General features: G+C 70.5%; 100 protein-coding genes and 3 pseudogenes (1 of these 103 running past the window's edge). 48 read left to right on the top strand and 55 right to left on the bottom strand.

The window, feature by feature from the left end; all coding sequences use genetic code 11:
* Positions 1 to 283 precede the first annotated feature (283 nt).
* Positions 284 to 1,417, bottom strand: a complete 1,134-nt coding sequence (locus FHS29_RS32705; RefSeq protein ID WP_184697720.1) for a sugar ABC transporter substrate-binding protein — start codon at positions 1,415 to 1,417, stop codon at positions 284 to 286.
* A 221-nt stretch (positions 1,418 to 1,638) separates the two neighbouring features.
* Complete coding sequence (locus tag FHS29_RS32700) at positions 1,639 to 3,351, bottom strand: DEAD/DEAH box helicase (protein ID WP_184697717.1); 1,713 nt, start codon at positions 3,349 to 3,351, stop codon at positions 1,639 to 1,641.
* 141 nt (positions 3,352 to 3,492) lie between these two features.
* Between FHS29_RS32700 and FHS29_RS32695 the strand changes: the two genes are divergently transcribed.
* The 5 genes and pseudogenes from FHS29_RS32695 to FHS29_RS32680 all read left to right on the top strand — a co-directional run bounded on the left by FHS29_RS32695 (position 3,493) and on the right by FHS29_RS32680 (position 5,951).
* Positions 3,493 to 4,674 (top strand): YihY/virulence factor BrkB family protein, encoded by a 1,182-nt coding sequence (locus FHS29_RS32695; protein WP_376774495.1) that lies wholly within the window; start codon positions 3,493 to 3,495, stop codon positions 4,672 to 4,674.
* A gap of 72 nt (positions 4,675 to 4,746) precedes the next feature.
* A complete protein-coding gene (locus FHS29_RS32690; protein WP_184697715.1) occupies positions 4,747 to 5,001 on the top strand; it encodes a hypothetical protein in 255 nt (84 codons plus the stop codon).
* Positions 4,977 to 5,351: pseudogene (locus FHS29_RS32685) on the top strand (DddA-like double-stranded DNA deaminase toxin); the annotation flags it as partial. The gene FHS29_RS32690 and the pseudogene FHS29_RS32685, both read left to right, overlap by 25 nt.
* 97 nt (positions 5,352 to 5,448) lie before the next feature.
* Positions 5,449 to 5,559 (top strand): hypothetical protein, encoded by a 111-nt coding sequence (locus FHS29_RS38545; protein ID WP_376774494.1) that lies wholly within the window; start codon positions 5,449 to 5,451, stop codon positions 5,557 to 5,559.
* Complete coding sequence (locus FHS29_RS32680; protein WP_184697709.1) at positions 5,547 to 5,951, top strand: Imm1 family immunity protein; 405 nt, start codon at positions 5,547 to 5,549, stop codon at positions 5,949 to 5,951. Before FHS29_RS38545 ends, FHS29_RS32680 begins: the two co-directional genes overlap by 13 nt.
* A 241-nt stretch (positions 5,952 to 6,192) precedes the next feature.
* Here FHS29_RS32680 and FHS29_RS32675 read toward each other — a convergent pair whose 3' ends face one another.
* A complete protein-coding gene (locus FHS29_RS32675; protein WP_184697705.1) occupies positions 6,193 to 6,444 on the bottom strand; it encodes a DUF3039 domain-containing protein in 252 nt (83 codons plus the stop codon).
* Positions 6,445 to 6,475: 31 nt separating this feature from the next.
* On the opposite strand from FHS29_RS32675, the gene FHS29_RS32670 reads away from it, so the two are divergent.
* Complete coding sequence (locus FHS29_RS32670) at positions 6,476 to 7,381, top strand: pseudouridine-5'-phosphate glycosidase (RefSeq protein ID WP_184697702.1); 906 nt, start codon at positions 6,476 to 6,478, stop codon at positions 7,379 to 7,381.
* The gene (locus FHS29_RS32665) at positions 7,378 to 8,250 is read left to right on the top strand and encodes a carbohydrate kinase family protein (protein WP_184697699.1); all 873 of its coding nucleotides are present in this window, start codon (positions 7,378 to 7,380) and stop codon (positions 8,248 to 8,250) included. The genes FHS29_RS32670 and FHS29_RS32665 overlap by 4 nt, the downstream gene beginning before the upstream one ends.
* On the opposite strand, the gene FHS29_RS32660 is transcribed toward FHS29_RS32665, so the two are convergent.
* A complete protein-coding gene (locus FHS29_RS32660) occupies positions 8,232 to 8,546 on the bottom strand; it encodes a DUF3099 domain-containing protein (RefSeq protein WP_184697695.1) in 315 nt (104 codons plus the stop codon). The genes FHS29_RS32665 and FHS29_RS32660 overlap by 19 nt on opposite strands.
* A gap of 111 nt (positions 8,547 to 8,657) precedes the next feature.
* Between FHS29_RS32660 and FHS29_RS32655 the strand changes: the two genes are divergently transcribed.
* The 6 genes from FHS29_RS32655 to FHS29_RS32630 all read left to right on the top strand — a co-directional run bounded on the left by FHS29_RS32655 (position 8,658) and on the right by FHS29_RS32630 (position 15,840).
* Positions 8,658 to 9,209: a TetR/AcrR family transcriptional regulator gene (locus tag FHS29_RS32655; protein ID WP_184697692.1), complete on the top strand. Its 552-nt coding sequence runs from the start codon at positions 8,658 to 8,660 to the stop codon at positions 9,207 to 9,209.
* 15 nt (positions 9,210 to 9,224) lie between these two features.
* Positions 9,225 to 10,733 carry a PucR family transcriptional regulator gene (locus FHS29_RS32650; protein ID WP_184697689.1) on the top strand — a complete coding sequence of 503 codons (1,509 nt, stop codon included), beginning with the start codon at positions 9,225 to 9,227 and terminating at the stop codon, positions 10,731 to 10,733.
* Between the two features lie 44 nt (positions 10,734 to 10,777).
* Positions 10,778 to 12,262, top strand: coding sequence for a DUF7782 domain-containing protein (locus FHS29_RS32645; protein ID WP_184697686.1), 1,485 nt, complete (start codon positions 10,778 to 10,780; stop codon positions 12,260 to 12,262).
* On the top strand, positions 12,259 to 12,684 hold the full coding sequence (gene dtd, locus FHS29_RS32640; protein WP_184697683.1) for a D-aminoacyl-tRNA deacylase: 426 nt from the start codon (positions 12,259 to 12,261) through the stop codon (positions 12,682 to 12,684). The genes FHS29_RS32645 and dtd overlap by 4 nt, the downstream gene beginning before the upstream one ends.
* 196 nt (positions 12,685 to 12,880) lie before the next feature.
* Positions 12,881 to 13,873: a sigma-70 family RNA polymerase sigma factor gene (locus FHS29_RS32635; protein ID WP_184697680.1), complete on the top strand. Its 993-nt coding sequence runs from the start codon at positions 12,881 to 12,883 to the stop codon at positions 13,871 to 13,873.
* A gap of 287 nt (positions 13,874 to 14,160) precedes the next feature.
* Positions 14,161 to 15,840, top strand: coding sequence for a fumarate hydratase (locus tag FHS29_RS32630; protein WP_312865199.1), 1,680 nt, complete (start codon positions 14,161 to 14,163; stop codon positions 15,838 to 15,840).
* Between the two features lie 264 nt (positions 15,841 to 16,104).
* Here the strand turns inward: FHS29_RS32630 and FHS29_RS32625 are convergent, their stop codons facing one another.
* The 7 genes from FHS29_RS32625 to FHS29_RS32595 form a co-directional block, all read right to left on the bottom strand.
* Positions 16,105 to 17,031, bottom strand: a complete 927-nt coding sequence (locus FHS29_RS32625; protein ID WP_184697677.1) for a hypothetical protein — start codon at positions 17,029 to 17,031, stop codon at positions 16,105 to 16,107.
* A 34-nt stretch (positions 17,032 to 17,065) separates the two neighbouring features.
* Positions 17,066 to 17,581, bottom strand: coding sequence for a hypothetical protein (locus tag FHS29_RS32620; RefSeq protein ID WP_184697674.1), 516 nt, complete (start codon positions 17,579 to 17,581; stop codon positions 17,066 to 17,068).
* Between the two features lie 96 nt (positions 17,582 to 17,677).
* A complete protein-coding gene (locus tag FHS29_RS32615) occupies positions 17,678 to 18,163 on the bottom strand; it encodes a hypothetical protein (protein WP_184697671.1) in 486 nt (161 codons plus the stop codon).
* Between the two features lie 187 nt (positions 18,164 to 18,350).
* Positions 18,351 to 19,634 carry an ABC transporter permease gene (locus FHS29_RS32610; protein ID WP_184697668.1) on the bottom strand — a complete coding sequence of 428 codons (1,284 nt, stop codon included), beginning with the start codon at positions 19,632 to 19,634 and terminating at the stop codon, positions 18,351 to 18,353.
* Entirely contained in the window at positions 19,627 to 20,289 is a 663-nt protein-coding gene (locus tag FHS29_RS32605) for an ABC transporter ATP-binding protein (RefSeq protein WP_376774493.1), read from the bottom strand. Before FHS29_RS32605 ends, FHS29_RS32610 begins: the two co-directional genes overlap by 8 nt.
* The gene (locus FHS29_RS37305; RefSeq protein ID WP_184697666.1) at positions 20,286 to 21,341 is read right to left on the bottom strand and encodes a peptidoglycan-binding protein; all 1,056 of its coding nucleotides are present in this window, start codon (positions 21,339 to 21,341) and stop codon (positions 20,286 to 20,288) included. The genes FHS29_RS32605 and FHS29_RS37305 overlap by 4 nt, the downstream gene beginning before the upstream one ends.
* Positions 21,338 to 21,811 (bottom strand): hypothetical protein, encoded by a 474-nt coding sequence (locus FHS29_RS32595; RefSeq protein ID WP_184697663.1) that lies wholly within the window; start codon positions 21,809 to 21,811, stop codon positions 21,338 to 21,340. Before FHS29_RS32595 ends, FHS29_RS37305 begins: the two co-directional genes overlap by 4 nt.
* 110 nt (positions 21,812 to 21,921) lie before the next feature.
* On the opposite strand from FHS29_RS32595, the gene FHS29_RS32590 reads away from it, so the two are divergent.
* Both FHS29_RS32590 and FHS29_RS32585 read left to right on the top strand, forming a co-directional pair.
* Complete coding sequence (locus FHS29_RS32590) at positions 21,922 to 22,575, top strand: response regulator transcription factor (RefSeq protein WP_184697660.1); 654 nt, start codon at positions 21,922 to 21,924, stop codon at positions 22,573 to 22,575.
* Positions 22,572 to 23,702 (top strand): sensor histidine kinase, encoded by a 1,131-nt coding sequence (locus tag FHS29_RS32585; RefSeq protein WP_184697657.1) that lies wholly within the window; start codon positions 22,572 to 22,574, stop codon positions 23,700 to 23,702. The genes FHS29_RS32590 and FHS29_RS32585 overlap by 4 nt, the downstream gene beginning before the upstream one ends.
* Here the strand turns inward: FHS29_RS32585 and FHS29_RS32580 are convergent.
* The 3 genes from FHS29_RS32580 to FHS29_RS32570 form a co-directional block, all read right to left on the bottom strand.
* On the bottom strand, positions 23,680 to 23,856 hold the full coding sequence (locus tag FHS29_RS32580; protein ID WP_184697654.1) for a DUF397 domain-containing protein: 177 nt from the start codon (positions 23,854 to 23,856) through the stop codon (positions 23,680 to 23,682). The two genes, FHS29_RS32585 and FHS29_RS32580, sit on opposite strands and share 23 nt — an antisense overlap.
* Positions 23,853 to 24,707 carry a helix-turn-helix domain-containing protein gene (locus FHS29_RS32575; RefSeq protein WP_184697651.1) on the bottom strand — a complete coding sequence of 285 codons (855 nt, stop codon included), beginning with the start codon at positions 24,705 to 24,707 and terminating at the stop codon, positions 23,853 to 23,855. Before FHS29_RS32575 ends, FHS29_RS32580 begins: the two co-directional genes overlap by 4 nt.
* Before the next feature lie 347 nt (positions 24,708 to 25,054).
* Entirely contained in the window at positions 25,055 to 25,447 is a 393-nt protein-coding gene (locus FHS29_RS32570) for a GNAT family N-acetyltransferase (protein WP_184697649.1), read from the bottom strand.
* A gap of 212 nt (positions 25,448 to 25,659) precedes the next feature.
* Here FHS29_RS32570 and FHS29_RS32565 point away from each other — a divergent pair, with 212 nt between their 5' ends.
* From FHS29_RS32565 to FHS29_RS32550, 4 genes are all read left to right on the top strand, one after another.
* On the top strand, positions 25,660 to 26,625 hold the full coding sequence (locus FHS29_RS32565; protein ID WP_184697646.1) for an ATP-binding cassette domain-containing protein: 966 nt from the start codon (positions 25,660 to 25,662) through the stop codon (positions 26,623 to 26,625).
* Complete coding sequence (locus FHS29_RS32560; RefSeq protein ID WP_184697643.1) at positions 26,622 to 27,425, top strand: ABC transporter permease; 804 nt, start codon at positions 26,622 to 26,624, stop codon at positions 27,423 to 27,425. Before FHS29_RS32565 ends, FHS29_RS32560 begins: the two co-directional genes overlap by 4 nt.
* An 848-nt stretch (positions 27,426 to 28,273) precedes the next feature.
* Positions 28,274 to 28,867 carry a hypothetical protein gene (locus tag FHS29_RS32555; RefSeq protein WP_184697640.1) on the top strand — a complete coding sequence of 198 codons (594 nt, stop codon included), beginning with the start codon at positions 28,274 to 28,276 and terminating at the stop codon, positions 28,865 to 28,867.
* Positions 28,867 to 29,529 carry a hypothetical protein gene (locus FHS29_RS32550; protein WP_221456961.1) on the top strand — a complete coding sequence of 221 codons (663 nt, stop codon included), beginning with the start codon at positions 28,867 to 28,869 and terminating at the stop codon, positions 29,527 to 29,529. The genes FHS29_RS32555 and FHS29_RS32550 overlap by 1 nt, the downstream gene beginning before the upstream one ends.
* Positions 29,530 to 29,605: 76 nt before the next feature.
* Here FHS29_RS32550 and FHS29_RS32545 read toward each other — a convergent pair whose 3' ends face one another.
* The 13 genes and pseudogenes from FHS29_RS32545 to FHS29_RS32500 all read right to left on the bottom strand — a co-directional run bounded on the left by FHS29_RS32545 (position 29,606) and on the right by FHS29_RS32500 (position 41,045).
* Positions 29,606 to 29,932: a hypothetical protein gene (locus FHS29_RS32545; RefSeq protein WP_184697637.1), complete on the bottom strand. Its 327-nt coding sequence runs from the start codon at positions 29,930 to 29,932 to the stop codon at positions 29,606 to 29,608.
* Between the two features lie 124 nt (positions 29,933 to 30,056).
* Positions 30,057 to 31,445, bottom strand: coding sequence for an ABC transporter permease (locus FHS29_RS38355; RefSeq protein ID WP_312865198.1), 1,389 nt, complete (start codon positions 31,443 to 31,445; stop codon positions 30,057 to 30,059).
* On the bottom strand, positions 31,445 to 32,488 hold the full coding sequence (locus tag FHS29_RS32535) for an ABC transporter ATP-binding protein (RefSeq protein WP_184697634.1): 1,044 nt from the start codon (positions 32,486 to 32,488) through the stop codon (positions 31,445 to 31,447). The genes FHS29_RS38355 and FHS29_RS32535 overlap by 1 nt, the downstream gene beginning before the upstream one ends.
* Entirely contained in the window at positions 32,485 to 32,874 is a 390-nt protein-coding gene (locus FHS29_RS37300) for a type 2 periplasmic-binding domain-containing protein (RefSeq protein ID WP_312865197.1), read from the bottom strand. The genes FHS29_RS32535 and FHS29_RS37300 overlap by 4 nt, the downstream gene beginning before the upstream one ends.
* Positions 32,875 to 32,952: 78 nt before the next feature.
* Positions 32,953 to 33,159, bottom strand: coding sequence for an ABC transporter substrate-binding protein (locus FHS29_RS37295; protein ID WP_376774492.1), 207 nt, complete (start codon positions 33,157 to 33,159; stop codon positions 32,953 to 32,955).
* A 42-nt stretch (positions 33,160 to 33,201) separates the two neighbouring features.
* The gene (locus FHS29_RS37290) at positions 33,202 to 33,489 is read right to left on the bottom strand and encodes a substrate-binding domain-containing protein (protein WP_246441085.1); all 288 of its coding nucleotides are present in this window, start codon (positions 33,487 to 33,489) and stop codon (positions 33,202 to 33,204) included.
* 4 nt (positions 33,490 to 33,493) lie between these two features.
* Positions 33,494 to 34,141, bottom strand: a complete 648-nt coding sequence (locus FHS29_RS32525; RefSeq protein WP_184697631.1) for a phosphonatase-like hydrolase — start codon at positions 34,139 to 34,141, stop codon at positions 33,494 to 33,496.
* A 70-nt stretch (positions 34,142 to 34,211) separates the two neighbouring features.
* Positions 34,212 to 35,036: pseudogene (locus FHS29_RS37915) on the bottom strand (FAD-dependent oxidoreductase); the annotation flags it as partial.
* A 25-nt stretch (positions 35,037 to 35,061) separates the two neighbouring features.
* Entirely contained in the window at positions 35,062 to 35,253 is a 192-nt protein-coding gene (locus FHS29_RS37285; RefSeq protein WP_312865196.1) for an FAD-dependent oxidoreductase, read from the bottom strand.
* A gap of 140 nt (positions 35,254 to 35,393) precedes the next feature.
* On the bottom strand, positions 35,394 to 36,170 hold the full coding sequence (locus tag FHS29_RS32515) for a GntR family transcriptional regulator (protein WP_184697628.1): 777 nt from the start codon (positions 36,168 to 36,170) through the stop codon (positions 35,394 to 35,396).
* Between the two features lie 58 nt (positions 36,171 to 36,228).
* Positions 36,229 to 37,050, bottom strand: a complete 822-nt coding sequence (locus tag FHS29_RS32510) for a glutamate ABC transporter substrate-binding protein (RefSeq protein ID WP_184697625.1) — start codon at positions 37,048 to 37,050, stop codon at positions 36,229 to 36,231.
* Positions 37,051 to 37,197: 147 nt separating this feature from the next.
* Positions 37,198 to 39,855, bottom strand: a complete 2,658-nt coding sequence (locus FHS29_RS32505; protein WP_184697622.1) for a bifunctional acetate--CoA ligase family protein/GNAT family N-acetyltransferase — start codon at positions 39,853 to 39,855, stop codon at positions 37,198 to 37,200.
* 2 nt (positions 39,856 to 39,857) lie between these two features.
* Complete coding sequence (locus FHS29_RS32500; RefSeq protein WP_184697619.1) at positions 39,858 to 41,045, bottom strand: acetoin utilization protein AcuC; 1,188 nt, start codon at positions 41,043 to 41,045, stop codon at positions 39,858 to 39,860.
* Between the two features lie 163 nt (positions 41,046 to 41,208).
* On the opposite strand from FHS29_RS32500, the gene FHS29_RS32495 reads away from it, so the two are divergent.
* Positions 41,209 to 41,823, top strand: coding sequence for a DUF3558 family protein (locus FHS29_RS32495; protein ID WP_184697616.1), 615 nt, complete (start codon positions 41,209 to 41,211; stop codon positions 41,821 to 41,823).
* A 663-nt stretch (positions 41,824 to 42,486) separates the two neighbouring features.
* Here FHS29_RS32495 and FHS29_RS32490 read toward each other — a convergent pair.
* A complete protein-coding gene (locus FHS29_RS32490) occupies positions 42,487 to 43,335 on the bottom strand; it encodes a sulfurtransferase (protein ID WP_184697614.1) in 849 nt (282 codons plus the stop codon).
* Positions 43,336 to 43,397: 62 nt separating this feature from the next.
* On the opposite strand from FHS29_RS32490, the gene FHS29_RS32485 reads away from it, so the two are divergent.
* Genes FHS29_RS32485 through FHS29_RS32470 form a run of 4 tightly spaced genes read left to right on the top strand, consistent with a single transcriptional unit; the run spans position 43,398 to position 48,307 of the window.
* Positions 43,398 to 44,105 (top strand): iron-dependent transcriptional repressor DtxR, encoded by a 708-nt coding sequence (locus FHS29_RS32485; RefSeq protein WP_184697610.1) that lies wholly within the window; start codon positions 43,398 to 43,400, stop codon positions 44,103 to 44,105.
* Positions 44,102 to 45,274 (top strand): galactokinase, encoded by a 1,173-nt coding sequence (gene galK, locus FHS29_RS32480; RefSeq protein WP_184697606.1) that lies wholly within the window; start codon positions 44,102 to 44,104, stop codon positions 45,272 to 45,274. Before FHS29_RS32485 ends, galK begins: the two co-directional genes overlap by 4 nt.
* A 31-nt stretch (positions 45,275 to 45,305) precedes the next feature.
* Positions 45,306 to 46,274, top strand: coding sequence for a UDP-glucose 4-epimerase GalE (gene galE / locus FHS29_RS32475; RefSeq protein WP_184697603.1), 969 nt, complete (start codon positions 45,306 to 45,308; stop codon positions 46,272 to 46,274).
* On the top strand, positions 46,274 to 48,307 hold the full coding sequence (locus FHS29_RS32470; protein ID WP_184697600.1) for a S9 family peptidase: 2,034 nt from the start codon (positions 46,274 to 46,276) through the stop codon (positions 48,305 to 48,307). The genes galE and FHS29_RS32470 overlap by 1 nt, the downstream gene beginning before the upstream one ends.
* A gap of 412 nt (positions 48,308 to 48,719) precedes the next feature.
* Here FHS29_RS32470 and FHS29_RS32465 read toward each other — a convergent pair whose 3' ends face one another.
* The gene (locus FHS29_RS32465) at positions 48,720 to 49,397 is read right to left on the bottom strand and encodes an aminoglycoside phosphotransferase family protein (RefSeq protein WP_312865195.1); all 678 of its coding nucleotides are present in this window, start codon (positions 49,395 to 49,397) and stop codon (positions 48,720 to 48,722) included.
* A gap of 346 nt (positions 49,398 to 49,743) precedes the next feature.
* Here FHS29_RS32465 and FHS29_RS32460 point away from each other — a divergent pair.
* Positions 49,744 to 50,449, top strand: a pseudogene (locus tag FHS29_RS32460) (IS110 family transposase); the annotation flags it as partial.
* Between the two features lie 151 nt (positions 50,450 to 50,600).
* Here FHS29_RS32460 and FHS29_RS32455 read toward each other — a convergent pair.
* The 3 genes from FHS29_RS32455 to FHS29_RS32445 all read right to left on the bottom strand — a co-directional run bounded on the left by FHS29_RS32455 (position 50,601) and on the right by FHS29_RS32445 (position 55,053).
* The gene (locus FHS29_RS32455) at positions 50,601 to 52,175 is read right to left on the bottom strand and encodes a DUF4192 domain-containing protein (protein ID WP_184697597.1); all 1,575 of its coding nucleotides are present in this window, start codon (positions 52,173 to 52,175) and stop codon (positions 50,601 to 50,603) included.
* Positions 52,176 to 52,356: 181 nt separating this feature from the next.
* Positions 52,357 to 53,112, bottom strand: coding sequence for a M23 family metallopeptidase (locus FHS29_RS32450; protein WP_184697594.1), 756 nt, complete (start codon positions 53,110 to 53,112; stop codon positions 52,357 to 52,359).
* Positions 53,113 to 53,205: 93 nt separating this feature from the next.
* Complete coding sequence (locus tag FHS29_RS32445; protein WP_184697591.1) at positions 53,206 to 55,053, bottom strand: Xaa-Pro dipeptidyl-peptidase; 1,848 nt, start codon at positions 55,051 to 55,053, stop codon at positions 53,206 to 53,208.
* Positions 55,054 to 55,212: 159 nt separating this feature from the next.
* On the opposite strand from FHS29_RS32445, the gene add reads away from it, so the two are divergent.
* On the top strand, positions 55,213 to 56,220 hold the full coding sequence (add, locus tag FHS29_RS32440) for an adenosine deaminase (protein ID WP_184697589.1): 1,008 nt from the start codon (positions 55,213 to 55,215) through the stop codon (positions 56,218 to 56,220).
* On the opposite strand, the gene FHS29_RS32435 is transcribed toward add, so the two are convergent.
* Positions 56,195 to 57,343: an MFS transporter gene (locus tag FHS29_RS32435; protein ID WP_184697586.1), complete on the bottom strand. Its 1,149-nt coding sequence runs from the start codon at positions 57,341 to 57,343 to the stop codon at positions 56,195 to 56,197. The genes add and FHS29_RS32435 overlap by 26 nt on opposite strands.
* Complete coding sequence (locus tag FHS29_RS32430; RefSeq protein WP_184697583.1) at positions 57,343 to 58,245, bottom strand: alpha/beta hydrolase; 903 nt, start codon at positions 58,243 to 58,245, stop codon at positions 57,343 to 57,345. The genes FHS29_RS32435 and FHS29_RS32430 overlap by 1 nt, the downstream gene beginning before the upstream one ends.
* Positions 58,246 to 58,315: 70 nt before the next feature.
* Here FHS29_RS32430 and FHS29_RS32425 point away from each other — a divergent pair, with 70 nt between their 5' ends.
* Together FHS29_RS32425 and FHS29_RS32420 are read left to right on the top strand one after the other, a co-directional pair.
* On the top strand, positions 58,316 to 59,182 hold the full coding sequence (locus FHS29_RS32425; RefSeq protein WP_184697579.1) for a LysR family transcriptional regulator: 867 nt from the start codon (positions 58,316 to 58,318) through the stop codon (positions 59,180 to 59,182).
* Complete coding sequence (locus FHS29_RS32420) at positions 59,179 to 60,399, top strand: 6-phospho-beta-glucosidase (RefSeq protein WP_184697576.1); 1,221 nt, start codon at positions 59,179 to 59,181, stop codon at positions 60,397 to 60,399. The genes FHS29_RS32425 and FHS29_RS32420 overlap by 4 nt, the downstream gene beginning before the upstream one ends.
* Here FHS29_RS32420 and FHS29_RS32415 read toward each other — a convergent pair.
* On the bottom strand, positions 60,387 to 61,019 hold the full coding sequence (locus tag FHS29_RS32415; protein ID WP_184697573.1) for an endonuclease V: 633 nt from the start codon (positions 61,017 to 61,019) through the stop codon (positions 60,387 to 60,389). The two genes, FHS29_RS32420 and FHS29_RS32415, sit on opposite strands and share 13 nt — an antisense overlap.
* Entirely contained in the window at positions 61,016 to 61,954 is a 939-nt protein-coding gene (locus tag FHS29_RS32410; RefSeq protein WP_184697570.1) for a DUF3500 domain-containing protein, read from the bottom strand. The genes FHS29_RS32415 and FHS29_RS32410 overlap by 4 nt, the downstream gene beginning before the upstream one ends.
* Before the next feature lie 440 nt (positions 61,955 to 62,394).
* Between FHS29_RS32410 and FHS29_RS32405 the strand changes: the two genes are divergently transcribed.
* Positions 62,395 to 63,171 carry an arylamine N-acetyltransferase family protein gene (locus tag FHS29_RS32405; RefSeq protein ID WP_184697567.1) on the top strand — a complete coding sequence of 259 codons (777 nt, stop codon included), beginning with the start codon at positions 62,395 to 62,397 and terminating at the stop codon, positions 63,169 to 63,171.
* On the opposite strand, the gene FHS29_RS32400 is transcribed toward FHS29_RS32405, so the two are convergent.
* Positions 63,155 to 63,823: a maleylpyruvate isomerase family mycothiol-dependent enzyme gene (locus tag FHS29_RS32400; protein ID WP_184697564.1), complete on the bottom strand. Its 669-nt coding sequence runs from the start codon at positions 63,821 to 63,823 to the stop codon at positions 63,155 to 63,157. The two genes, FHS29_RS32405 and FHS29_RS32400, sit on opposite strands and share 17 nt — an antisense overlap.
* 83 nt (positions 63,824 to 63,906) lie before the next feature.
* On the opposite strand from FHS29_RS32400, the gene FHS29_RS32395 reads away from it, so the two are divergent.
* Positions 63,907 to 64,437, top strand: coding sequence for a CGNR zinc finger domain-containing protein (locus FHS29_RS32395; RefSeq protein ID WP_184697561.1), 531 nt, complete (start codon positions 63,907 to 63,909; stop codon positions 64,435 to 64,437).
* On the opposite strand, the gene FHS29_RS32390 is transcribed toward FHS29_RS32395, so the two are convergent.
* Both FHS29_RS32390 and FHS29_RS32385 read right to left on the bottom strand, forming a co-directional pair.
* Positions 64,434 to 64,625, bottom strand: coding sequence for a DUF397 domain-containing protein (locus FHS29_RS32390; RefSeq protein ID WP_184697558.1), 192 nt, complete (start codon positions 64,623 to 64,625; stop codon positions 64,434 to 64,436). The two genes, FHS29_RS32395 and FHS29_RS32390, sit on opposite strands and share 4 nt — an antisense overlap.
* Positions 64,626 to 64,627: 2 nt before the next feature.
* The gene (locus FHS29_RS32385) at positions 64,628 to 65,494 is read right to left on the bottom strand and encodes a helix-turn-helix domain-containing protein (RefSeq protein WP_184697555.1); all 867 of its coding nucleotides are present in this window, start codon (positions 65,492 to 65,494) and stop codon (positions 64,628 to 64,630) included.
* Between the two features lie 102 nt (positions 65,495 to 65,596).
* Here FHS29_RS32385 and FHS29_RS32380 point away from each other — a divergent pair, with 102 nt between their 5' ends.
* Positions 65,597 to 65,824 carry a hypothetical protein gene (locus FHS29_RS32380; RefSeq protein ID WP_184697551.1) on the top strand — a complete coding sequence of 76 codons (228 nt, stop codon included), beginning with the start codon at positions 65,597 to 65,599 and terminating at the stop codon, positions 65,822 to 65,824.
* 57 nt (positions 65,825 to 65,881) lie between these two features.
* Here the strand turns inward: FHS29_RS32380 and FHS29_RS32375 are convergent, their stop codons facing one another.
* The 6 genes from FHS29_RS32375 to FHS29_RS32355 form a co-directional block, all read right to left on the bottom strand.
* Positions 65,882 to 66,310 carry a CBS domain-containing protein gene (locus FHS29_RS32375; protein WP_184697547.1) on the bottom strand — a complete coding sequence of 143 codons (429 nt, stop codon included), beginning with the start codon at positions 66,308 to 66,310 and terminating at the stop codon, positions 65,882 to 65,884.
* A gap of 46 nt (positions 66,311 to 66,356) precedes the next feature.
* A complete protein-coding gene (locus tag FHS29_RS32370) occupies positions 66,357 to 66,551 on the bottom strand; it encodes a hypothetical protein (protein ID WP_184697544.1) in 195 nt (64 codons plus the stop codon).
* Positions 66,552 to 66,777: 226 nt separating this feature from the next.
* Entirely contained in the window at positions 66,778 to 67,035 is a 258-nt protein-coding gene (locus FHS29_RS32365) for a hypothetical protein (RefSeq protein WP_184697541.1), read from the bottom strand.
* Positions 67,036 to 67,067: 32 nt separating this feature from the next.
* On the bottom strand, positions 67,068 to 67,199 hold the full coding sequence (locus tag FHS29_RS37910) for a hypothetical protein (protein ID WP_281391790.1): 132 nt from the start codon (positions 67,197 to 67,199) through the stop codon (positions 67,068 to 67,070).
* A gap of 276 nt (positions 67,200 to 67,475) precedes the next feature.
* A complete protein-coding gene (locus FHS29_RS32360) occupies positions 67,476 to 68,654 on the bottom strand; it encodes an MFS transporter (RefSeq protein WP_184697538.1) in 1,179 nt (392 codons plus the stop codon).
* Positions 68,655 to 68,803: 149 nt separating this feature from the next.
* Positions 68,804 to 69,541 (bottom strand): EcsC family protein, encoded by a 738-nt coding sequence (locus FHS29_RS32355; protein WP_184697535.1) that lies wholly within the window; start codon positions 69,539 to 69,541, stop codon positions 68,804 to 68,806.
* Positions 69,542 to 69,583: 42 nt separating this feature from the next.
* Between FHS29_RS32355 and FHS29_RS32350 the strand changes: the two genes are divergently transcribed.
* Positions 69,584 to 70,669: an Rv2629 family ribosome hibernation factor gene (locus FHS29_RS32350; protein ID WP_221456958.1), complete on the top strand. Its 1,086-nt coding sequence runs from the start codon at positions 69,584 to 69,586 to the stop codon at positions 70,667 to 70,669.
* A gap of 57 nt (positions 70,670 to 70,726) precedes the next feature.
* Here FHS29_RS32350 and FHS29_RS32345 read toward each other — a convergent pair whose 3' ends face one another.
* The 4 genes from FHS29_RS32345 to FHS29_RS32330 all read right to left on the bottom strand — a co-directional run bounded on the left by FHS29_RS32345 (position 70,727) and on the right by FHS29_RS32330 (position 74,109).
* Positions 70,727 to 71,599 (bottom strand): amino acid ABC transporter permease, encoded by an 873-nt coding sequence (locus tag FHS29_RS32345; RefSeq protein ID WP_184697529.1) that lies wholly within the window; start codon positions 71,597 to 71,599, stop codon positions 70,727 to 70,729.
* Entirely contained in the window at positions 71,596 to 72,243 is a 648-nt protein-coding gene (locus FHS29_RS32340) for an amino acid ABC transporter permease (RefSeq protein ID WP_184697526.1), read from the bottom strand. The genes FHS29_RS32345 and FHS29_RS32340 overlap by 4 nt, the downstream gene beginning before the upstream one ends.
* A gap of 184 nt (positions 72,244 to 72,427) precedes the next feature.
* Entirely contained in the window at positions 72,428 to 73,315 is an 888-nt protein-coding gene (locus FHS29_RS32335) for a glutamate ABC transporter substrate-binding protein (RefSeq protein WP_184697523.1), read from the bottom strand.
* A 65-nt stretch (positions 73,316 to 73,380) separates the two neighbouring features.
* Complete coding sequence (locus tag FHS29_RS32330; protein ID WP_184697829.1) at positions 73,381 to 74,109, bottom strand: amino acid ABC transporter ATP-binding protein; 729 nt, start codon at positions 74,107 to 74,109, stop codon at positions 73,381 to 73,383.
* A gap of 160 nt (positions 74,110 to 74,269) precedes the next feature.
* On the opposite strand from FHS29_RS32330, the gene FHS29_RS32325 reads away from it, so the two are divergent.
* The gene (locus tag FHS29_RS32325; protein WP_184697520.1) at positions 74,270 to 74,947 is read left to right on the top strand and encodes a response regulator transcription factor; all 678 of its coding nucleotides are present in this window, start codon (positions 74,270 to 74,272) and stop codon (positions 74,945 to 74,947) included.
* Positions 74,948 to 76,327 (top strand): sensor histidine kinase, encoded by a 1,380-nt coding sequence (locus FHS29_RS32320; protein WP_184697518.1) that lies wholly within the window; start codon positions 74,948 to 74,950, stop codon positions 76,325 to 76,327.
* A 21-nt stretch (positions 76,328 to 76,348) separates the two neighbouring features.
* Here FHS29_RS32320 and FHS29_RS32315 read toward each other — a convergent pair whose 3' ends face one another.
* Entirely contained in the window at positions 76,349 to 77,308 is a 960-nt protein-coding gene (locus FHS29_RS32315) for a TAXI family TRAP transporter solute-binding subunit (protein WP_221456957.1), read from the bottom strand.
* A gap of 295 nt (positions 77,309 to 77,603) precedes the next feature.
* On the opposite strand from FHS29_RS32315, the gene miaB reads away from it, so the two are divergent.
* Both miaB and FHS29_RS32305 read left to right on the top strand, forming a co-directional pair.
* Positions 77,604 to 79,088 carry a tRNA (N6-isopentenyl adenosine(37)-C2)-methylthiotransferase MiaB gene (gene miaB / locus FHS29_RS32310; RefSeq protein ID WP_184697515.1) on the top strand — a complete coding sequence of 495 codons (1,485 nt, stop codon included), beginning with the start codon at positions 77,604 to 77,606 and terminating at the stop codon, positions 79,086 to 79,088.
* On the top strand, positions 79,085 to 79,558 hold the full coding sequence (locus FHS29_RS32305) for an Rv2732c family membrane protein (protein ID WP_184697512.1): 474 nt from the start codon (positions 79,085 to 79,087) through the stop codon (positions 79,556 to 79,558). Before miaB ends, FHS29_RS32305 begins: the two co-directional genes overlap by 4 nt.
* Before the next feature lie 575 nt (positions 79,559 to 80,133).
* Here the strand turns inward: FHS29_RS32305 and FHS29_RS32300 are convergent.
* Positions 80,134 to 81,456, bottom strand: coding sequence for a DUF349 domain-containing protein (locus tag FHS29_RS32300; protein ID WP_184697509.1), 1,323 nt, complete (start codon positions 81,454 to 81,456; stop codon positions 80,134 to 80,136).
* A gap of 217 nt (positions 81,457 to 81,673) precedes the next feature.
* On the opposite strand from FHS29_RS32300, the gene FHS29_RS32295 reads away from it, so the two are divergent.
* The 3 genes from FHS29_RS32295 to dapF are packed head-to-tail and all read left to right on the top strand — an operon-like array spanning position 81,674 to position 84,078.
* The gene (locus FHS29_RS32295; protein ID WP_184697506.1) at positions 81,674 to 82,354 is read left to right on the top strand and encodes a class III extradiol dioxygenase subunit B-like domain-containing protein; all 681 of its coding nucleotides are present in this window, start codon (positions 81,674 to 81,676) and stop codon (positions 82,352 to 82,354) included.
* 4 nt (positions 82,355 to 82,358) lie between these two features.
* The gene (miaA, locus tag FHS29_RS32290; RefSeq protein ID WP_184697504.1) at positions 82,359 to 83,267 is read left to right on the top strand and encodes a tRNA (adenosine(37)-N6)-dimethylallyltransferase MiaA; all 909 of its coding nucleotides are present in this window, start codon (positions 82,359 to 82,361) and stop codon (positions 83,265 to 83,267) included.
* Positions 83,268 to 83,277: 10 nt separating this feature from the next.
* On the top strand, positions 83,278 to 84,078 hold the full coding sequence (gene dapF / locus FHS29_RS32285) for a diaminopimelate epimerase (RefSeq protein ID WP_376774489.1): 801 nt from the start codon (positions 83,278 to 83,280) through the stop codon (positions 84,076 to 84,078).
* On the opposite strand, the gene FHS29_RS32280 is transcribed toward dapF, so the two are convergent.
* Positions 84,075 to 84,947, bottom strand: a complete 873-nt coding sequence (locus tag FHS29_RS32280; protein WP_184697499.1) for an SMP-30/gluconolactonase/LRE family protein — start codon at positions 84,945 to 84,947, stop codon at positions 84,075 to 84,077. The two genes, dapF and FHS29_RS32280, sit on opposite strands and share 4 nt — an antisense overlap.
* Before the next feature lie 142 nt (positions 84,948 to 85,089).
* Positions 85,090 to 86,307, bottom strand: a complete 1,218-nt coding sequence (locus FHS29_RS32275; RefSeq protein WP_184697496.1) for an MFS transporter — start codon at positions 86,305 to 86,307, stop codon at positions 85,090 to 85,092.
* Between the two features lie 55 nt (positions 86,308 to 86,362).
* Between FHS29_RS32275 and FHS29_RS32270 the strand changes: the two genes are divergently transcribed.
* From FHS29_RS32270 to FHS29_RS32260, 3 genes are read left to right on the top strand one after another with little or no spacing between them, the layout of a single operon-like run.
* Positions 86,363 to 86,857, top strand: a complete 495-nt coding sequence (locus tag FHS29_RS32270) for an ArsR/SmtB family transcription factor (RefSeq protein ID WP_184697493.1) — start codon at positions 86,363 to 86,365, stop codon at positions 86,855 to 86,857.
* Between the two features lie 42 nt (positions 86,858 to 86,899).
* Complete coding sequence (gene hflX, locus FHS29_RS32265) at positions 86,900 to 88,348, top strand: GTPase HflX (RefSeq protein ID WP_184697490.1); 1,449 nt, start codon at positions 86,900 to 86,902, stop codon at positions 88,346 to 88,348.
* A 4-nt stretch (positions 88,349 to 88,352) separates the two neighbouring features.
* Complete coding sequence (locus FHS29_RS32260) at positions 88,353 to 89,369, top strand: YjiK family protein (RefSeq protein WP_184697487.1); 1,017 nt, start codon at positions 88,353 to 88,355, stop codon at positions 89,367 to 89,369.
* Positions 89,370 to 89,374: 5 nt separating this feature from the next.
* Here FHS29_RS32260 and lexA read toward each other — a convergent pair whose 3' ends face one another.
* Positions 89,375 to 90,076 carry a transcriptional repressor LexA gene (lexA, locus tag FHS29_RS32255; RefSeq protein ID WP_312865193.1) on the bottom strand — a complete coding sequence of 234 codons (702 nt, stop codon included), beginning with the start codon at positions 90,074 to 90,076 and terminating at the stop codon, positions 89,375 to 89,377.
* 218 nt (positions 90,077 to 90,294) lie between these two features.
* Here lexA and FHS29_RS32250 point away from each other — a divergent pair, with 218 nt between their 5' ends.
* The 6 genes from FHS29_RS32250 to FHS29_RS32225 all read left to right on the top strand — a co-directional run bounded on the left by FHS29_RS32250 (position 90,295) and on the right by FHS29_RS32225 (position 96,923).
* Positions 90,295 to 90,792 (top strand): LysM peptidoglycan-binding domain-containing protein, encoded by a 498-nt coding sequence (locus FHS29_RS32250; protein WP_184697483.1) that lies wholly within the window; start codon positions 90,295 to 90,297, stop codon positions 90,790 to 90,792.
* Between the two features lie 682 nt (positions 90,793 to 91,474).
* Positions 91,475 to 91,927: a transcriptional regulator NrdR gene (nrdR, locus tag FHS29_RS32245; RefSeq protein ID WP_184697480.1), complete on the top strand. Its 453-nt coding sequence runs from the start codon at positions 91,475 to 91,477 to the stop codon at positions 91,925 to 91,927.
* A gap of 250 nt (positions 91,928 to 92,177) precedes the next feature.
* Positions 92,178 to 95,006, top strand: a complete 2,829-nt coding sequence (locus FHS29_RS32240; protein ID WP_184697477.1) for a vitamin B12-dependent ribonucleotide reductase — start codon at positions 92,178 to 92,180, stop codon at positions 95,004 to 95,006.
* Between the two features lie 175 nt (positions 95,007 to 95,181).
* On the top strand, positions 95,182 to 95,598 hold the full coding sequence (locus FHS29_RS32235) for a type II toxin-antitoxin system HicB family antitoxin (RefSeq protein WP_184697475.1): 417 nt from the start codon (positions 95,182 to 95,184) through the stop codon (positions 95,596 to 95,598).
* Positions 95,595 to 96,023, top strand: a complete 429-nt coding sequence (locus FHS29_RS32230; protein WP_184697472.1) for a cytotoxic translational repressor of toxin-antitoxin stability system — start codon at positions 95,595 to 95,597, stop codon at positions 96,021 to 96,023. Before FHS29_RS32235 ends, FHS29_RS32230 begins: the two co-directional genes overlap by 4 nt.
* A gap of 165 nt (positions 96,024 to 96,188) precedes the next feature.
* Positions 96,189 to 96,923 (top strand): ferritin-like domain-containing protein, encoded by a 735-nt coding sequence (locus FHS29_RS32225; RefSeq protein ID WP_184697470.1) that lies wholly within the window; start codon positions 96,189 to 96,191, stop codon positions 96,921 to 96,923.
* Here FHS29_RS32225 and FHS29_RS32220 read toward each other — a convergent pair.
* Positions 96,875 to 97,452, bottom strand: partial view of a succinate dehydrogenase/fumarate reductase iron-sulfur subunit gene (locus FHS29_RS32220; RefSeq protein WP_184697467.1) — the 3' portion only. It continues 172 nt past the right edge of the window; only the last 578 of its 750 coding nucleotides appear in the window; its start codon lies beyond the right edge, outside the window; it ends in the stop codon at positions 96,875 to 96,877. The genes FHS29_RS32225 and FHS29_RS32220 overlap by 49 nt on opposite strands.

Here is a 97,452-nt window from a genome sequence, read left to right as displayed (position 1 = left end):
GTCGTCTCGCGCCCGGCGCGGGGGCGCCCGGGCCCGGGGGGGGCGGGGGCGCGCGCGGGGTCCCCCCCCCCCCACCCCCCGGGTCCCGGCCCACACCCCCCCCCGCGACAAGCCGACGCGGCCTCGCGTGTGGGGTGGCGAGGGGGGCTAGTGCGAGGAAATGTGGGGAAGGGAAGGGAGAGTGGAGGGGTGGGGCGGAGAGACGGGCGGAGAAGAGCGGAGAGGTGAGGCGGAGAGGGGCGGAGAAGGGCGGGGTGGAGAGGGGTGAGGGGGCGGAAGGGGGTTACTTGATGCCTAGTTCGGTGCAGGCGGCTTGGGTGTCGGTTACGCAGATTTCGGAGGCTTTGACGAAGCCGGCGTCCACGACGGTCTTGACGTTGTTCTTGGTGATCATTTGTGCGGTGAGCAGCACGGACTTGACGTCGCGGTCGTTCTTGGGGTCCTTGGTGACGCCGGTCGCTCGGGCGTCGGCTGCGGCGGTGTCGTTCTTGGCCAGCGCGCCGGCCAGCTTGGCGGCGGCCTCGGCCTCGGCGGCGATCGGCTTGAACACGGTCATGTACTGGTCGCCGCGCAGCACGGCCTGGAGGCCCTCCGGGGTGGCGTCCTGACCGGTGACCGGGACCTTGCCGTTGAGGCCGAACTTCTTCAGCACGGTGATCACCGCGCCGGCCAGGCCGTCGTTGGCGGCGACCACGCCGTCCACCTTCTGGCCGTTGCCGGTGAGGATCTGCTCGAAGGTGGTGCCGCCCTTCTGGTTGTCCCAGCCCTCGATCGGCTGGGACTGGACCAGCTTGTAGTCACCGGCGTCGTACTTGGCCTGGAGCACCTGCTTCTGGCCCTGGGTGAACAGGGTGGCGTTGTTGTCCGTCGGGGCGCCCTCGATCTCGATCACCTCGGCGGGCTTCTTGCCGGGCGCGAGGTTGGCGAGGCCCTCGACCAGGCCCTGCCCCTGCAGTTCGCCGACCTTCACGTTGTCGAACGAGACGTAGTACTTCGAGCTGCCGCCGAGGTTGAGGCGGTCGTAGTCGATCACGTGGATGCCCTGGCCCTCGGCCTTCCGGGCCACGGACACGCCGACCTCGCTGTTGGGCGTGGCGATGATCAGCACCTTGACGCCGGCGTTGATCATGCCGTCGGCCAGCGTGGAGAACTTCTGCACGTCGCCCTGGGCGTTCTGGATGTCGGGGTCGAGTCCTTCGGCCCTGAGGGCCTTCTCCAGCAGCGGTTTGTCGAAGCCCTCCCAGCGGGCGGAGGTCGCGGTCTCGGGAAGGATGACGCCGACCTTCGCGCCGCCCGAGCCGCTGTTCGTGTTGGTGTCCGAGGTGCTGCCACCGCCGGACGTGTTGGCGCCGCACGCCGTCACGGCTACGGCCAGGCCGGTACCGACGGCGATGAGGGCGAGGCTCCTGCTGCGCATCCGCCATCCCTTTCCGAGCTACGCGGAGAATGTTGTGGCGCACAACGTATGCCTCGGAGCACGATGACCGGAAGCGCACTTGACCGATCAAGTGGCGCGCTGAGCTAACGAGGAGGTAACCGGGAGGACCGTTTGATGCGCCGAATGGCGCAGTTGGTGCCGGCAGTTACGTGCCGGGAGGGAGACGGTCCGCGTCGCTGCGAACGCAGCGCGTCAGGAGGTCACCAAGAGCGCAGGGTGGCGATGCGTTCTTCGAGTTGTTCGATGCTGGCCATGGCGGTGGGCGGGCCACCGCAGTACTCGCGCAGCTGGTTGTGGATCTTGCCGTGCGGCTTCTTGGTGCGGTGGTGGTGCATGGCAACCAGCGTGTTCAGCTCCTTGCGCAGCTGACCCAGGCGCTCCTGCACACTCGCCGGCCGGATTTGTTGCGGGGCAGGCGTAATCGGAGCCGACTTCTTGCCGGCTTCGATGAGCTGCTTCTCCTGGCGCTGCCGCAGCAGGGCGCGCACCTGGTCGGGCTCCAGCAGACCGGGCAGGCCGAGGTACTCCTGCTCCTCCTCGCTGCCCGCGAACGCGGCCGTGCCGAACGACGAACCGTCGTAGATCACCTGGTCCAGCTCGGCGGACGCACCCAGCGCGGTGAACGCCCGCTCCTCCTCGCCCGGTTCGTCCTTGACCTGGTTGGCCTGGGCCAGCAGCTCCTCGTCCCAGCCGTCCTTCTCCCGGTGCGGCTTGCCCAGCACGTGGTCGCGCTGCTGCTCCAGCTCGCTGGCCAGCCCGAGCAGGACCGGGACGCTGGGCAGGAACACGCTGGCCGTCTCGCCCTTGGCCCGCCGGCGCACGAACCGGCCGACGGCCTGGGCGAAGAACAGCGGGGTGGACGAACTGGTGGCGTACACGCCGACGGCGAGCCTCGGGACGTCCACGCCCTCGGACACCATGCGGACCGCGATCATCCAGCGTTCGTCGGACCGGGAGAACTCCGCGATGCGACCGGAGGCCTTCGGGTCGTCGGAGAGCACGAGGGTGGCGTCGTGACCGGTGACGCGCCTGAGGATCTCGGCGTAGGCCTTGGCGACGGTCTGGTCGGTGGCGATCACCAGTCCCCCGGCGTCCGGCATGCCGCCGTTGCGGAGCTGCGTCAGGCGCAGGTCGGCGGCCTTCAGGACGGACGGGATCCACTCGCCGGTCGGGTCCAGCGCGACCCGCCACGCCCGCGCGGTCTGCTCCTGGGTCAGCGGCTCGCCCAGCCGGGCGGAGAACTCCTCGCCCGCGCTGGTCCGCCAGCTCGCCTCGCCCGAGTAGGCGAGGAAGATCACCGGGCGGACGACACCGTCCTTGAGCGCGTCGGAGTAGCCGTAGGCGTGGTCGGCCTTGCTGCGCTGGGTGCCGTCCGCGCCGGGTTCGTAGCTGATGAACGGGATCGGCGAGTCGTCGCTGCGGAACGGCGTCCCGGTGAGACTCAGCCGGCGCACGGCGGGCGTGAAGGCCTCCCGGATCGCGTCACCCCAGGACTTCGCGTCGCCGCCGTGGTGGATCTCGTCGAGCAGGACCAGGGTCTTGCGCTGCTCGGTGCGCACCCGGTGCAGCGTCGGGTGCGCGGCCACCTGGGCGTAGGTGAGGGCGACGCCGTGGTAGTCGCGGGACGTGACGGCGTTGGTGTTGCGGAAGTTCGAGTCGATCGCGATGCCTGCCTCGGCCGCCGCCTGCGCCCACTGGTGCTTGAGGTGCTCGGTGGGTGTGACGACGGTGACGGCTTCCACCGTGCGGTCGGCGAGCAGTTCGGCGGCGACCCGCAGCCCGAACGTGGTCTTGCCGGCGCCGGGGGTGGCCACGGCGAGGAAGTCCTTGGGCTTGGCGGCCAGGTACTTCGTCAGCGCGCGGCGCTGCCAGGCGCGCAGGGGGCGGGTCGTGGCGCCTTGCGGTTGCGACAACCTCGAACCCCTTCTCTCCTGCTCAGTGGCGTTGGAACATGCGAATGCCCTCGTGGTGGTGACCGTCGAGGGCACCGACAGCCTACCCGTTGCGGGCGCGACACCCGGGTTCCGATGCCGCGAAATCACCCGCGATGCACCATGCTTGGGGTTGCGATGGCTTCGCCGACCGACGAGACAGCACGCGCCCGGACACGCAGCGCGGCCAAGAAGGGGCCCCTGCGGCTGTTGGCGCGCACGCTGTCCAAGGCCTGGGAGGGGAGCATCTTCTCCGAGGCGGCGGAGGCGGCGTTCTGGCAGACGCTGTCGTTCCCGCCGCTGCTGCTGGGGTTGCTGGGGTCGATGGGCTACCTCGGGGACTGGCTGGGGCCCGAGGTGGTCTCCGCGGTCAAGGACCGGATCATCTCGTTCTGCCGGACGATCTTCAGCGGGGACGTCGTCAACGACGTGATCGCGCCGACGGTCGACCAGATACTGACCACCGGGAAGGGCGAGATCGTCTCGATCGGTTTCCTGATCTCGCTGTGGGCGGGGTCGTCGGCGATGTCGTCGTTCGTGGACGCGATCACCGCGGCGCACGATCAGTACGGGGTGCGCAACGAGGTGTGGCAGCGGATCTTCGCGCTGCTGCTGTACGTGGCCAGCCTGGTGTTGCTGATCGTCGGGCTGCCGGTGCTGGCGCTGGGGCCGGATCTGTTGCTGCTCGTGTTCCCCACCGGGTGGCGACCGACCATCGAGGTCTGGTTGAGCGCGTTCTACTACCCGGGGATCGCGGTGCTGCTGGTGTTGGCGCTGACTTCTCTGTACAAGTTGTCGCTGCCCAACAAGCTGCCCTGGCATCGGTTGATCCCTGGGGCGGCGTTGGCGATGACGGTGTTCTTGCTGTCGTCGATCGGGTTGCGGCTGTACATCCAGTGGATCACCACGACCGGGTATACGTATGGGGCGTTGGCCACGCCGATCGCGTTCTTGCTGTTCGCGTTCTTCATCGGGTTGGCCATCACTATCGGGGCTTATTTCAACAGTGCCGTGCAGGAGATGTGGCCAGCTCGGATGACGCGGCGGCAGCGGCGTCGGTGGCGGCGGTTGGAGTTGGAGCGGGCGGCTGAGCGGATCCGGTCGGACGAGGGGAAGGCGGCTTGGAGTCGGGCGGACGCCGCTTCTGCCGGTGGGGAAGAGGGTGAGAACGGCGACGGTCAGCGTCGCGGTACCGGCGAGGATGGCGACGACGAGGGGAAGGGTGTGACGGATGACGTCGGACCTGCTCCGTCGCCGGCTGATACCGCCGAGACTCGGCCGCTTCGGATTGATCGCTCTTCCTGATCCCGTTCGGCGGATCCGGGTTCTTTTTATGGTGGTTCCTCAAATTTGTGCTGACACCGGCGAAGAGGGTGGATGGCATCGATCGAGGAAGTGGCCGAAAACGTGGCGCAGGCGTGCGATGTGGCGTCGAAGTGCCGGGACGCATTGGGGCAAGCTCAGGACTTGGCGGAAGAGGCACACGACCTCTTGGCCGCGAACCTGCGCGGGGCCGTCCGTCTGGAAACCGACACGGAACAAACCCTGGCCACGCTCGCCGCAGTCAAGAACGTCATCACGGAACTGGGCAAGCTCTCGGGGCAGGCATGGATCATGCACAGGATGCCCTGACCGCTCTCACAGGTGACGCCAAGCCGCCACCGGTCCTCAATGCTCCACGACCCGCACAACCGCCACATCGGCCATTCGAGCAACAGCCACCCGCGCCGCACACGGACCGTCGAGCCGAGCCGAACGAACCGCCCGTCATCCCGCCGGAACAGATCGAGCAACTACGCCGTGGTTTGCCGCCACCGATAGCACCAGGCGAACGTGGCCGCAAGACGCACGGTCGATGGATCACCCCCCATGGCAATGCGGAACCGATCGTCAGCGGTAAGGATGATGATTCCGACGCGGCCGATACCATGCTGAAGAACATGGGAATGCGCGCGGCGTCGGCCAAAACGGCGGACGTGGAAATCAAGCTGGCCGCACACATGGTGCGCGAAGGAATCCAGCACGCCACCGTCGTGATCACAACATGCGTGCGCAGGTCGTTTCGGCTGCGACACTCTCGTGCCTATCCTGCTGCCACCAGGGTCTACGCTCACCGTGCACGGCGTGAACGCCGAAGGTGAGCGGTTCCGGAAGCGATACACAGGAGGGGCCCGCCCGTGGTGGCGCTAGAAACGTGGTTCGACAGGGACGCGGCCGAACCGACCGTCGTGGACACCCCCGCCGGGTTGGACGCGGTCTTGGACACCGTGGCCGGGTGGCCGGGGCCCAACACGGTTCAACTTCTCATCGCGGACGATCCCGGTCGCGCCATCCTCGACGTGGGATTGGACGCCGAGTACGGGCGCGGAGTTCTCTACTACTCCGGTCCGGACGCACCTGACGGCGTCACCAGCAAAGGCACCGACGTGGCCGATCTGCCACCCATCTACTACTTCACGGGATCGGACACCGAATACCCGGCGGACGCCGAAATCCCGCTGGACGCGGTCCGCCGGGCCGCGCACGAGTACATGACCACCGGGGGAGCACGGCCAACGGGCATCCAGTGGCAACCGCGCTGACCCTCGACTGCGGCCGGTACGTGGCCTGGATGGACGCGTACGCGAACCGACGCGACGCCACAGGCGGATATGCGCCGGCGATCGGTTAGAGGCTCGCGTGGCGGTGAGGCGGGTGGCGTGCCGGCACTTGAGGGACGACTGGCGCTGGGGTACCGGGCGGTGTGTCTGGGGGTGATGCGAGGTGGGCAGCACTGTGCCCCGGCACGGCGGGGTACCGGGGCGCGGGGTGGGCGGGGTCAGGTCACTCGCCGCCGCCGCCCTTGGGGAGGCCCTCGTAGATCTTCTTGCACTCCGGGCAGACCGGGGAGCCGGGCTTCGGCGACTTGGTGACCGGGAAGACCTCGCCGCAGAGGGCCACCACGTGCGTGCCCATGACCGCGCTCTCGGCGATCTTGGCCTTGCGCACGTAGTGGAACATCTTCGGGGTGTCGTCCCCGGTCTGGTCCGTGCCTTCGGGCCGGGTCTCGACGTCTGGGAGAGTCTGCGTGCTCACGCCCCCAGCTTACCTGGGATGATGGCCCCTCGTGAGTACGCCGAGCGTCACCGAAGAGGTCCGCACCGCCCTGGCCGGGAACCGGCCCGTGGTCGCGTTGGAGTCCACCATCCTGTCGCACGGGCTGCCGCCCGGTCGGAATCGGGAGGTGGCGGCGAAGCTCGAACGGATCGTTCGCGGCGCCGGGGCGGTGCCCGCGACGATCGCCGTGCTCGGCGGGGTGGCCAAGGTCGGGTTGTCGGAGGCCGAGCTCGACTACGTGTGCGATCCGGGCAACGACCTGGTGAAGCTGTCGCGGCGGGATCTGGGGGCCGCGTTCGCGCTGAAGCGGGACGGGGCCACGACGGTCGCCTCCACCGCCGCGCTCGCCCATGCGGCCGGGATCGGGGTGTTCGCCACCGGCGGGCTGGGCGGGGTGCACCGGGGGGCTCGGGAGACCTGGGACGTGTCCGCCGACCTCGATGTGCTGGCCACCACGCCGGTGCTGGTGGTGTGTTCCGGGGTCAAGTCGATCCTGGACATCGGGGCGACGTTGGAGTTGTTGGAGACCCGGTCCGTTCCGGTGCTGGGCTACCGGACCGATGTGTTCCCCGCCTTCTACCGGCGGGAGTCGGCGTTCGGTGTGCCGTGGCGGGTGGACTCGCCGGTGGACGCGGCGGCTGTGGTGGCCGCGCACCGCGACTCCGTGCCGGGGACGGCCGGGGTGTTGTTGGCCAACCCGATCCCGCACGAGTTCGAGATGGACGTCGAACTGCACGACCGGCTGCTGGCCGAAGGGCTCGAGTCGACGCGGGACGTGCACGGCAAGGACGTCACGCCCGCCTTGCTGGAGCACTTCCACAGCGCCAGCGGCGGGGTGAGCCTGGATGCCAACGAGGCGCTGGTGGTGTCCAACGCCGCGCTCGCCGCGCAGGTCGCGGTGCAGTTGTGCCGGTGAACGGGATCGTCGTGGTCGGGGATGCCGGGCTTGACGTGGTGGCGCGGCACTCCGGGCCGATCGTGCACGGGGACGACTCGCGCGCCTCGGTGACCATCGCGCCCGGTGGGGCCGGGGCGAACACTGCCGCCTGGCTGGCGGCCTGCGGGGCTTCGCCGACGCTGGTGGCGCGGGTGGGGGACGACTTCGCCGGTCGGCAGGTGGCCTCGGAACTCACGTCGACGGGTGTCCGGTGTGCGTTCGCGGTGGACCGGGAGAACGCCACCTGTTGTGTGGTGGTGCTGGTCGACGAGACCGGGCAGCGGAGCATGTTGCCGGATCGTGGGGCCAACGCGCGGTTCTCGCCGGAGGACTTGGACGCCGGGCTGCTCGTGGGGGCGCGGCACCTTCACCTGTCCGGGTACGTGCTGCTGGACGCCACGTCGCGGGCGGCCGGGCCGGCGGTGTTGCGGGCGGCCCGTGCGGCGGGGTTGACCACGTCTGTGGATCCGCAGTCGGCGGCGTTGATCTACGACGGGTTCCTGGACGACGTGCGGGGCGTTGATCTGTTGCTGCCGAACACGGAGGAGCTCGTTGCGCTCACCGGATCGCCTGAGCCCGCGTCGGCGTCGGCGCTGTTGGACGTCGTGGGCGCGGTGGCGGTGACGGCGGGCGCGGGCGGCGCGAGCTGGGTTGATCGGGACGGCGTCGTGTCGGTGCCCGCGCTACCGGTCGACTGCGTGGACTCGACCGGCGCGGGGGACGCGTTCGACGGTGGGTTGTTGGCCGCTTGGGTGGGTGGCGCGTCACGCGAGGACGCGTTGCTCGGTGGCGTGGAGGCGGCTGCTCGGGCCGTGTCGGCGGTGGGGGCTCAGCCTTCGATGACCTGATGGTCGCGGGATTCCAGGGCGCGGTGCTCCTTGACGAAGCGGTTCGCCTTCTCCGCCTTGCGGGGCGGGCGGTCGTTCGCGATGAGCACCGCCATCCACGGCAGCGGCACGGACAGCACCAGGAACGCCAACGCCAGCCACCACGTCTGGTAGAACACCATCGCCAAGGCGAGGCACGGGATGCGGGCGCCCATCATGATCGCGTACTTGCGCTTGCGCGCGGCGTGCTGCTCCTCGTAGGAAGGTGCCGCTTCGGTGATGAGCACCGGTACGCCGTCGCGCTCGTGGTCGACCATGTGTTCCATGGTCCCACTAGTGAGTAGTGGGCGACACCTGTCGGCCGACGTATTTCCGGCCACGTGACGGCCACCACGGTGGTCAACGGTCGTTGTCCTACAGTTGCGGGCATGGCCCGCCGTTCCGCCGAGGACACGAAAGCCGCGATCCTGCTCGCCGCTCGCGAGCGGTTCGCCTCCGACGGCTACGAACGCGCCACGATCAGGGCGGTCGCCACCGAAGCCGGCATCGACCCGGCCATGGTGATGCGGTACTTCGGCAGCAAGGAGAAGCTCTTCGCGGCGGCGGCGGCGATCGACCTCCGGATACCGGAGGTCGTGGACGAAGCCGATCCCGGACCGGGGCTCGTCCGGCACTTCGTCGAACGGTGGGAACAGGACGACACCCTGCGCGCGCTGCTGCGCGCCGCCGTCAGCCACGAGGCCGCCGCCGAACGGATGCGGGCGCTGTTCGCCGAGCAGTTGGGGCCGGTGGCGGCCCGGCTCGCGCCCGAAGGGGCCGGACCGGTGCGCGCGGGACTGGTCGCGACGCAGATGGTGGGGCTGGCGCTGTCCCGGTACGTGCTGGCGCTGCCGCCGGTGGTGGGCCTGTCGCACGACGCCATCGCCGCGTGGCTCGGTCCCACCATCAGTCGCTACCTGACCGCGCCCGACCCCGACTGACCGTACGATCCGACCGTGGTGGCCCTTGATCGCCTGGTGGACGTGCTCGGGAGTCTCGGCACGCACCTGAGTTGCGCGCCACGGGGCCGGGACGTGCAGTTGCGGGGTGTCGCCCTGCACGACCCGACCGAGCCGACGACCGTCGCGCCGGACGACGTGCTGCTCGGTCTCGGCGTCCCCTCCCCCGCCGCGGCGGCACGGCTGGTCGGCGGCACGAACGCGGCGGCCGTGGTGCTGCACGGCGCGCCGCCGCTGGACGAACGGGTGGTCGCGGCGGCGAAGCGGTCGGGGGCCGCGGTGCTGCTGGTCGACCCGTCGGTCCCGTGGGGGCAGTTGGCGAACGTGGCCCAGACCCTGGTGCTGAGCGGGCAGCGGAAAGGCTCGGGCGACCTGTTCGCGGTGGCCGACGCCATCGCGGCGGTGGTGGGTGGCCCGGTGACGATCGAGGACCAGCAGTCGCGGGTGCTGGCCTACTCCTACCGGCAGCAGGGCGTCGACCCGGTCCGGGTGCAGACCATCCTCGGGCGCCGGGTGCCCGAGGAGGCGCGGCAGGCGCTGGACGACTACGGCGTGTTCACCCACCTGGCGCGCAGCGACGAGCCGATGTTCGTGCCCAAGCTCACCGACCGGCTCGGGGGACGGCTGGTGGCGGCGGTCCGGGCGGGGCGGGAGCTGCTGGGCTCGGTGTGGGTGGAGGTGGACGCCGACGTGGGCGCGGCCCTGCACGCGGCGCTCCAGGATGGTGCGCGCACCGCCGCCCTGCACCTGCTGCGGGCTCGGGCCAGTGCCGATCTGGAACGCCAGGCCGAGGCCGATCTGGTGATCAGCCTGCTGGACGAGGGCGTGCCGGGGAACCTGACCAGGTTGGGGCTGCCCGCGACCGATCTGCGGGTGATCGCGGTGCAGGCGCACGCGGGTGAGGGCGAGCACGGGGCGGCGCTGTTGGCGTTCGAACGCGCCACGGCGGGTTTCGGCTGGTCAAGGCCTGGGCGCAGTGCGCTGTTCGGCAACGTCCTCTACACGGTGCTGCCGTGCGGCGAGGACCCTGCGAACGCGGTCGACTGGGTGAGGGCGTTGACGCGCGAGCTGCCCGCCGAGGCCGTGGTGGACGCGGGGATCGGCGGGCGGGCGGACGCGTCGCAGTTGCGCGCGTCCCGTGACGAGGCCGACGAATGCCTCGCGCTGTCGTCCGGTGAGCCCGTGGTCTACGACCAGGCGTGGGCGAAGGTGTTGCTGCGCAGGCTGGCGACGGTCGCGAAGTCGGGGCGGCTGCCCGCGCGTGGGCCGGTGGCCGATCTCGTGCGGCACGACCGGGACTTCGGCACCCAGTACGCGACGACGCTCCAGGCTTGGCTGGCCGCGCAGGGGGACGCGCGGGAGGCCGCCAAGGCGCTGTCCGTGCACCCGAACACGCTGCGGTACCGGATGCAGAAGATGGCCGAGGTCACCGCGCTGCCGTTGGACGACCCGGACCAGCGGCTGGCGATGGCGATCGCGTTGGCCGTGGGCGCGCACCGGGACTGACCACCCGCGCAGGCGGTCGACGTGCCGGCGCGGGAGGATTGGCTGTGCTTCCTGATCTTTCGACTGAGCTGACCGCGCGGCTGCGCGGGGCATTCCTGAACGCCGGGTACGACGCCGACGGGGTGGTGGACCTGCTCGGCCCGCAGGCGCACGCCGCGCTGGGCCGTGGTGAGCCGGAGGCCGCCCGGCGGGTCACGCGGGACGCGGGCGAGCTGGGCACGCTGATCCGGCTGTTCCTGCTCGGTGACGCCGAGGACGTGGCCGACGTGACCAGGGCCCTGCGCGGCCTGGACGTCGGGCAGGCGCTGGAGGCGCAGGTGCTGGCCCGCGCCGGGGACGAGCTCCGGGCGGGGCTGGACATCCGCCCGTACGGCGACGATGACGGCTCGTGGTGGGTGGTCGCGGACCTGGACTCCGACCAGCGCGGCGGACCGGTGCCGGCCGATCACGTGCTGGGGGTCGGGCACGCGTCGATCAGCCTGGCGCGGGCCACCTCCCGGCGTCCGGTGGAGACGTTGCTGGACCTCGGCACCGGGTGCGGCGTCCAGGCCTTGCACGCCGCCCGGCACGCGCAGCGGATCACCGCCACCGACCTGTCCGAGCGGGCGTTGCGGCTCGCGCAGGGGACGTTCCGGCTCAACGAGGTCGACGTGGAACTGCGGCAGGGCGAGTGGTTCGCGCCGCTGCGCAACCGGAAGTTCGACCAGGTGGTGTGCAACCCGCCGTTCGTGGTGGGTCCGCCGCGCGTGGACTACGTCTACCGCGACTCGGGGCTCGGCGGTGACGACGCGAGCGCGTTGGTGGTGCGCCAACTGCCCGCGTTCCTGAACGAGGGCGGCGTCGGCCAGCTGCTGGCGTCCTGGCTGCACCGCAAGGGCGAGGACTGGGCGGACCGGGTGTCCGGGTGGCTGCCGAAGGGTGTGGACGCCTGGTTCGTGCAGCGGGACGTGGCCGATCCGACGCTGTACGTGGGCACGTGGCTGCGGGACGCGGGCGTGGACCCGAGGTCGGACGAAGGGCGGGCGAAGGCGAACGCGTGGCTGGACTGGTTCGCCGAGAACGAGGTCGAAGGCATCGGGTTCGGGTTCGTCACCTTGCGCCGCACCGACGTCGCCCACCCCGAGGTGGTGTGCGAGGACCTGCGCCACGCTTACGACGACCCGCTGGGCCCGGAGTCGGCGGCGTGGCTGGACCGCGTGCGGTGGCTGCGCGAGCACGACGACGACCAGCTCTTGCGGACCCGTTTCACCGTGCCGGGAACCGTGGTGCTGGAAGAGGTGTCCGCGCCGACGGAGGAGGGTTGGGAGGCGGTCGTGCGCCGCCTGCACCGCACCGACGGCCCCGGCTGGCAGCACGAGCTGGACGAGACCGCCGCGAAGCTGCTCGCGGGCTTCCGGGGCGCGTTGCCGTTGGAGGACCTGGTCACCCTCCTCGCGTACGCCCACGACCTGGACGCCGACGACCTCGCGCTGGCTGCGCTGCCGGTGGTGCGGGAGCTGGTCAAGCACGGCATGGTGGTGCCGGCATGAGAGCCGTTGTGGCACGTGTCACAGAGGCAGAGGTCACAGTGGACGGCGCGCGCGTCGGGGCGATCGAGGAGGCGGGACTCCTTGTGCTGCTTGGCATCCACGTGGACGACACGGCGGACAAGGCGGCGCTGATGGCCCGCAAGCTGCACGAACTGCGGATCCTGCGGGACGAGGAGTCCTGCGCGACCACCGGAGCACCCCTGCTCGTGGTGAGCCAGTTCACGCTCTACGGGGAGACGAGGAAGGGCCGGCGGCCGTCGTGGACGGCCGCCGCCCGCCCCGAGCACGCCGAGCCGTTGGTCGATGCGGTGGTGCGGGAACTGCGCCGGAAGGGCGCGCGAGTGGAAGCCGGGCGGTTCGGCGCGACGATGTCCGTGCGGAGTGCGAACGACGGCCCGTTCACCGTGCTGGTCGAACTCTAGATCCTTCTCAGGTAATCCTCAGGATTCGCGGCGCAACCGCTGTGACCGCAGTGACGTCTCCAGAGCGGGGACACGGGAACCATTTCGATCCGGTCGACGTTTCCCCCAGTGACAGGGGCCGAAAGGCGACGCCGCGCAGCGCAGCGCGGGATGCGTGACCGCACTGCCAGCCCGCGACAAGGGGGAGGGAAGCTCCATGACCGTCCCGAAGGTCCTCGACCGCGAGGTCGGGAACGAGACGACCACCACGAGCGCCGAGTTGGACCTCGACGCCCAGGGACCGGCCGCCGACCTGGTTCGGGTCTACCTGAACGGCATCGGCAAGACAGCGCTGCTCACCGCGGCCGAAGAAGTGGAACTCGCGAAGCGGATCGAGGCGGGGGTCTTCGCTCAGCACATGCTCGAGACGGGTGCCGGACTGCCCACGACGCGCCGGGACGAACTGCGCGCGCTGGTGCGCGACGGCCACGTGGCAAAGAACCACCTTCTCGAAGCGAATCTGCGGTTGGTCGTTTCGCTGGCGAAGCGATACACCGGCCGTGGAATGCCGCTGTTGGATCTCATCCAGGAAGGCAACCTGGGCTTGATCCGCGCGGTCGAGAAGTTCGACTACACCAAGGGCTTCAAGTTCTCGACCTACGCGACGTGGTGGATCCGGCAGGCGATCACCCGCGGAATGGCGGATCAAGGTCGCACCATCCGACTTCCCGTCCACCTGGTCGAGCAGGTGAACAAGCTGGCGCGGATCAAGCGCGACCTGCACCAGCAGCTGGGCCGTGAAGCGACGCACGACGAGTTGGCGCGGGAGTCCGGCTTGTCGCCGGACAAGATCTCCGACCTGCTCGACCACGCGCGTGACCCGGTGAGCCTGGACATGCCGGTCGGCACCGAGGAGGACGCCCCGCTGGGCGACTTCATCGAGGACTCCGACGCCACCGACGCGGAGAGCGCGGTGATCTCCGGCCTGCTCCAGGACGACCTGCGCCGCGTGCTGGCCACCCTGGAGCCGCGCGAGCAGGCCGTGATCCGGCTGCGGTACGGCCTGGAGGACGGTCAGCCGCGCACCCTGGACCAGATCGGCAAGCAGTTCGGCCTGTCCCGCGAGCGGGTCCGGCAGATCGAGCGCGAAGTGATGTCCAAGCTGCGCCAAGGCGAACGGGCCGCCAAGCTGCGCGCCTATGCCAGCTGACCTCGCATCACCCGTTCGGCCGGGTTGACTTGTGTCCCGGCTCACGGCACGGTCGCGTGTTACACGAGCTTTGCGACAACCCCCTCCACCCCATTTCGTGGAGGTTGTCGCACGCTGAGGAAGGTCGGGGCGGTCGGGGGCCGGCCCGGCCTTCCGCGTTTCCACCCCTCCCCCACCGGTTCCCGCGCCGTCGACCACGACGCGAATCACACCGCGGCGGTCACACCACACAGGACCGCGCGGTATAGGTTCGTCGGAACCCGAACGCGCGCAAGGGAGCCCGCGACGTGCCCGCACCTGTGCCACTGCCTCTGGCCACCGCTTTCCAGCACACCGACGTCCTGCCGCTGGCCAAGGACAACCACACCGAGTACCGGCTGGTCACGCCGGACGGCGTGTCCGTGGTCGAGGCCGCCGGCCGGAAGTTCCTCCAGGTCGAGCCGGCCACGTTGACCCTGCTCGCCAAGGAGGCGATCCGGGACATCCAGCACCTGCTGCGGCCCTCGCACCTGGCGCAGCTGCGCGCGATCGTGGACGACCCCGAAGCCAGCGGCAACGACCGCTTCGTCGCCATGGACCTGCTGCGCAACGCGTGCATCTCGGCCGGCGGCGTGCTGCCGATGTGCCAGGACACCGGCACGGCGATCGTCATGGGCAAGCGCACCGAGTCCGTGCTGACCGGTGGCACCGACGAGGAAGCGCTGTCCCGCGGCATCTTCGAGGCCTACCAGGAGCTGAACCTGCGCTACTCGCAGATGGCACCGGTCAGCTTCTGGGACGAGAAGAACACCGGCACCAACCTGCCCGCGCAGATCGACCTGTTCGCCGCGCCCGGCACGGAACCGAAGTACGAGTTCCTGTTCATGGCCAAGGGCGGCGGGTCGGCCAACAAGACGTTCCTGTACCAGGAGACCAAGGCGCTGCTGAACCCGTCGCGGCTGGCGAGGTTCCTGGACGAGAAGCTGCGCTCGCTGGGCACGGCCGCGTGCCCGCCGTACCACCTGGCGGTGGTGGTGGGCGGCCTGTCCGCCGAGCAGAACCTGAAGGTCGCGAAGCTGGCGTCCGCCCGGTACCTGGACGGCCTGCCGACCGCGGGTTCGACGCTGGGGCACGCGTTCCGGGACGTCGACCTGGAGCAGCAGGTCCTGGAGCTGACCCGGAACTTCGGCATCGGCGCGCAGTTCGGCGGCAAGTACTTCTGCCACGACGTGCGCGTGATCCGGCTGCCCCGCCACGGCGCGTCCTGCCCGGTCGGGATCGCGGTGTCGTGCTCGGCCGACCGGCAGGCGAAGGCGAAGATCACCCCCGAGGGCGTCTTCCTGGAGCAGCTGGAACGCGACCCGGCGCACTTCCTGCCCGACGTGCACGGCGAGGACCTGTCCGACGAGGTCGTTCGCATCGACCTGACCAGGCCGATGACCGAGATCCGCGAGACGCTGTCCAAGCTGCCGGTGAAGACCCGGGTCTCGTTGACCGGCCCGCTGGTGGTGGCCCGCGACATCGCGCACGCGAAGATCAAGGAGCGGCTGGACGCGGGCGAGCCGATGCCGCAGTACCTGAAGGACCACCCGGTGTACTACGCCGGGCCGGCCAAGACGCCGGAGGGGTACGCGTCGGGATCGTTCGGGCCGACGACGGCGGGCCGGATGGACTCGTACGTGGCGCAGTTCCAGGCGGCCGGCGGGTCGATGGTGATGCTGGCCAAGGGCAACCGGTCGAAGCAGGTGACCGACGCCTGCCGGGCGCACGGCGGTTTCTACCTCGGGTCGATCGGCGGGCCGGCGGCTCGGCTGGCGCAGGACTGCATCCGCAAGGTGGAGGTGCTGGAGTACCCGGAGCTGGGGATGGAAGCGGTGTGGCGGATCGAGGTGGAGGACTTCCCGGCGTTCGTCGTGGTGGACGACAAGGGCAACGACTTCTTCGCCGAGACCTCCGCGCCCACCTTGCAGATCAGCTTCCGGAAGTAGCGGCGGCGGACCGTTCGCCGCGGTAGTCGGGCAGAGCGCTTTCCGCGCCTGAGGGCTCCATGTCGCGGGCCGGAATGTCGCGGGCTCGTGTCGCGGACCGGACGTCGCGGGCCCGATTTCGCACGTTCGATTCCGCAAGCCCGATGTCACGGGCTCGATCTCGCGAGCTGGATTCCGGGTCGGATGTCGGGGTCGGGGGGGTTGCCTCCAGCCCCCGACATCCATTGTCCCACGGGCCACCGACAGTTCCGGTGTCCTGGCTGGTCAGGGGGTGGGCCACCAGGAACGGGCGTCGGTGGCGGGGGCCAGGCCCCTGAGCAGTGCGCCGCGCGGGGCGGTGCTGAGCAGTTCCAGCACCCACCAGGTCTCGGCCGGGTGGACCGGTTCGGTCAGGCCGCCGAGCACGACGAGGTTGCCGCAGCCCGCGTCCACCAGCGCCCGGCCCAGCTCGGGCGCGGCGGTCAGGTCCCGGTCGGCCACCGCGCGGTCCAGCAGCCTGGCGACCGCGATGTCGGCGAACCACCGCGGGTCGACCGCTGCCGCCAGCGTCCGTTCGGCCTGGTCCAGCATCGACCTCCAGTCGGTCCACGGGAAGCCGGACTCCCCGTCCACCACCACCCGCGTGCTGTGCGGGCCGGCGCCGTCGGAGTTCGTCACGTCCTTGCCGACGCGGTGGTTCCCGTCGACGTCCCGGTGCCACACGACGCCCTCCCGCCGGAAGTCGGAGCGCTCCACGCCGTGCTTGCGCGCCTCCGGCCAGAACCCGGCCGCCCCACCCGGCCGCAGCCCGGTGAACGCCGCGTGCAGCATCCCGCCGATCACGTCCACGTCGTCGTACCCGCTGATCACCAGGAACCGCCCGAGCAGCGCCAAGGCGGGTCCGGGGTGCCGCAGCGACGGGTCGACCAGCGCCGCCGCCCGGCACACCAGGTCCAGCTCATCCCACCGGAACAGGTGCGGGTGGAAGTGGGCCTCGTCGTCCCAGCCGACGCTCACCGCCTCCTCCGCACCGGGCGGCCGGACGCCGACGTCGAAGTACCCGTCGCTGACGGACAGTTCGACGGAGTGGCCGGCGCCCACCGGGAAGCAGACGACGACCTCCTCCTCGTCCAGGTAATCGTCGTCGGACTCGAAGAAGTACATCGCCCAGAACCGGGGATCATCCAGGCGCAGCTCGGCGGGGATCGGCATCGCGCGATGCTAGATCACCCGATCGTGGGATGGATCAAGCTGTGCGCTCGCGCGCCTCCAGCACGATCCGGCGGTCCCCCAGCGGCGCGTCCAGCACCACGTTCACCGGCACGAGGGACAGCTCCTCCGTGCACGCGCCGCCGTTGGGCGGGTAGTACGTCGTCACCAGCGTGATCAGCACCTGGTCCGCCGACTGGGCCTCCACCTCGGCCGACGCCCGCTTGCACCCGCCGGCGAGGCTGAACACCTGGACCGTCCGGCCGTCGGCCGCCACCGACGCCTCGCGCTTGTAGACGTCCGACAGCGTGTTGGCGTCGATCCGCTCCGGTGGGACGGCGATCGGGCCGGGCAACGGCGGGGCGCTCGACTGCGGAGGCGGCTCGGTGAACGTCCCTGTGGGTGACAACGTTGTCGACGGCGTCGAGGAGAGCGTCACCGTCGGGGACGGCGGGGACGAAGGGGAAGACGGCGGGGGCGAGGACGACCCGCCGCCGCTGCACCCGGCTACCGCGAACGCCGCGAGGACCACCGCGACCTTGACGTTCCTCATAGCGGTAGGACGGTACTTCCACGCCCTCCGGTTGCACAGGGCGGTGCCCGGCCGACGGGGCAGGCCGACCGGGCACCAGGGGGAGGGAGGAAACGTCTACTTCTGGTCCTGCCGCATGGTCAGCGACACCGAGCGCTCGCCCAGCGGTGCGTCCAGCTTCGCGGTCAACGGCGGGTAGCGGATGTCCATGGTGCAGACCTCCGCGTCCTTCGGCGTGGTCTCGACCAGGACGACCTTCACGGCCTGCGCGGTCTGCTCGGCGATCTCCACGCTCGCCTTGCCGCAGCCGCCTTCCTGACCGACCAGCCCCAACGTGCTGCCGTCGCCCTCGGTCCACACCGTCCGCGGCGTGCCCTCGGGCAGCGCGGACGCGTCGAGCTTGGACTTGGGCACTTCCTTGGCACCCGGCGGCACGGGGCTCTCGAACTCCGGGTCCTCCGAGGAGGCGGGCGTGGACGAGGGTGCGGTGGTCAGCGTCGGACCGCCGCTGCTGCCCGCGTCGACCGAGGGCTGGGTCGAAGCGCAGCCGGTCAGCACGAGCAGCAGCGCACCGGCACCGATCGCGGTTCCTAGGCTTCTCATGTGAACAGGACGGAGCCACGCGGACAACGGGTTGCCCGGCTCTTTTGACAGTTACCCGTTCAGGTGAAGGTGCGCCCGGGTGCCCTCCACCGCCTGCCGTAGTGCGTTCGACCGCTCCGCCGAAGCGAGCCCGGCGTGGTGCACGTGGAACTCCTTCGCGCCGGCACTCGTGCGCGGAACCCGGGAGCTACGGAGTCGCCAGCGCCTCGGTCGGCGCCAGCCGGCTCGCCCGCACCGCCGGGTAGAGCCCGGCCACCACGCCGATCGCCATGGTCGCCACCACCCCGCCCGCGGTCGCCCACACCGGCACCACGGACGGCCAGCCCTGGTACGTGGCGTAGCCGCCGGTCACCAGGACGCCCAGCACCGCGCCGCCCACCCCGCCGAGACCGGACAGCAGCAGGGACTCGGCCAGGAACTGCGCCCGCACCTGGCCCCTGGTCGCGCCGAGCGCCCGGCGCAGCCCGATCTCGGCCCGCCGTTCCAGCACCGAGATCACCATCGTGTTCGCCACGCCCACCCCGCCGACCAGCAACGCCACCGCGCCCAGGCCGAGCAGCAGGGCGTTGAGCGTGGCGTCGGTGGCCTGCTTGGCGGCCAGCACGTCGGACGGGCGGGACACCTTCACCTCGTCCGGGTGTTCCGGGTTGGCGGTGGCGGCGAGCCGGGTCTGCACGGTGTGCACCGCGTCCTCCCTGGCCCGCGCGTAAACCGTGGTCGGGTGGCCGTCGAAGCCGAGTTCCCGTTGCGCCACCGGCCAGCCGACCAGTGCGGCCGTGTCGAGTTCGGGGGCCAGCGGTGCCGGGCCGAGCACGCCCACCACGGTGAACCAGTCGCCGCCCAGGTAGACCGGTTCACCGGGCGCGGTCACGCCCAGCCGTTCGGCGGACTTCGCACCCAGCACCACGGCCGGGTAGCGCGCCGTCGCGTCGTTGAGGAACGCGCCGCGCGCCACGGTCACGCCCACCGTGGCGGGCAGGTCGGTGCGGGTGGCGAGCACCGCGATGCCGCCGGACTGGGTGGCCGGGACGTGGTCGTTGCGGTACACCCTGGCGTCCACCACCTTGCCGGTGGCGGTGGTGCCGGTGACCGGCTCCATCCGGCCGATCATGCCGACCGACTCGGCGGGCAGGTGGGTCTGCTCGCCGAACAGGGTCTGGCCGGGGCCGACCGTCAACAGGTTGGTGCCCAGCGCGGACAGCTGCCGGTTCAGGTCCTCCCGGCTGGAGGTGGAGATCCCGACGACGGACACCATCGCGGCGATCCCGATCGCGATCCCCAGCGCCGACAGCACCACCCGGGTCGGCCGGGCCCGCAAGCCCGCTCCGCCGACCCGCAGCACGTCGATCGGGCTCAACCGGGCAGGACTCAGCCGGTCGGGACTCAGCCGGTCGGGACTCAGCGGGGCGGGACTCAGCGGGGCGGGACTCAGCGGGGCGGGATTCAGCGGGACGGGGCGCAGCTCAGCCATCGCCGACCACCCGCCCGTCGCGCACGTCCACCCGACGCGGCAGGCCGGCCGCCAGCTCCCGGTCGTGCGTGATGATCACGACCGTCGTCCCGTCCTCGTGCAGGGAACGCAGCAGCGCCAGCACATCGCCGCCGGAACGCGAGTCCAGGTTGCCGGTCGGCTCGTCGGCCAGCAGGAGGGCGGGGTTGCCGACCACGGCCCGTGCGACGGCCACGCGTTGCCGCTCGCCGCCGGACAGCTCGTGCGGCCGGTGCGCGAGCCGGTGGCCGAGGCCGACCACTTCCAGCGTCTCGACCGCCCGACGGCGGCGTTCGGCTTGCGGAACTCCGCTGTACAGCAGTCCGTCCGCCACGTTGTCCACTACGGACACGCCCGCGGCGAGGTGGAACTGCTGGAACACGAACCCCACCACACCGGCACGCAGCGCGGACAGACGCCGGTCGGACAGCGAACCCACGTCGTGGCCGTCCACGTGGACCGAACCGCTGGTGGGTCTGTCCAACGTGCCGATGAGGTTCAGCATCGTCGACTTGCCGGAGCCCGAAGGCCCGACGATGCCGACCAGTTCGCCGTGCCCGATGCTCAGCGACACGTCGCGCAACGCGGCCACGCCCTGGTACTCGCGGGACACCCCGCGCAGCTCCACCACGTTCACCGGGGCACTCCGACCTCGACGCCCTCGGCGATGCCGGCGCCGCCGACCTCCACCTGACCGTCGGCGAACAGACCGGTCTCCACCTGGACCTGCCGGGTGGTGCCGGACTCCACCACCTGCACGCCGTACCTGCCCTCCCCCATCGACACCAGCGCCCCCACCGGCACGGCCAGCACGCCGTCCTTGCGGCCCGACACCAGCAGCACGTCGACCGGCGCGGAGTCCAGGTCCCCCAGACTCGCCTGGTCGGCGACCGAGATCACCACGTCCACCGTGGTCTTCGGGCCGGCTCCCTGCTGGATCGGTTCGGTGGTCGCCACCGTGCCCACCGACTCCACCTCGCCCTGCACCGGCTTCCCGCCGGGCAGCGCCACGGTCGCCGGCACGCCGGGTGCGACCAGGTGCTGTTTGCCGACCTCCAGCGGCACGGTGACGACCTTGGTGGTCCCGGTGTAGGTCAACACCGCGCCGGCGGCCTTGGCGCCGGGCTGCGCCTTCAGTTCGGCCACCCGGATGTCGCCCGGTGCGACGACCACGTCGGTGGCCTGCACGGTGCCCGTCTCCGCCACGCCCAACGCCTCCTGCCACTCGCGCACCGCCGTCGCGGTGCCGGCGGTGAACGACGTGTCGACCGTGAAACCGCCGTACCCCAACGTCTGGAGGTTCTCCTCCAGCTGCCGGACGTCCGCGCCGGTCACGCCCGACGTCAGCGCCCGGTACGCCGGGGTGGCTCCGAACAGCAGCGGCACCGGGCGGTCGTCCACCCGGTAGACCGGCTGACCGCGACCGACCACGCTGCCCGGCGCGGGCAGCCACGTCACGGTGCCGGCGCCGCCGGGTGGCGTCGGTGTCGCCGGGCCGTGGCCCAGCGTGCCGGTCACCCGTTCCGTGCTGGTCAACGTGGTCGAAGCGACCTTCGCGGTGGCCGGGGGCAGGTTCGCCGCCGTCGCCGGGGACGGGGTGCCGCCGCCGAAGCCGACCGCCGCCACACCTCCCGCGCCGAGTGCGACCAGGGCACCCGCGCTCCACAGGACCCGTCCGCGCCGGTTCACCGGATCAGCTCCGGCAGCTTGTCCTGGCAAGCCTCCAGCGCTGCCTTGAACGCCGGGCTGTCCCGGTCGAGCTTGCCCGCGCCGCCGAGCTTCGCGCCGCTCGGGTCGGGATCCGGCATGTCGACGCCGTGCTCCCTCATGCACTTCGCGAACTCCCGCAGCCGCTCCAGTCGCTCGGGGTCCGAAGTGGACAGGTCGCCGCCACCGGGCAGGTGCTCCTCGCACGCGGCCAGCGCGTCCTTGAACGCCGGGTTGCTCCGGTCCGCTCCGGCGAGCGCGCCGAGCTTGCCCCCGTCCGGGCCCTGGTCGGGCACGTCGACACCGTTGTCCCGCATGCACTTCGCGAACTCCACCCCCTGTCCATCCGACGTGCCCGTGTCCGGCCCGGACGTGGACCCGCCCGGATCACCACCGGAACCGCACGCGCCGAGCAGCAGCGCGAGCGCCGCCGCCATCACTCCTCGTCTCATGTCCCCTCCTCGGGATCGCCGTCGGGGACAGTCGAGCAGGACCGGGATAACCCGCGCGTAACCGTGACTGCTTATGCGGACGTTATGGCCCCTTGGCGGATCATGACCGGATGCGCATTCTGGTGGTGGAGGACGAGGAGGTGCTGGCGCGCGCGATCGTGGAGTGGCTGCGCCGGGAGGCGATCGCCGTCGATGTCGTGCACGACGGCGAGGCCGCGCTGGAACGGTTGGCGGCCAACGACTACGACGTGCTGGTGCTCGACCGGGACATCCCGCGCGTGCACGGCGACGAAGTGTGCCGCGTGGTGGTGGAGCGGGGCGACACGCGCGTGCTGATGCTGACCGCCGCCGCGGCCGTGCGCGACCGGGTGGAGGGTCTGGCGCTGGGCGCGGACGACTACCTGCCCAAGCCGTTCGCGTTCGTGGAGCTGTCCGCGCGGGTGCACGCGCTGCTGCGCCGGTCGCGCCCCGCCGCGCCGCCCGTGCTGAGCCGGGCGGGCATCGACGTCGACCCGGCCCGCCGCACGGCGTTCCGCGACGGCGCGCCGCTCCCGCTGGCCAACAAGGAGTTCGGCGTGCTGGCCGAACTGGTGCGGGCGCGGGGCACGGTGGTCTCCGCCGAGATGCTGCTGGAGAAGGTGTGGGACGAGCACATCGACCCGTTCACCAACGTGCTGCGGGTGACCGTGATGAAACTGCGCCGCAAGCTCGGTGAGCCGCCGGTGATCGAGACCGTGCCCGGTGTGGGATACCGGATCCCGTGACCGGCCGGTGGAGCGTCCGTGCGCGGCTCACCGCGCTGTACGGGGGCCTGTTCGCGCTCGCGGGCTCGCTGCTGCTCGGGGTGACCTACGTGCTGGTGCGGCAGAGCCTGGAGGGCGGCGCGCAGGCCCTGCCCGACCTGGTCGAGTGGCGCAGGCTCGGCTCCGTGTCACCGGACGAGGTGCTGGAGGTGCTCCGCCAGGCCAAGGCCCGCTACCGGAGCGAGGTGCTGGACGCGCTGCTCACCCGAGGCGCGCTCGCGTTGCTGTGCGTCGGGCTGGTCGCGGTGGCGGTCGGGTGGGTGATGGCCCGGCGCGCGCTGGAACCCGTGCACCGGATCACCGAGACCGCGCGCCGCATCGCCGCCGGGCAGGGCCTGCACGAGCGGATCCCCCGCGACGAGGCGGCCCGGGACGAGGTGGCGGAGCTGGCGGCGACGTTCAACGCGATGCTGGACCGGTTGGACCGGTCGTTCGACGGGCAGCGGCGGTTCGTCGCGGACGCCTCGCACGAGATGCGCACGCCGCTGGCGGTCAAACGCGCCCTGATCGAGGTGTCGATCACCCGGCCGGGGGCTTCCGCCGACGCGCGGCAGCTGGGCGGGGAACTGCTGGAGGTGAACGCCCGTCACGAACGCCTGATCGAGGGCCTGCTCTCGCTGGCGGACGCGGAGACCGAGCTGACCGTGCGGACCCCCACCGACCTGGCGGAGATCAGCCGGCACGTGCTCCGGCAGTCCGGGGCCGACGCGGTGGGGGTCGAGGTACTGCGGAACCTCGAACCCGCCACCGTCGCCGGCGACCCGGTGCTGCTGGAACGGCTGGTGCGCAACCTCGTCGACAACGCCGTCAAGCACAACCACGCGGGCGGTTGGCTGGAGGTGCGGTCGCGGGACTCGGTGCTGGTGGTCGCCAACACCGGTCCGGAGGTCCGGCCCTACGAGGTCGAAGGGCTGTTCCGCCCGTTCCGCCGACTCGACCGGGTGCGGACGACCACCGGTGAGCGCGGGCTCGGGCTCGGACTGTCCATTGTGCGCGCCATAGCCGCCGCCCACGGGGGCGCGGTGACCGCGACTCCGCGGGCGGACGGCGGGTTGGAGGTGGTCGTCAGGTTTGCCGGAGTGCGGTGAGGAACGCTCGGAATGGACGGTCCGCAAAGGTCAGTTCGGGGCCGGGACGCTTGCTGTCACGAACAGCGGTGGCCGCCTGGCCGACGGCCAGCTCCACGCAGTTGTTCCCCGCGCCTGAATGCGAGCTTCTACGCCACGTCTTCTTCGTGTTCATGTTTCCTTCAGTGCGGTTGCCAGTTTCCTGATCAGCGAAGCCGACTCCTTGGGCGACAGAGCGACCTCGCCTGCCATGTCCTCGAAGTGAAGCAGGTACTTCTCGACATCGGCGGGATTGTCCACCCACTTGCCACCACCGGCGTACTCCAGGTACACGGAGGAGGGATCGCCCTCGTCGAACCTGAGGGCGGTCGCGCCGCCGCCGGACATGGTGCCGTAAGCGCCCGCGCCGAACGGGATCACCTGAATGACGATGTTGGTCTGCCTGGACATCTCCAGCAGGTGCGATAACTGGTCCTGCATCACCTCCGGTCCGCCCACCACCCGGTGCAGCGCGGCTTCGTCGATCACCGCGTGCAGCCGCAGTCCGGGCAGCCGGCGCTGCCGGCTCGCCAGTGCCGCGACCGCTTGGTCCACCGGCACCGACGGGTCCAGGAAACGCTGGCCCGCCAAGCGCACGGCGGAGGCGTACGCGGCGGTCTGGAGCAGGCCGGGGATGACGATCATCTCGATGGTGCGCACTTCCGTCGCGTCGGCCTCCTGACGCGCGTAGGTGCGCGCCTCGGGCGTGTACGCGGCGGCGTTGGCCAACCTGGTGCTGTCCTGTTTCGCGTCCTCCCACAGTGCTTCCGCCTCGCGCCGCTCGGCGTCCGTCGCGCCGTACAGGCCGAGCAACGCGCCCAGCTCGGTCCAACTCGGACTGATGTAGCCGTTCTCCATCCGCGACAGCGTCGACTGGGTCTTGCGGGTCAGCGCGTGGTAGTCGATCTCGGTCTTGCCCGAGCGCTTGCGCAGCGCGTTGAGGAACTGCCCGAGCTTGCGCTTGCGTCGGGTTTGGACAGCTGCCATTCGGATCGCTCCTCGCTGAAAAGAACTGCGAACACCCTAGTCGGCGGGCACGCCGATTCCCGTTCACCCGTTGGAGCGCTAATAAGGTGCATACCCACCCATTAACATGAGCCCTGCCGGTGGGGCTGCGCGGTCGCGGGCCGGGCACTCGCGACACACGCCACGCAGCACAGCCCCACCGGTCCGGGGAACACCATCCCAGCACCCCTACCCGACCGCAGTCGGCGGGCATCCACATCTCGCAGATCCGGCTGCTGACATCGGGTGGCGGCACGGGCCGGCGCGTGGTGCTGCCGGCGGGATGCGCGAGGCGGTGTCGACCGCCCCTGCCGCGGAACGGCGAACTATTACCGGCCTGACAGGTCCCGGCCCATCCACGTGGACGTCTCGGGCTCGAAGCCGTGCCGCCGGTAGAAGCGGCGCGCGGCGTCGTTGGGCGCCTCGGTTTCCAGGAGCATCCGCAACGCACCCGCCTCCCGGCAGGCCTCCACGAGCTCGGCGATGACCTTGCCGCCCACGCCGCCGCCGCGGTTGCGCACGAAGAACTCGTCCAGCAGGGCGTCCCGCCCGCCGGACTCCAATGAGTAGCCCCAGGTGACCACCGCGTAGCCGGTGTCGAACAGCCACACCTGGCCGTAGCGGTCGTCGGCGAGCAGCGGGCCGAAGGCCGACGTCAGTCGCGCCTCGTCGTAGTCGTGCCCGTCGACGGCGTAGAACTCCCGCACCAAAGGCAGGATCATCGAAAGGTCCGATGTGGAAGCTCGGCGGATCAGCACGCCGTTCAGCGCACACCGATTTGATCCACTGCGCAACTTCCCCACGTCCGCCGTGGGCCGGCCGAGGGACCGCACGGACTCCAGAGGGTCACCATCTGCGCTGGTCAACGTGAACTTTGGACCATCAGGGTGAAATATCCCGCGAAATTGTCGTACCCAAGGTCCATCATGGCCGCATGGCAGACGCAATCGTGGCCGAAGGACTGGTCAAACGCTACGGGTCGGTGGTCGCACTCGACGGCCTCGACCTAGTGGTGCCGGAGGGCACCGTCATGGGCTTGCTCGGTCCCAATGGCGCGGGCAAGACGACGACGGTGCGCGTGCTCACCACTCTGCTGGAGCACGACAAGGGCCGGGCGACGGTAGCCGGGCTGGACGTCGTGGCCGATGCCAAGCAACTGCGCAGCAAGATCGGCCTGTCCGGCCAGTACTCGGCGGTCGACGAGAACCTGACCGGCTTCGAGAACCTGGACATGGTCGCCCGGCTCTACCACCTGGGCAAGCAGCGCAGCCGGGAACGGGCGCGCGAACTGCTGGAGCGGTTCGACCTCGTCGACGCGGCGGACCGGCCGGTGAAGGGGTACTCGGGCGGTATGCGGCGGCGGCTCGACCTGGCGGGCGCGCTGGTGGCGAAGCCGAGCGTGCTGTTCCTGGACGAGCCGACCACCGGGCTGGACCCGCGCAGCCGGCTGGGCATGTGGGACGTGATCGAGGAACTCGTGGCGGGCGGCACCACGCTGCTGCTCACCACGCAGTACCTGGAGGAGGCGGACCGGCTGGCGGACAAGATCGCGGTCATCGACCACGGGCGGGTCATCGCCCTGGGCACGGCCGACGAGCTCAAGGCGCAGGTCGGCGGGGAACGGCTGGAGCTGTCCCTGGGCTCCGCGCAGGACGTGGCGAAGGCACGTGAGGTACTGGGGCCGCTGGCGATCGGGGAGATCGTGGCGGACGAACGCGGGCACCGGCTGACCGTGCCGGTGTCCGGTGGTGCGGAGGTGCTGGTGGACGGCATCCGCCGACTGGACGCGGAAGCCATCAAGGTGCTCGACATCGGCCTGCGCAGGCCGACGCTGGACGACGTGTTCCTCACGCTGACCGGACACGCGGCTGAGGAGAAGCAGGGGGAACGGGGAGAATGAGCACCATCGTGCAGGCGCTCGGTGACGGCGCGGTCGTCGCCAAGCGCAACCTGATCAAGATCAAGCGCGTGCCGGACCTGCTGGTCTTCTCGACGCTGTCGCCGATCATGTTCGTGCTGCTGTTCGCGTACGTGTTCGGCGGCTCGATCGAGATCCCCGGTATGGACTACCGGGAGTTCCTGATGGCGGGCATCTTCGCGCAGACCGTGGTGTTCGGCGCGACCATCACCGGCAGCGGCCTGGCCGACGACATCCAGAAGGGCGTCATCGACCGCTTCCGCTCGCTGCCGATGGCGCGCTCGGCGGTGCTGATCGGCCGGACGACGTCGGACCTGGCGAACAACGTCATCGTCATCGTCGTGATGTCGGTGACCGGTCTCATCGTCGGTTGGCGCATCCACTCGTCGTTCTTCGAGGCGCTGGCGGGCTTCGCGCTGCTCCTGCTGTTCGCCTACGCCCTGTCCTGGGGCATGGCGATCGTGGGCCTGATGGTCCGCAGCCCGGAGGTGTTCAACAACGCCAGCTTCATCGTCATCTTCCCGCTGACGTTCATCGCGAACACCTTCGTCCAGGAGAGCAAGCTCCCCGGCTTCCTCAAGACGTTCGCCGAGTGGAACCCGGTCTCGGCGGTCACCCAGGCGGCCCGACAACTGTTCGGGAACACGAACCCCGCGTTCCCGCCCCCGGACGTCTGGTCCCTCCGGCACCCGGTCCTGATGACGCTGATCTGGGTCGCCATCTTCCTGGCCGTCTTCGTACCCCTGGCAACCCGTCAGTACCGCAAGGCGGTCAGCCGCTAGCCGGGCACCCGCAACGACGACCGCAAGAGAGCAACCAAGGCCGGGCAGCACACCTGCCCGGCCTTTCCCTTGTCCCCACCTCAGGCCCGAGCCGCATACCCGAGCCGCGACACCCGGTCGCGAAGCCCTTGCCGCTCAACGCTCCGTGCGCGCCGCACACACCTGTGCCTTCGTGTTCTCCCCGTATGGCCTGCGCGCAGCGAACCGCGCTTGTCCTTGGGGCGCAAGCACGCTTTTCGCTTGCGCCCCAAGGACAAGGGTGGGTGGGGTCAAGTGGTCATGGCGACGTGTGGGTGTTGACCAGGTCATGCGGGGAGAACACGACGCCCTTCCGTTTTCCTCCCCGGAGGCCTGCCAAGCGGCGAGCGTCGTTTTTCAAGCTCTTGTTACAAAGATCCGCACGGCACCAAGTCTGAAAAGAGTCCTCGCCGGACGGGCAGACCACCAAGGATGAGGGCAAAGCTCTTCGAGCTTTGCGGGCGTGGTGCTGTGTGTCATCCCCGTACGGCCTGGTCTGAAGACAACCACCCTTGTCTTGGGGGTGCAAGCGGTGGAGCGTGCTTGCACCCCCAAGACAAGCGCGGTTCGCTGCGCGCAGGCCATACGGGGATGACACACAGCAGGCAGGGGTGTGCGCTGCGCGCGGCTGGGGTGGTGGGTGGGTTGTGGTAGTGGGTGTTGGGAGTTGGATGCGTGGTGCGGGGTGTTGAAGGCGTGGGATTGTTGGGACGGTTTGTGATCCGGTGAGCGGGTGATCGGGTGTGAGTGGCGTTCGCCAGGGGGTTGGGGGAGGTTTGTCCCTGCGCTGCAAGGGAACCCGGTGGGCATCCAAGCCCTAGGAGGCAGAGATGTCCACCGGCACCATCATCGGCGTGATCGTCGTCGTGCTGGTCGTCGTGGCGGCGATCGTGCTGTTGCGATTCTTCTTGCAGCGCAAGAGGTTGCGCACGAAGTTCGGCCCCGAGTACGAACGGGCCTTGGAGCGCAACGACAATCGGATGGCAGCGGAGCGTGAGCTGGTCGAGCGCGAGCGTGAGCACTCGAAGCTCGAACTGCGTCCGCTGACCCCCGGTACCCGGGAGAGCTACGCGCGGAACTGGACCCGCATCCAGGAGCAGTTCGTCGATGCGCCGACCACCGCGGTAACCCAGGCGGACCGCTTGGTGACCGACCTGATGGCCGAACGCGGTTACCCCACCGAGGGGTACGAGCGACAGGCTTCGCTGCTCTCCGTGGAGCACGCGCAGACGCTCGACCACTACCGCGAAGCGCACACCATCTCCGAGCGCCAGGACCGGGGCGAGGCGTCCACCGAGGACCTCAGGACCGCGATGGTGCACTACCGAACGCTGTTCGAAGACCTCCTGAAGACCGGCGCGGACGACCGTCACGCCGACGACCGTCACGCCGACCGTCGTGACCGCACGGAAGGAGCGCGGTGATGAACGAACGCCTCACGACCGAAGACTTCGCGTCGCCGGAGAAGCGCACCACCGCGCAGGCCGGCTACGACCAGGGCCAGACCGGGTACGACAGAGAGCCGTTGGACAACGGCCCGGCCGGGCACGACCGTGATCAGACGGGCGGCGAGCACGCCCGGTACGACGACGAACCGGTCTACGAGACCGGCACCCGCGATGCGTCCACCGACGAGACGATCACCGACTCGCCCCGGACCGACGAGCCGGCAGTCGACGACCGGACGTACGACGAACCGACCGCCGACCAACCGACCGCCGACCAACCGACCGCCGACGAGCCGGTGACCGGCACGCCGACGGCCGACGCCCGCACGGGCAGCGCACAGTCGGCCGACCAGTCCCCGCGATCCGACGACGAACCGCTGTTCACCTCCGACGAGGCGGACGGCTACCAGGTCGAGTGGCGCGCTCTCCAGGCCGACTTCGTGGACGACCCGCGCGACGCGGTGCAGCGGGCGGACGAGCTGGTGGCGCAGGTGATCCAGAGCCTGGCGACCACGTTCTCCGAGCACAAGCGCTCGCTGGAGGGGCAGTGGCAGGAGGGCGGACAGGCCGACACCGAGGAACTGCGGCTGGCGCTGCGGCGCTACCGCTCGTTCTTCGACCGACTGCTCTCGGTCTGAGCGGCACCCCGACCGACTTACCCCGTGGTGCATCCGGCGACCCGGGTGCACCACGGGTGACGTCCTCGGGCGGTCCTCAGCCGGGCAGTTCCCGGATCTCCATCTCCAGCACGTCGATCTCGTCGCTGATCGCCTCGTCCAGCATCCGGTCCAGCAGCCCCGAGCAGTCCTGCGAACCGACCCCGAACCGGGGAACCTGCTCCCACCACACAGCGGGGTTGTTCCAGAACGAGCCGGAGCCCTGGTCCACACCCGCCAGGCAGCGCAACCTCAGATCGTCCTCCGGCAATCGCCGCACGTAGTCGATGAACCGCGCGAGCGCGCCGGGGTCGCACACCGGCACCGCGCCGTAGCCGCCCAGGCAGTCTTCGAGTTCCGCCAGGAACTCCTCTTTGAAGGTCACGACCCACCCCCCGCTTCCCCCGCGCCGTTGCGGGTGAGGAGCACTCACTTCCCTGGCACCAACGGTACCTCCGCAAGGGCAGGACAAGACGCCTCCCAATGGGCGCTATCGAGGCAACACTTCGCTAACGTTCCGCGGCACGGGGCCGAACGAGGCCCAACGCCACCAGGCCCGCCAGGGTGGTGCCCAGCAGCAGCACGGTGGAAGCGGACGCGGCGAAGACCTGGCCCCGGTCGGTCAGCGCGAACACGCTCACCGGCAGCGTCCGCCAGTCCGGCGGGTACAGCATGATCGTCGCGCCCACCTCGCCCATGGACAGCGCCAGCCCCAGCGACGCCGACGCGGACATCGCGGGCAGCAGCACGGGCACCCGCACGCGCCACAGCACGTGCAACGCGGACGCCCCGAGGCTCTCCGCCACCGCCGCCGGCAACGGGTCGACCCGGCGCTGCGCGGCCGACACGACGCTGAAGGTGAACGGCAGGAGGATCACCAGGTGCGCGACCAGAACGATCCACCGCGTCCCGTTGAGCAGCAACGGCGACCGGCTGAACGCCACCAGCAGCCCCAGCCCGACCACCACCGACGGCACCGCCAGCGGTAGGTGCGCCGCCGCGTCCAAGACCCTCCGCACCCCCGCAGGAGCCTTCGCCGGCCCCAACGCCAGCCACGTCCCCAGCACGACGGCCGTCAACGCCGCGATGACCGCCGTCTGAGCGCTCACGACGGCACTGGCCACCGCGTCACCACTCACCGCCGAGGCCAAGTGCTCCCCGGTGAGGTTCGAGGGCAGCACCCCGTTCCACGACCCGGCCACGGACGCCAGCACGATCATCGCCAGCGGCGCGACGACCACGACCGTGAACAGCACCGCGAACAGCGCGATGGCGACCGCGCGACTACGCCGCGTCCACAGCAGCACGGCCCGCCCCTTCGCGAACACCCAGCGGTGGAGTGCGTACAGCGCACCGGAGAACACCACGTTCACCACGGCGACCACGCAAGCCGCGGGGTAGTCGAACGTCACGATCGCCTTCGTGTAGACCAGCATCGGCGACGTGATGACGTCCTTCGCCCCGACGAACAGCACGATCCCGAACTCGTTCATGCACAGCAGCAGGGTCAGACAGGCCCCGGAGGCCAAGGCTGCGTTCAACACCCCCGCACTCCCGTACAGGAACGTGAACGCCAAGGCGATCAGGAACGACGGGAACGCGAGCACCACGTCCACCAGCCGCGAGATCGCCCGTACGCCCGGGAACGGCGCGAAAGCGATCACCAGCGCCAGGAACACTCCCAGCACCAGGCACCCGGCAGTCGCCGCGACGGCCAGCAACGCCGTCCGCACCAACGCCCTGCGGAACTCGGCGGACGCCAGCACCGCCTCCCAGTTCGCCAGTCCGACGAACCCGTCGTCACCGACGAACGACTGGTGCAGCACCAAGGCGAGCGGATACCCGAAGAACACCACCAGCACCGCGACCGGCGGCAACAGCCACAGCAGCCGGCGCATCACGCCACCCGCACCAGCGGGCAAGCGTCCGGGATGGACACGTCGACCCGGGAGCCGACCGAGAGCCCGTCCACCGCGGGCACCTCCGCCCGCAGCCGGTGCCCCAGCTCCAGTTCCAGGTCGAGCCGGAAGCCCGTCCCCCGCCACTGCACCGCTACCAGCCGGGCCGCCAACCCGGCGCCCGAGTACTCCCGCACCCCCACCCGGTGCGGCCGGACGCCCAACGCCACGGGCTCGCCCGGCGGCAGCCCGGCGGACGACGCGGCCAGCCGCAGCTCACCCAGCCGCACCGTGCCGGCGTCCACCACCTCCACCGGCAGCAGGTTCGACGCACCCAGGAACGACGCCGTGAACGACTCCGCGGGCCGGTGGTAGAGCGCGGAAGTCGGCCCGACCTCCACCAGCCGGGCGTCGCGCATGACCGCGATCCGGTCGGCCAGCGCCAGCACCTCGCCCTGGTCGTGCGTCACGTAGACGATGGCGGTGTCGGGCAGTTCCGACCGCAACCGGAGCAGCTCCGCCACCATCTCCTCGCGCAGAGCCGCGTCCAGCGCCGACAACGGCTCGTCCAGCAGCAGCACGGGCGGCCGGATCGCCAACGCCCGCGCGATCGCGACGCGCTGCTGCTGCCCGCCGGAGAGCTGGCGCGGATACCGGTCCCGGAACCCGGACATCCCCACCAGCGACAGCACTTCCGCGACCCGCTCGGCGACGATCCGCCGCGGCGTCCGCCGTGCCCGCAGCCCGAACGCCACGTTGTCGGACACCTTCATGTGCGGGAACAGCGCGTAGCTCTGCACCACGACACCGAGCCCGCGCCGGTTCGGCGGCAGGTCCGTCACGTCCCGCCCGCCCAGCAGCACCCGGCCGGCCGTGGGCCGGAAGAACCCGGCCACCGCCTTCAACGCGGTCGACTTGCCCGAGCCGGACGGGCCGAGCAGCGCCAGGGTCTCCCCCGGCGCCACCGACAGGTCCAGCCCGTGCAGTGCGACGGTCCGTCCGAAGTGGACGGCGACCTCGCGCAGCTCGACGGCTGGGGTCATCGCCCGACCGCCTTGGTGTACGCGGCGATGTCGGCGTCCAGCGTGGCGACCACGGCGGCCCAGTCCGGCTGCCACAGCTCGACGCCCGCCAGCAGCTCGGAGATCCGCCCCTCGACCGGCACGTCCGACCGGGTGGCCCGCCCCAACGCGTCCGAGGCGATCGTCTTCTGCACGTCGGCGGACAGCAGGAAGTCCAGGAACTTCCGGCCGTTCTCCGCGTGCGGCGCCCCCGTGGCGAGCCCGGCGAAGTACGGGATGGCGAACGTGGAGCGCACGCCCTTGTCGTCGGCCGGGAAGAACACCTCGAACTCCGACTTGACGTCCCGGATCGAGGCCAGGTTCATCTGCAGGTCGCCGTTGGCCACCAGGATCTCGCCCTTGGACACCTTCGGCTGGAGCTTGCCGGTGGACGACGACGGGCCGACGTTGTCGGCCTCCAGCCTGGCCAGGTAGTCCAGCGCGCCTTAGTCGCCGTAGACGTGCTTGAGCTGCAACAACACCGCCGTGCCGTCACCGGCCTGGCCGGGCGTGGAGTACTGGAGCCTGCCCTTGAAGCGCGGGTCCAGCAGGTCTTGCCACGACGTGGGCGCGGGCGCGGCGAGCTTCGGGTTGTAGATGAAGTTCAGGTAGTTGTCGACCACGGCGGTGTACTGCCCGGTCCGGTCGGCCACCTTGTCCGCACCGGCGGGCGTGTAGTCGGCCAGCAGCCCGGCCTACGACGCGCGCTGGATGAACGGCGGCAGCGTCACCAGCACGTCCGCCTGGGGGTTGGCCTTCTCCCGTTCGGCGCGGGTGACCACCTCGCCGGAGCCGCTCTCCACCAGCCGCACGGTGATGCCGGTCTGCGCCTCGAACTCCTCGGCGCGCTTGGCGTACCAGCTCGCGAGGCCGTCGACGGTGTAGACGGTGACCGTCTTGTCCCCGTCGGCGCCGCCGCCCGCCGTGCCGCCGCAGGCGGTGGCGAGCAGGAGCAGTCCGACGGCCAGGACCTTGCGCAACATGTCGTCAGAACCCTTCGAGGACTGCGGGGAGGTCACGGATCGAGTCGAGGACGTGGGTCGCGCCCGCGGCGGCCAGATCGGCACGCGAACCCGCACCGGTCAGCACGCCCGCCACCACGCGGGCGCCGGAGCGCAGGCCGGACAGCACGTCGGACGGGGTGTCGCCGACGACCGCCACGTCGCGGACGTCGGCCAGGCCCAGCCCGAGCACGGCGGCGAGCACCATGTCCGGGTACGGCCTGCCCCGACCGGCTTCGGCCGGGGTGGTGGTGAAGTCCGCCCGGTCGGTCCAGCCGAGGGCGGACAGGATGACGTGCTGGGTGGCACGGGAGAACCCGGTGCTGAAGGCGACCTTCGCGCCCCTCGTGCGAAGGTCGGTGATCACTTCCGGCGCACCCGGCACCGGCGCGCAGTGCCCTTCGGCGACGAGGGCGGCGTAGGCCTCTTCGAACGCCGCGTTCGCGCGCTGCGCCGCTGTCTCGCCGTTCAGCAGCTCGCGGAACACTACGATCTTGGACTGGCCCATGGTCACGCGGACGTGGTCGACCATCGCGGGCGTGGCGTCCGGCAACGCCCGCAGGAACGCCTGCTCCACCAGGCCGTCGTCCAGCACGGTCGTACCGGCCATGTCGAGCACCACCAGCGGGATCACAGGCCTGCTCCTCGGCGGTGTCGAAACCGATGGCGGGCGAGCACGTCATGCCGCGCCCACCGGGTCCGGTCACCAGCCACACGCCGGGCTCGACCTTCGAGCGGTGCACGACCCGCGTGGTGTCCCGGCACTGCGCGTAGACACCGGCCCAGCGGCGGGCGATCCGGGGCAGCGGCCGGCCGAGGATCCGCTCGGCCACCTCGATCAGGTGCCCGTACGGCGCGTCCTCGGTGTCGAACGGGAAGGGCTCGTCGTAGCCGTGGGTGTCGCCGATGGTCAGGCTGCCGTCCAGCCGCTGCACGAGCAGCAACTGCATGGCGTGCTCCCGGGCCACGGCGGGCTGCGGCTGTTCGCGGTTCAACGCGTCCAGCGCCGCGCCCTGGTAGGCCGGGTAGTAGCGCAGGCTGTCGCCGTCCGCGACGGACGTGGTCAGCGGTTCGTCCAGCGGCTCGGTCTGCATCATCCGCAATTGCACCCGCCGCACCGGCACGCCACCGGTCAGCTCGCGGACCACTCCGCCGAGCCACGCGCCCGTGCAGAGGACCACCACGTCGCCCCGGTGCTGCACGCCCTGGTCGTCCACGATCCGCCCGGAGCCCACCGAACGCACTTCACGGCCGGGCAGCCACGTGTACCGGCCGGTCGACTCCAGGAGCGCCCGCAGCGCTGGCTGCGCGGTCCGGGGTTCCACCGCGGCGTCCTGCGAGCACCACAACGCACCGAGCAGGTCGCCTCGCAGCGCCGGGTTCACCGCACGCGCCTCGGCGGCGTCGAGCAGCCTCAGACCCCGCTCGCCGGCGTCCGACCGGGCTGCGGTCTCGGCGGCCACGGCCAGTTCCAGCGGGGTCCGCAGCACGGTCAGCGAGCCGTTCGCCCGGAAACCGAGTCCCGGCATCCGCGACCCGAGCCGTTCCCACAGCTCACGGGCGCAAGGCGGTGTCCAGTTCGGCACCCGCCGCGCGTCCACCGACCCAGACCAGGCCGAAGTTGCGCACCGAGGCTCCTCGGGCCTCGGGCTCCCGTTCCAGTTGGACCACTTCGTGGCCGCGTTCCACGGCCTGCCAGGCGTGCATGGTTCCCAGCACGCCTCCACCAATGATGAGCACTCGCACGCCGGGAACGGTGCGTGGCCGGCACGAACCGATCGTGTCCCCTCAGCGACCTGAAGGTGAGCGCGAGATGTGGGCTAGATGAGTTACCTCACCGTTACAAAGCACTGTGTGAGCAGCGCTTCAGAGGCGGACGGGCCAGCTCAGGCGTCCGCACGGAGGCGTGCCATGAAGCTGAACCGGTCTCCCCGGAACAGCGACCGCACCCGCTCGATCGGCACGCCGTCGTCGTCGATCGACACCCGGTGCAGCAGCAGCATCGGCAACGCGGGGTTCGTGCCGATCAGCAACGCCTCGCGCGGCGTCGCCAGCACGGTCTCCACCCGCTCCTCGGCCTCGTCGAACACGACCCCGAGCCGGTCGGTCAGGCACGCGTACAGCGAGGTGGTCGGGTCGAACACGTCCAGCAGCGTCGGGAACCGCGACTCGGGCAGGTAGGTCGACTCCAGCCCCACCCGCTCGTCGTCGGCCAGCAGCACGCGCTCCAGGTGGATCACCCGGTCACCGCGCGAGACCTTCAGGTCGCGCGCCAGCACCTCGTCGGCGGGCAGGTGTTCGACGGTGATCACGCTGCGCCCCGGGTCGACGCCCTGCCGGCGCATCCCCTCCGTGTAGCTGACCAGCGACAGCGGCTGCACCAGCTTCGGCGGCGCGACGTAGGTGCCGCTGCCCTGCCGGCGCTGGAGCTTGCCCTCCAGCACCAGCTCCCCCACCGCCTGGCGCAGCGTCACGCGGGACACCGAGAACCGCTCGGCGAGCTCGCGCTCGGAGGGCAGCGCGGCCCCCTCCCCCAGCGCCTCGATGAGCCACAGCAGCTCGGTCTTGACCGCGTAGTAGCGCGGGATCCGACCGTGCTCGGGGATACCGGCGCGGACCGGTCCGTCCGCGCGGTACTGGGGGACGAAATGCGAAGCAGGCACCCGGCGAGCCTACGACCTCGAACCCGCCGGTCAGACCGCTATCGGGGTGGGTCGTCCGTCACGGAACGATCTTGGGTGGTTCCGGGATCGAGTAGCCCGACCGGCCGACGTTCGCCTCCAGTGACCTGCGCCACTCGCCGGAGTCGATCATCTTCTGAACGGCGGCGGTGACCTTGGCCTTGCCGTCGGCGTCGCCGCGCCGGATCCCGATGCCGTACTCCTCCTTGCTGAACGGCTTGCCGACCACCCGCAGCAGCTCCGGGTTCTGCGCCGCGTAACCCGCGAGGATCACGTCGTCGGTCGTCATGGCGTCCACCTGCTCGGCCAGCAGGGCGGTGACGCAGTCGCTGAAGTTCGGGTAATTCACCAGTTGCACGGCCTGGGCGAACCGGTCCTTGACGTACTGCGCCGAGGTGGTGTTCTCCACCGAGCACAGCTTGACGCCCGCGGTGAGCGACTCCGGACCGGTGATCTCCGTGTCGGTGAGCCTGACCAGCAGGTCCTGCCCGGCCACGAAGTACGGCCCGACGAAGTCGATCACCTCCTTGCGCTTGTCGGTGATCGAGTAGGTGGAGACCACCAGGTCCGCCTTGCCCTCGGTGAGCAGCGTCTCCCGCTGGGACGGCGTGGCCTCCACGAACGAGACGTCCTTCGCGCCCAGCTCGTTGGCCACGTACCGCGCCACGTCGACGTCGAAGCCCTTGAACACGCCGTCCAGCCGCCGCACGCCCAGACCGGGTTGGTCGTAGCCCACGGCGATGACCAGCTTGTTGGCACTCGCCTTCCCGAGGACGGTCGTGTCGTCACCGGAGGAGCACGAGGCAAGGACCAGCGCGGCGGAGCACGCCGCAACGAGGGCGCGCAGCGATGCCAGTGCCATTCTTCCCCTTTTCGGGTCCTCGTAGATGCCGGAAACCTAAGCGGCGACAGTGTTTCCGTCCATAGTCAACGACGTAATAGGTTCGCCGGGATCGATTAAGAACGACGGTTTCGCATCGATCAAGCGCCTTCGGCTGACGCAAAGCGCTCAACGGGGTGCGCCGGGTGAGCGCAGTCGGCGCGGTCCGGTGTCGTGCCGGGACGGGGGCGGCCCGAGGGTGAGCCGGGCGCTGCTGACGTAGGCGCCCGCCGCGCTGGCGAGCACCGGCTCCAGCGCCAGCTCCCGCACTTCGGGGAGGTCCTCGGCGAGCGCGGCCAGCCGCAGCACCAGGTCTTCCAGCGCCCGCAGGTCGGCGGATTCCCCGCCGCGGTAGCCGGCCAGCAGCGGGGCGGCCTTCGGTGCGCGCACCAACGCCTTCGCGTCCGTCTCGGTGAGCGGAACGGCGCGATACGCACGGTCACCGAGCAGATCACTGACCACACCGGACAGACCGAACGACACCAGCGTGCCGAACGAGGGGTCGTCCTGGAGCCCCATCACGCACGAGATTCCCTTGGGAGCCATGCGCTGCACGTACACGTCGGGTCGTTCGGACACCTCGGCCAACATGTCGTACGCCGTGCTGACGGCGTCGTCGCCGGTGAGGTCCAACCGCACACCCACCAGGTCGTTGCGGTGGCGCAACCGCTCGTCGGTGGACTTCATCGCGACCGGGTAACCGAGTTCCTTCGCGGCGGCCACCGCGTCGGCGGCGGAGTCGACCACCCGGAACGGCACGACTTCCACGCCGTAGCAGGCCAACAGCCGCACGGCGGTGTCGTCGTCCACGTGCTGCTCGCCGGTTTCGTCCAGCCGCAGCGACTCGACCAGTCGGTGCGCGGCAGGGGCGTCGATCCCTTCCGGACGAACGAAATTCCCCTGCGGGGCGGAACGCCAGCGGGCGTAGCGGGTCGCTCGCGCCAATGCGAGAACAGCCCGTTCCGGGCTCGGGTACGACGGCACGGACCCACGTCCCGGCGCGCCACCCGGTCCGGGCACGGCCAGTTCGTCCGGCACGCCTTCCACCGCGAGGAACGTGGACACGATCGGCTTGGTCCCGGCCACGTCCCGCAACGCCCGCGCGAAAGCCGTGCCCGGCACGGCCAACGGCGGCACGAACACCACGACCAGTGCGTCCGTGTCGGGGTTGCTCAGCGCGTCCTGCACGGCCTTCGCGAACGCCTCCGGCCCGGCCTGCGCGCCCACGTCCACCGGGTCGCCCGCGAGTTCGAGGCCTTGCGCCAACGCGGTGTCGGCGGCCAGCAGGCCGATCGCGGTCGAGTTGCCGACGACGGCGACCCGGGGGCCTGCGGGCAGCGGTTGGTGCGCGAGGAGCAACGCGGTGTCGAACAGCTGGGCCAACGACTCGACCCGGATCACGCCGGCCTGTTCGAACAGCGCCTGCACGCTCGACTCGTCGACCGGGACGGAGGTGGCCGCGAGGGCCGGTGTGACGGCGTGCCGGCCGGACTTCACCGCGACGATCGGCTTGGTGCGACCGAGCCGGCGGGCCAGCCGGGCGAACTTGCGCGGGTTGCCGAACGACTCCAGGTAGAGCAGGACGACGTCGGTCGCCGGATCGGTTTCCCAGTACTGCAACAGGTCGTTGCCGGAGACGTCGGCGCGGTTGCCCGCCGAGACGAAGGTCGACAGCCCGAGGCCGCGCGATGCGGCGGTGGCGAGGATGGCGGTGCCCAGGGCGCCGGACTGGCAGAAGAAGCCGGTGCGGCCCTGGACGGGGAGCTTGGGCGCCAGGGTCGCGTTGAGGCGCACGGAGGAGTCGGTGTTCAGCACGCCCAAGGCGTTCGGACCGACCACCCGCATACCGTGGGCCCGTGCTTCGGCGGCCAGTCGGCGTTCCGCGGTCAGGCCTCCCGGACCCGTCTCGCCGAAGCCGGACGTCACCACGACGAGAGCTTTCACGCCCTTGGCCAGACAGGCGTCCATGACCTCGTCCACGCTCGCGGCGGGCACGGCGACCACGGCGAGGTCCACGTCGTCCGGGATCTCCAGGACCGACGGGTAGGCGCGGACACCGCGCACCGACCGGTGCTCGGCGTTCACCGGGTACACCGGGCCGTGGAAGTCGCCCGCGAGGAGGTTGGCCAGCACGGCGTGGCCGATCTTGGTGTGGTCGGTGGAAGCGCCGATCACCGCGATCGACCTGGGGTTGAGCAGGTTGTGCACGCTGCGCGCCTCGGCCGCCTGCTCGCGGGCGCGGGCCACCGCGACCGACTCCTCGGTGGGGTCGATGTCGAACTCCAGGTGCAGCACGCTCTCCTCGAACGCGCGGCTCACCGAGTAGCCCGCGTCCCGGAACACCCGCACCATCTGGCCGTTCTCGGCGAGCACCTCGGCGGTGAACCGGCTCAGGCCGCGTTCCCGGGCCGCCGCCGCCAGGTGCTCCAGCAGGATCGAGCCCAGGCCGCGCCCCTGGTGGACGTCCTCCACCACGAACGCCACCTCGGCCGAGTCGCCGCCGCCCAGCCGGTCGTAGCGGCCGACCCCCACGATGTCGTCGCCGAGCAGGGCGGCGATCGCGACCCGGTCGACGTGGTCGACGGTGCTGAAGCGCACGACGTCACGCTGCGGCATCCGGGGGTACGGCCCGAAGTAGCGGTAGTAGCGGGTGCGCTCGGACAGCCGGCCGTGGAACGCGAGCAGCTTCTCCGCGTCGTCCGGGGTGATCGGGCGCAGGTGGACGGTGCCGCCGTCGCTGAGCACGACGTCGGCCTCCCAGTGCCGCGGGTAGTCGTAGGGGTCCACCGCTAGTCCCTCGGGTCGTCGGGGTCCAGACCGTGCAGGGGGAACACCGCGCGCCGGGTGTCCCGCACCGCCGCATCCAGCGGCGAGTGCGCGTCACCGCCCCACGGCTCGAACGCCACGTCGGCGCCGTCGGACATGGTCGACGGCAGCGGCCAGTCCGGCGCGCGGCCGGACGCGTGGGCGATCCAGTCGGCGGGCAGGCGGGTGTCGGGGTCGACGTCCCGGTCCAGCACCGTCGCCAGGAGGTGCGTCCAGGACCGGGGTACCACGCGCAGCAGTTCGTACCCTCCCCCGCCGAGGGCGAGCCACCGGCCGCCGGTGATCTCCTCGGCCAGGGACCGGAACGTCCGGTAGATCTCGCGGTGCCCGTCGACGGTCAGCGCCAGGTCGGCCAGCGGGTCTTCGTGGTGGGTGTCCACACCGCACTGGGTGACCAGCAGTTGGGGGTGGAACGCCTTCAGCAGCGACGGCACCACCGCGTGGAATGCCCGCAGCCAGTCGGGATCGCGGGTGCCGGGCGGGAGGGCGACGTTGACGGCGGTGCCCTCCGCGCCCTTGCCGCCGAGTTCGGACGGGCGGCCGGTGCCGGGCCACAGGCTCAGCGGGTTCTGGTGGAGGGAGACGGTGAGGACGCGCGGGTCGTCGTAGAACGCGTCCTGCACGCCGTCACCGTGGTGCACGTCGGAGTCGATGTAGGCGATCCGGTCGAAGCCGTTGTCCAGCAGCCACGAGATCGCCACGGAGCAGTCGTTGTAGACGCAGAAGCCGGCCGCGTGATCGCGCATGGCGTGGTGCAGGCCACCCGCGATGCTCACCGCCCGCTTCGCGGCACCCGACGCGATCTTCCGCGCGGCGGCCAGTGAACCGCCCACGACCAGCGCGGACGCCTCGTGCATCCGGTCGAACACCGGGTTGTCGGCGGTGCCCAGGCCGTGCCCGACGTCCCAGCCGGCCAGCGGCGCGGCCTGCACGGCGGACAGGTAGGAGGGTTCGTGGACGCGTTCGATCTCGGCGTCCGTCGCGGGCAGGGGCGCGATCAGGTCGACGCCGTCGAGCACACCGAGCGCGCTGGCGAGCCGGACCGTCAGGTCCAGCCGGACCGGGTTCAGCGGGTGGTCACCGCCCAGGTCGTAGGACAGGAAGGACTCGTCCCAGACCACAGCGGCTTCCCTACCGGTTTCGGCGCCCATGTCCGGCAACCTAACCCACGCCACGACGGGCGGTGTGATCACAGGTTGGTGGATCCCGGCATGACGCCGGCGCGGCAGGACTTAGAGTCTGGCTGGACGAAGCGGGCCAGGATTGCGGCCATCGAGGATGGAACCCCGCGCGTCGGAACGGGGTCAGACACACATGCACCTGCGACGAGCCTCCACCCTGACGGCCACCCTGACGTTGGCCGCCGCGCTCGGTCTCTCCGCGTGCGCCACCACGGTCGCCGGCTCGGCGGTTCCGGTCGCGGGCGGCGTGAGCACCGGCAAGACCACCTCCGGCAAGCCTTCTTCGACCAAGTCGTCGACCAGCGGGAAGAAGCCCTCGTCCACCGGCTCCCCGACGTCGGCCACCAAGCCCGCCGGCAAGGTGAAGATCGGCACGAAGAAGAAGACCGAGGGCTACGAGGACTGCGACGTCCTCACGCCCGAAGAGGTGGCAACGGCCATCGGCGCCAAGAAGGCCGGCGAGAAGGGTTGCGTGCAGAGCACCGAGGACCCGTTCGCAGTGGTGCTCTTCATGGTCACCTTCGCCGAATACGAGGGCGAGGCCCGCGAGATCGAAGTCGGCGGCAACACCGCTTACGAGGTCAAGGAGAAGGGCGGCGACTGCTCGGTCATCGTCATGCTCACCGACGACCCGGACGAGATCACCCCGGCCTTCCTCGCCAGCGTGACCCCCATCGACTCGTTCGACCCGTGCGCAGTGGCCCTCAAGCTGGCGACCAAGGCCTTCGAGAAGATCCCCAACGCCTGACCGGAAGCCCGAACACCACCCACGACCCACCGCGCACGCACCCTCCGCCCACGCGCGCCCGTGCCCCGCACACACAACTTCAGTCCGCACGCACTCGGGCCCCCCGCACAGACCTGGCCTCGTGTTCTCCCCGTATGGCCTGCCCGCAGGGCAACCACGCTTGTCCGGGTAGTGCAAGCACGCTTCACCGCTTGCACTACCCGGACAAGCGTGGTGGTCTTTGACAGGTCATGCGGGGAGAACACGACCGCCCTTTCTTTGCTTTTCCTCCCCGGAGGTCTGCCAAGCGGCGAGCGTCGCTTTTAGCTTCTGGTCCGAGAACTAAAAGCGACCCGAAACCAAGTCTCTGACCGCTCCCGCTGAAAAGAAAAAAGAGTCCTCGCCGGACGGGCAGACCACCAAGGATCCCTCAAAAGCCAAAGCATAAAAGATACGAGCAGGCTGTGTGTCATCCCCGCATGTCCTGGTCAAAAGACAACCGCGCTTGTCCGGGGAATGCAAGCGAAAAGCGTGCTTGCATTCCCCGGACAAGCGCGGTTCGCTGCGCGCAGGCCATACGGGGATGACACACAGCTCGACCGGAGGTGTGCGCTGCGCGCCCGGCTTCAAATGGGGCGGACGGGTGCGTCGGGTATGTGTGCAGAGGGCGAGTGGTGGCGGTCGCTAAGGGGTGGGGCCGGTGGCGACTTCGCGGCTCGGGTCTACGCACCAGTGGGACCACGAGCCTGCGTACAGTTCGGCGGGCTTGTCCGGGGTGGTGATTCCCGCCACTTCCAAGGCCAGCACGACCGACGACGCCGTGACGCCCGAGCCGCAGTAGGCACCCACGCGTGCGTCGGGGCGTGCGCCAAGGGCTTGGAAGCGTTCGGCGAGGGCGGTCGGGCCCAGCCAGCGGCCGTTGCTGTCCACGTGCCCGGACGAAGGGGCGTTGAGGGCTCCGGGGATGTGGCCGGCGCGCGGGTCGACCGGTTCCGTTTCGCCCTGGTAGCGCTGAGGTGCCCGAGCGTCGAGCAGCACGCCGTTGCGGGCCAAGGCCGCGGCCTCGTCTGCGTCGACCACGGGCATGGCGCCTGGTGTGACGGTGATGTCGCCGGGCTCGGCGGTCGGGATCTCCTTCGACACCGGGCGACCTTCGGCCACCCAGGCGGCGAAGCCCCCGTCCAGGACCGCCACCTCGGTGTGACCGGCCCAACGGAGGAGCCACCAGAGGCGGGCCGCCACCGAGCCGTCGGCTGCGTCGTAGGCCACTACCGGGTGACCTTTGCGGATGCCGGCGGAGCGCAGCACGCGCTGTAGGTCCTCGGTGGACGGTAGGGGGTGACGGCCTCCCGCACCCGGCGCGGAGGACAAGTCCGCGTCCAGGTCGAGGTAGTGGGCACCGGGAACGTGCCCGACCTCGTAGTCTTGACGTCCCGGGGGTCCGCCCAGGCGCCAGCGGACATCCACCACCTTCGGGGGAGCGGCGCCGGCCAGCGCAGAGGCCAGGGCTTCAGTGCTGATCAATGGATGCACGGCACCATCCTGCACCCGTCACCGGGCGACTAGCATTGGCACCATACGTAAGGGGAGCGGGTGTGAACGACCTCATCGACACCACTGAGATGTACCTCCGCACGATCTACGAGCTCGAAGAAGAAGGCGTTGTCCCTCTGCGTGCCCGGATCGCCGAGCGCCTCGGCCAGAGCGGCCCCACGGTGAGCCAGACGGTGGGCCGGATGGAGCGCGACGGCCTGGTGGTCGTCGCCGACGACCGCCACCTGGAGCTGACCGAGCAGGGTCGCGGGCTGGCCATCGCGGTGATGCGCAAGCACCGGCTCGCCGAGCGCCTCCTGGTCGACATCATCGGCCTGGAGTGGGAGCACGTGCACAGCGAGGCCTGCCGCTGGGAGCACGTGATGAGCGAGGCCGTCGAGCGCAAGCTGGTCAAGCTGCTGGGCAACCCCACCACCTCCCCCTACGGCAACCCCATCCCCGGCCTGGACAAGCTGGGCGACGGCGACCCCGCGCCCCCCGCCGAGGCCGGCCTGGTCCGCGTCGACGAGGTGGCGCGGCGCGGCGGCGGTCGGGTGGAGGTGCGGCGGATCGCCGAGCACGTGCAACTGGACCCGGACCTGATGGCCGAGCTGAAGGCGGCCGGTGTGGTGCCCGGTGGCACCGTGGACATCGACTCGATGGGCGGGGCCAAGGTCGTGCAGGTGCGCGGCAACGGCACGATCGCCGAGTTGGACCCGTCGGTCGCGCACGCCGTGCTGGTGCAGGCGGTGCTGGTGCAGGTTCGGTGAGTCCGGCCCGCCGGAACCAGGCACAGCGCGCCGCCGACGCGTTCGGAGAACTGCACGGCACCGCTCCCCACGGGGTGTGGTCCGCGCCCGGTCGGGTGAATCTGATCGGCGAGCACACCGACTACAACGACGGCTTCGTGCTGCCGTTCGCGCTGCCCCACCGGACGGCGGTGGCCGCGTCGCCGCGGGCCGACGGCGTGCTGTCGGTGTCGACGCTGGGCGACGACGGCCGCTTCCGGCACGCCGCCCCGGTCGCGGTCGCCGACCTCGAACCCGGTGGTGTCTCCGGGTGGGCCGCGTACCCGTCGGGGGTGGCGTGGGCGCTGCGCGCGGAGGGCCTCACCGGCGGTGCCGACCTGGTGATCGCGGGTGACGTGCCGTCGGGCGCGGGGCTGTCCTCGTCGCACGCGCTGGAGTGCGCGGTGGCGCTGGCGCTGCTCGGCCTGGCCGGGGTCGCCGAGGACCGGCCGCGGATCGCGCGCTGGGTGCAGCGCGCGGAGAACGACTTCGTGGGCGCGCCGACCGGCCTGCTCGACCAGACCGCGTCGCTGCTGTGCACCGAGGCGCACGTGCTGTTCCTGGACGTCCGGTCCGGCGAGTCCGAGCAGGTGCCGTTCGACACGGCCGCTCAGGACCTGGAAGTGCTGGTCATCGACACGCGGGCGAGCCATTCGAACACCGACGGCGGCTACGGCGCGCGTCGGGCGGGGTGCGAGCGGGCCGCCGCGCTGCTGGGCGTGCGCGCGTTGCGCGACGTGGGGATCGCGGAGCTGGACGAGGCGCTGGGCAGGCTGCCCGACGAACTCCGGCCGCTGGTCAGGCACGTGGTGACGGAGAACGAGCGGGTGCTGCGGGCCGTGGACGCGTTGCGCGCCGGCTCGCCGGCCGACCTCGGGCCGCTGCTGGAGGCGTCGCACGCGAGCCTGCGCGACGACTACCGGGTGTCCTGCCCGGAACTGGACGTGGCGGTGGCCTCGGCCTCGGCCGAGGGCGCGTTGGGCGCGCGGATGATCGGTGGCGGGTTCGGCGGGTCGGCGATCGCGCTGGTGCCCGTCGACCGGCACGAAGCGGTGGTGCGGCGGGTGCTCGCCGGCTACGCGGAGCGTGGCTGGGCCACGCCCCGGACCTTCCCGGCCGTGCCCTCGGCGGGCGCGGGACGGGACCACTGAACAAGCGGACACTACGAAAGCGGGGATCACGGTGAAGCTGCTGGTCACGGGCGGTGCTGGGTACGTCGGCAGCGTGTGCGCGGCTCGGCTGGTCGAGTCGGGTCACGAGGTGGTCGTGCTCGACGACCTGTCGACCGGGCACGCCGACGCGGTCCCCGACGGGGTCCGGCTGATCGCCGAGAACATCGACGACGTGATCGGCTCGGTGCTCGCCGAGGGCTTCGACGGCGTGCTGCACTTCGCGGCGAAGTCGCTGGTCGGCGAGTCGCAGCAGGACCCGGCGAAGTACTGGCAGGGCAACGTCGTCACGTCGCTGCGGCTGCTGGACGCGATGCGCGAGCACGGCACGCCGCGCCTGGTGTTCTCCTCCACCGCCGCCACCTACGGCGAGCCGGACCAGGTGCCGATCGTGGAGACCGCCCCGACCCGGCCGACCAACACCTACGGCGCGACCAAGCTCGCGATCGACCACGCCATCACCGGCTACGCGACCTCGCACGGCCTGGCGGCGGTCAGCCTGCGGTACTTCAACGTGGCGGGCGCGTACGGGCGGTTCGGCGAGCGGCACGCGACCGAGACGCACCTGATCCCGATCGTGCTCCAGGTGGCGTCGGGCAAGCGGGAGAAGGTCGCCATCTACGGCGACGACTACCCGACCGAGGACGGCACCGGCGTGCGCGACTACATCCACGTGGTGGACCTGGCCGACGCGCACCTCAAGGCCCTGGCGCACGCGACCGGCGGCGAACACCGCATCTACAACCTGGGCATCGGGGTCGGCTTCTCGGTCCGCCAGGTGATCGACGCGTGCCGTGAGGTCACCGGCCACCCGATCCCGGCGGAGGTGTCGCCGCGCCGCTCGGGCGACCCGGCGGTGCTGGTGGCGTCCGCCGAGCGCGCCCGGACCGAACTGGGGTGGAAGGCGGAGCGGGTGGACCTGACCGGCATCGTGCGCGACGCGTGGGAGTTCACCCAGGCCCGGTCCCGGCAGGAGGTCTGATGAGCGGCAAGATCCAGGCCGGCGACTTCGCCGACCTGTCCGCGTTCAACGCGCTGCCCCGGTTGGGCTCGCTGGCCCTGTCCCCCGACGGCACCCGGCTGGTGACGGTGGTGTCGGAGCTGTCCCCGGACGGCAAGACTTGGCAGGGCGCGCTGTGGGAGGTCGACCCGGCGGGCGAGCGCCCGGCGCGCCGGCTGACCCGGGCCGCGAAGGGCGAGTCGAGCCCGGCGTTCACCCCGGACGGCTCGCTGCTGTTCCTGTCCGCCCGCCCCGACCAGGAGGCGAAGCCCAACGGGGGCAAGGCGAAGGACAAGACCGCGCTGTGGCTGCTGCCCGAGGTCGGCGAGGCCCGCGAACTGCTCCGCCCGACCGGCGGCGTGGAACGGCTGGCGGTGGCCCGTGACACCGGGGCGCTGCTGCTCACCGCCGGCGCGCACCCGACCGCGGAGTTCGGCGAGTCCGACGAGGAGCTGCGCAAGTCCCGCGAGGACGCCGGCGTCACCGCGATCCTGTACGAGTCGTACCCGATCCGGTACTGGGACGCCGACCTCGGCCCGACCTACCCCAGGCTGCTCACCGGGTCGTTCGACCCGGCGGGTGAACGCCTGGACCCGGCGGACCTGGTCGACCTGACGCCGGAGGCGGCCACCAGGCTGGACGACTCCGCGGCGATCAGCCCGGACGGCCGGTGGGTCGTGCACACCGAGCGGGTCGACGTGAGCGCGTACTACGGCGCGCGGGTCCGGCTGCGGCTGTCGGCGGCGGACGGCACGTCGAGCCGGGTGCTCGCGGACGTCGACGGGCACTCGTTCGCCCAGGCCACGTTCCTGCCCGACTCGTCCGGCGTGATCGCGATCCGCACGTACGACTCGACGCCGGACCGGCCGTGGCGCAACGCGCTGGTGCGGATCTCCCTGGACGGCACGATCACCGAACTCGCGCCGGACTTCGCCGAGGAAGCCGAGCACCCGGTGGTCAGCCCGGACGGCGCAGCGGTGTACTTCACCAGCTCCCACCGCGGCCACCAGCCCATCTGGCGGCTGGACCTGGCGTCCGGCGACCTGATCAAGCTGACCGCGACCGGCGCGTACAACGACGTGCAGGTCGGCGCGGACCACGTCTACGCGCTGCGCAACGCGTTCGACCACTCCCCGCAGCCCGTGCGCCTGGAGTTGGCGGAGCCCGACCAGCGGGCCGTGCCGCTGCCCGCACCGGGCGTGGTCGAGTCCCTGCCGGGCACCCTGACCGAGATCGAGACGGTGGTCGCCGACGGCCGCACCGTCCGCGCCTGGCTGGTGCTGCCGACCGGCTGCTCCCCGGAGCAGCCCGCGCCGCTGCTGCTGTGGGTGCACGGCGGCCCGGTGATGAGCGCGAACAGCTGGAGCTGGCGCTGGAACCCGTGGCTGATGGCCGCGCGCGGCTACGCCGTCCTGTCGCCGGACCCGGCGCTGTCCACCGGCTACGGCCCGGAGTTCATCGAGGCGGGCTGGGGCAGCTGGGGCGCCGAGCCGTACACGGACCTGATGGCGATCACCGACGTGGCCGTGCGCCGCGACGACATCGACGACAGCCGCACGGCCGCCATGGGCGGCTCGTTCGGCGGGTACATGGCGAACTGGATCGCGACCCAGACCGACCGCTTCAAGGCCATCGTGACCCACGCGTCGCTGTGGCACCTGGACGCGTTCACCGGGAGCACGGACGACTCGTACTACTGGATCCGCGAGATGGGCGACCCCCTCCGGCAGCAGGAACGGGTGAGGGCGAACTCACCGCACCTGAGGGTGGCCGACATCAAGACCCCGATGCTGGTGATCCACGGGGACAAGGACTACCGGGTTCCGATCGGCGAAGGGCAGCGGCTCTACTTCGACCTGGTGCGCCACGGCGTACCGGCGAAGTTCCTGTACTTCCCGACCGAGAACCACTGGATCCTGACCCCCGGCAACGCGAAGGTCTGGTACGAGACGATCTTCTCCTTCCTGGCTCAACACGTCCTGGACGAGCCCTGGCACCGCCCGGACCTCCTCTAGCCGCGCGACCCGTCCAGCCGCCCGACACCGCTATGGCCGGCTAGGGAGGGGCGGTGCACCCAATCGCCCCTCCCGAGCCGACACACCGGTCCACTGTGGACTGTTCGGCGCCGGGTCGGACCGCGTTGCCGGCCGGTTGAGGATGTGCGTCGCACGGCCGTCACACCGAGGTCACCCGGCCGGGCCCGGGACTCGTCCCGGGCCCGGGACTCGTCCCGGGCCCGGTGGGGCTACGTCAGGCCTTGAGCACCGACAGGCCGACGTCCCAGGGCTGGTGTGCCAGGCGGCCGGTCGGTGCTCGTGCGGGGTGCGCGGTTGCGGTGCAACGATTGCGACCGACGTCCCGCAACGTGCCGGATCACGACAGCCCACCGGTTCACCACAGCCCGCAGGTTCACGACAGGCCGCCGGATCACGACAGACCACCGAACAGCTCCCGATTGGCCCGACTCCACTCGACCTTGCCGCGAAGGTCGTCCAGCACCCCACCGTCCACCCAGGACCGCTGAGGCTCGACCCCGTGCCGGGCGAGCGATTCGACGTCCCGGATGGTCTGCTCCTGCCGCCGGACGACGGCGTCGACCAAACCACCGGTGTCCGAGAGCCCGTACGCCTCGGCGAAGATTTCGATCCGGCTCCACCGGTCCGGCGGCCCCGCGAACCCGAGCCACCGCACGGCCTCTTCGTCGCTCCGGAACGGCGCGACGAACTCCAGCGCGTACGCCACGTCGTCCAACGGGTCACCGGGCCGGGCGAAGTCGAAGTCCAACAACCCCACCGGCACCAGCCCGTCCCAGACCACGTTCCACGGCCCGAAATCACCGTGGCACACCACGCCGCCCGTCACGTCGGCAGGCAGTGCCCACGCCGCGTCTTCGGGCACCACGAACCCCCGCGACGCCTCGTGGAAATCCCGCAACAGCCGGGCAAACCCCCGCAGCCCCTCATCCGGAACGACCCGCGCCCACCCATCAGCCCCGGAGTCGCCCGGGATGTGCGTCAACACCTCCCGACTCCCGGTCAACCCGAGCGGCTTCGGAACCCGGTCGAAGCCGACGCTGTGCAGGTACTCCAGGAACGCATGGACCACCGGAGTCCACCACCCGGCCGGCCGCACCACTCGCCCACCACCGACGACGATCTCTCGCTCCCCCACATCTCCGGACCCTAACGGCCCCGTTACCTTCTTCGTGGGTTCTGATCAAGAAGCTGTGGTCGCCGGGTCCGGCATGACTTACGCCCCCAGTCGAACGCATGACCCGGGGGTGGTGGTGTCACCGGACCCGGTGGCATCGCCGGACCGCTCATAGGGACACGGCCACCTTTGGGTAGATCTCGTCGTAACGTGGCTGCCGGCCGACGATGCCCGACCCGCGACCACACCGCACGAGACGGAAGACACCCGGCATGACCAGCGGCTACCAGGTGTTCCTCGGCCTGGACGTGGGCGAGGGCGAACACCACGCCGTCGCCCTGGACGCCACCGGAAACGACTGCGCGACGCCCACGTCATCGCCGACGCCGCCCGAACCCTGCCCCACACCCTGCGCGCGGTCGACACCGGCGACGAGACACTGGCCGAACTCGGCGTGCTGGGCGGCTTCGAACGACGACCTGGCCGCGAGGCCACCCGCATCTCCAACCGCATCCGCGACCTGCTCACCGGCATCCACCCCGCATGGGCGACAGACTGGTCGAGCAGATTTGGACCGCCCTGGACGAGCAGACCGTGACCGTTCCCGGCACCACGGCCGCCGACACGGTCCTGCCCAGGCTCGCCGACAGCCTCAAAACCGTTCTCCACCAACGCATAAGCGTCGCCGACGAGGTCGAGGGGATGCTTGATGCGCACCGTCTCGTCCCGGTCACCCGCCGCTCCGGCTCGTCGATCAAGGGCGAGCATCCGGCGCGGACCGGCAACCGCAAGCTCGAAGCGCGTTCTTCCTCGCCGCCTTCGCAGCCCACTCCGACCCGACCAGCCGCGCCTACTACCAGCGCAAACGCGACGAGGAGAAGAAACACAACGCCCCGATCCGCCTGGCCCGACGACGCTGCGACGTCCTGTCCGCCATACCTGCATCAAAACCCACGACCGACAACCCGACCCGCTCCCACCCCTGCTGCGGCTTGACAACCACATAGGGACACCCCCGGCTTCCGCTCCCGGTTCGCGGAAACCGCGCTCGGTAAGAGGGAACGCCGCCGGTACTCACGACCGCCGCGCCGGTGAAGGTGACCAGGGTTGCCCCGGTTCCATGGGCGGATGCGCCGCAAAGGCTGCGCGCTCGGTGTGTCAGCCGGTCTTCTCCTCTCGGTCGAGGTCGTCGGTTGGGCGGTCGCCGGCGGCGGGGAGGACGTCTGTGGACGGGGCGCACGCGGGCGGGGCGCTGGTGGTGCCGGCGGTGGTGGTGTCGTCTGAGTTGAGGGCGCGGCGGTCGGGAGCGGCTGTGTCCGGGGAGGTTGTGGCGACGGGACCTCCCTCGCTGTGGTCCGGGTCGGGAGTGCCTGTGGCGGCTACATCCCGGTCGGCGCCTGCCCGGTCGGCGCGGGCCGAGTCTTCGGCAGCCGAGTCGTCGGAGGCGAGATCGTCGCGGGCCGAGCTGTCGTGGGATGGATCGTCGTGGACCGGGCCGTCGTGGGATGGATCGTCGTGAGCCGGGCCGTCGTGAGCCGGGCCGTCGTGAGCCGGGCCGTCGTGAGCCGGGCCGTCGCGCGCCGGATCGTCAGCGGCCGGATCGCTGCGGGCCGGATCGTCACCGATCGGCGTGTCGCCGACCGAGGTGTGACCGCTCGGGATGTCGCCGGCTGAGGTGTCGTCGACCGGGGTGTCGGGGCTCAGGTCTTCCTCGGTGGGGAACCAAGGGGCGCCGGCGGCTCGTTCCGCCAGTTCTCGGACCGTTGTCGGTGACATTCCGTTTTCCAGCGCCGTGCGCAGCAGCACGGACAGGCGGTGGCCGGGTAGGGCTTCCTGGGCCCGGTCCAGTGCCATCAAGGCCAGTGCGCCATCCCCCCGGATGTAAGCCGAGAACGCCAGCAGCGCCGCCGGTTCGGCCATTTCCGGGTGCGGTGTCGCACGGGTGAGTTCGGTCCACAGGCGTTCGGCGGCGATGGCGTGTTCGCCGATCGCGTCGGCCAGGCTGGCGTCCCGCACCCAGAGGTCGGACAACGCGTATGCGAGATTCGCTATCTCCTGGTCGGTCAGCGGGCGGGCCCGGTCCTTTGTCCTCGCCACCTCGGCTCGGACCAGGTTCCGGTGGCGGAGCATGGTTCTCGGGTCGTCGTAGTCGTGGGCTTCGGCCTCGGCGGCCAGCTGGTCGAGCAGGGCGGACCGGCGGGTCAGGGCTTCGGCCGGGTCCGGGGCGAGGGTGGCGGCCAGGGCCGCGCGGTCCCGGTGCGTCACGAAGCCCTGGACCACGGACTTCGCGGCTACGGCGGTGGTGGTCGGGTCCGGGACCGTCCCGGTGTCGCCGAGGTCGTGGTAGCTCACCCACCGGGAGCCCTTGGCGGTGGCCGGGCACCAGATCGAGCAGGTCACGGGGACGCCCGCGTACGCCAACGACGCCTCCAGGTGCGCCACGAGGTGTTCCCGGGGCAGGTCTTCGGGTGGGTCGCCGCGTCCGCCGCCGATGACCAGCGCGACCACCCGGAGGTCGGGGTGGCCCCGCAACGGCATGGCGAGTTCGTCGGCGACCCTGCGGTCGTTGCGCGTGTGCGGCAGGTCGATCCGGAGCGTCTGGGCGATCAACCCTCCTTGCAGCAGGATCAGGATCAGGGAATCGACGGGGTGGAATCCGATCAGGTACGGCAGTGCGGCGATCAGGTCGCCCGGAGTGCGGAGCCGGCCGCCGGATTTGGTGAGGGATGTCATGGGGTCGATCTTGGACTTGGATTTGCCGGAGTGCCACCTGCGCTCTCCGATATGTGGACAACTCGGCGGCGTCACCCATTCGTGGAACCGACAGACAAGCCCGTAGCGGACGCGTATACGAACCACATAAGAAAACAACTCCCCCCTTACGCAGTGCACAAGGGGGGAGCGGCAGAGAAAATCAGCAGGAGGGCGCGACCCGACCGTCAGAGCCCGTATACACGTACGCGTCGGAGATGTACCCGGACCCGATCCGGTCCCACAGGCTGGTGGTGCCGTACTTGCCGGTGACCGACTGCCCCTTGGCCTGGCAGCGGATCGTCACGGTGGAGCCGCTGGCCACGGACCCCACGGCCGCGTAGCTGGTCCCCGGACCGGAGCGCACGGTGACCGCCGCGCCGGTGTCGGTCCCCACGGTCCCGGTCACACCGCTGCACGAGTTGCGACTCGTGTAGCTGCGCGTCCCCCAGTAGTACGCCTGGGCACCGTTGAACACGGCCTTCTGGTCCGCGCCGTTGAGCCTCTGCTCGTAGTGCAGGTGCGGGCCCGTCGATCCGCCCGTGGTGCCGACGTTGCCGATCTGCTGCACGAGCCGCACGGACTGCCCGACGCTCACCCGTTGCGCGGACAGGTGCGCGTACCGGGTCCGCCAGCCGCCGCCGTGGTCGATCTCGACCCACCGGCCGTAGCTGGTGCTGCCCTCGTTCGCGACCCTGGTCACGGTGCCCGCAGCCGACGCGACGACCGGGTCGCCGTCGTCGTTCGCGCGGTTGAAGTCCACCGAGTTCGCGGGGCTGTGGTTCGTCCGGGTCTGGCCGTCCCACACCTGGTTACACGGGAACGGGAGCTGGAAGTTCGGCGCCGCCGCGGCCTCGCCCTGCGTGAGAGCGAGACCGAACAGCGGCGCGGCGAGGACCGTGGCGAGCAAGCGGCGCATCTACCGACCTCCTTGACGACTGGGTGTGGCGATCGGACCACATCCAGTTGTCAGGTGGAATACTCACCAGGTAGTCAGTTGGTGAATTTGTCACTAACCAATCGAACGGCGCAGCGCCGCCGGGCCGCCGACCACGGGGAGTTCCACCACCGTGGACGTCAGGTCGACGGACAGCCCCGCACCCGGCTTGGGCCGCAGCGTGTAGTCGTAGTCACTGGAGATCACCACGAACTCCAGCGAGTGCCCGGCGGGCACGACGTAGTCCTGCGGCTGCAACTCGACCTCGATCCGGTACTGGTGCCCCGGCGTGATCGGCTTCGTCCTCGACGGGTTGTTGCGGTTCTGCGGGTCGGTCCACCCACGCGTGATCACGTGGCTGGTCCCGTCCGGCGCACGATCCACCAGCAGCGCCGTCACGTTCGCCGCCGGCCGGTCGAACGACACCGCGAGGTCCACCCGCGGCGTGCCGGACAGCCGCAGCGGCGTCGCCGAGGCACCGGTCGCGTAGGACAGCCGGTTGCCGGAGCTGGGCAGGTCGACCAGGTCTTCGGCGAGCTTGGACGAGTCGTCACGCAGCGACTCCACCACGGGCCGTCCCGGCACGGCCGACGACCGCAGCGCGCCCTTGGACGAACCACCGGCCCACGGGAACAAGCGGGCGGTCGACGTGCCCGGAGCGGGCCAGTCGGCCTCGTCCACCCACGTCGTCCTGTCCTCACGCTGGATGGTCGACTTCGGCTCCTTCTCGATGCCGTTGTCGAGCCCGTACAGGTAGTGGCTGAACCACTTGTTGATGGTGCGCCGCCACTCCGCGGACCGCAGCGTGTCCGGGTCGGTGTGGCCGGACTGGTGCAGCCAGATCTTGTGCTCGACGCCGTTGCGCCGCAACGCTTCGTACCACTGCGCCACGTGCTTGGTCTTGACGTTCCAGTCGCTCAGCCCGTGCACGGCGAGCACCGCCGCACGGACCTTGGAGGCGTCCTTGACGTAGTTCCGCTCGTCCCAGAACGGGCTGTAGTCGCCGGTCACCCGGTCCTGGTTCCGCGCGACCTCCGCGATCACCGGCTTGCAGATCTCCCGGTCCGACCGCGTGTAGACGTACTCGGCGAGCACATCGAGGTCCTCGCCCTGGTACGTGCCGGGCGCGACGACCGCACCGTCCGCGCGGTAGTAGTCGTACCAGCTGGAGATGGCCGCGATCGGCACGATCGCCTCCAGGCCCGCCACCCCGGTCGACGCCACGGCGTTGGGCAGGGTGCCGTTGTACGACACGCCCATCATGCCGACCTTGCCGGTGGACCAGGTGGCCTTGACGGCGGCGCCGGACGCGTCGCGCGCCGGAGCCCGTCCGTTGAGCCAGTCGATGACCGACTTCGACCCGATGGTCTCGTTGCGACCGCCCGAGGTGGGGCAGCCGCTGGACTTGCCGGTGCCGAGCGATTCGGCGTACACCACGGCGAATCCGCGCGAGACGAAGTACGCCTCGTACCGCGTCGAGGTGATGGGAGCGGCGTCGGGACCGACGGCCGCCGCGATCCGCTCGTCCGCCTGGGCCTTCAGCACCGACCCGTCGCGCTTGTCGTGGCCGCCGCGCCGGTTGGGCACGTACAGCTCGACGTCGACGTTGTGGTTGGCCACCTCGTTGCCGCCGGAGAAGTACGGGCTGTTGAAGAACACCACCGGCACCTTGAGGCCGCGGTCGGTGGCGGTCTGCCGGACGACCTCGGTGTAGACCTCGTCGTCCCGGCCGTCGCGGTCGCTGTCGACCGGCGCCCGCACCCAGACGCTCTCCTTCACCACGTCCTTGGCGTCGAAGACGGGTTGCGCCTCGCCGTCCTTGAACACCGGGCCTTCCGGCGCGGCCGAGGCCACCGCGGGCAGCAGGCCCAGCGGCAGCGTTGCCAGAGCCGCCAGCACCACGGCTCGACGAACACCCTTCACGGCTGTTCCCCCATCATGTCCAGGACAGGTTTCGTGCAGACCCTTCCCCCACCCCGCAAGACGTGTCAAGAGCCCGTCCAGTCCATTGTGGACGACCCGGGCAATACCCGCCGATCGGCTCTTGACCAGCGCTGACCGGACGTGCAGACTCCCCGCGCCATGCTTGGATTCATCGCCGCACTGCCCAAGGTCGAGCTGCACGTCCACCTCGTGGGCTCAGCGTCCCCCGACACCGTGCTGACGCTCGCCCGCCGGCACCCGCACCGCGGCGTGCCGACCGACGAGGCGGAACTGCGGCAGTTCTACGAGTTCACCGGTTTCGGCCACTTCATCGACGTGTACGCCAAGGTCAACGCACTGGTGACGACAGGTGACGACGTGGCCGCGCTGGTGCTGGGGCTGGCCGAGGAGCAGGCGCGGCGCAACGTCCGCTACGCCGAGGTCACGGTGAGCGCGACCAGCCACCTCCGGGCGGGCATCGCGCCGGAGGAGCTGGACGAGGCCCTGGCCGGCAGCCGGGCCGAGGCGTTGGCGGAGCACGACGTGGAACTGGCGTGGGTGTTCGACGTTCCCGGCCTGTGGGATCGCGATTTCGGTCTCACGACCGCCCGGTACGCCATCGACCACCGCCCGGCGGGGACGGTCGGCTTCGGGTTGGGCGGTTTCGAGGCCGACGCGCCGCGCCGGGCGTTCCGCGAGGCGTTCGCGCTGGCCCGCGACGCCGGCCTGCACTGCGTGCCGCACGCCGGGGAGACCACCGGTCCGGACCAGATATGGCAGGCCGTCGACGACCTGAACGCGGTGCGGGTGGGGCACGGGACGAGCGCCGTGCGCGACCCGGAACTGCTGGCGCACCTCAGGGACCACCGGATCACCCTGGAGGTGTGCCCGACGTCGAACCTGCGCACGGCGGCCGTGGCCCGGATCGAGGACCACCCGCTTCCCCGACTGCTGGAGGCGGGTGTGCCGGTCACGCTGGCCACGGACGACCCGGGCATGTTCCACACCGACCTGAACCGCGAATACCTGCTGTGCCACGAGGAGTTCGGCCTGGGCCGGAGCGAACTGGCGGACCTCGCCCGCGCGGGCGTGCGCGCCAGTTTCGCCTCCGACCAGCGGAAGGCCGAACTCCTCGCCGGGATCACCGCGACCGAACAGGCGTCCTGACCCGTCCGCTCGCGATCGCCACACCGAGCGCCGCCAACGCCATCAGCGCGGCCACCCAGTTCGGTGCGGTGTAACCGAATCCGGCGTCGATGGCGACGCCTCCGAACCACGCGCCCGCCGCGTTGCCCAGGTTGAACGCGGCGATGTTCGCCGCCGAGGCCAACGCCGGAGCACCCTCGGCCTGTTGCAGCACCCGGGTCTGCAACGGCGCGACGGTCGCGAACCCGGCCACGCCGAGCAGGGCGATCGTGATCGCGCCGAGCAACTGCGACTGGGCGGTGAACACGAAGGCCACCAGCACGGCCGCCAAGGCGGCCAGGATCGCGTACAGGCTCGGCATGAGGCTCCGGTCCGCCGCACGCCCGCCCACCACGTTCCCGACGCACAACCCGGCCCCGAACAGCACCAGCAGCCACGTGACCGCGCCCGGCGAGAACCCGGCCACCTCGGTCATCATCGGTGCGATGTAGGTGAACGACGCGAACACCGCGCCGAAGCCCAACGCGGTGGTGCCCAGGGCCAGCCACACCCCGGGCCGCCGGAACACCTCCAGTTCGCCGCGCAGTCCGTCCGACGCGGGCTGCGGCGGCACCAGGGCGATGATCCCCACCAGTCCGACGACCCCGAGGAGCGTCACCGCCCAGAACGTCGAGCGCCAGCCGAACTCCTGGCCCAGCGCGGTGCCCATCGGCACGCCCAGGACGTTCGCCACGGTCAACCCGGTGAACATCAGCGCGATCGCCCGCGCCCGCCGTTCGGGCGCGACCAGCCCGGACGCCACCACCGCGCCGACGCCGAAGAACGCCCCGTGGCACAGCGCGGCCACCACGCGGCCGACCATCAGCAGGGCATAGCTGTCCGCCACCGCGGACAACACGTTGCCGAGGATGAACAGCGCCATCAGGCCGACCAGCAGCTTCTTGCGCGGCAGGCGTGACCCGCCGGCGGTGATCAGCGGTGCGCCGACCACGACGCTCAGCGCGTAACCGGACACGAGCAGTCCGGCCGACGGGATCGACACGTTCAGGTCGGAGGCGACCTGGGGCAGCAGACCGACGATCACGAACTCCGTGGTGCCGATGCCGAACGCGCCGATGGCCAGGGCGACGAGTGCGAGCGGCATCAGAGCTCTCCCAGCCAGGACGTGATCTCTTCGAGCAGCACACCCAGTTCGTCCAGCAACCCGTCCATGATCACGAAGCCGTGGATCGTGCCGTCGAAGTGCCGCACGTGCACCGGAACCCCGGCCGCCGCCAGCTTCTCGGCGTAACGCTCGCCGTCGGAGCGCACCGGGTCGTGCTCGGCGAGGCCCACGAACGCGGGCGGCAGACCGTCCAGCGACGCCCGGAGCGGGGCAGCGAGTTCCGTCGGCTCCTGTCCGTTCAGGTAGTGCGACCAGAACCAGCGCATCGCATCGCGCCGCAGGCCGTGGCCGACCGCGTTGTCGGCATAGGACTCGGTGTTGAAGTCGGTGTCGAGCGGCGGGTAGACCAGGATCTGGAACGCGAGCCCGGGGCCCGCCTCACGCGCCTTCAGCGTCACCGCTGCGGCCAGGGTGCCGCCGGCGCTGTCCCCCGCGATGCCGATGCGTTCCGGGTCGACGCCGAGTTGCCGGGCGTGGTGGAAGAACCACGCGGTGGCGGCGTAGCAATCGTCCAGGGGGATCGGGAACGGGTGTTCGGGGGCTTTCTGGTAGTTCACCGCGAACACGGCGTGCCCGGTGGCGTGCGCCAGCCGCCGCAGCGGCACGTCGTACACGTCGAGATTGCCGATCACGAAACCACTGCCGTGCAGGAACACGATCGCGGGGAACGGCCCGTCGCCCGACGGGTAGTAGACGCGTGCGGGCAGGTCGGCCGTGGGGCCGGGCACGAACAGGTGCTCGATCCGGGTCGGCAACGGCTCGCTCTGGAACCCCAGGTGCCCCAGGAAGGCTTGCCGCGCGTCGTGGACGGTCGACCCCTCCACCGGGGGCGCGCCCGCGGTCTTCTCCAGTGCGGCGCGGGCTTGTTCGTTCAGTGCCATGAAGCCATCGTGTGATCCGTTCATCCATAAGTCCAAGGCATGTTCCTTCTCAAAGCCATAAACTGGCTTCATGACACTGCGGCAGTTCGAGTACCTCGTCACGGTCGTGGACGAAGGCTCCTTCACCCGTGCCGCCGAACTGTTGCACGTGACGCAACCCGCGCTGTCACACCAGATCCGGGCGTTGGAACGCACCACCGGCACGCAGTTGCTGGACCGGCTGCCCCGCACCGTCCGGCTCACCCCGGCCGGTCGGGCCTGGCTGCCGTTCGCACGGGCGGCGCTGGCCGACGCCGAACGCGCGATGACGGCCGCCCGACGGGCAGGTGGCCTGGAGTGCGGCGAGCTGCACGTGGCGACGGTGTACTCGCTCACGCTCGGCGCACTGCCACCCGTGCTGCGGAAGTGGCGCGCGCTGCACCCGGACGTGCGGATCAGGCTGTTCGAACACCGGCACGCCGACGAGCTGCGGGAAGCGATGGCCGAAGGGCAGGCCGACGTGGCGATCGGGCCGGACCCGGTGGGGTGGGCCGGTTTCACGCGGGTGCTCGGCATGGAGGACTTCGTGCTGGTCCTGCCGCCCGACTCGGAGCACGAGAGCCCGGTGGACCTGCGGGCGTTCGCCGATCAGGGGTGGGTGCACTACGCGCCGGGCAACGGGCTGGCGGACGTGGTCGACGCGGCGTGCCGGGACCGCGGTTTCCAGCCGTGGGCGGCGGTGCGGACCGAGCAGACCGCGACCGTTCCGGTGCTGGCCGCCGCGGGACTGGGGCCCGCGCTGGTGCCGCGCAACGTGGTGCCGGAGCGGTTCGACGGGGTGGTGCTGCGGCCGGAGCCCCCGGTGCGGCGCGAACTGGTCGCGTACTGCCACAAAGATCCCGATCCGCTCACGTCCGCGTTCATCGGGTTGCTCGCCGAGGCAGGATGGGACGCATGAGGCTGGTCATCCTGGGCGGGGGCGGGTTCCGCGTGCCGCTGGTGCACAAGGCGTTGGTGGCCGACGGGCGCGTGGACGAACTCGTCCTGCACGACGTGGACGCGTCGCGACTCGCGAGCATCCGGGCCGTGCTGCACGGCGGGCCCCACGTCAGCGTCACCACGGACCTGGACGAAGCGTTGCCGGGCGCGGATTTCGTGTTCTCGGCGATCCGGGTCGGCGGGCTCGCCGGGCGGGCGATCGACGAGGAGGTGGCGCACGCGCACGGCGTGCTGGGGCAGGAAACCGTTGGCGCGGGCGGGATCGCCTACGGACTACGCACCGCCCCGGTCGCGCGGGACATCGCCCGGCGGGTCGCCCGGCTGGCCCCGGAGGCGTGGGTCATCAACTTCACCAACCCCGCCGGACTGATCACCGAGGTCATGGCGGAGCAACTCGGATCACGGGTGATCGGCATCTGCGATTCGCCGGTCGGGCTGTGCCGCCGGGTGGCACGTGCGTTGCAGGTCGATGACGCGACCTTTGACTACGCCGGGTTGAACCATCTCGGCTGGTTGCAGGGAGTCCACGTCGGTGGGGAGGACCTGCTGCCCCGGCTGCTGGCCGACGCGGAGGCCTTGCACTCGTTCGAAGAGGGCAGGCTGTTCGGCGTGGAGTGGTTGCAGGCGTTGGGCGTTATCCCGAACGAATACCTGCACTACTACTACGACACCCGAGACGCGCTGGGTGACGACCGGGGTGCTTTCCTGTTGCGTCAGCAGAAGCGCTTCTACGACGGTGAGGTGGACTGGGAGACCACCAGGCTGGAACGCGAGGCCACGTACATGCAGCAGGACCGCGACTCGTTGGAGGGCGGCGGGTACGAGCACGTCGCGCTCAACCTCATGCACGCCATTGCCGGTGACGAGCGCGCGACGCTGATCCTCAACGTCCGCAACGGTGCGACCTTGTCCAATGTGGATGAACAGGCGATCGTGGAGGTGCCGTGCACGGTCGACGCTGGCGGCGCGACGCCGTTGCCGGTGAGCCGGTTGCCCGACCACGCCGCCGGACTGGTCACGTCGGTCAAGGCGGTGGACCGACTGGTCATGGAGGGCACCCGGCAAGCGGCGCTGAAAGCGTTCGCGCTGCATCCCCTGGTCGACTCGGTGTCGGTCGCGAAAAGCCTGCTCGACAACTACACCAGGCGTCACCCGGAGCTGGCCTACCTGAGCTGAGCACGGCCGAGCGAGTCCGCACGGCGAGTCGTCTCCGGCAACCGCGTAACGCAGAGCCGCAGGACTTCCGCGCACGCCCGGTCCAGGTCGATGCGGTGTCCGACGGACACGAACACCGGCTTCACCCCGGCACGGGTCCGTAGCGCGCGACCGACGACCTCGCCGTCCTCCACCAGGTCGGTGGCCGCACCCCGTTCGTCGGAAGGCTGTTCGAAGCGACCCATCGGCGTCTTCGCCACGCCGACGCTCGGCAGGTCGGTCACCACCCCGATGTGGCACGCCAACCCGAACCGCCTCGGGTGCGCCAACCCCTGCCCGTCGCACACCAGCAGATCCGGCGTCACGGTGAGCTTGGACAGGGCGCGCAGCAGCGGCGGCAGCTCGCGGAACGCGAACAACCCCGGCACGTAGGGGAATTCGGCGTTTCCGAGCACCACGGCCGAGTCCACGGTCTCCATCGTCGACGCGTCCAGCACGACGATCGCCCCGGCCAGCCGATCGTCGTCGGCGTACGAGACGTCCAGCCCGGCCACGTACTGCACGGTCAACCCCGGATCGGTCGATGTCCGCACCCTTGGCCGCAGCCGTTCCTGCTCGGCGACCGCCTCCTCGGGTGTCACTCGTGCCTCACCGCCGCCCGGTGCGCGGCGAGCAGGTCGTCGCCGAAGTCGCCGGACCGCCTGCGCCACACGGAATGCGCGTGGTTGGCGTCGTTCGCGGTGTTGTCGTACTCGATCAGCAACTCCGGTCCCTGGATGCGGTAGTAGTGGCCCGCGCCGCGGCTGGTCGAACCCTCCCAGGCGAAGTGCAGCCGGTCCAAGTCGATTTCCTGGAACTCCTCGTCGGCCAGGTCGCCGTGCAGCCGGTCCAGGTAGTAGCGGACCAGCCCGAGCAGCAGCCCCCGTGACGGGCGGTCGAGCTGCGCGGGTGTGACGCCCTGCGGTTCGATGTCGCCGATCCGAGGCGCGTTGCCGGTGCGCAGGTCCGGTGGCGGACTATCGGCCACCACGGCGAGGCCGCGCGCGGTGCGTCCCATGCGGTCCAGCAGTTCGCGCGGCAACTCCTCCTCCAGCCGCAGCGGCTGCGTGACCGTGCGGCCCCGGTAGGTGACCCGGGCCGGATTCGCGCCGAGGAAGAACGGGGTGGCCGACACCCGTCCGTCGGCCACCACCACGCTCACCGACAGGTGGTGGCCCTCCACCCGCCACCCCCACGGCTCGTCCGAGCCGGGCAGGCCGAACAAGACCGTCCAGTAGTCGCCCTGGTGCCGGTCGCGGTGGCCGCCTTCCCGGTCGTCCAGCACGTCCTCCAGCGCCATCACGGCCGTGGCCTGCGCATACGCGTGCGGGCTGAGCACGCAGGACAGCAGGCGGTGCACGGCCTTGCGCTGGTCGCGGCGCAGTTCGCCGAGCACCACACCGGGCCGTGGGCCGGGCGTGTAGGCCCAGCGCCTGCGCAGGTCGTCGTCGGAGACGGCACGCACCGCGACCGCGCGCTGCCGTTCGTCGAGGAGGTCGAGCAAGCCGCGCGTGGCCTCGGTGATCTCGTGCAGCATCACTCGAACCTATATGCCTTCAGGTTGCACAGCAGCAGGTAGCAGTTGTGGAGGGAGCCGGAGGTATCGCCCAGGGAGCGGTAGATGCCCCATTTCGGGCGCAGCCGGTCGCCCAGCCTGGCATCGACGCCTGACTTCGTCCTGCGGCACTTCGATAAGATTGTTCACCAATTCGGATCAGACCGTTGTGCCCCTCCGGCTGTCGACGACCGGTGCTCGCCGACCTGTTCGGGAACCGGACCGCTGTCCGGATCGCCGTCGTGGGGTTGGTCGGGCAGGCCGTGGCCATCACCCGTTCCCCGGTGCGCCACGCCCGCCAACCGCAGTAAGCCACCGCAGCAGGCAACCGCAGCAGGCCTCCGCATGTGCCATCCGCCACCAAGCGCAGGAACGTGCCGAGCCGCCGTCCGGGCAGCGCGGTGAGCTGACATGCTGGGCCGGTGTGGAACGGTGAACTCCTCGATCTCGACGCGTACCTCGACCGGGTCGGCTTCCGGCTCGACCCGCAGGCCGACGCGGCCACCACGCTGCGCGGGCTGCACCGCGCGCACCTGAAGGCGATCTCGTTCGAGAACGCGGACATCGGCGCGGGGGTGCCGATCGCGTTGGACGTGCCGTCACTCCAGGACAAGCTGGTGCGGCGGAAGCGCGGCGGCTACTGCTACGAGCAGAACCTGCTGTTCGCCGCCGTGTTGGAGCGGCTCGGCCATCAGGTCACGGGGTTGGCCGCACGCGTGCTGCTGGGGCGCGAGGGTGACATCCCGCGCACGCACGCGTTGCTGCGGGTCGACCGGAAGTGGTTGGTGGACGTGGGTTTCGGGGGTGGCGGGTTGTTGACGCCGTTGCCGTTCACGCAGGGAGCGTTCGAGCAGCAAGGGGATTGGACGTTCCGGCTCGACCAGGAAGACGACGTGTGGACGCTGAAGTCGTTCCAGGGCGGCGAGTGGGTGTCGTTGTACGACTTCACGGAGGACCCGCGCACCCCCGCCGACTACGCGATCCTCAACTACTACCTGTCGACGAACCCGGCGAGCGCGTTCGTCGGCAGGCTGCTGGTGCAGCGCACCGACGAACGCGCCCGTTATGCGATCACCGACCGCGAGCTGACCGTGGCCACGCCCGGTGGCGGACCGCAGAAGCGCAGCCTGACCCCCGACGAGCTGGCCACCACGCTGCGCGACGACTTCGGCCTGGAGCTGCCTACAGCCACGGGTTGAGCACGGGCGGCTCGCCGGTCAACGTTCCCTTCGGCTCACGACCGGCGAGCCACCGGGCGATGTCGTTCAGCTCTCCCCGGACTTCGACCGCTTCCCCTGAACCGAGGGTCCACTCGCGACTGTCGTCGGTTGCCACCAGGGTCAGCCGCACCCCGTCCGGCACCCGCTGCGCCAGGAATTCCACGACGTGGTCGCAGAACTCGGGCGACCACCGGACCGGCGCCAGGTCCAGGTCGAACGTGTGGATCTCCACCTCCCGCCACACCGCGTACGCCGTGTCGCGGAGCGTGCCGTCCCGGTAGGTGACCGGGGCGTTCCAGTCGCGCACCCCGTCCCACGCCTTGGCCAGGCGGGTGACGGCGGTGTCGATCGCCGCGCGGTGTTCGTCGGCCGAACGGCCCGAGTCCGCCTCGATGGCGGCGTCCCGCGCCGGCCGCCCGCCGGGGTACGGCTCGACCTTCGTGCCCTCGTTCTCGGCTTGACGGGCCATGGCCGTGGTGACGTTCGCGATGTGCGCGAGCACGTGGCCGCGCGTCCAGCCGGGCAGCACGGACGGCTCGCCGACCTGGTCGTCGGTCAGCCCCGCGATGACCGTGCCGAGCCGGCGGTGTGCGTCGAACACGGCTTCGATCGGGGCGTTCTCGATCGTCACGACTCCCCCTAATGGTTCGAATTACCAAGACCGTTAGGAAACATAGCGGGGTTGCCCGCCGTGAAGTCCATTAGGATGCCGGGATGAGCCGGGCGTTGGAGTTCGCGGGCACGGTCCGTCACGACGGACACGGCGGGCTGACCGACGACCTCGCCACCGTGCACGGACTGGCGTCGTGGGCGGGCGTGGACGCAACGAGCGAGGACCTGCGGCTCAAGGTCGTGGAACTGCGGTGGGCCGTCCGATCACTGTTCGCACACGCGGTGGATGCCGACGAACGGATCGACACGCCGTACCTGATGCCGCTGGACGAAGCGTTGCGCCTGGTCAACGAGACGGCGGCGCGAGTCCCCAGGGCCGCCCGGTTGGAGTGGGAGGAGCCGTTGCGCATGCGCTACGTCGACTCCGCGACGGACGGCGAACGGCTGCTGGCGGAGTTGGCGACGGACGCGATCGAGTTCCTGGCGAGCGGGGAGCGCGCGGAGTTGCGCGCCTGCCCCTCCCCCAGGTGCATCAGGTACTTCGTCAAGGCGCACCCCCGGCAGCAGTGGTGCAAGCCGTCCTGCGGCAACCGGGCCAGGGTCAGCAGGCACTACCACCGGGCGCGCGACTAGCGGGTCGGCGGCCGGTGCACGAGGCCGAGGAACGCCGCCCACGCGCGAGGGTTCACCTGGAGCGAATCCCCTTGCGGCTGCTTGGAATCGCGGATGCCGGCACCCCGGCCGGCGATCAACCGGACCTCGACACACTGGTCGTTACCCGCTCCGCTGTAGCTACTCTTGAACCAACCGGTGTCCTGCATGGCTAGATCCCTTCCAGCACGGCTTCAAGTCGCGCCCTGGATTCTTCCGGACCGAAGGCGAGTTCTTGAAGCCGCTGGAAGCATCTGGCCAATACCGCCGTGTCCTCAGGATCGACGGTGTAAACGGAAGGCCCCCAGATGACCGGAAGCAAGCCCGCCCGAGGCGTCTTGTCGTCGAAGTCCAGCAGGACCATGGGGCCGTAGGGGCAGGGGTTGTCAGGGTGGGTCGAGTCGAGCAGCCGGAAGGAGACGTTGGGCTTCTCCATGGCGGCCAGGAGGTGCTCGACCTGACGGCGCATCACACGCGGGCCACCGACCTGGGTGGCCAGAGCGTCGTCGGTGACGACGAAGACCAGTTCCTTGCCGGACAACAGCTTCTGCCGCTCCAGCCTGAAGGCCACCCGGTTGACCCGCTCCTGGTAGGACGACTCCCACAGGACGCCGTCCGCCGTGGCCATCTGCGCCTCGGCGTATTCCGGGGTCTGGAGCAGCCCGGGGACGACACCTCGGTCGTAACTGGAGATCCGGGTGGCGAGCGACTCGACGTCGGCGTTCCGCTGGAAGTTGCCGGGAAGAAGGTCGACATACGTGCGCTTCGGGTGACGCTTGCGGGCTTCGACTCCCAACGCGAGCAGCTTCTCCCGGTCCTCCGGTGACGCCCCGAGGAAGTCGAGGACCAGGTTCAGTCGATCCTCGGTGAGGTTGGCGCGACCGTCTTCCAGGTCGATGATCCGCGTCCGTGCCCTGTCGATCAGCTCGGCCACTTCCGCCTGCGACTTGCCGGCCGCGAGGCGAAGGCGCCTCAACTCCGCGCCGAGCAGCCTCCTCGGCATGGTCTGCACTACCTCGCCCAAATCCAACTCCCTCACGATTCACCCGATCAGGCACACGCCAGTTCGGAATGTCGCGACTACCGTCATCGTACGTACGACTTACGGTTGTTCCGCACATCAGCCTAGATCGGAGACGCCATGAGCTTTGCAGGACCGACCGCGCAGGTGGGCGCGTGGGTAGTGGTCGAGACCGGGACCAAGATCGAGTTTGAGGCCAACGAACTGGAGGAGTCGGTGGAGTTCAAGTTCGACGCGAAGCCGCCGTTCGAACTCGTGCTGTCCCGCGAGACCGTGCAGCAGTGCCTGAACCTGTTCCCGCAGGCGTTGGCCCAGTTGGAAGCGGCCCGAAGCGGGCAGTCCGCCTAGTCCTGCGGGCGCTTGCCGGACCGGTGCACGACCCGGCAAGCGCCCGCAGGTACGCGCCTAACCCTGGACGATGTACGCCGTGAGCTGGTCCTGGCCTTCTTCCAACTGGCTGATCCGGCTCTTCACCACGTCGCCGATGCTGACGATGCCGACCAGCTCGCCACCCGACACGACGGGCACGTGGCGGATCCGGCGTTCGGTCATCAGAACCGTGAGGCTGTCCACCGAGTCCTTCGGCGAACAGGTGAGCACCTCGGCGGTCATGATGTCCGCGACCGCCGCTCCCAGCAGGTCCGCGCCGCGGTCGTGCAGGTGGCGGACCACGTCCCGTTCCGACACGATCCCGGCGATGCCGTCCGACCCGACGACGACCATCGCACCCACGTTGTGCTCGGCCAACGCGGCGACCAGTTCCGCCACCGAGGCTCTTGCGTCGACCGTGGCCACGGCCGCGCCCTTGTTCCGCAACACGTCAGCGATCCTCATGTGGCGCCTCCCTGATCCCAGCCAGATCCGGTGCTCCCCCCGCAGGCTAGTTCGCACGCGCCCCCAGCGGCAGGCCATGCGCCCGAAGAGACCACATTTCTGCGGCTGAGGCGTCGCCACCGACCGCCGTGATCACGGTGAGCAGCACAACGTGCGTGCGGAAGCCACCAACGGCCGCACCCATCGCCGGTCCGGTCGAGAACCCGAGGGTGCGCAGCAGTGACGTCACGTCGCCGGACATGCCGACGAGAGCGTCATGGGGTGCCGCTCGGGACGGAGCGCAGCACACTACCGTCCACAGTGGACGCTACGAGCGTGGTGGTCGATCTACCGGGGAACGCCGAAGCACCGCCGACGCCACGAAACGACTCGTGGCGCCGGCGGTGAGGAAGGCCGGCCGCGAGCGGCAGGAATGGTCCGCGCACACCGGCGCCGCGTGATGTCACGGCGCCGGGTTCACGGCGGATTCAGCCGCCGGTGCGGCGGAACACCCTGCGCCCGACGAAATCCGCCTGGTGCGGCCGGCCGGGGTTCTTGCTCACGCCGGAGTTCTTCCCACCGTGGCCGCGACGTTCACGGCGGTTCGGCAGGACGTTCTCCTCCGGTTCGAGCTGCTCGGGTGCGGACTGCCCGGTTTCGGGCTGCCCGGATTCGGACTGCCCGGATTCGGACTGCCCGGATTCGAGCAGCTCGGCGTCACCCGGAATGTTCTTCTGATCGGTCATCGGTCCCTCCTGGGGTGAGGCGAAGTCGCTGGTCAGCGACGCCGCATGGCGTACTGGCGCGGGTTGACGACGACTCGTCCACCGCCGAAACGCGGCTGGGACACGCCGCCCGAACGCCGGGCGCGCCGGTTGTTCGGCTGACCGTCGGATTGTTCAGTGCGCATGGTGGGCATACGACCGCCTCCTGGAAAAAATATCGAGGCGTGCAAAGGCGTACGACCCCTCACGAAAAAGGAAAGGGTCGCCGAAGAGCCGCTAGGGCCACCAGGAGATGAGCGCTCGGCACCGGCTCACCGGCCGGGTGCGGCGCGAAGGAGGAAGAATCCTCAGAGGTAGATCTGGAAGAACATGGCCATGACGTTAGCGTGTCGCGGCCCGTGCTGCCAAGGTTTTTCTCGGGCGATCAACGACACACCTCCGAAACTGTCCGATGTGGACATTCAGACCACTGCCGGAACCGACCGCCGGGCCCGGCGGACCGCCGGGCCCATCGCCAGCGCGGCGGTCAGGAACAGCGCACCCAGCACCAGCCAGCCCACCACTCCCCCGCCGAGCACCAGCGTGGTCAGCAGCAACGGCCCCACGGTCCGCGCCACGGCCGTCCCGGTGCCGTAGAAGCCCTGGTACTGGCCCTGCCGGTCGGCCGGCGCGAGACCGAACCCGATCTCCCACGACCCCGCCCCGTGCGCCATCTCGCCCACCACCTGCACGGCTGCCGCCACCACCAGGACCACCACGGCCGGCCACGTATCCGCTCCGGCTGACAACGCGAACACGCCGCAGCTGGCCAGCAGGAGCACCCCACCGCGCCGCACGGACCGGACCGCCGTACCCAAGTCCGTCACGCCACGGGCCATCCGCACCTGCCCGAGCACCACGGCTCCGGTGTTCAGCACGAACAGCAGGCCGACGATCCAGCTCGGCGCGTCGGTTCGTTCGACGATCCACAGTGGAACGACGAGGCTCAGCATCGGCATGTAGAGCAGCAGAACCGCGTTCAACAACGCCACCACCGCATACGGCCGGTCCCGCAGCACACCCAGCCGCCTCGGCCCGCTGACGGCCGTCACCACCTCGGGCAATCCGCGCAGCACCGCCGCCGCGACCAGGAACCCGACCGCGTCGACCGCGAACACCACCAGGTACGCGGCCTCGGTGGCCAGGTGCAGCGCCAGCCCACCGAGCCCGGCTCCGACCGCGAGCCCCGCGTTGACCACCGACTGGAGGAACGCCCGGACCTTCGTCCGCCGCTCCGGCCCCACCAACCCCGCCAGCAACGCGTGCCGCGCCGCCTGCAACCCGCTCTGCCCGCACGTGTAGACGCCCGCGGCCAGCAGGAACGCGGGGAACGACCGCACCACGAGGAACGCCGCCAACGCACCCGCCGTGACCACCGCCAGACCGACCGCCAGGCGTCTGGGCCCGAAGCGGTCGGCCAAGTGCCCGAGCGGCACCCCGACCACCGCCCCGACCGCCCAGGCCAGCGTCAGGGCCAACCCGACCTGCGTCGCGGACAGACCTACGACGCGGGTGAAGTACAGCGCGGAGGAGACGTAGAACGCGCCGTCCCCCACCGAGTTCGCCACCTGAGCAACCGCGAGGCGCTTCGTCGTTCCCATGCGGAGAACGGTAGGAACCGGATTGGCCCACGATAAGAGCCAAGATCAGGCCAATCGGTTGGGCCAATCACCCCAGGTCGTGATGTCGAGCCCGAGCACACCTGACCAACGGCCTGACTGAAGGTCAGCGGCTCCTTCGAAGGCTTGGGCTACTCGCTCCCGGTCGCCCGGTCCTCCACGACGTCGCTCACGACCTCGCCCTCCAGCACCTCGGGCTCCACGACCCGGCCGTCGACGATCCGGGGCGTCCCCGGCGACGACGCGAAGAAGCGGCGGGCGAAGCTCCCCATGGCCCGGGTGGTCACGGCGTCGAAACCACCGCCGATCACACCACCCACCAGGGGCACGCCCTTGGCCAGGGTGATGCCCGCCTTCGACGTCCCGTACTTCGCCAGCAGGGTGAACCCGACGCGCTTGTTCACCTCGCGGATGAGCTGGGCGGGGATGCGTTCGATCAGGCTCATGGTGAGCTTCGAGCCCGCCCGGATGCCGACCTTCTTCAGCACCTCGGTGCCCGCGTTGCCCAGCAGGCACACCAGGATCGCCGTGCGCACCTCGTCGCTGTCCAGGTCGTGCCCCTGAACCGCCGCGATGGACGCGATCAGGTGGGTCTGCACGAGGTACGCGGCGGCCACGTTGGCGGGCAGGGTCACCGGCAGGGTGATCAGGCCGCCGATGTTCATCGCGAAGCCCTGGATGCCGGCCGCCGTGACGTGCGTGCGGATGAGGTTGCGGATCGCCTCGTCGCGGGTCAGGCCCTGGGCGAGCAGGTCGCCGGCCACGTCCTGGGCGCTCTTGAACGGGCCGAAGCCCTCGATGCCGACGCGCAGCAGGTGGTCCACCGCGCCTTGCTGCGCCTTCACCAGCGCACCGGGTTCCTCGGCCATGGCTCCGAGGTTACGCGGTGCCGTCGGGGGTAGCCGTGAGGCATGGACATGTCTGCCTTGGGGAGGCTCGTCCGGGAACGCGGACCGTTCGCGTCGGTCTACCTGGACGCCTCGCACGACACGGAGGACGCGGCCAAGGCGCTGGAGCTGCGCTGGAGAGGGCTGCGGGAGGAACTCGAGCGGCAGGGCGCGGACGGCGACACGCTGGCGGCGATGGACCGGGCCGCGCTGGAGCCGGTCGTCGGCAAGGGCGGTCGGGCGCTCATCGCCGCGCACGGCACGCTGCTGCTCGACCGGGTGCTGCCGCGCCCGCCCGCCGCCGACACGGCCCGCTGGTCACGGCTGCCGAACCTGCTCCCGCTGGCCGGTCTGCTGGGTCCGGAGCTGCCGTACGCGGTGGTCGTCGTCGACCGGGCGGGGGCCGACCTGCACGGTTACGACGGGCACACGGAAGTGGACACCGAGGTCCGGGGCGACCCGCACCCATTGCACAAGGTGCGCGGCGGCGGCTGGTCGCACCTGAGGATGCAGCACAAGGTCGAGGAGACCGCCCACCACAACGCGAAGCTCGTCGCCGAGGCCGTCGACCGGCTGGTGTCGACCATCAACGCGCGGCTGCTGGTGCTCGGCGGCGAGGTGCAGGCCCGATCCGCGGTCCGCGAGGAGCTGGGCACCCGCTGCCGGGACGTCCTGATCGAGGTGGACAGCGGCAGCCTGGCCGACGGCGCCGACGACGAGTCGTTCGACGCGAAGGTGCGGTCCCTGGTGGCCCAGTACCAGGCAGACCTGGACAACGACGTGGTGGAGGAGTTCACCGCCGAGTCCGGGCGCGACCAGGGCCGGGCCGTGCAGGGCCTGGAACGGGTGGTGGAGGCGCTGCGCGAGGCGAACGTGGCCACGCTGCTGGTCGCCGACCGCGCACTGGCCCGCCGCACCGTGTGGACCGCCGACGACCCGGCGCAGGTGGCGACCCGGGAAGCCGACCTGCGTGCGCTCGGCCTGGACGACGTGGCCGAACTGCCCGCCGACGAGGCGCTGGCCGGTGCGGCGACCGCGACCGGCGCCCAGGTGCTGGTCACCGACGACACCAAGCTGTGGGAGGGCGTCGGCGCGCTGCTGCGCCACTAGGTCGGGAACGGAAAGGGGGGAGCGCCGGAGCGCTCCCCCTTTTCGGCGGCAGAACCGCTAGATGCCGGACGCGTTGGTCAGGGCGACCTTCTCGATGTCGTCCTTGTTCCTCGGCTCGATGACCTTCTTGTTGCGGCGGTTGCGCTTCTCCAGCCACGTCGCCACCCAGGTGAGCAGCAGGCACAACACGATGTAGATCGCGGCGATCACGATCGTCATCGGCACCAGCGGCCGGCCGAACTGCCCCTGGCTGCCGAGGTACTTCGCGTAGTTCAGCAGCTCCTCGTACTCGATGATGAAGCCCAGCGCGGTGTCCTTCAGCAGCACCACGAGCTGGCTGATGATGGTCGGCAGCATCGCCCGCAACGCCTGCGGCAGCAGCACCTGGACCATCACCTGCGTCTTGCGCATCCCCAGCGCGTACGCGGCCTCGGTCTGACCGCGTGGCAGGGACAGCACGCCGGCGCGGAACACCTCCGCCAGCACCGAGCCGTTGTAGAGCGTCAGCGCGGCCACCACGGCGACGAACGGGGTGAGCTTGATCTGCACCGTCGACAGGCCGTAGTAGAACAGGAAGATCAGGATCAGCAGCGGGACGGCGCGGAAGACCTCCACCAGGAAGGTGGCGGGCACCCGCCAGACCGCGTGCTCGGACAGCCGGCCCGCGGCCAGGATCGCGCCGAGCAGCACCGCAAGCAGCGCGGCCAGCGCGAACGCCTTCAGCGTGTTGCCCAGCCGCTTGACCAGCTCCAACTGGACCGTCTCGTACTGGAGCCACTCCCACATGCGCGGCTCGAACTGGCCGCTGTCGTAGAAGCGGTAGCCGATGAAGCCCAGCACGCCGAGCACACCGAGCAGGCCGACCGCGGCGAACAGCCGGTGCCGCATCCGCGCCCGCGGGCCGGGGACGTCGAACAGGACGGAGCTCATCGGGCCACGCTCCAGCGCTTCTCTAGGGCGCGTTGCACCAGGGTCAACGGGATCACCAGGAGGACGAAGCAGAACGCCACCCAGGACAGGCCGACCAGCATGTTCGCGCCCTCGTCGGACAGCACGTAGCTGATCGAGCCGGCGTCGGACACCGAGAAGCCGGCCGCGATGGTGGTGTTCTTCAGCAGCGCGATCAGCGTGCTGACCAGCGGCGGCACCACCGAGCGCATGGCCTGCGGCAGCACCACGCTGAACAGCATCTGACCGAACGTCAGCCCCAGCGCGCGGGACGCCTCCGCCTGCCCCACCGGCACCGTGTTGATGCCCGAGCGGACCACCTCGCAGATGAACGCCGAGGTGTAGAGGGTCAGCGCGACCACCGCGCCCTGGAACGGGTCCAGCCGCACGATCTTGAGCAGCGGGTAGGCGAACGCGAAGAAGAAGAACACCAGGGTCAGCGGGGTGTTGCGGACCAGGGTCACGTAGGCCGTGCCGGTCACGCGGAACACCGGGACCGGGCTGACCCGCAGCATCGCCAGGAGCGTGCCCAGCACCAGCGACCCGACCGCGGAGTACAGGAACAGCTGGATCGTGGTGCCGAATGCCCGGAGGAACAGGTCGGAGTAGGTGGAAAGGACGCTCATGGGACTTCCTCGCCGAGGGACGTCATGGGGGTGGCCGGTGACCACGCCGCGGACGACGTGGTCACCGGCCACCATCAGAGCTGATCAGTGGCGCCCACGGTGGGACCGCCCACGGTGGATCACGCCCGGTGGGACACCGACCCGGTGTGCGACCGGCCCACCGCGGAGCCGGAGCGCGACCGGATCAGTAGCGCTCGATCACCGGCTTCTGCGCCGGGGAGCCGGACTTGCCCAGCGTGGCGTCGTAGATCGCCTGCCACTCGTTGCCGGAGATCGCGGTCTCCAGGACGTCGTTCACCTTGTCCCGCAGCGGCTTGTCGTCCTTGGGCAGGCCGACGCCGTAGGGCTCCACCGAGAACGGCTTGCCGACCACCCGGAACTTGTCGCGCTCCTCCGCCGCGTAGCCCTTGAGGATCGCGTCGTCGGTGGTCACCGCGTCGATCGCGCCCTCGGCGAGCTTGGCCACGCACTGCGAGTAGTTCTGGTACTCGGAGATGTTCTCCGGCTCGGTGTAGCCCTTCTCCTTGACGTTCTTGATCGGCGTAGAGCCGGTGACCGAGCAGACCTTCTTGCCCTTGAGGGTCTCCGGGCCGGTGATCGAGTTGTCGTCCTTGCGCACCAGCAGGTCCTGGCCGGCGGTGAAGTACGGGCCCGCGAAGGCCACCTTCTCCTTGCGGCCCGCGTTGATCGTGTAGGTGCCGACGTAGTAGTCCACGTCGCCGTTGATCAGCGCCTGCTCGCGGCCGGCGGACGCGATCGCCTTGTAGTCGATCTTGTCCTCGGCGAAGCCGAGCTGCGCGGCGATGAGCTTCGCGATCTCGATGTCGAAGCCGCTGTACTTGTTGGTCGTCGCGTCCTTGAGGCCGAGGCCGGGCTGGTCCTCCTTGACGCCGATGACGACCTTGCCGCGCTCCTTCATCTTCTCGAACGTCTTGGAGCCCTCGACCTTGACGTCGGTGGCGACCTTCTGCGAAGGGGCCGGGGACGACGCGCCGGGGCTCCCTTCCTTGCCGCACGCGGTCAGGGCGAGGCCACCTGCCAGCAGCACCACCGCAAGGGTGCGAACCCTCATCGTCTTTCTCCTGCTCTTCTTCGGTGTCTGGCGGCGCCAGGCTCAGCGCCGCGGTCGGAGGAACTTCAGTGGGTCAGGATCTTGCCAAGGAAGTCCTTCGCGCGGTTGGACTTCGGCGCGGAGAAGAACGCCTCCGGCGTCGAGTCCTCGACGATCTCGCCGTCGGCCATGAAGAGCACGCGGTCGGCGGCCTTGCGGGCGAAGCCCATCTCGTGGGTGACCACGAGCATGGTCATGCCCTCCTTGGCCAGCGTGGTCATCACGTCCAGCACCTCCTGGACCATCTCCGGGTCCAGCGCGGAGGTCGGCTCGTCGAACAGCATCACCTTGGGACGCATCGCCAGGGCGCGGGCGATCGCCGCCCGCTGCTGCTGCCCGCCCGAGAGCTGGGCGGGGTACTTCTCCGCCTGGTTCGCGATGCCGACCCGCTCCAGCAGCTCCATGGCCGTCTTGCGGGCCTGGGCCGCCGGCGTCCTGCGGACCTTGACCGGCGCGAGCATCACGTTGTCCACGATGCTCTTGTGGGCGAACAGGTTGAACGACTGGAAGACCATGCCCACGTCCGCGCGCAGCCTGGCCAGCTCCTTGCCCTCGGCGGGCAGCGGCTGACCGTCCACCTCGATGGTGCCCTTGTCGACCGGCTCCAGGCGGTTGATGGTGCGGCAGAGCGTCGACTTGCCGGAACCCGACGGCCCCAGCACCACGACGACCTGGCCCTTCGGCACCTCCAGCGTGATCTCTTTGAGCACGTGGAGAGGCCCGAAGAACTTGTCCACGCCCGCCATCCGGATCATCGGCGGAGCAGGTGTGGGGGCGGTCATCCGGTCCTCCAGGGGGTTCCTTCAGCGATGGCGGGAAACCTAGGTGTGCGTCACCCACCAGTCCAGGCGGTTGAGCAAGACTTAGGGTCTCAACTCTGTCACAGGCAGGCGACAATAACTCGGGAGGACGCCGGTGCGCGTGCTGTTGGTCGAAGACGACGACCGCGTCGCGGAAGCGCTGGTCCCGGCGCTGACCCGGCGGGGTTTCACGGTAGACCGACAGGCCACCGGTCGGGGGACGCTCGATCGGCTGGCCGGGGTCGACGTGGTGCTGCTGGACCTCGGCCTGCCGGACATCGACGGCGTGACGCTGTGCCGGCACATCAGGGCGGCGAGCGACGTGGCGATCATCGTCGTCTCGGCGCGCGGGGAGATCGACGACCGGATCCTCGGTCTGCACGCCGGCGCGGACGACTACCTGGTCAAGCCGTACGACGTGGGCGAGCTGGTGGCACGGGTGCACGCGGTGCGGCGGCGGCGCGGCGACCCGGTGGGTGTCGGCGGCACCGGCACGGAGGTGTTCGAGGCGGCCGACGTGCGGGTGGACCTGGCCCGGCACGAGGTCACCGTGGCGGGTGAGGCGGTGGCGCTGTCCCGCAAGGAGTTCCAGGTGTTGGCGCTGGTCATGGCGGCGGGCGGCGCGGTGTGCACGCGGGAGCGGATCCTGGCCGAGGTGTGGGGCCGCACGTGGGCGGGCGCGAACCGGACCCTGGACGTGCACGTGGCGACGCTGCGCACCAAGCTGGGCCGGCCCGCGCTGCTGCAGACCGTGCGCGGCGTCGGTTACCGGCTGAGCGCGAACGGGGGCTGAGTGCGTTCACGGCTGCTGGGCATCGTGCTGACCCTGGTGGTGCTGGTGCTGGTCGGCATGGGCGTGCCGCTCGGGCGCGGGGTCGCCGGCACCGAGCAGCAGGAGATGTTCCTGGACCGGCTCACCGACACCGCCCGGTTCGCGTCGGTGGCGCAGCGACCGCTGATCGACGACCAGCCCGCGCTGATGGAACGCGAACTGGCCCGCTACCAGGACCTGTACGGGATCAAGGTGGCGCTGCTGGACCGGTCCGGGCTGGTGGTCGCCGCGTCCGGGCCGGGCGTGGACGTGACCTCGGAGCCGGCGTCGGACCTGGTCCGGGGCGCGTTGGCGGGGCGGCAGCCGGTCGCGCCGGGTCTGCTCATGCCCTGGGACGCGGCCGAGCTGGTGCTGGCCGAGCCGGTGCTGGTGGACGGGGAGGTGCGCGGCGCGGTCGTCACGTTCTCCCCCACCACGAAGACCCGGCTCGAAGTGCTGGTGTGGTGGATCGTGCTGCTCGCGGCGAGCCTGCTGGTGCTGGCGCTCGCGGTGATGGCCGCGTTGCCGCTGGTGCGGTGGACGCTGCGGCCGGTGCGGCGGCTGGACGACGCGACCGGCGCGCTGCTGGCCGCCGTGGTGTCGGGACGGCCGGTGCAGCCGGTGGGGTCGTCGTCGGGTCCGCCCGAGCTGCGGCAGCTGTCCCGGTCGTTCGACCAGATGGCCGCCAACGTCGGCGACGTGCTGGCCGCGCAGCGCGCGTTCGTCGCGGACGCGTCGCACCAGCTGCGCAACCCGTTGACCGCGCTGAAGCTGCGACTGTCCAACCTGGAAGGTCACGTCTCCGGGGACGCGGTGGTGCACCAGGAGGCGGCGCTGGAGGAAGCCGACCGGCTCAACCGCATTTTGGAGGAACTGCTGTCCATGGCCCGCGCGGGCTCGCCGTCGGTCGACCCGGTGGCGGTCGACCTGGACCGCGCGGTCGCGGGGCGGCTGTCCGCGTGGCAGCCCGCCGCCGCGTCCCGCTCCGTGGACCTGGTGCTGGACGGCGAACCCGGCGGCATGGCGCTGGCCCCGCCGCGCGGCGTGGAGGCGGTGCTGGACGCCCTGCTGGACAACGCGCTGAAGTTCGCGCCCGACGACACCCTGATCCGGGTGGACGTGCGGCGGCACTCGTCGCTGGTGCACCTGTCCGTGCGGGACGAGGGGCCGGGACTGGCGCCGGACGAGCTGGAACGGGCCACCGACCGGTTCTGGCGCTCGCCGGCGCACCAGAACATCCAGGGGTCCGGGCTGGGGCTGGCGCTGGTGCGGCAGATCGTGGAACGCGTCGACGGGACCGTCCGGCTGTCGCTGCCCGAGGACGGCGGGCTGCGGGTGACGGTGACGTTCCCGGCGGTCTAGCGCTGCCGGCCGTTCCCGCGGCTAGACCTTCACGTCCCGGTAGTAGTTCTGCGCGCCGGGGTGCAGCGGGATCGGCGTCGTCTCGATCGCCGATCTGATCTCGATGGACCTGGCCACCGGACTGGCCGCGACCAGCTCCGGCTGGGCCCGGAACAGGCCCCTGAGCAGCGCTTCCGCCACGTCCTCCGGCATCGCGTCGGTGACCAGCAGGAAGTTGCGCACCACCAGGGTGGTGATCGGGGTGGTGACCGGGCCGCCGGGCAGCTCGTAGGCCGAGGCGGGCAGCGTCGCCGACCCGTACACCGGGTAGAGGCGGCGCAGGTTGGGCAGCACGTCCCGCAGGTCCAGCATCCGGATCTTGACGGTGGTGGCGAGCGTGGTGACGCCGGTCGTCGGAACGCCGCCCGACCAGAAGAACGCGTCCAGCACGCCGTCCCTCATCGCGTCCGTGGTGGCGTTGAGGTCCAGGTACCGGGCCTGAAGGTCCTCGGTGGGCGAGATGTCCGCCGAGCGGAGCAGCCGTTCGGCGATCAGCTGCACGCCGGAGTCGCGTGCGCCGACGGAGACCCGCAGGCCCTTCAGGTCGGTGAGCTTGGTCGCCGGGAGGTCGGCGCGCACCGCCACCTGGAGGTAGTCGTCGTGCATCCGGGCCAGCGCGAGCAGCCGGTGGCCGCCCGTGCTGCTCTGGGCCTCCTCGGCGGCGTCGGCGGCGCTGAACCCCACCTGGGCCCGGCCGGTCCGCAGCCGTTCCAGGTTGTCCACCGAACCCGCCGTCTGCACCACCTGCGGCCGGGGGATGCCGGGGTCGCGCGTCCAACTGTCGGCCAGGGCGGTGCTGAGCTTGTGGTAGACGCCGGTGTCGCTGCCCGCCGCCATGGTGAGCCGGACGTGGTCGAAGTCGTCGCCGCAGGCCGTCACGGACAGGGCGGCCAGGGCCAGCACGACCCCGGCGGCGCGCACTCGCAGCAGCGTTCCCGGCATCCCGGCATCGTCGCACGTCCGCGCACCGCACCGGACCCGGTGACAGGGATCGGGCGGGAGGATCGGGCGTGGTGGCTCGTGGTCGTCGGAGTGCGCGGGATCGGCCGGGTCCACGTGCTGTGTGTCGGACCGCCGAGGCTGTGCCTACCATGGTCGGAGTGCCGGCCGCAGGACGCACGCGGCGTCGAGTGGGCGAGTCGGCTCGGACCACGCGGGAACCGACCTGTGAACAGGGGTGGCGGCCTCGTGGTGACCGTGGTCGAGAGGACTACTGACCAGGGGATATGGTAACTACGTGAGCGCGTTGCAGGTTCCGAGGACCTACCAGATCCGCACGTTCGGCTGCCAGATGAACGTGCACGACTCCGAGCGCCTGGCGGGGATGCTCGAAGACGCGGGCTACGCGCCCGCCGACGGCGGCACGCCGCCCGACGTGGTGGTGTTCAACACCTGCGCGGTCCGGGAGAACGCGGACAACAAGCTCTACGGCACGCTCGGCCACCTCGCGCCCGCCAAGACCGCCAACCCGGACATGCAGATCGCGGTCGGCGGCTGCCTGGCGCAGAAGGACCAGGGCGAGATCGTCAAGCGGGCCCCGTGGGTCGACGTGGTCTTCGGCACGCACAACATCGGGTCGCTGCCGGTGCTGCTGGAACGCGCCCGGCACAACCGCGAGGCCCAGGTCGAGATCCTGGACTCGCTGGAGACCTTCCCGTCCACGCTGCCCGCCCGCCGCGACTCCGCCTACTCCGGGTGGGTGTCGGTGTCCGTCGGGTGCAACAACACGTGCACGTTCTGCATCGTCCCGTCGCTGCGCGGCAAGGAGAAGGACCGGCGGCCCGGCGAGGTGCTCGCCGAGGTGCGGGCGCTGGTCGACGAGGGCGTGCTGGAGGTGACGCTGCTCGGGCAGAACGTCAACTCGTACGGCGTGGAGTTCGGTGACCGGTACGCGTTCGGCAAGCTGCTGCGCGCGGCGGGCGGGATCGAGGGCCTGGAGCGGGTCCGGTTCACCTCGCCGCACCCGAAGGACTTCACCGACGACGTGATCGCCGCCATGGCCGAGACGCCGAACGTGTGCCACCAGCTGCACATGCCGTTGCAGTCCGGGTCCGACCGGGTGCTGAAGGAGATGCGGCGGTCGTACCGTTCCGCCAAGTACCTGTCCATCCTGGACAAGGTGCGGCTGGCCATGCCGGACGCGGCCATCACCACGGACATCATCGTCGGGTTCCCCGGCGAGACCGAAGAGGACTTCCAGGCCACTTTGGACGTCGTGCGCGAGTCGAGGTTCGCCGGCGCGTTCACCTTCCAGTACTCCAAGCGGCCCGGCACCCCGGCCGCCGAGCTGCCGGACCAACTGCCGAAGGAAGTCGTGCAGGAACGCTACGACCGGCTGGTGGCGCTGCAGAACGAGATGTCGTGGGAGCAGAACAAGCTCCAGGTGGGCCGTGCGGTCGAGGTACTGGTCGCGCACGGCGAGGGCCGCAAGGACGCCGAGACGCACCGCCTCTCCGGACGCGCGCGCGACGGCCGCCTCGTGCACTTCGCGCCCGGCGATGCCGCCATCAGGCCCGGTGACGTGGTCGAGACCGTGATCACCTACGCGGCTCCGCACAACCTCATCGCCGACGCGGCGCTGCTGAGCCACCGCCGGACGAAGGCCGGTGACCGGTCCGAGGCGGGCATCAAGCCGAAGACCGCCGGCGTAACCCTGGGCCTGCCGAAGTTCGGCGCCCCGGAACCGCTGCCGACCCCGGTCGGCGGGTGCTCGGTCGCATGAGCGAGGAGCGTGACGACCTGGCCGGCCTGCGCGACGAGATCGACCGCGTCGGGCGGTCCGCCGCCAAGCGGTTCGACCCCGGCGCGGGGGCGCTCACCATCGCGGTGGCCGTGCTCGCGATCCTGTTGTCCCTGGTCCTACCGTGGGTCGGGGACAGCACGGGGCTGCGGGTGCTGCTGGGCGAGGCGCCCGCACTGCCGAAGGTCTTCTCCTACGCGGCTCTGATCGCGGGCGTGCTGTTGCCCGCCGTGACGTTGGTCGTGCGGCGCTGGGCGTTGGCCTGGTTGTGCGCCTTGGCTTCGTTCGCGTCTTCGGTGAGCGGGGTGCTGTCGATCTGGATGACCCAGACGACCACCGGCCACCAGCCCGGCCCCGGCCCCGGCCTGGGCTTGATCCTGGCCGTCGTGGCGATCGTCGTACTGCTGGTGAAGTGGCTCCGCATCGCCGCTTCCCGTGCCGGTCTCCAGTAGGCGCTCGCCTGCGGCACTGTCGCCGACACCTGTGTCTTCGTGTTCTCCCCGTATGGCCTGCCCGGAGGGCTACCACGCTTGTCCTGGGGGTGCAAGCACGCTTCACCGCTTGCACCCCCAGGACAAGCGTGGTCGTCTTTGACAGGCCATGCGGGGAGAACACGACGCCCTTCCGTTTTTCCTCCCCCGGAGGCCTGCCAAGCGGCGAGCGTCGCCTTTGATACTTGGATCCGTACGACACTGAGTTCAAAGATTAAAAGCGTCCTCGCCGGACGGGCAGACCACCAAGGATCCCTCAAAAGCCAAAGCATAAAAGATACGAGCAGGCTGTGTGTCATCCCCGTACGGCCTGGTCAAAAGACAACCACCCTTGTCCGGGGAGTGCAAGCGAAAAGCGTGCTTGCACTCCCCGGACAAGCGCGGTTCGCTGCGCGCAGGCCATACGGGGATGACACACAGCACGGCAGAGGTGTGCGCACAGCGCGGGAAAGTTGGGCGGGCTTCCGTGCGCGGGAAGGCGAAAGGCCGGGCTGCCTTTCGCGTGTGAAAGGCAGCCCGGCCTTTTGCTCGGCCTGTCAGCGGGAGGCTACGGCCTGTTCTGCGGCGGCCAGCCATTCGCGCCATTGCTTGGCCTGGGCTTCGGCCTGTTCGGCACGGCGCTTGTCGCCTGCCGAGCGGGCCTTGGCCGCCTGGGCCTCGAACTGCTCGACGCGTTCCCGGAACTGGGCCACGCGCGCCTCCGCCTCGGGGTCGGAACGGCGCCATTGGGCGTCCACCGCGCCGCGCACCCGCTCCTCGATGGCCCGGAGCTTGCCCTCCAGTTCACGGACCCGCTCGCGGGGCACCTTGCCGATCGCGTCCCAGCGCTCCTGGATCTTGTACAGCTGCTGCCGCGCGGCCTCCAGGTCGTGGGACGGGTCGATGTGCTCGGCCTCGGTCAGCAGTTCTTCCTTGAGCTTGGCGTTGGCCGCGAACTCCGCGTCGCGTTCCGAGAAGGCCTCGGAGCGCTTGGCGAAGAAGGCGTCCTGGGCGGCCCGGAAGCGCTGCCAGAGCGCGTCGTCGGCCTCCTTCGGAGCACGGCCGGCGGCCTTCCACTCGACCATCAGTTCCTTGTACCGGCCGGCGGTCGGGCCCCAGTCGTCGGACTCGATGAGCTTCTCGGCCTCCTCCACCAGCTCCTGCTTGCGCGTCTTGGCGACCCCGCGCTGGCGGTCCAGGTCGGCGAAGTGCGAGCCGCGCCTGCGGTTGAACGCGTCCCGGGCCTTGGAGAACCTCCGCCACAGCTGCTCGTCGGTCTTCCGGTCGACGCCGCGGATGGTCTTCCACTCGTCCAGGATGGTCCGCAGCCGGTCACCCGCCGCCTTCCACTGGGTGGACTCGTTGGCCAGGACCTCGGCCTCCTCCACCAGTTCGAGCTTGCGGGCACTGGCCTGGGCCCGCGCCTCGTCCTTGGCCGCCTTCGCCGCCTCCAGGCCCTCCTCGGCCTTGGCCAGCACGTGCTCGACCCGCGCCGCCAGCGCCGCCAGGTCGCCCACCACGGCCGCGTCCGCCAGGCTCTCCTGCACGTGCTTCGCACTGGTCAGCGCATGCTTCGGGTCACCCGCGCCGGACGAAAGCCGGGTCACCAGCAGCTCGACCTCGGTGCGGATGTCGTCGAACCGGCGCGCGAAGTGCGCCAGACCCTCGGCGGGCTCGCCCGCCTGCCAGGAACCGACGACCCGCTCGCCGTCGGCCGTCTTGACGTAGACGGTGCCGTCCGCGTCCACGCGCCCCCAGCGGTCAGGGTGGTCCGACGCCACGGGGACCGGCGGAGGCGTGCTTTCCGTCCGCGTCTGCTCGACCACCGCCCCCGTGCCACTGTCGCCAGTGGCTTCCGGTGTCGTCTCGTGCTCCGTCATCGCCGGCTTCCTCCTCGCCTGCCCACTTCGTGGTGCCCGTGCCGACCACGGGCGCCCCGCCGATGGCGGGGCCCAGCACCCGAGTACCTGGGGCGTCCGCTCGACCCTGCAAGCAGGCTTCGCGGACTCCTCGTCAGTCCCCAGTACCCCGCGCGCATTCAAACAGGTCAAGCCTCACATCGGTACCGGTGGTGGCCGATGAGTAACGTCGGTTGCCATGATCTCGCGTGTCGCCGTGGTGCCGCACCCCCCGCTGCTCGTCCCCGAACTGGTCGGCGGGGCGGTCGCCGAGACCGCACCAGTGCGGGCCGCGTGCCTTGCCGCAGCACGGGATCTGGCCGCGCACGACCCGGACTGGACCGCCGTCGCGGTCGACCCCTCCGGGCCCCGCACCCTGGCGGACGCTTCCGGCACGTTCCGGGGCTTCGGCGTCGACGTGCCCGTCTCGCTCTCCGACCGGCCGTCCTCTGTGGAGCCCCACCTGCCGCTGCCCGCCCTGGTCGCCGGGTGGCTGCGCGAGCACGCCGGAGCACGCAGCGTGCGCGTCCACCTGGTGCCACCGGACCTGCCAGCAGCGGAGTGCATCTCATTCGGGTCACGGTTGGCCGGACGGGCGCTCCTCGTGCTCGGCGACGGCTCCCACCGGCACGGCGAGCAGGCCGTGGGGCGGCCGGACGACCGCGCCGCGACGTTCGACGAGGACGTGCGCAAAGCGCTGGCCACCGCCGACGTGGAGTCGCTGAAAGGCCTGGACCCGGCGCTGGCGGACGAGCTGGGCGCGCAGGGGCGGGCCGCGTGGCAGGTGCTGGCGGGCGTGCCCGGCCCGTGGCGGTGCAGCCGGTCGGAGTTCCTCGCGCCGTACGGCGTCGGGTACCACGTGGCCGTCTGGGAGGCTTGAGCGCGTGAACGCCCCAGTCCCGATCGCCGTCGTCGGCCCCACCGCCACCGGCAAGTCCGACCTCGCCGTGCGGCTCGCCGTGGAACTGGGCGGCGAGGTGGTCAACGCCGACTCGATGCAGCTGTACCGGGGCATGGACATCGGCACCGCCAAGATGAGCCCGTCGGAGCGGCAGGGCGTGCCGCACCACCTGCTCGACGTGCTGGACGTGGTCGAGACCGCCTCGGTGGCCGTCTACCAGCGCGAAGCCCGCGCCGCGGTGGAGTCGGTGCGGGCCGCCGGGCGGGTGCCGGTCCTGGTCGGCGGGTCCGGCCTGTACGTGCAGGCCGTGCTGGACGACCTGATGTTCCCCGCCTCCGACGACAAGGTCCGGGCCCAGCTGGAAGGCGAGCTGGCGGTCTTCGGGGCCGAGGTGCTGCACGCCCGGCTGGCGCAGCTCGACCCGGCCGCCGGGCTGGCGATCCTGCCGTCCAACGGGCGGCGGGTGGTCCGGGCGCTGGAGGTCATCGAGCTCACCGGGCAGCCGTTCTCGGCGACCCTGCCCAAACCCGGCCCGGCCCGCTACGACACCGTGCTGGTGGGGCTGGACCGCGAGGTGTCCGAACTGGACGAGCGGGTCGACCGGCGGGTGGACCGGATGTTCGAGGCCGGCCTGGTGGCCGAGGTGCGCGCGCTGGAGGCCCGTGGCCTGCGCGAAGGGCGCACCGCGTCGCGGGCGCTGGGGTACCAGCAGGTGCTCGCGGCGTTCGACGGCGAGTACGACCTGGAGACCGCCGCGGCGGAGACGGCGCAGGCCACCCGGCGGTTCGTGCGCAGGCAGCGGTCCTGGTTCCGCCGCGACCGGCGGGTCACCTGGTTCGACGCCGGCTCCGAACGGCTGGTCGACGACGTGCTCGAACTAATCGCGAAGTAGCCTGGTGGGCGTGGGAGTCGAGTTTCTGAAGGGTCACGGCACGGAGAACGACTTCGTGGTGCTGCCCGACCCGGACGGCCTGCTGGACCTGACCGAGTCGCGCGTCCGGGCGCTGTGCGACCGGCGGCGCGGGCTGGGCGCGGACGGCGTGCTGCGGGTCGTGCGGCCGGACTTCGGTCCCTGGTTCATGGACTACCGCAACGCCGACGGCTCCATCGCCGAGATGTGCGGCAACGGCGTGCGGGTGTTCGCCCGGTACCTGGTGGAGGCGGACCTGGTGCCGCTCGGCCCGTTCGCCGTGGGCACGCGGGCCGGTCAGCGGGAGGTCGTGGCGCACGACGACGGCACCGTGACCGTGGACATGGGCCGTGCGCTGGTCACCGGCGCCTCCACCGCGCTGCTGCACGGCGTGGAGTTCGCGGGTGTGGCCGTGGACGTCGGCAACCCGCACCTGGCGTGCGTGACCACCACCCCGGTGTCGGCGCTCGACCTGCGCGACCAGCCCGGCTACGACCGCGAGGTGTTCCCGCACGGCGTGAACGTCGAGTTCGTCAACGTCCTGGACGACGGGGCGCTGCTGATGCGGGTGCACGAACGCGGCATAGGGGAGACCCGCTCGTGCGGCACCGGGACCGTCGCGGCCGTCGCGTCCTGGCTGCACGGCACCGGCCGGCACACCGGGAAGGCCACTGTGGACGTTCCCGGCGGGCAGGTGTCCGTGGTGATCGACGAGGAGTCGTCCACCCTCTCCGGCCCGGCCGTGCTGCTCGCCCGCGGCGAACTCGACCAGGCCTGGTGGGACGCCCTCTAGAGGCGGAACACCTCCAGCCTGCCCAGCCGGTCCACGGCGACCACCTCGGGCTGCGAGACGGGCGCGGTGCAGCAGACCAGCCGGTCCCCGACCAGCGCGACCGCGAAGCAGTTCTGGCCGGTCTCGACCTTGTGCGTGATCTTCCCGCCCTCGACCACGCGGAACGCGTACGGCTGGAGCGCCGGGGCGACCCAGACACCGCCTTCGCCGTCCGTCGCGATGCCGTCCGGGGCGATGAAGTGCTCCCTCAGCGGGGCCCAGACGCGCCGGTTGGACAGCGTGCCGTCCTCGGCCACGTCGAACGCGGTGAGCCCGAACGCGAGCGTCTCCGCGACGACGAGCGTCCTCGGCGCGCCCTCCTCGTGGGGCAGGAACCCCATCCCGTTCGGAAACTTCAGGTCGTCGGCGGCTTCCGACACGGTCCCGTCGGGCCGGACCAGCGCCAGCGGCGTGCCCGGAGCCACCCAGCCGGGCTCCAGCATCGACGCCTCGCCGCCCGCCGCGATCGCCCCGTGCAGGTCGAACCCGAAGTTGCCCACGTAGGCCCGACCTCGGCCGTCCACCAGCATGTCGTTGGCGTGGAACGTGGCGATGCCGCTCAGGTCGGCGTGCAGGACCAGCGTGTCGCCCTCCAGCCTGCGCACCGTGCGGTCCTTCATGGACACCACCAGCAGCCGCCCGTCCGGCAACCACCCGAGGCCGGACGGCTGTCCGGGCACCGTGCAGACGACGGTCTCGTCGCCGGTGTCCAGGTCGAGCGCCCGCACCTCGTGGTCGTAGAAGTCGGAGTACCAGAGCCTGCCGTCGGGGCCGTGCCGAGGCCCTTCGCCGAACCGGAGGCCCTCGCGCAGCACGGTGGTGTCAGCCATGGCCGTCGACGCTAGTGATCACCGGAAGGTCCCGCATCGCCCGCAGTGGTGACGCCGACACCCATCCTCGAATCAGGCACCTACCGACGACACCGCGCTGCCGAACTGGTTGACGGCGTCGCTGCCCCGGAACAGCCGGAAGTCACGCGGAGACGGCATCGGGGGTCCGCAGCGGTGAGAACACCACCCAGACGAAGGACAGCGCACGTCCTGCGGCGGCCACCCACAGCGTTGCCAGGATGCCCACCTCCGAGCCCAGCAGCCCGCCCACCAGGCCGCCCAGCGGCAGCGCGCCCCACACCACGAACCGGATCGAGGCGTTCATCCGGCCCAGCAGGTGGTCCGGGCAGATCGCCTGCCGGTAGCTGACCTGCGCGATGTTGTAGACGATCGCCCCGTAGGCCAGCACCAGCTCGCCGACCACCACGAACACCAGTCGCCAGTCCGCCTGCGCCAGCGGCAGGAGCAGCCCGAACGGCTGGGTGACCAGCATGGACAGCCAGATCACCCGGATCTGCCCGAACCGGTTGTTCCACCGGTTCGCGGTCAGCGCGCCGACCACCCCGCCCGCGCCCGCCGAGCTCAACAGCAGCCCGATCACGCCGTCGGACAGCTCCAGGTCGCGGGCCAGGAACAGCACCAGCACGGCCAGCCCGACACCGTCGAAGAAGTTCGCCGTCCCGGTGGTCCCGACGATCGCCCGCAGCGACCGGTTGCCGAACACGAACCGCAGGCCCTCGGCGATCTCCGACACCAGCCCCGGCTTGTCCGCCGCGCGCGGCGGCGGCTCCTCGGTGCGGATGCGCAGCAGGAACAGCGCCGAGGCCAGGTAGCCGACGCCGGTGGCGAGGATGCCGTTGGCCGCGCCCACCGCCTGCGCGATGCCGCCGGCCGCCGCCGGTCCGGACACCTCGGCGACGGACTGGCTCGCGGTGAGCTTCGAGTTGCCCTCCACCAGCTGGTCCCGGCCGACCAGGGCGGGCAGGTACGACTGGTAGGCGATGTCGAACATGACGGTGGCCGCGCCGACCAGCAGGGCGACCACGACCAGGTGCGCGAACGTCAGCGTGCCCAGCCACCACGCCACCGGGATGGACAGCATCAGGGCGGCGCGCACGAAGTCGGCGGTCAGCATCACCGGGCGGCGGCGCAGCCGGTCCACCCACACCCCGGCGGGCAGGCCGATGAGCAGGAACGCGGCCGTGTTCGCCGCGGTCAGCAGCCCCATCTGGAACGGGGTGGCCGCCAGGGTGCCGGCGGCGAGCAGGGGCAGCACGGTCCGACCGATGGTGGAGCCGAACTGGCTGATGGTGTCGCCCACCCACAGCAGGCGGAAGTCACGGTGAGACCAGAGGGACACGGTCGGGGAGTCTCACCGAAGCGATTGGAAACTGTCAATCACTTACTCTGGACCCATGCACCGTCGCCCGGCCACCGAGGCCGAAGCCGCCGCACTGGCCTCCGCCGTGCGGCTGCGCATCATCCGGCTCACCCACGACCGCGCGCTGACCAACAAGGAACTCGCCGAACGGCTCGGCAAAGACCCCGCGACCACGCTGCACCACGTGCGCAAGCTCGTCGCGACGGGCTTCCTGGAGGCCCAGCCGGCCCGCACCGGCAACCGGGGCGCGCGGGAGATCCCCTACCGGTCCACCGGCCTGTCCTGGAAGCTCGCCGGCGGTCGCGGCCCGCTGGCGCGGGAGACCGGCGAGGCGATGATCGAGGCGTACCTGGCGGAGGCGGGCGAGCTCGAACCGGGGCAGCTCGACCAGACCCGGCTCATCGTCCGGGTGAACCCGGCGGAACTAAAACGGCGCCTCCGTTCGTTGTTCGATGAGCTGGAAGCCACGCCGGACGACCCGGAAGGCGAACGCGTGGCGATCTACCTGGCGGTGTACCCGGGCGGTTAACCACTCGGCTCCGGCGTCCGGACGTGCGACGATGAAGGGCAAATGACGGAAAACACGCAGAACAACACCAACGATCCGCTCGACCTGGACGACGAGCTGTCCACCGGCGAGCTGGCCCTCGCCGAGCGCGCCGCGCTGCGCCGCGTGGCGGGACTGTCCACCGAGCTGGAGGACGTCACCGAGGTCGAGTACCGGCAGCTCCGCCTGGAGCGCGTCGTGCTGGTCGGCGTGTGGACCGAAGGGACCGCCGCCGATTCCGAAGCGTCCCTCGCCGAACTGGCGCTGCTGGCCGAGACCGCGGGCTCCGAGGTGCTCGAAGGCCTCGTGCAGCGGCGCGACCGGCCCGACCCGGCCACCTACATCGGCTCCGGCAAGGTCACCGAACTGCGCGACATCGTGATCTCGACCGGCGCGGACACGGTGATCTGCGACGGCGAGCTCTCCCCCGGCCAGCTGCGGCAGCTGGAGGAGAAGCTCAAGGTCAAGGTGGTCGACCGGACCGCGCTGATCCTGGACATCTTCGCCCAGCACGCGTCCTCCAAGGAGGGCAAGGCGCAGGTGGAGCTGGCCCAGCTGCAGTACCTGCTGCCGCGCCTGCGCGGCTGGGGCGAGTCGCTGTCCCGGCAGGCCGGTGGCCGGGCCGGCGGCGGCAACGGCGGCGTCGGTCTGCGCGGTCCCGGTGAGACGAAGCTGGAGACCGACCGCCGGCGCATCCGCGCCCGGATCTCGAAGCTGCGCAGGCAGATCGCCGCGATGAGCGTCATCCGGGACACCAAGCGCGGCGCGCGGATCGCCAACGCGGTGCCCAACGTGGCCATCGCCGGCTACACCAACGCGGGCAAGTCCAGCCTGCTCAACGCCCTGACCGGGGCGGGTGTGCTGGTGGAGGACGCGCTGTTCGCCACCCTGGACCCGACCACCCGGCGCAGCCAGACCCCGGACGGCTTGCCCTACACGCTGACCGACACCGTCGGCTTCGTCCGGCACCTGCCGCACCAGCTGGTGGAGGCGTTCCGGTCGACGCTGGAGGAGGTCGCCGACGCGGACCTGCTGGTCCACGTGGTGGACGGCTCGGACGGGATGCCGGAGAAGCAGGTCACCGCCGTGCGCGAGGTGATCTCCGAGATCAGCGAGCGCCGCGACGACCCGATGCCGCTGGAACTGCTGGTGGTGAACAAGATCGACGCGGTGGGCGAACTCGGCATGGCCCGCCTGCGCCACCTGTTCCCGACCGCGGTCTTCGTGTCCGCGCGCACCGGCGAGGGCATCACGGAGCTGAGGGAGCGCATCGCCACCCTCATCCCCCACCCCGAGGTCGTGGTGGACGCGCTGGTCCCGTACGCCCGCGGCGAGATCGTGGCCCGCGTGTACCGCGAGGGCGAGATCCTCAAGGAACGGCACACGGAGGAAGGCACCGAGCTCAGCGCCCGGGTCCGCCCGGACCTGGCCGGCGTCCTGGAGCAGTTCGCCACCAACGGAAGCCGCGCTTAAGCCCTTGCTGGCAGCGCTGCTGACCCTGGCCCTGACGGCCGGTTCCGCCTCGGCGGAGCCGGCCGTCGCCGACGTGTGCCAGGTGACCGACCAACGCCTGGAGGAACTCTCCGGCCTCGCCTCCGACGGCGACGAGTGGTTCGCGATCAACGACAGCGACACCGGCCGCATCCAGCTCCAGGTGATGGACCGGACCTGCGAGATCACCAGGACCATCACCGCCGCCACCAACCCGTTCGACGTGGAAGACCTGGCACTGGCCCCGGACGGCACGCTCTGGCTGGCGGACACCGGTGACAACGGCAGGTCACGGGAAACCGTGGCCCTGCACGCGATCTCCCCGGACGGCACGGCCAGGCTCTACCGCCTGACCTACCCGGACGGGAAGCACGACGCCGAAGCACTGCTCCTGGACGCCGGCGGAGTCCCGCACATCGTCACCAAGGAATCCCTCGGGTCACCCCTCGTCTACCGCCCGACCGGCGACCTGGACGAGAACGCACCGACCCCGATGCGGCAGGTGGCGAAGGTTTCCATCAGCGGCTCCGACACACCGGGCGGCCCACTGCAGAGCTCCGTCGTCACCCGGGTGGTCACCGGCGGCGCGATGTCGAAGGACGGCAGAGTGGCCGCCCTGCGCACCTACACCGACGCCTACCTGTTCCCGGTCCCCGACGGCGACCTGGCCAAAGCCCTCGAATCGGACCCGGTGCGCATCCCACTGCCCAACGAACCACAGGGTGAAGCCATCACCTTCGACCCGGACGGCACGCTGCTGTCCGCGTCGGAATTCGGCGACCAACGAGCAGCCTCGACCGTGCGCGCAGTGGCCGGCGCGGCCGCACTGGCCGCTCCCATCACCACGACGGCCACCCCACCGCCGCCCCAAGGCGACACGGCGGCGGCACCCGCCCCGCAGTCGGACGACTCCCGCCCACTGTGGCCGATCATCGGCGCGGGAGCAGCGGTACTGGCCCTCATGGCCCTCTTCGTCCGCCGCTCCCGCAACCGCAAGCCCTGAGGACGTCAGAGCCGCCGCAGCACCGCCACCACCTTGCCCAGGATGGACGCCTCGTCTCCCAGGATCGGCTGGTAGGCCGAGTTGTGCGGCAACAGCCACACGTGCCCGTCCCGCCGCTTGAACGTCTTCACCGTCGCCTCGCCGTCGATCATGGCCGCGACCACGTCACCGTTGTCGGCCGTCGGCTGCTGCCGGACGACCACCCAGTCACCGTCGGTGATGGCGGCGTCCACCATCGAGTCACCCACGACCTTCAGCAGGAACACCTCCCCCTCGCCGACGATCTCGCGCGGCAGCGGGAAGACGTCCTCGATGGACTCCTCGGCCAGGATCGGCCCACCGGCCGCGATCCGACCGAGCATCGGGACGTAGGCGGGCGTCGGCTTCGACGACGGGTCCAGCCCCGTCACGATCTCGGTGGGCAGCACCCCCACCGCACGCGGCCGGTTCGGGTCACGCCGCAGGAACCCCTTCCGCTCCAGCGCGCGCAACTGGTGCGCGACGGAAGAGGTGGACGTGAGCCCCACCGCCTCGCCGATCTCCCGGACGCTGGGCGGGTAGCCGAACCGGTCCAGCCAGTCCCGGATCACGTCGAGCACCTTGCGCTGACGCAAGGTGAGCCCGGCGTTGCCCGCGATGTCCACGGGTTCGGGCGCGGAGGACACATCGGCTGCGGTGCGCAGGTCGTCATTGGTCTTGCGGGCCACAGTGTTTCCCTCCTCACCGGTCCCGATTGCCCAGGCCGGCTGTACGTCGATCTTCAGTTGTCGAAGGTAGCCGCACTCAACGTCCAGATCAAACACCTGTTCGAAGTAAGTGTCGGCGTGTCCTTCCGGTTTCGCCGGCCGAAGTGGTAGACATTCGCACGGACGTTCGATCGAACACAGGTTCGATCATGATCGGATGACCTGCAGTGGAGGGCGTCATGGCGGTGGTCATTGGCATGCGGACCGGCTTCGAACTGGTGGACGGAGCCGCCCCCGAAGACGTGCGCCGAGGCGAGCCCCTGCGGCCCGGCCCCAGGGTCCTGCGCAGCTTCGAGGACACCCGCCGCCCCCACACCCCCCGCCCACGCCCCCTGGCAGTCCGCACCACCCCGGACCCGGCCGCCTGCCAGGTCCGCGAGGACAGCCGCCACCCGGCCGTCCGGTGGGCGGTCTACACGGTGATCGCGATAGCCGCAGCCGTGAGCCTCAGCCTGCTGTACCTGTACGGCTCAGGCGCCACCACGGTCCCCGAACGCACCAGCGTCGTCCACGTCCAAGTAGGCGACACCCTGTGGGACCTGGCAGAACGAACCGCCCCGAACAGCAACCCGGAAGCGGTCGTGGCACGCATCAAGGAACTGAACAACCTCGACACCCCCACCATCACCCCAGGCCAGCCCCTGATAGTCCCAGACGGCCGCACCAACACCGACTAACCCCCGGCCGCCCCCCACAAGCCCCGCGCCCAGCTCGCCGGAAGACGCGCGCCACGCGCACACCTCTCCGCCTGCGTGTCATCCCCGTATGGCCTGCGCGCCAGCGAACCGCATGTGTCAAGGGCAGATCGAACCCGCGACCACCGCACACGCTTCACGATCTGCCCTTGACGCATGTGGTTGTCTCCGACCAGGTCATACGGGGATGACACGCAGACCCACCGCCCTTCAAGGCTCGAAGAGCTTTGAAGGGCTTTTGTGGAGATCCTTGGTGGTCTGCCCGTCCGGCGAGGACGCTTTTCAAGCTCGTAGACCCCAAGCCCAGCGATCCCCCACCTCCCGCGCTCCCGCACGCCCCGGCGCCCTCGCACTCCCTCGCGCTCCCTCCCCCCGGCACGCCCTGCCTGCCCCCGCACACCCGCGCTCCCACACGCTCCGCACTCCCGCACGCCCCCGCGCACCCCACCCCGTAACCACCCCGTCGCAGCCGGTTTCACCCTGCCGTGTCACCCGCGACACGGTCACCCGCGACACGCCGACCTGAGCTTGCGCCATGTGGGTCACAGGCATAGGTTGACCCCTACATCTAGTGGTTACACCGTTGTAGTTATCCACAGGTTGGGGTATTCCCCGCCACCGTGGCTAACGCGATGGGTGCTGCGCCGGGGAGGGGTGACCAGTCGTGCGCTGTCCGTTCTGCCGCAACTCGGACTCCCGCGTGGTCGATTCGCGCGAGGTGGACGAGGGTCAGGTGATCCGCCGCCGGAGGTCCTGCTCCAGCTGCGGTCGCCGGTTCACCACCGTGGAAGAAGCCGTGCTCGCCGTCGTGAAGCGGTCCGGCGTGACCGAGCCCTTCAGCCGGGACAAGGTGGTCACCGGCGTCCGCCGGGCGTGCCAGGGAAGGCCGGTCGACGAGGACGCGTTCCACCTCCTGGCCCAACGCGTGGAGGAGTCCATCCGCTCCACCGGATGCGCCGAGATCCCCAGCCACGAGGTGGGCCTGGCGATCCTCGGCCCGCTCAGAGAACTGGACGAGGTCGCCTACCTGCGCTTCGCCAGCGTCTACCGCTCGTTCTCCTCCGTCGAGGACTTCGAGAAGGAGATCGCGGACCTCCGCAACGCGCAACGCGACTGACCGGCGACACACCGCCGCACCACCGCATCGCGCCGCGCCACCCCACGCCGCACCACCACGCCCTACAGCCGGATCACGACGCCCTACAGCACATCACCACGCCCCACAGCCACATCACGCAGCCACATCGCACAGCTACACCGCACCACCCATGCACGTATCGCGACCGCCTCGGACGGGAGCCCGGACGTTGGTCGCTCATCGGTATTTCGACAAACGCTTCGACGACGCGCGGAAAGAGGAACGGGGAATGACGGAGACCGTTGGTGGCTCCAGCAAGAAGACGGCCACCCGCAACGGTGCGGGGGAGAAGCGCCTCACGGTGAACCGGGTTTACACCACCGAGGGCGTGCACCCGTACGACGAGGTGACCTGGGAGCGCCGCGACGTCGTCATGACGAACTGGCGCGACGGCTCGATCAACTTCGAGCAGCGCGGCGTCGAGTTCCCCGACTTCTGGTCGGTCAACGCGACGAACATCGTGACCAGCAAGTACTTCCGCGGCGCGGTGGGCACCCCGCAGCGCGAGCACAGCCTGCGCCAGCTGATCGACCGCGTGGTGAGGACCTACACCGAGGCCGGCGTCAAGCACGGCTACTTCTCCACCGACCAGGACGCGCAGGTCTTCGAGCACGAGCTGACCTGGATGCTGCTGCACCAGGTGTTCAGCTTCAACTCCCCCGTCTGGTTCAACGTCGGCACCAGCTCCCCGCAGCAGGTCTCGGCCTGCTTCATCCTCGCCGTGGACGACACCATGGAGTCGATCCTCAACTGGTACCGCGAGGAAGGCCTGATCTTCAAGGGAGGTTCCGGCGCGGGCCTGAACCTCTCGCGCATCCGCTCCTCCAAGGAGCTGCTCTCCTCCGGCGGCACCGCGTCCGGCCCGGTCTCCTTCATGCGCGGCGCGGACGCGTCCGCGGGCACCATCAAGTCCGGTGGCGCCACCCGTCGCGCGGCGAAGATGGTCGTCCTCGACGTCGACCACCCCGACGTCGAGGAGTTCATCAAGACCAAGGCGCGCGAAGAGGACAAGGTCCGCGCGCTGCGCGACGCCGGGTTCGACATGGACCTGGGCGGCAAGGACATCGTGTCCGTGCAGTACCAGAACGCGAACAACTCGATCCGGGTGTCCGACGAGTTCATGCACGCCTACGAGAACGGCGGCCAGTTCGGCCTGCGCGCCCGGCAGACCGGCGAGGTCATCGAGACCGTCGACGCGAAGGACCTGTTCCGCAAGCTGGCGCAGGCCGCGTGGGAGTGCGCCGACCCCGGCATCCAGTACGACGGCACCATCAACGACTGGCACACCACGCCGGAGTCGGGTCGGATCACCGCCTCGAACCCGTGCTCGGAGTACATGCACCTGGACAACTCCAGCTGCAACCTGGCGTCGCTGAACCTGATGAAGTTCCTCCAGGACGACGGCCTGTTCAACGCCGACCTGTTCGCCAGGTCGGTCGAGCTGGTGATCACCGCGATGGAGATCTCGATCAGCTTCGCGGACTTCCCGACCGAGCCGATCGCGGAGACCACCCGCAAGTTCCGCCAGCTGGGCATCGGCTACGCCAACCTGGGCGCGCTGCTGATGGCGACCGGCCACGCGTACGACTCGGAGGGCGGCCGGGCGCTGGCCGCGTCCATCACCTCGCTCATGCAGGCGGTGGCGTACAAGCGCTCCGCCGAGCTGGCGGGCATCGTCGGCCCGTACGAGGGCTACGCCCGCAACGCCGAGGCGCACCAGCGCGTCATCCGCAAGCACGCGGCGGCGAACGACCTGATCCGCACCTACCACGCCAACGACGCGGCGGTGCAGAAGGTCGCGACCCGCGCGTGGCAGGAGGGCATGCAGATCGGCGCCCGCAACGGCTGGCGCAACGCGCAGGCCTCGGTGCTCGCGCCCACCGGCACCATCGGCCTGATGATGGACTGCGACACCACCGGCATCGAGCCCGACCTGGCGCTGGTGAAGTTCAAGAAGCTGGTCGGCGGCGGCTCGATGCAGATCGTCAACCAGACCGTGCCCCGCGCCCTCAAGGTCCTCGGCTACCAGGACGAGCAGATCGAGGCCATCGTCGAGTACATCGGCGAGCACGGCCACGTGGTCGACGCGCCCGGCCTGCGCCAGGAGCACTACGAGGTGTTCGACTGCGCCATGGGCGACCGCTCCATCGCGCCGATGGGCCACGTCCGGATGATGGCCGCGGTGCAGCCGTTCATCTCCGGCGCGATCTCCAAGACGGTGAACATGCCGGAGACGGCGACCGTCGAGGACGTCGAGGGGATCTACTACCAGGGCTGGAAGCTGGGCCTGAAGGCGCTCGCGATCTACCGCGACAACTGCAAGGTCGGCCAGCCGCTCTCCGCCGGCAAGTCCGCGAAGCCGTCCGGTGAGACCAAGACCGAGACGGTCGTCGAGTACCGCCCGGTCCGCAAGCGCCTGCCGAAGAAGCGCCCGTCGCAGACCGTGTCCTTCACCGTCGGCGGCGCGGAGGGCTACCTGCACGCCGGCTCGTACCCGGACGACGGCCTGGGCGAGATCTTCGTCAAGCTCGGCAAGCAGGGCTCGACCCTGGCGGGCGTGATGGACGCGTTCTCGATGTCCATCTCGGTCGGCCTCCAGTACGGGATCCCGCTGGAGTTCTACGTCTCGAAGTTCCAGAACCTGCGCTTCGAGCCGGCCGGCATGACCGACGACCCGGACGTCCGCATCGCGACCAGCGTGCTGGACTACCTGTTCCGCCGGCTCGCCCTGGACTACCTGCCGTTCGAGAAGCGCGCCCAGCTCGGCATCTTCACCGCCGACGAGCGCACCGCGCAGGTGGCGCAGGACTACGGCAACGGCGACGTGGACCTGGAGGGCCTGCGCACGTCGGTCGACGCCACGTCCACCAAGGCGGCCGAGGTGGAGGAGAAGAAGCCCCAGGCGGACGTCAAGGTCGGCAGTTCCACCGAACTGCTCGAACTGCACCTGGGCACCACCGCCGACGCGCCGCTGTGCATGACCTGCGGCACCAAGATGCGCCCGGCCGGCTCCTGCTACCTGTGCGAGGGCTGCGGCTCCACGTCGGGTTGCAGCTGACCCGGAGCGCCTTCAGCAGGTGAAGCAGCCGGTCAGAGCCGGGGCGACGGTTGTCGCCCCGGCTCTGCCGTGTCCGCTCGCGTTCAATACAACGTCGACGCCACCGAGTACGTCACGTACTTGACGTACTTGAACCTCGGCGGCATGCTTGTGACGATCACCCCGGGAGGCCGGCATGCCTGCTGTTCACTACGACAGCTACACCGATGCTCGCGCGCACCTGAAGGACTTGCTGGATGCCGCGGAGGCGGGGCGAGTTGCCACGGTTCGACGTGACTCGTCCACGACAGCCGTCGTGGACGTCAAGCGGCTGCGCCACTTCCTCGCATCGATCGTTCCCTCGCGTGCCCAGGTCGTCCCGGAGGCCGGCGGCTGGTCGGTGTTCATCCCGGGGCTGCCGGTGGCCGCTGACGGCGCGTCGTTCGACGAGGCGATCACCGAGATGGTCGACGCTCTGCGGGAGTACGCGGAAGACTGGCAGGAGCGCCTGCTGAACGCCCCGAATCACCGCGACAACTGGGGCTTGGTGCAACTGATCAGCTTCAGCGACGACGAGCAGCTGCGCGACTGGCTTGTCGGTTCCGCGCGGTGACTTCCTGGCCGCAGCCGACCCGCAGGGATCACGAGGCGTTCTGCCAGGTCGAGGAATGGCGCCGTGTACGCGACGCCTGCGGCCGAACCGGAACGCACCATGTCACTTTCGAACTCGATCTTGTCGACGGCAGAATCCTGCGCACCCGCGTCTCGCACCCGGTGGACCGCACCGGCTACGGGCAGAGCATGTGGGAGCACATCCTCCGCGATCAACTCGACGTCGACGAACCGACGTTCTGGTCATGCGTGCAGGATGGCGTCAAACCTGCACGCGGGACACCTGGGCCGCCGGCGGCGGCCCTGCCTGCCGACCTCGTGTACATGCTGATCGCACGTGTCGGCCTGGACGAGTCCGAGGTGGCCGGGATGAGCAAGGACGAGGCGGTCGCCAGGCTCCAGCGCTACTGGACCGAGGGCAGCTGATCAAGTGACAGCCGACTGAACAGCGCACGGTGAGGGTCACAGTGGTCCTCGGTTGCACGCACCTGCACAAACCCTTCACCGGATCCCCTCACGGATCGGGCAACTCGCGGAACGAACCACCCGTCCTCCCAACGTCGCCATGCACCGTGGACGAGAGGAACGACCGTGAGTGCCTTCACCGAGTGGGTCCGGGACTTCGAGGCGCAAGTGGAGCGGCGGCGTGCAGTCGGTGATCCCGACTTCACCCGAACCGCGCACATGCCCGCGCCGATCGTGGCCAGCGTGCAGCGGTTCCAGGTCGGGGAGTCCGGGGACGGGGCCAACCTCATCGCCAAGGCCTCCACCGGCGGGGACGCCGACTACCAGGCCGCGGTGCGGATGTTCGTCGCGGAGGAGCAGAACCACGCCCGGCTGCTCGCCCTCCTCCTGGCCTCGGCCGGTGCCACGACGATCGGCGGCCATTGGACCGACGCGGTCTTCGTGCGGCTCCGGCGGGCGCTGGGCCTGCGCCTGGAGTTGATGGTGCTGCTGATCGCCGAGGTCGTCGCGCTGGGCTACTACCGGGCGCTGCGGGACGGCTCCGGTGACCCGCTGACCTCCGAGGTGGCCGGCCGCATCCTGGCCGACGAGCAGCGGCACGTGCCGTTCCACTGCCTGCGGCTGCGGGAGGGGTTCGCTCGGACGCCCGCGGTCGTGCGTCGGCTGGTCCGGGGAATCTGGTGGGTGCTGCTGGTCGGCGCCACGATCACGGTGACCTGGGACCACGGACCCGCGTTGCGCCACCTCGGGGTGACGCGACGCGGGTTCGTGGTGGACGTGGCCGGTCTGTTCCGGACCGCGCTCTCCGGGGTTCAGGACCGCCGGAACAGCTTGTTGCCCAGCCAGACGATCGGGTCGTAACGGCGGTCGGCCACGCGTTCCTTCATCGGGATCAGCGCGTTGTCGGTGATCTGGATGTTCTCCGGGCACACGTCGGTGCAGCACTTGGTGATGTTGCACAGCCCGAGCCCGTGCTCCGACCGCGCCTCGTCGACCCGGTCGGCGGAGTCCAGCGGGTGCATCTCCAGTTCCGCCACGCGCATCAGGAACCGCGGCCCGGAGAACGACTGCTTGTTCTCCTCGTGGTCGCGGATCACGTGACACGTGTTCTGGCAGAGGAAGCACTCGATGCACTTGCGGAACTCCTGCGAGCGCTCGACGTCCACCTGGGACATCCGGTAGTCGCCCGGCGCGACGCCCTTGGGCGGGCTGAACGCCGGCACCTCCCGTGCCTTCGTGTAGTTGTACGACACGTCCGTGACCAGGTCCCGGATCACCGGGAACGTGCGCATCGGCGTCACCGTCACGACCTCGTCCTCGGCGAAGACCGACATCCGGGTCATGCACAGCAGCCTCGGCTTGCCGTTGATCTCGGCCGAGCACGAGCCGC

Origin of the sequence: Saccharothrix tamanrassetensis (genome assembly GCF_014203665.1) — a bacterium.
In the GTDB taxonomy this organism is placed as follows: Bacteria; Actinomycetota; Actinomycetes; order Mycobacteriales; family Pseudonocardiaceae; genus Actinosynnema; species Actinosynnema tamanrassetense.
The sequence above is the reverse complement of the archived record's forward strand: the minus strand, read 5'-3'. Positions and strand labels throughout refer to the sequence as shown.

Coding starts and splice junctions, on each gene's coding strand:
- FHS29_RS32610 (WP_184697668.1), bottom strand. CDS start 19,634: ATGGCTGAGCTGCGCCCCGTCCCGCTGAATCCCGCCCCGCTGAGTCCC.
- FHS29_RS32495 (WP_184697616.1), top strand. CDS start 41,209: ATGCACCTGCGACGAGCCTCCACCCTGACGGCCACCCTGACGTTGGCC.
- FHS29_RS38355 (WP_312865198.1), bottom strand. CDS start 31,445: ATGCGCCGGCTGCTGTGGCTGTTGCCGCCGGTCGCGGTGCTGGTGGTG.
- FHS29_RS32300 (WP_184697509.1), bottom strand. CDS start 81,456: ATGACGGAGCACGAGACGACACCGGAAGCCACTGGCGACAGTGGCACG.
- FHS29_RS32315 (WP_221456957.1), bottom strand. CDS start 77,308: ATGCCGGGAACGCTGCTGCGAGTGCGCGCCGCCGGGGTCGTGCTGGCC.
- FHS29_RS32500 (WP_184697619.1), bottom strand. CDS start 41,045: ATGGGCGCCGAAACCGGTAGGGAAGCCGCTGTGGTCTGGGACGAGTCC.
- FHS29_RS32345 (WP_184697529.1), bottom strand. CDS start 71,599: ATGAGCTCCGTCCTGTTCGACGTCCCCGGCCCGCGGGCGCGGATGCGG.
- FHS29_RS32620 (WP_184697674.1), bottom strand. CDS start 17,581: ATGAGGAACGTCAAGGTCGCGGTGGTCCTCGCGGCGTTCGCGGTAGCC.
- FHS29_RS32330 (WP_184697829.1), bottom strand. CDS start 74,109: ATGATCCGGATGGCGGGCGTGGACAAGTTCTTCGGGCCTCTCCACGTG.
- hflX (WP_184697490.1), top strand. CDS start 86,900: ATGACGGAAAACACGCAGAACAACACCAACGATCCGCTCGACCTGGAC.
- FHS29_RS32655 (WP_184697692.1), top strand. CDS start 8,658: ATGGCCCGCCGTTCCGCCGAGGACACGAAAGCCGCGATCCTGCTCGCC.
- dtd (WP_184697683.1), top strand. CDS start 12,259: ATGAGAGCCGTTGTGGCACGTGTCACAGAGGCAGAGGTCACAGTGGAC.
- FHS29_RS32510 (WP_184697625.1), bottom strand. CDS start 37,050: ATGGCACTGGCATCGCTGCGCGCCCTCGTTGCGGCGTGCTCCGCCGCG.
- FHS29_RS32360 (WP_184697538.1), bottom strand. CDS start 68,654: ATGGGAACGACGAAGCGCCTCGCGGTTGCTCAGGTGGCGAACTCGGTG.
- FHS29_RS32615 (WP_184697671.1), bottom strand. CDS start 18,163: ATGAGAAGCCTAGGAACCGCGATCGGTGCCGGTGCGCTGCTGCTCGTG.
- FHS29_RS32690 (WP_184697715.1), top strand. CDS start 4,747: ATGGCATCGATCGAGGAAGTGGCCGAAAACGTGGCGCAGGCGTGCGAT.
- FHS29_RS32420 (WP_184697576.1), top strand. CDS start 59,179: ATGAGGCTGGTCATCCTGGGCGGGGGCGGGTTCCGCGTGCCGCTGGTG.
- FHS29_RS32635 (WP_184697680.1), top strand. CDS start 12,881: ATGACCGTCCCGAAGGTCCTCGACCGCGAGGTCGGGAACGAGACGACC.
- add (WP_184697589.1), top strand. CDS start 55,213: ATGCTTGGATTCATCGCCGCACTGCCCAAGGTCGAGCTGCACGTCCAC.
- FHS29_RS32240 (WP_184697477.1), top strand. CDS start 92,178: ATGACGGAGACCGTTGGTGGCTCCAGCAAGAAGACGGCCACCCGCAAC.
- FHS29_RS32550 (WP_221456961.1), top strand. CDS start 28,867: ATGAACGAACGCCTCACGACCGAAGACTTCGCGTCGCCGGAGAAGCGC.
- FHS29_RS32295 (WP_184697506.1), top strand. CDS start 81,674: ATGATCTCGCGTGTCGCCGTGGTGCCGCACCCCCCGCTGCTCGTCCCC.
- FHS29_RS32350 (WP_221456958.1), top strand. CDS start 69,584: ATGGACATGTCTGCCTTGGGGAGGCTCGTCCGGGAACGCGGACCGTTC.
- FHS29_RS32395 (WP_184697561.1), top strand. CDS start 63,907: ATGAGCCGGGCGTTGGAGTTCGCGGGCACGGTCCGTCACGACGGACAC.
- FHS29_RS32235 (WP_184697475.1), top strand. CDS start 95,182: ATGCCTGCTGTTCACTACGACAGCTACACCGATGCTCGCGCGCACCTG.
- FHS29_RS32625 (WP_184697677.1), bottom strand. CDS start 17,031: ATGCCGATCCCCGCCGAGCTGCGCCTGGATGATCCCCGGTTCTGGGCG.
- FHS29_RS32590 (WP_184697660.1), top strand. CDS start 21,922: ATGCGCATTCTGGTGGTGGAGGACGAGGAGGTGCTGGCGCGCGCGATC.
- FHS29_RS32535 (WP_184697634.1), bottom strand. CDS start 32,488: ATGACCCCAGCCGTCGAGCTGCGCGAGGTCGCCGTCCACTTCGGACGG.
- FHS29_RS32250 (WP_184697483.1), top strand. CDS start 90,295: ATGGCGGTGGTCATTGGCATGCGGACCGGCTTCGAACTGGTGGACGGA.
- FHS29_RS32375 (WP_184697547.1), bottom strand. CDS start 66,310: ATGAGGATCGCTGACGTGTTGCGGAACAAGGGCGCGGCCGTGGCCACG.
- FHS29_RS32575 (WP_184697651.1), bottom strand. CDS start 24,707: ATGGCAGCTGTCCAAACCCGACGCAAGCGCAAGCTCGGGCAGTTCCTC.
- FHS29_RS37910 (WP_281391790.1), bottom strand. CDS start 67,199: ATGCGCACTGAACAATCCGACGGTCAGCCGAACAACCGGCGCGCCCGG.
- FHS29_RS32355 (WP_184697535.1), bottom strand. CDS start 69,541: ATGGCCGAGGAACCCGGTGCGCTGGTGAAGGCGCAGCAAGGCGCGGTG.
- FHS29_RS32305 (WP_184697512.1), top strand. CDS start 79,085: ATGAGCGAGGAGCGTGACGACCTGGCCGGCCTGCGCGACGAGATCGAC.
- FHS29_RS32370 (WP_184697544.1), bottom strand. CDS start 66,551: ATGTCCGGCGACGTGACGTCACTGCTGCGCACCCTCGGGTTCTCGACC.
- FHS29_RS32705 (WP_184697720.1), bottom strand. CDS start 1,417: ATGCGCAGCAGGAGCCTCGCCCTCATCGCCGTCGGTACCGGCCTGGCC.
- FHS29_RS32365 (WP_184697541.1), bottom strand. CDS start 67,035: ATGACCGATCAGAAGAACATTCCGGGTGACGCCGAGCTGCTCGAATCC.
- FHS29_RS32565 (WP_184697646.1), top strand. CDS start 25,660: ATGGCAGACGCAATCGTGGCCGAAGGACTGGTCAAACGCTACGGGTCG.
- FHS29_RS32580 (WP_184697654.1), bottom strand. CDS start 23,856: ATGAACACGAAGAAGACGTGGCGTAGAAGCTCGCATTCAGGCGCGGGG.
- FHS29_RS32410 (WP_184697570.1), bottom strand. CDS start 61,954: ATGCTGCACGAGATCACCGAGGCCACGCGCGGCTTGCTCGACCTCCTC.
- FHS29_RS32450 (WP_184697594.1), bottom strand. CDS start 53,112: ATGCGCCGCTTGCTCGCCACGGTCCTCGCCGCGCCGCTGTTCGGTCTC.
- FHS29_RS32435 (WP_184697586.1), bottom strand. CDS start 57,343: ATGCCGCTCGCACTCGTCGCCCTGGCCATCGGCGCGTTCGGCATCGGC.
- FHS29_RS32455 (WP_184697597.1), bottom strand. CDS start 52,175: ATGACATCCCTCACCAAATCCGGCGGCCGGCTCCGCACTCCGGGCGAC.
- FHS29_RS32555 (WP_184697640.1), top strand. CDS start 28,274: ATGTCCACCGGCACCATCATCGGCGTGATCGTCGTCGTGCTGGTCGTC.
- FHS29_RS32470 (WP_184697600.1), top strand. CDS start 46,274: ATGAGCGGCAAGATCCAGGCCGGCGACTTCGCCGACCTGTCCGCGTTC.
- FHS29_RS32340 (WP_184697526.1), bottom strand. CDS start 72,243: ATGAGCGTCCTTTCCACCTACTCCGACCTGTTCCTCCGGGCATTCGGC.
- FHS29_RS32570 (WP_184697649.1), bottom strand. CDS start 25,447: ATGATCCTGCCTTTGGTGCGGGAGTTCTACGCCGTCGACGGGCACGAC.
- FHS29_RS37290 (WP_246441085.1), bottom strand. CDS start 33,489: ATGTTGCGCAAGGTCCTGGCCGTCGGACTGCTCCTGCTCGCCACCGCC.
- FHS29_RS32380 (WP_184697551.1), top strand. CDS start 65,597: ATGAGCTTTGCAGGACCGACCGCGCAGGTGGGCGCGTGGGTAGTGGTC.
- FHS29_RS32270 (WP_184697493.1), top strand. CDS start 86,363: ATGCACCGTCGCCCGGCCACCGAGGCCGAAGCCGCCGCACTGGCCTCC.
- FHS29_RS32430 (WP_184697583.1), bottom strand. CDS start 58,245: ATGGCACTGAACGAACAAGCCCGCGCCGCACTGGAGAAGACCGCGGGC.
- FHS29_RS32280 (WP_184697499.1), bottom strand. CDS start 84,947: ATGGCTGACACCACCGTGCTGCGCGAGGGCCTCCGGTTCGGCGAAGGG.
- FHS29_RS32595 (WP_184697663.1), bottom strand. CDS start 21,811: ATGAGACGAGGAGTGATGGCGGCGGCGCTCGCGCTGCTGCTCGGCGCG.
- FHS29_RS32425 (WP_184697579.1), top strand. CDS start 58,316: ATGACACTGCGGCAGTTCGAGTACCTCGTCACGGTCGTGGACGAAGGC.
- FHS29_RS32695 (WP_376774495.1), top strand. CDS start 3,493: ATGCTTGGGGTTGCGATGGCTTCGCCGACCGACGAGACAGCACGCGCC.
- FHS29_RS32390 (WP_184697558.1), bottom strand. CDS start 64,625: ATGCAGGACACCGGTTGGTTCAAGAGTAGCTACAGCGGAGCGGGTAAC.
- FHS29_RS32335 (WP_184697523.1), bottom strand. CDS start 73,315: ATGAGGGTTCGCACCCTTGCGGTGGTGCTGCTGGCAGGTGGCCTCGCC.
- FHS29_RS32660 (WP_184697695.1), bottom strand. CDS start 8,546: ATGGTCGACCACGAGCGCGACGGCGTACCGGTGCTCATCACCGAAGCG.
- FHS29_RS32560 (WP_184697643.1), top strand. CDS start 26,622: ATGAGCACCATCGTGCAGGCGCTCGGTGACGGCGCGGTCGTCGCCAAG.